Below are 115,343 nucleotides of genomic sequence, written 5' to 3' on the forward strand. Positions count from 1 at the left end.
ACCTCCTTACGGATGTTGTCAGTAAGATCATCTTCGAAGTTTTTGTAGTCCTGACCTTTTACATAGTAGTCAGGTTTTAGCAGATGAAGCGTTTCTACAGCGGTAGGCCAAAGGTTAATAGCCACATAGTCAATGACTTCCAGCGCAGCCAGCGTTTCAAGTCGCATTTGCTGGTTAAAAGCAGGGCGACCCGGGCCTTTATTTACCATGTGGTCGGGGGTGATGGTAACCACCAGAATATCCGCAGCTTTTTTGGCTGCTTCGAAGTGTTTGATATGCCCCAGATGCATAAGGTCAAAACAGCCGTGGCAGTGTGCTACGGTATGACCTTCTGCTTTCAGACCTGAAATGATGTTTGCCAGATCTTCAAGTGCTACGATTTTGTCTTTATTCATTTTTTCCCCAGATACTTAAACCAGTCCTTAGTAGCTTCTGCAATACTTGCAGGTTCCCAAAGTGGCGCTTCCCGCCAGTAATCAATATTGTCCAGCATGGTTTGTACGCCTTCTTCAAAACTCACTTTGGGTTCCCAATTGAGGATTTTTCGAATTTTGGAGGTGTCTGCGTAGGTACAATCCGGCTCTCCGGGCCGCTTGGGGATATATGTAACTTCTCCCCCCAGAAGCTCTACCAGGCGGTTTACACTGTAAGTGCCGCCACTGCCTACATTCATCACTTCTCCGATGGCGGCATCTGTTTCTGAGGCTTTGATACAAGCCGCAGCGATGTCGGATACAAAGGTAAAGTCTCTGGTCTGAGTGCCATCGCCGACAACGGTGTAGGGTTTATTGTTGAGTTTTTGTGCGAGGAAAACGCCAAAAACGGCTCCATAGGTTCCCGAAGTGCGGGAACGCGGGCCGTACACATTAAAAAAGCGGAGCGAAGTCGTCGCCAGGCCATATACTTTATGCCAATTGAGCACGTATTGTTCGCCGATCCACTTGGTGGTGGCATAGGGATACTCGGGACGAATTTCTGCTGTCTCCGGTGTCGGATATAGATCAGGGATACCAAAACATGAAGAAGAAGCTGCATAAATCAGTCGCTTCACACCCGCTTTCCGGCTGGCTTCCAGCACGTTGATGGTTCCGTCCACATTGGATTTGTGGTAATTGAGCGGTTGCTGGATGGAAGGCACAATATCGGCCAGTGCTGCGATATGGAATACTTTTTCCACGCCTGCAAAATAACTATCGATCGCCCCGTATTCTGCAATATCTGCGATATGAACCGTGAGGTTGGGATTGGTTTTCTGATGTTCCAGATTCAACAACCTGCCGGTTGAAAGGTTGTCGATGACCACCACTTCTGCGCCTTTCGCAAGGAGGGCATCCACAAGATGGCTGCCGATAAACCCGCAGCCTCCGGTTACTAATACTTTCATGAATGGAAAAATCTTTCGATGGTATCACAAATATAATCAACCTCCTCGTCCAGGAGTTCGGGGAATACAGGCAGGCTCAGGATGGTATCCATCTGGCGCTCAGCTACCGGAAAATCTCCGCGTTGGTAGCCCAGATAAGCAGCGGCCTCCTGCAGGTGAATAGATATCGGATAATGCACTTTCGAATCCACGCCATTTTCCTTTAAAAAGGCCATCAGTTCATTTCTCCGGTCTGTCTGAATAATGAAAGTATGATAAACAGACTTCATACCCGGCCCGTCTTTAGGAACCCATACATACTGACTGATCCGATTCTGGTATTTCTCTGCAATCTCCCGGCGGCGGTTGTTCCACTGGTGTAAATATTTGAGTTTTACCTGAAGAATCGCCGCCTGAATCGCATCAAGTCGGGAGTTGTAGCTCCAGAACTCGCACTCATCGCGGTTTTTCAGTCCGTGGTTACGGGCTTTGAGAAGGTATTGGTAGAGGTTTTCATCATTGGTGGTGATCATCCCGCCGTCTCCGACGGCGTTGAGGTTTTTCAGCGGGTGAAGGCTGAATCCTCCGGCGATTCCGAAGGAACCGACCGGCTGACCATGGTAAGTAGCCCCTACCGCCTGTGCGCAGTCTTCGATGACATACAACCCGTGTTTTTGGGCGATTTGAAGGATGGGCGCCAAATCTGCCGGTCGGCCCGTCAGGTGTACCGGTGCAATGGCTTTGGTACGCGGAGTAATCGCCTGCTCGAGTTTTTCGGGATCAATATTGTAATCGTCCCGTACGTCTGCGAAAACAGGGGTAGCGCCAATCAGGGCAATGGAAGATGCTGAGGCGAGGAAAGAGTTGGGAGGAACGATCACCTCGTCCCCTGCGCCGATACAGAGGCCGCGCATGACCAGAAATAATGCATCTGTGCCATTATTTACCCCTACAGCGTATTTTGTTCCGCAGAGCTCGGCAAAATCTGCTTCAAACCGGGAAACCCTTTCACCCAGAATATACATGCCGCTATCCAGCACTTTTTCAATTTCGGCCATTACTTCCTCTTTGTAGAGCGAAGCCTGAATGCCGATATTGACATAGGGAATCTGTCTTTGTACTACCTGCATGGGTTATTTTAAATGAATTTTTTGCATCAGCTTGACATTGAAATATTTAGGGTTTTCAAGCGGCTGAGGCAGAAGACCATTGTCAAAAGCAATTTTTAGATCTCTGACGGCATCGTCAATGGTATGTTTGGCTTCAAAGCCGATTTCCTCTTTGATCTTCTGTGAAGACACGTGATAAGATCTGTGATCGTCGGTAGGGGAGGTGATGACATTGACCTGAGGGCCTACTACTTTTTTAACGATTTCGGCCAGCTCGGCTACCGGGTGATTTTCGTATCCTGCATTGTAAATCTTTCCGGCAATTTTTTCATCGGGAAGCTCAAGCAGCATACAATACAAATCGGTCATATCCTCAATATGGATATTCGGACGTTTTTGCTCTCCGCCAAAAACGGTAATCTCGCCTTTATTGATTGCGAGGTTGGTGAGAATATTTACCACCAGGTCAAGTCGCTGGCGGGGAGAATAACCACAGACAGTGGAAGGCCGGATCGTAATCGTGGTGAAATCGTCGGACTGGTATTTTGCGAGGATATCTTCGCACATCGCCTTAAACTTTGAGTAGTCAGTCAACGGCTCCAGTGTCATTTCTTCCGTCACATTTGGCTCATCCTTAATGCCATAAACACTGGATGACGACGCGTAGATAAACCGCTTCACACCGGCTTCCCTGGAAATCTGAACCATCGGCTCAAATGCGTCGAGGTTAATGGATTTTCCCAGTTCCGGATTCAGGTCGAAGCTCGGATCATTGGAAATGCAGGCCAGGTGAATGACCGCATCATGTCCGGGGATTGTTTTGCGGAGGATTGCCTGATCCCGGATATCACCTGTAACTTTGGTGAGTCTTGGATGATCCGCAAGGACGTCTTCGCCGTAGATCATCAGGTCGAGAACGGTAACTGAGTAACCCCTGCGGAGGAGTTTGGGTACCAATACGGCACCTACATATCCGGCACCGCCTGTGATGAATATGTTCTGAAGTTTGTTTTTGCTCATTTTACAAAAAACATTCGGTTATTACTGACCCGCGAATTTACAGCAATTGCGGGGAAATTGAAATATAATCACGTAACCTTCAGCAGTTTTGCAGGGACCCCTGCCCATATCTCTCCTGCCGGTACTTTTTTTAACACTACAGATCCTGCGCCGATGTATGCGCCTTCTCCGACTTCTGCATCCGGAAGAAATATGGCCCCCGTTCCCACAAATACATCCCGCCTGATGATTACCCGCCCGCTTGTGTGCACGCCGGGTGAAATGACTACCCCATCTTCAATCTCATTGTCATGGTCAATGGTCGCTCCCGTGAGAATATTGACAGCGTTGCCGATTACACTTCCCGTAACGATAACTGCGCCGGGTGAAACTACAACGCCCTCTCCCATCCTTACGTCTGAATCTATATGTGCGGTTGGGTGGATGGTATTAATAAGCTTCAAGCCAAGCGATTTGATCTTTTGCCCTACTTCACGGCGAAATTGATTGTGTGCAAAAGCTGCAATTCCTCCTTCTATATTGTATTTGACCATTAATTCAGGCAAATCAATCATTCCCCCTAATACTTCTTTGTCTCTGATTTTCACGCCTTTTTTTGCCGGATCGTCATCCAGAAAGCCAACCACATGGTATTTTTTTTCTGCCTCGACAATTTCAAGCACTACTTTTGCCTGGCCTTTGGGGTTTGCGCCTACGATGACGATGTTCATGACTGGATAAGTCTTTGATATAATTGTGTGATACGTGGGATATGCCTGCTGAGTGAAAGTTCCCGGCGATATTTATCTACATTTTTTTGCAATTGTTCGTAATCCAGGCTGCGAAGTTTTTCGCCCAAATCGGGTATATCACTTTTGGAAACGGCCACGCCTGAATTTTTTCGCATCACAATCCACCATTGATAAAAAATGTCGCGGGAAATAATCACAGGTATGCCTGCTTCGAGAAAATTAAACATCTTAAGGGAGGTCGCATATTTCATTTTGTCTTCCTTCAGATCGCTGTCTTCTGCAAAAAACGGAAGGATACCAAAATGATACTTTGCCAGTTCTTGCGTCAGTGCATCGTTGTCAACGGGTTTGTGCATGTGGAAAAATGGGTTTTTAGCTGCAATCCCGTAGTATTCTTCATAGTCTGGTGGGAGTGTGGAAGGGCTTGGATACACATGGAAGTGAATTCCCTGCCGGCTCAGTGATTCGATCAAATGGTGAAACTGCAATATACCAAACTGCCTTCTGTCCCGGTGTGAACCGGCAAGTCCGCCTGCATATACCACATGTATCCCATCTTTCAACGTTTTGCCTTCCTGCGGCATCAGGCTGTCGTCATCGCAAAAGAGCGGGAAAAACATCGTTTGCGGGCGTTTTTTTATGCCATATTTTAAATACCCGGCACGCGGTTCGAGGCTTTGTCCAATAACCCAATCAGCTTCTGTGAGACAGTCTTTTTCATAGACCAATTCTTTTTTTGCCCATGCATAAGGGGGGGTAAGTCCGTGATACGTGACCACTACGTCCTGCATGTCCAGAATAAAAGGTTTATGGGTAAATTTTCGCCCGATTTCGGGATAAAAACATTTGGGAGCGAATGCGTGGATGACGTCAATATGCCCGATATTTTGGAGGACAGATTTTAGATGCCAGGCATTGCGGTATGTAAATTCACGGCTGAAATGCCCGCCTGCAAATTCCGGTACGTAACCATCCTGATGGCAGACAAGTACTACTTCGAATGCAGGATTTCTCCCCACCCATTTGGCCATACGACCGGCTCTGGCAGGAATAAGTTCACAGAGATAGACGATGATTTTCCGATCCTGTTTTTTTTCAGGAGAATGGCGCCACAGATTTCTTATCTGGAAGAGCAAAAAATCAAAAGCAGAACTCACCACCAGGCCCATTTTCCTGCGGATTTTTATCATAAGAATTTTGGCGGAAGCGATCCGGTTGCTCATAGGGCCAGAATATTTTTTTCGTTGAGCGACTGTGTGATAAAATCGTAGTCCGGGCGGAAATTTTCTATAGTTTGATTGATCGTCGCCAATTCCTGATCAGAGAGATGTTTTTTCCACTTTTTGAGTGGATCTCCGGAAGTGGAGGTATTGATAACCTTTAGCCCGGATGTTTTGATTTTTTCTGAATGGTTGTGATGTGCGGGATTGAGATCAAGAAAGTCGAATAATTTTCCCAGCACTTCTGATTGCCGATTGACCAGATCTTCGTAGCTGATAATTCGCACCGAATCTTCAGGAAGTGAAAGCAGATCGCGAAGTCCTAATGCATTCAGGCGAATCCACATTTCCGGTATCACAGAAAAATCGCCCGGGTAACAACGATCTGGAATCACGCCCTCCGGCGTAATATCTTCAGAAAATCGGGTATAACAGCCTTTGGGATCCTGTGGGATATAGTTGATCCTTTTCAGTAATTCGTATTCCCTGTCAAAAAACACCTTTGTACTGGCGCAGTGCCCTTCAATGGATCGAATGATCAGGACAATTTTGGACTGAGGGAAAAGCGTGTGGATGTAGCGAAGTTTGTTGGTAAGATGCGGCGATTTATTGACGGGAATGAGGTGATCCCAGTCGTAGGAAAACGCCCCTGACCCAAACCGGAAAAGATTGCTCACCCGCATGAGATACCGGCGTCCCGATTTTGCATCGGCAATAAACCGGTCAAAATAATGCGCCATATTGGTGGCTGCGGAGAAAGATGCATGCGATTCGTCGCGGTGCATACAATAGCCTACACATGGTGCTTCACCTATCGCTGACCAGATATCGTTGAGCTCCATTCCGATCTTGAGAAGCTGCGGGTGCTGGCTGATTTTATCGACCAGCAGCGAAGTTCCGCTGCGCATGCAGCCGGCAATAAATAGCGGTGCGGGGAAAACCTTGGGAGGAATTTCCGTTTCGAGCCGTAAGAACTTTCGCAGGGATTCATTCATGCCGCTTAGATTCGACTGCGAAATTACAAAAATTCAATTTAACTGTTTACAGAAACCTGTTTTTGGAAAGATAGATTACGGATATATCCTTCCCTTAAATAAAACAAGCCATCCCGAATCTTCAGGATGGCTTGCAGGTTTTTGTATATGAACCGGAAATTATCCGTTCATGGAAAGCAGGAACTCGTCGTTGTCCTGCGTATTATTCATTCTTTCTCTGAGGAATTCCATTCCTTCGATCGGGTTCATGTCAGCCATGAACTTGCGCAGTACCCAGATGCGGTTGATGTCTCCCGGATCCATGAGCAGGTCTTCGCGGCGTGTACCCGAGCCCGTAACATCGATAGCGGGGTAGATACGGCGGTTGGAGAGTTTCCGGTCGAGCAGAAGCTCCATATTGCCGGTTCCCTTAAATTCTTCAAAGATTACCTCATCCATTTTGCTGCCGGTTTCGATAAGGGCAGTGGCGAGAATTGTCAGCGAACCACCGTGTTCGATATTCCTTGCAGCCCCGAAAAAGCGTTTAGGTTTGTGAAGCGCATTTGCATCCACACCACCGGAAAGAATTTTACCAGAAGCGGGCATACACGTATTGTGAGCTCTTGCAAGACGCGTAATAGAGTCAAGTAAAATGACAACATCATGTCCGCACTCTACCATGCGTTTCGCTTTTTCAAGAACAATGGTAGCAACCTGAACGTGTCGGTCGGCAGGCTCATCAAAAGTAGATGCGATTACCTCCGCATTTACGTTGCGGGCCATATCGGTAACCTCCTCCGGGCGTTCATCAATCAGCAGAATGATGAGATATGCTTCTGGGTGATTGGCAGCGATAGCGTTGGCGATTTTTTGGAGGAGAACCGTTTTACCTGTTTTAGGCTGGGCTACGATAAGTCCCCGCTGGCCTTTACCTATGGGTGAAAAGAGGTCGATAATGCGGAGGGACAAATCTTTTTCTTTTCTCTCGGAAGAAAGTTTAAATCTTTCATCAGGGAAAAGTGGGGTAAGGTGATCGAAATAAATGCGGTCTCTGACCTCTTCGGGGGTGCGACCATTGATAGTCTCAACCTTCAGGAGCGCAAAATACCGCTCCCCATCCTTAGGCGGGCGAATTTGCCCGAAAACAGTGTCGCCGGTTTTGAGGCCAAACAGTTTGATCTGGGAAGGAGAAACGTAAATATCGTCAGGTGATGGGAGGTAATTGTATTCAGAAGAGCGGAGGAATCCGTATCCTTCAGGAATTACTTCCAGCACACCCTGGTTGCTGATTACACCATCGAGGTTGGGCATTGCAAGTGCCGGATCCTGGGCGACGGGCTGAGATTGCGATCTGTCGCGGTCACGGTCTCTGTCGCGGTCGTTGTCGCGGTTCCGGTCTCTGTTGTCGCGGTCATTGTCGCGATTTCTTTCTCTGTCGCGGTCATTGTCGCGGTTCCGGTCTCTGTCGCGATCATTGTCGCGATTTCTTTCATTGTCGCGATTCCGGTCTCTTTCCTGTCTTACCGGAGCTTGACTATCGGGACCGTTTCTATCATTATCATTGCGCGAAGGCACACGCTTGCGGCGATTGCGTTGCTTGCGGTCATTGTCATCATCCTGCCGCTGTTGGCGGTTTTCAGGCGTTTCGTTTGATTCATTTTCAGAATCTTCATTCTCCTCGTCACCATTTTCCATGGATTCCGGGGTGGATATTTCCATTACCGGTACCTGCTCATTGGGTACTTCGGGTTCTTCTTCAGCAGGTTCGTCGTCAGTTTTTTTGGATCGGCTTGTACGCTTGCGTGGGGCCGGTTTTTCTTCGGGCTTCTCTTCCGGCTTTTCCTGTGTTTTGCGGCGGCTATTTTTGGGGCGTGATTCCGCTTCGCTATCTTCGGGGGTCTCCGTTTCTTCTGTAACGGATTCTTTTACCGGTTCAGCAACTTTGTTTTTACTGCCTTCTTTGAGTCCTTTTAACTGATCTGGCGGCATAAGTGCCTGCTTATCCAGAATCTTAAAGATCAGATCCTGTTTGGCAAGCTTGTCGATGTCCTCAATTTTCAGTTTCTTCGCAATGTCCTTCAACGCCGGGAGGTCGTTGTTGTTCAGCTCGATAATATCGTACATATATTGATTGTGGTTGTTTCAAGAAATCTCTTGAATCATTTGGGTGGAGATAATGTGATGTGGATGACTGTGAGATGTGCCTGACTCTTCAGAGATAATCAGTAAAAGGAAAGCACATGTATAGGAAATGGAACTTGGATTGAATTAACCCGACAAAGGTACATAATCTAATTGCAGTTTCCAAAAAATTATCCGCAATCATTTGCGAATAAGTGATAAGTTTTCGTACGAATCTGCATAGGTTTTTGTTATTTCGCTGCAAACTATTTCAAAATTATGCTTGAAATTCAGAAAATCCGGACAGAGCCAGAGAACCTGATAGCCGGACTGGAAAAGAAAAACATAGCGGATGCCGCTGAAAAAATCGGAAAACTGCTGGAGCTCGACAGTGTGCGCAGGCAGACAGTGACCGAGCTGGAACAACTGCGAAATCTGATCAATCATTCCTCCAAATCCATCGGTAACCTGATGAAAGAGGGAAAAAAAGAAGAAGCTGAATCTCTTAAGGTGGAACTTGCCAGCGCAAAAGATAAGATAAAGGAACTGGAGCAACAGCAGGTTTCTGTTGAAGATGAAACCTATCAGTTGCTGGTGACGCTTCCCAATATTCCACATGAATCTGTGCCAAAAGGTAAGTCTGCCGATGATAATGTTGTGGTTGGAGGAAATAATAAACAAATCACCTTCGATTTTCCCGCCAAACCTCATTGGGAACTTGCCCGTGATCATGATATTATTGATTGGGAACTGGGGGTAAAACTTACCGGCGCAGGCTTCCCTGTTTACAAAGGAAAAGGTGCAGCATTACAGCGCGCACTTATTACTTTTTTCCTCGACACCGCCCGTGACGCGGGTTATACTGAAATCATGCCTCCGTTGATGGTCAATGAGGCTTCGGGTTTTGCAACCGGGCAGCTTCCCGACAAAGATGGCCAGATGTATTTTGTCGAAAGAGATGGCTTTTACCTTATCCCTACGGCTGAGGTGCCTATCACCAATCTGTACCGCAACGATATCGTAAACGGCGAAGATCTCCCAATTAAAAATTGTGGGTATACTCCCTGTTTCCGCCGTGAAGCCGGATCTTATGGAAAAGATGTAAAAGGCCTCAACCGCCTCCATCAGTTTGACAAAGTGGAAATCGTACAGATTACCCTTCCTGAAAACTCCTATGACACGCTGGAAGTGATGACCCGGCATTCTGAAGGTCTGCTCGAAGCATTGGGGCTTCCCTGGCACCGGCTGCTGCTCTGTTCCGGTGATATGAGTTTCACTTCTGCCAAAACCTATGACCTCGAAGTCTATAGCGCCGGACAGGGACGATGGCTGGAGGTAAGCTCTGTCAGCAACTTTGAAACCTATCAGACCAATCGCCTCAAACTTCGCTACCGCGACGAGAATAAAAAACCTCAGCTGGCGCATTCGCTTAATGGCAGTGCGTTGGCTTTGCCCCGTATTTTGGCGGCTTTGCTGGAAAACAATCAGCAGGCAGACGGCAGTATAGTTGTTCCGGAAGTATTGCGCAAATACACCGGATTTGATCGTATATAAACAAAAAGAGTGGGCCTGCACCGGCAGACCCACTCATCATTTTATTGCCACCGAAGACTATCCCAGTGCTGCAATACCTGGCAGTACTTTGCCTTCGAGATACTCAAGCAGTGCACCACCTCCGGTAGAAACATAGGAAACCTGATCTTCCAGACCTGCTTTGGCAATTGCCGCAGCCGAATCCCCACCACCAATCAGAGAAAAGGAGCCATTTTGTGTAGCCTTTACTACTGCTTCAGCTACAGCCATTGTGCCTTTGGCAAATTTTTCCATTTCAAATACTCCCATGGGACCATTCCAAAGGATGATTTTGGACTGAAGGATTGTATCGTAATAGTATTCAAATGTCTGTGGGCCAATATCTAGTCCCATCATGTCATCAGGGAAATCTTCATTTCTTACTACAGCGATCTTTCCGTCTTCGCCAAAAACGTCTGATACTACAGAGTCAACCGGTGTGAGGATTTTCACATTTTTCGCAGCTGCTTTTTTGAGCAGAGAGGCGGCTGTGATGATTTTATCCTCTTCCAACAGCGATTTTCCTACCTTAAAACCTTTGGCGCGGAGGAAAGTAAATGCCATGCCGCCACCGATCAACAGATAATCCACACGGTCCAGCAGGTTTTCGATGATAAGGATTTTGTCAGAAACCTTGGCTCCGCCCATAATCGCGCAAACCGGCCGTTCTTCACTGTTCAGGACTTTGTCTGCATTGACAATTTCCTTTTGCAGAAGCATACCGCAATAGGTCTCTTCGAAGAATTTTGCCACGATAGTTGTACTCGCATGTGCGCGGTGTGCCGTACCAAAAGCATCATTCACATAAAAGTCTCCGTGGTGGGAGAGCTTTTCTGAAAAATCTTCGTCTCCGGCAGTTTCTGCCTTGTAAAAACGAAGGTTTTCAAGCAGTAAAATCTGGCCGGGTTTCAGGTTGGCGCTCATCTCAAATGCAGATTCACCGATACAGTCATCTGCGAATAAAACCTCTGCATTTACGTGTTTTTTCAACGCATTAATCGTATGACGAAGGCTGTATTTATCCTCCGGTGCATCTTTTGGACGACCCAGATGAGACATCAGTACGGCAGAGCCGCCCTGATCCAGAATATACTGTATAGTAGGTACTGCTTCGCTGATGCGGCGGTCATCAGTTACCTCAAATGATTTGTCAAGGGGTACATTAAAATCCACGCGGATCAAAGCGCGTCTGCCGTTAATATTGGCCTGGTCTAAATATTTCATAAGTCTTAATGTTAGAGCCGCAAAATTAGGAAATTTTTATTAAGGAATAGTTAAATGTGATTTATATTCAAGTCTTTTTGTCCCCTCAACCATTACCCATTAACAATTACCAATTAACCATTAACAATTATCCGCATGTCCCAGGTAAAAGAATTTAATGAATTTCGCGAAAAGATGAACGCCCGCATCCTCGCATCGGACTCCAAAATCATCAAACGCATTTACAACCTCGATACCAATACTTACCAGGAAGGTGCCCTGAATGTAAAGACCAAAGAACTGATCGGTCTCTCTGCATCCATGGTATTGCGGTGTGATGACTGTGTCAGATATCATATTCAGTCTTCACTGGAAGCCGGGGCGACGGAACAAGAACTCATGGAAGTGTTCGAAATTTCCTTGTTGGTAGGAGGAACCATCGTGATTCCGCATTTGCGGCGGGCGATTTCTTTTATGGATGAATTGCTGGAAAAACCCGCGGAAGGATAATAGGTTTGCCTTATTCGTCCTCTGTCCACTGGTTGTCAACGGTAACCAGGATTTCATCGATGAGGGCAGGTTCGTTGACCAGGAGAAAACCTTTAAGTGGGAATTCTTTCCGTTGGGAACCGTGAATGCGCATGACCATTTCTTTTGTTTCCGGGTTGTAATGGCAGGTACGCCGGTCAAACGGATCCTGTGAGGTGAATTTTCTTGAGGGTTTGAATGTCGAAAAACTTTCCCGCAGGATTTTGCTGTAAACCTGTTTGCTGATCGAAGGGTTTCGCATGGAATAACTGAGCAGAACAGTCATGCTGTCTGTTTCCCTTATTTTTGCAAGCAGAAAATAACCCGGGTTTATTTCATACATGATATCATGAAAACCAGCCTGTGCAGGTGTTGTTCTCCGGATAGAATTTTTGCCAAACTTTTCTGTAAGTACATCTTCTTTCAAGCCCAGCTGAGCGCGGGCGGGCGGCAAAATAAGAACAAGGAGCATCAGGGAAAAAATATATCGAAAGGGCATAAAAAATAATTACCAGGTTTGAATATAGTCGCTGTGCAAATGGAAAACGAGCCAATGAAGGAATAATTATTTACACGGGAATAAGTGCCGATAAATGAATGTCTAATTTACATCCTTCACAAACTGAGACCTCAATTTTATGAAAAAGTATGGGTTGTTGTTTACTTTCCTCCTAAGTGGAATCCTGGCCTTTGGCCAGACTTTTGAGATTTCCGGGAAAATCCTGAATCCGGACCAGACGCCTTCTGTGGGTGCCAAAGTGGTACTCGAACAAGGTGGAGCAGGCCTGAGAGGGGCATTTGCCGGTCCCGATGGTGTGTTTACTCTGAAAATGGTAAAACCAGGTGATTATACGATAAAGATTTCCGCGCTTGGTTTTGGGGACTATACCCAGGCTGTGTCGGTGGTTGACAAGTCTCTTTCTCTGGATCCTGTGACGATGGAAGAGCGATCCTATAATATAGAAGAAGTTCAAATCGAAGGAGAGGTAGCCCAGGCTCAGCAAAAAGGCGATACCACACAGTTTAATGCCGGTGCATTCAAAACAAATCCCGACGCAAATGCAGAAGATCTGGTTCAGAAAATGCCGGGCATCAATATGTCCAATGGCAAAATTTCGGTTGGAGGAGAAGAAGTAAAGCAAGTATTGGTTGACGGGAAGGAATTTTTTGGTAGCGACCCTTCTGCAGCTCTGAGAAATCTTCCGGCTGAAGTCATCGCCAAAATCCAGGTATTTGACCAGCAAAGTGATCAGTCTCAGTTTACCGGTGTTGATGATGGCAATACGACCAAAACCATCAATATTATTACCCGCGAAAAAATGAGCAATGGCATATTTGGTAAAGTATATGGCGGGTATGGATACGATGGGGACTTTATTGAAAATGGCAGTCGTTATCAGGCCGGAGGAAATCTTAACTATTTCAACAAGGCCCGAAGGATTTCTGTTCTGGCGCAGTCCAATAATATCAATCAGCAGAATTTTTCCAATGATGACCTGCTGGGTGTATTAAGCTCCGGTGGCGGAGGACGCAGAGGCGGTGGTGGGGGTTTTGGCGGTGGCGGCTTTGGTGGGGGACGCGGCGGCGGCGATGCCGGCGATTTCCTTGTTTCACAGCAGGGAGGGATATCTACTACACATGCCTTCGGACTTAATTATTCCGACAATTGGGGCAAAAAAATGGAAGTCTCCGGTAGCTATTTCTTTAATCTGACCAATAACGACGCGCTGACCGATCTCAATCGCCAGTATGTCACAAGTACAGATACGGGACAGGTGTATCGGGAAAACAGCGAAAGCGGTACCCAAAATATCAACCACCGGCTGAATATGCGGATGAACTATAAGTTTACAGATAAAACTTCTCTGCTTATCCGCCCCAGACTTTCCATTCAGCAAAATGCCGGAGACGAGACTACTTTTGCAGGAACCTCTCTTTCTGACTATCTGCTCAATAGCTCGGCTTCAATTTTCTCCTCAGAACTGCTAGGGGTTGATTTCTCGAATATGTTCCTTTTTCGCCATCAGTTTGAAAAAAGGGGACGGACAATTTCGCTGAACGTGAGGAGCGGGTACAATGAAAACTCGGGTACCAATCAGTTGTTTTCTGCCCTGAACTATTTCACCGAGCCGGCATCTTTCGATACGCTGGATCAGAATTCAAGGCTTGACAAAAACAACTGGAATGTTTCTACCAATGTCATGTACACGGAGCCGGTTTCCGAAAAGGGGATGTTGCAGCTGAACTACTCATGGTCACCGGAATGGAACGACTCGGAGAAATCAACCTATGATTACGAGGATATGACGGGTGACTATTCCTCTCTGAATATCCCTCTATCCAATGTCTTCAATAGTACATACGCTGCGCACCAACTTGGAGCTGGTTATATGTTGCGTGGAAAAAAAGCTTTCTTTACTACCCGGCTCGCTGCACAATGGGCGGGCTTGGCAGGTGAGCAGGTACTGCCTTATTCAGATAATGTAAACCGTACTTTTTTCAATCTTTTGCCAACGGCTTTTTTCCGTCTCCGGCTGGAAGGGCAAAATAGCATTTTTGCTATGTATCGCACGAGTACCAGTCCGCCTTCCATCTCCCAGCTTCAGCAGGTAATTGATAACAGCAATCCGCTTCAGCTTCGTACGGGCAACCAGGATCTCGACCAAAGTTATCAGCACATGATGGTGTTTCGGTACAACAGTACCAATACCGAAAAATCAAGGGTATTTTTCTTTATGTTGAGCGGAAACTATACTCAGAATTATGTGGGAAACAGTACGTTTATCGCACGGCAGGATACGGTACTTTCAGAAGGAGTAGTGCTGCCAAGAGGCGCTCAGCTTATCAAACCGGTCAACCTCGATGGTAACTGGAGTTTGCGCTCATTCATTACCTACGGGATTCCTGTGAAGCTGATTAAATCCAACCTTAATTTTAACCTTTCCGGAGACTACCGCCGTACGCCGGGTATCATCAATGGTGCGCTGAATGAAACTTCTAATGCAACCGTGGGGTTGGGGGCAGTATTGAGCAGCAATATCAGTGAGAAACTGGATTTTACGCTCTCCTCCCAATCAAATCTCAGCAATGCCATAAATACCCTGCAGTCATCACTGAATACCAGGTATCTCAATCAGGTTTCTTCTGCCCGTGTGAATGTGATCGTTGGAAAAGGAATTGTCTTCAGAAGCACGGTTACCAATCAGTTGTACAGAGGGTTGAGTCAGGGGTTTGATCAGAATTTCTGGTTGTGGAATATGGGACTTGCAAAGAAGATGTTCAAAAACCAGCGGGGTGAGTTGCAACTATCTGTGTTTGATATGCTGAAACAAAACAACAGCATTCAGCGGACAGTCAGCGACGTCTATATCGAAGATTTACGCACAGCAGTATTGCAGCGATATGTCATGCTGACCTTCACTTACAATATCCGTGAATTTGTCAAGCCGGCAGATTCGCCCAATAACGCTGATCGCCCGGGTGGGCCCGGAGGCCCTGGCGGTCCCGAACCCTGGAGAAGAAATTGATGGGCTACAGGTTGTGCTCCTGCCGGATAAAGCTTAGCAGATTTTGGCAGGAGCGCTCCAACATTACAAATACCTCTTCAAAACTGCTTTTTCCACCATAATAAGGGTCAGGCACATCTGCTTCAGGCGCTTGTGGATCAAAATGCCGCATTTTGATAATCCGGGCCTTTTTTCCCGGTATTCGTGCAGCAAGCGTCTCCAAATCATAGAGATTGCTTTGATCCATAGGGATGATATAGTCAAAATCCTGAAAATCGCTATGCCTCACCTGTCTGGCTCTTGAGGGAAGATGGATTCCATGTTCTGCTGCGGTTGCCCGCATTCTGGCATCGGCTCTTTCTCCTGCATGCCAACCGCCAGTGCCACAAGAGTCAACCTTAATTTTTTCTGACAAACCGGCCTGTTCTACCAAATGTATAAACATTCCTTCGGCCATGGGAGAACGACAAATATTTCCCAAACAAACAAATAATACACGGATCATTGGCTCCTTACTAATTGTTACCCAACATATGCGTTCGTATTCACAAAAACATACTCAGGGCCAAATACCTAAATCTTTGGCCTAATAAAAAATCAATTATCAGATATTTATTATTCCGAAAATCTGGAGAAGGATACTATTTGTCTAAGGTGATGTTTCAGGTGAATGACGTAATCTTCCATCAGGCAATCCAGCGAAATTAATCCCCCTTCGGGTAAAGTTTGCGAATCCATCAGAGGATACAACAGTCTGATATTTTGTTTTTGCCGGGTTTCTTCGGGCAGAGATTTTATGAGCCGGCAAAGGTGTTGGTTGTATGATTTCCAGAACTGTATGAGCGCACGCCATTGAGTATTCTGGTAGGCATTTACGCGTACCCATTCATCCTGATTATAACCGGAAAGCTCGCAAAGCTGGCCATTACCACACAAAACAATGATTATGCGGTGATGGTTGTGGGTTGCCGAATCGATAAGATGACCGACGATCTCCCGGGGAGACCATTTTCCCGGCGCTGGTTTTTTTGCAGAGATTGAGTCGGGAATAAACCCCATCATTTCTCCTGCAGTCTCAATCAGCGCATCATATTCAGCTATATAGTTGGCCATAAGTGCAATTAAGCAAAAAACACGATATTGCGTTTGTCTTGAGTATGACAATATTTTTTTGTCTATTAGTATTTGTATTCACAACCTGAAATGATAACCATGAAAAACACAAGTTTAAGGGATTCCCTTGTGGAAAGGGATTGGCTGGCCGACATCTCCGTCGGCGGGCGCCGGGAAGAAAATGCACTCCGGCAGATTTATAACCGATGCTTCTTTCCTGTATTAAAAATGGTAAACCAGCGTGGCGGTAATGACGCGGATGGCGAAGATGTTTTCCAGGAGGCGTTGGTCGTCTTGTATGAAAAGGTGAAATCTGGCCAATTTGAACTCCATTCCCGCCTGATTTCCTATCTTCTGACGGTCTCTTCCCATATCTGGTCTAAAAAACTACGGAAACTGGGAAAGGAGACGTTTCCGGTCAATTGGAGCGAAGATATTCCTGCTTTGGCCGAAGTGGATTCATTCAGCGAGATTTGGGCGGAGGAAAATTCGGCGACCTTTTACCGATTGATGGATCAACTGAATGAAGATTGCCGGGCGGTGTTGATGGCAGCAATTTGGGAGAATCAGTCAATGAAAACCATCAGCCAGCAAATGGGCTACCAGAATGCACAGATTGCCAGAAATAAAAAATGCAGGTGTCTCGGATATCTGAGGAAGATATTCCGTAAGGGAGAATAGTTTATCCTTATTACTTTTTGCGAAAAAAAGGATGTAAGGTTTTAGCCTGTTGGTTAATGATTTGTTACGCGGAGCAAAATTTTGCCGGTATTTTGATTGGACTCCATGAAACGGTGCGCATCGCAGACTTCTTTCCAGTCAAAAATGCGGTCGATGACAGGGGTTAGTCTGCCGGATTCGAGTAAGGGCAGTGCGAAGTCTGAAAATGCACGGGTAAGGGCAATTTTATAATCCAATGGCCTGCTTCGGAGGGTTGAACCCATAATTTGAAGCCTTTTGCCCAGTATGGGTGCGAGGTTGATTTTTTCTGCGGAAGGGCCACCCATTAAAGCGAGCATGACCATTCGCCCGTCCATAGAGAGTGCGTTAAGGTTTTGCTGGAAATAGGGCGCCGCGAGGAAGTCCAGGATCACCTGTACGCCTAATCCGCCGGTAATCTCACGGATTACGGATTCGAAGTTTTCATTTTTATAATCGATGACTTTTTCTGCACCGAGTTTTATGCAGGCTGAGTGTTTGGATGTAGAAGCCGTAGCAAAAACCCTTGCGCCTTTTTCCCTGGCGATCTGAATGGCCGCCGTACCTACACCGCTTCCTCCGGCATGGATCAGCACCGACTCTCCCGACTGAAGATCAGCCAGCCAGTCCAAAGCCTGGAAGGCGGTAAGGAATACCTCCGGAATAGCTGCCGCTGAAATCAAATCTATATTCGGAGGTACAGGCATAGCCAGGTCCTGGTGAAGAACGACGTATTCTGCGTAGCCGCCACCTGCCAGCAATCCGCATACCAGATCGCCTTTCTTCCAATGAGTGGCATTTTTTCCCAGCGCAGCGACCGTGCCCGATATTTCGAGACCCGGGATCGTACTTGCGCCCGGAGGAGGGGGGTATTTTCCTTCCCGTTGCAGGATATCCGCCCGGTTGAGGGCAGTGGAAGTAACTTTTATGAGTATTTCAAAAGGGCCGGGAACAGGCGTTTCAAATTCCCCGAGTTGGAGGACATCCGGCCCGCCGAAGTGGTTGATCAGGATCGCTTTCATTCTTCCGAATCCGGATCATAGGGAACAAATACAAACTGACCGGTATCTTCAGTAATGACAAATACACAGGCCTTTTTGGTCGCGTCGCCGTAGGTGCGTTTAAACTGGCTGACCTTTTCAGACTGGATGAGGCCTTTTTTTACGAAATCTTCCAGGAAAGAAACGTTGAAAAACCAGTTGACATGTATGACATCGCGGTCAAATATCGGTTTGCCGATGTCCACATATTCCTGCGAAGCTACAAATACCGGGTAATCCGAAATTTCTTCCTCGATCACCCTTTGGGCAAGTGTATGCAGTGCTTTGCCCACAACAGCCATATCGTTGCGTATAGAATCCAGGATAAGTTCACCTGCTTCGTCTTGCATAGGTTTTATTAATTATTCCCGACTGCAAAGTTACGCTTATGATAACTAAAAGCAAAAAACCGCAACCCATGGGCTGCGGTCTGTCGCAAAGCTGTTATGCAACGGTTATCAGTAATGGATAAGATTTGCCTGATATTCAGAAGGACTTTTGCCCGTCCATTTTTTAAATGTGCGCGAGAACACACTGATTTCTGAAAATCCCAGAACCTGCGCAATTTCGCCTTTACTTACTTTGGGTTCACGCAAATAAGCGATGGCCAACTGCTTTCTCATAGAGTTCAATAATTTTTGATAGCTGGTACCTTCTTCTTTGAGTTTCATCTGCAGACTGCGGACGCTCATGGAGAGGTAGTCGGCTACGACTTCGATGCCGGGTGATTCATCTTTCAACTGCTGGAGCAAGAGGCGTTTGACCTGATAAGTATAACTTTCTGAGGGAGATTCCTTCCGCATAAAGTCCTGAGCATGTTTGTCAAACAAGTAATTAAGCTTTGGATTGGTAGGTGTAAAGCGCGTTTTCATATCACCTGATTATTTTTTGTTATTACTTAGTATGGCCTCTCCGGTCCTTCCGGAAAGGATGTAAACAATATTTTTTGTGTCAGCCACAAGTGGATGACAGTCTTTCATGATGTAAATGGGGGATGGTTGTTGTTTGGTTCCCAACCTTTTTAAATAAAGTTTAAGAGGTCTGAAACCAATAGAAAGGGTTTAAGCTGGATTATGAGCATCAAAGTAAGTTCCCCAAACCGCCGGAAACCATTATCCGGCCTGTAATATGGAGAGATAAACCAAAATCCGTTCCACAAATCGGGGCAGGAAAGAATTTGTGCTGATTTGTAAGAAATCTCATGAAGAAAAAAGTGTCTGGGTTTTTCGCTTTGAATCTGGCAAAGGCTTTGTTTTAATCAAAGATTTATGGGATATTTCGATCTATACCTTTAACCAGAAATTATCATTGTCTCTGTTACTTTCATTAGGCAATTAGACGTAGATTTTTATGGCCAATCAGAAACCCTCCGACTTTGTAAAGCATAAGTTTAAATCGCTGCAAACCTATTCATCTACTGAATGGCTGGCAGATAGTAAGAAAAAATACAGGCAGGTTTTTGACAAAAGTGAAACCAGCTACCTCTATGCAGAGTTTTCTTTTTTTAACAAACTGTTTGATGAAGAGGATTGGGAAGCCAGTATCAGGCTCAAGGCATTTTCTGAGCCTTATGGAGACGTTACGACCCGAAAGGAACTCTGCAACATCGAGGTCAAAAAAAGTGTTACCAAAGACCTCAATATCGTATATGTGCGTGAAGGCTGGGGCAATGACAAAGCGGGTTCCTTCTGGAAAGAAGGCGACTATTCATGGGAAGCATACATAGATGACCAACTGATCAGTACACAATGGTTTTATGTGTATGATGTCGGAAATGTAACCATGAATGACAATCCGTATCTGTCTATTGATTCTGTACGGATGTATGAAGGGGGAAATGGTGACAGCCTTCCGGGAAGCAGTAAATTTTACTCTGAATTTCACAACTCTGAAACCCGGTTTATATGGATAGAGTTTAAAGCCATTAATAAACTCAGCAAGCCCTGGATGGCTGAGCTGGTGTTTAATTTCTATAATGATGCCCGGCAGCTAAAAGGACGAACACTGGAACTGAAAAAGGTGGGAGAGAAAGACTCGCATTTTACTGTTACCTCCGGATGGGGCTCTGACCATAAAGGTACCTGGTTTGTTGACAATTATACGGTCGAGATTGTCTTTATGGACACGCTCATCGGAATCGTTCCTTTTAAGGTTGGCGACGCATTTGTGGAAGGCGACAACCCCCTTCTTCAACCCGAAGAAACTACGCCTGGGAGTCTGATTGGCGCCCCTACACCGTTAGATCCTGATGCTCAGACCCTCGATGAAGTACTGTCCGAACTTGACGGACTGATCGGCCTTGATGGCATCAAGCAGCGCATAAGAGAGTATTCGCAATACCTGAACTTCCTGAATCTCAGGAAGGAAAAAGGGTTTATCGATACTCAGCCTCAAAATCTTCACGTCGTATTCACCGGCAACCCCGGCACTGGCAAAACTACTGTTGCACGTATGCTGGGCAAAATCTACAAAAAACTGGGACTGCTGTCCCGGGGCCATGTACATGAAGTGGACCGTGCCGACATTATCGGTGAATACATCGGCCAAACTGCGCCTAAAGTAAAAGCGGCAATTGAAAAAGCCCGGGGCGGAATTCTGTTTGTCGATGAAGCCTATGCGTTGAGCCGTGGTGGAGACGATAGTAAAGATTACGGCAGAGAGGTGATCGAATTACTGGTGAAAGAAATGTCGGGTGAGAAAGGGGATCTCGCGATTGTTGTTGCCGGATATCCCAAGGAAATGGAAAATTTCCTTACCTCTAACCCCGGCCTGAAATCCCGGTTTCAGATGCGATTCGACTTCCCGGATTATACACCGCAAGAGCTCGAAGAAATCGCACGCTACTGGGCTGAAAAAAGCCTTGTCAGCTTCTCTGATGAAGCAATGGCCTATCTCGACCGGCAACTTACCGAGGCTTTCAGAAACAGAGACCGCACATTTGGCAATGCGCGGTACGCGCTTTCCCTCGTAAATGAGGCGAAAATGAACCTGGGCCTTCGAATTATGAAGGAAACCGATCCCAAATCGCTGACCAACGAGGACTTATCCATTATTCAGATGGAAGATGTGGAGGAAATTTTTGAGCCTCAATCGCGTAAAAAGGCGCGGATTCCTATTGATGAAGAACTGCTTCGCGGTGCGCTCGACGAACTCGACCGCCTGATCGGGCTGGAGTCTGTGAAAACAGAAGTGCATGAAATGGTGAAGCTGGTGCGTTTTTATAAAGAGATTGGGAAAAACGTCACAAACCGGTTGTCGCTCCACGCCATATTTACTGGTAATCCCGGTACCGGCAAAACTACGGTCGCCCGTATCATGGCAAAAATATATAAGGCACTCGGTATACTTGAACGAGGAACACTTCTCGAAGTCGACCGGCAAGGGCTTGTCGCAGGTTTTATCGGACAGACAGCGATCAAGACAGCCGAAGTGATCGAAAAAGCCCGGGGGGGAGTATTGTTTATCGATGAAGCCTATTCTCTTTCATCAGGCGGGAAAAATGATTTTGGGCAGGAAGCCATTGAGACTTTACTCAAAAGAATGGAGGATATGCGGGGCGAACTGGTTGTCATCGCTGTTGGTTACCCCGACAATATGAACCAGTTTCTCGAAGCAAACCCTGGCCTGAAGTCCCGCTTTGACCGAAAATTTGAGTTCTCAGATTATTCTCCTTCGGAGCTGATGGAAATATGTGTCAATATCCTGAAAGATGAAAAAATCAGGATCGTAGAAGATGCAAAAGCGCACCTTATTTTATATTTCCAATATCTGCACCGATACAAGAATAAATTTTTTGGAAATGCCCGTGCTGTGCGGAAAGTAGTTGAGAAAGCTATAAAAAACCAACATCTGCGACTGGCCTCATTGTCTTCTGCCGAACGAACCCCCGAAATGCTTGAAGAACTTCGTCTGCAGGACGTACAGGAGTTTGAAGCCGGCAATGACAGCCTGCTGGAGGGGGGAAGCCAAAACCGGGTAGGTTTTTAATCGTTTCTCACAATGGCGTTGAGCTGGTCGGAGAGTATTTCCAGCCCGGCGATATTGTTGTCATAAATGATCGTCGGGAACCGGAGAAAATCTTTGGGTACGTCTCTGGCATGCTGGCTGATGATGATCACATGTTTGCCGAGCGTGTGTGCGATGCCTGTTTTGTAAAATACATCCGGGTGTTTGTAGGTCAGGTCTGCAATAATCAGATCTACTTCATTCAACCGTGTCCACGTATCTTCGAGTTCATTTTCAGAAAATAGCGCATCAGCCCGTATGCTATCGTATCCCAGCGATTTTAGTGTGTCGCTAAGATGTCCCCATAGTGCTTCTGACCAGTAAGCTTCCAGCGGCATGGCAACCAGACAAGTTCGGACTTTGAGCTTGAAATCCAGGTTTTTGAATACCGGCCTTACCACCAGTTCATGTGGCCGCGAAGGTTTTGTTTTTTCGGGCGAAAGGATGGGCTTTTCTTCTTCCGGGCGGTAAGTCGAAAGATTGAGTTGTTCCCAGATCAGCGCACGTACAATCTGGTGGGTCTCATGTTCTCCCCACATCATGCTCAGACTTCCATAAGGTTCGTGTGCAGGCGACTGGAATTGAAACATCAGGCTGAAAGTTTGACCGGTAACAGCCTGATTCATCCCAAAAAGAAGAAAGCTTACATTGGGCTGGTGTTGGCTATAGACCGTTTTCAATTGTCTGAGACTTAGTGCCGGATAGGTTTCTCCCTGAAGCGTAGAAAGAAAAGCCGTAGGCGCTTCTTTCTGAAGATATTTGGCAGAAATACCCGCAATGAGGCGTATCACTTTATCCAGTGAAAATTCTTTTTGTGAAAACCGGAACATCTCGTGCACCATAGATGCCCGTGCAATAGGTGCCGTGAAATCCTGGGTAAAAAGCAGGGTCTGGCGAATCAACTCTCTGATTTCCCGGTTTGTGCCAGTAGTGATTTCTGCTTTGATCGACGGGCGTTGGTCTGGATCAAGTACCAGAAGAATATCTACCAGTTCCCCCTCTGTGGTCGCTGCATCCATATATACGCGTTTGAGCACACGCCGACGCATTTCAAAAAAACGGCGGAGTCCTTTCATCCCTATATCGGAGTAAGATTCTCCATCCATCGTGATTACCCGGATATTAAAAGGGGCCCGGGTAAGAAACCGAACGGAAATATCTTCCAGCATCTGAAGCAAAACGCTGACCGAAACATCCTGATCCAAAAAAAACGAGTCGCGGAGTGTCGTGAAATTTTTGGAGTTTGCAGGAGTGTCTGGTAAAGTCGTTTGCTCGATTTTGGGTACGGAATAAGCCTTCTGAACGGCCTCCTTAGCCTGAATTTCTCTTTCTTTTGACTTCGCGTTGATGCGAAGATCGCGGATTAATTCTTCAAGGAGGATTTGTTTTTCAATTTCTTCATCTGTAGGTGGGGTATATTCACCCTGAAGAATCTTGCTAATGAGGTTGTTTCTGTATTTTGTGCCAGCAACAATCACAAATTGCCCTTCACCCGGAGAAGAATTGCGGGTGAAACGGACATTTACACTTACGCTTTTTCCGTCCTGGCCACTGCATGAAGCCGCAATGGAGCGAATGGTCTCCTCTGTACTTTTATAAGTTGTTTCTAATTCCCAAAAATCAAGACCATAAAAACTGCTTCCCTCATAGGTGGTCATATAAGCATTAAAGGGTGAACCATCCATAAAGGAGGAGGAAACATCCTTCAGGCGTTGAACAAAAATTTCAACGGTAGGGAATATAAATCTGCCATAGAGAGGAAGTTGGGAAGCCGCCATAAAAAGTATTCGCGCAAATTAGTGCAAAACAAAAATAAAAGGGATTTCAAAGCAGGAGACCTGTTCTGAAATCCCGGTAATCAAGTATCTGCCAGAACTATGCAGTAAGGTCTTTCACTTCGCCTTCTGCGGCATTTTTTCTTACAGATTCAATACCATTTTCCATGCCGTCTTTTGATGCGTACATCTGGCTGGAACCGATGATCTGGCCATTGGCGGCTTTCAGATTGAAGTGATGTTTTCCATTAGAGGCAACTTTTCTTTCAAAACGGTTGTCGTCACCCGCATTTTTCTTCACGGATTCGATCCCATTCTGAGCACCGCCCTTATTGGAATAACCTTCACTTGAGAGGATTACTTGCCCGTTTCTCGCTTTCAGACGAAAGTAAAACTCTTTGCTTTTTTCGCTTTGATAAATTTCAAACATAGCTTGCAAAATATGGTTTGAGAGTAAAAGTAAACAACTTAATCGTTGAAAATTTAACAGAACTTATGAGAAAATAAAAACGAAGGATGCATTCTTTTATTGAACTTGTCGTATACTGAACAATTTGACTCCTCAAAATGTTGTAAATAGCCGTAAAATAGCGGTTCTGTAAGAACAACTCAATCCAACAAAGAATATGGAAGGACTAAAAAAAGCTACATTTGGCGCCGGTTGTTTCTGGTGTGTGGAGGCTGTTTTTCTGGAATTGAAAGGTGTTGTGGCAGTTGAATCCGGATATTCCGGCGGCCATGTTAAAAATCCTTCATACAAGGCTATCTGCACCGGTACCACCGGCCACGCAGAAGTAGCACAGATTACTTATGATCCGGCGGTCATCACCTTTGACCAATTGCTCGAAGTATTTTGGAAAACGCATGATCCGACAACATTAAACCGCCAGGGAAATGACGCCGGGCCACAATATCGTTCGGTAGTTTTTTATCACGACGAAGAGCAGAAGGAGAAAGCTGAGTTTTACAAAAAACAACTGGATGCCAGCGGTGCATATCAGAAACCCATTGTAACCGAGATCAGCCCGCTGATCAATTATTATCCGGCAGAGGATTATCACCAAAACTATTACGCAGGAAACGCCAATCAGCCCTACTGTGTATTTGTGATTCAGCCCAAACTGGACAAGTTTCGCAAAGTTTTTGCGGATCAGTTGAAGTAACTGGCTTTACGGCTTTCGGTGCAGCGGCATCAGTCTCAAACGGCTGTTGCCGCTTTTACTTTTACCGCCCTCGTGAGCAGTTCTTCCAGTAAATCCAGCCGCAACATACTGGCTGCATCGCTTTTTGCGCGGGACGGATCGGGATGTGTTTCGATAAACAGCCCGTCGGTTCCTGCGGCTATAGCCGCCAGGCAAAGTGTACCGATCATCGCTGCATCGCCTCCGGTAATACCGGCTGTCTGGTTGGGCCTTTGTACCGAATGGGTGCAGTCCATCACCACCGGGCAGCCGGTTTTTTGCATACGGGGAATAGCCGTCATGTCCACGACCAGCGAGTCGTATCCGAAGGTGGTCCCCCTTTCGGTGAGCCAGATCTGCTCATTTCCCGTTGACCGTACTTTTTCCACGGCAAACTGCATGGCTTCGGGCGACAAAAACTGCCCCTTTTTGATATTAACCCCTTTGCCTGTCTCCCCGGCAGCGATCAACAGATCGGTTTGCCTGCATAAAAATGCCGGAATCTGGAGATAATCCACATATTGTGCGACTTCCGCGCATTCCCACGTTTCGTGAACGTCGGTAAGTACCGGTACGCCGGTTTCTTCTCTGATATTCCGGAGAATTTCCAGCGCCTCCGGCTTATCAATACCGGTAAAACTGTCAAGTTTTGTGCGGTTGGCCTTTTTATAAGAGCCTTTGAAGATATAGGTAATGCCCAGCCGGTCTGTGATTGCTTTTACTTCACGGGCGATTTCCATGGGTGTATGCCTGTCTTCAATCGCACAGGGACCGGCAATAAGGAATAATGGTTTCATACGTTGTCGTTTTTGAGAATGGAGCCCAGATACCCGCCGTGATGGCGTTTGAAAAAACCCTCACGGGTAAAGCCGGTTTTTTCGATGAGCATAATGGTCAGAATATGCCCGATGACCAGCATCGCGGTGATAGATGTGGTAGGCGTGAGGTTGAGCGGACAGATTTCTTCCGGCCCCCCGGTAAAAAGAACAACATCTGCCTCCAGCGCCAGCGGACTTTCCTGATTGCCGGTAATGACGATGATGGGATTCTCTCCGTGAAGGTTGCGGGTGAGGGTGATGAGTTCGAGCAACTCGCGGGTTTTCCCGGAGTTGGAGATCAGAATCATCGGATCATGGTGGTGGAGCATACCCAGATCACCGTGCTGGGCTTCTGTGGGGTGAAGAAATACCGCAGGTGTGCCTGTGGCCGAAAGGGTAGAGGCAAGATTGCGCGCAACCTGTCCGGCTTTGCCAAGCCCCGTAGTAATGACTTTGCCGTGTTCCTGATGGACGTAGCGGAAAAGTATGTCCACTACTTTATCAAAATCATTGGTTTGGGGAATATCTAAAATAGCCTTTGCTTCAGCTTCTAAGATCGTTTGGATTTTGGGGTTCATTTTTGGAGAGGGATAAGGATAATTTTTGGGAAAAAGTTTCAAGCGAAATTACACTTACCCGGGGAAAATCAACATCCTCTAGTACATTTGAAATGTTTGTCGTGAGATACGATAAAGTCTGCATTTGCAGCCACTGCACAATCAACAAACTTATTGTCATCAGGATCTTGTGTGATAAGATTCCAATTGAAATAAGGGTTTACCAAATAGACATTTGGAAGGAATATTAAAAAATCCAGTTTTCGATCTGAATAATCAAGACCAAATCGTTCTGTAATTTTTTCTTCATATTCAGAAAGGATTTCATTTGATACGAATAATTCATACTCATTATTCAAAAGACTCTCAAACACCCAGTAAAATCTAAAGCCTGGCGCTAGTGAAACAAGGAATACATTCGTATCAAGTATTACCTTTAATTTATTGGTTTTCTTCATTTAGCCAGGCTTCAAGGTCTGATTCTTGGATTCCTTTTTTCTTTATGGCTTCGCCAACGGACCTTGTTAGTCTTCTTGCAAAGAATTTGCCGAGAATTTTTTTCACTTCATGCAGTTCTTCTTCAGTAGGATTGAAGGAGTAAACTCTTAATAACTCAAGTTGGAGTGGGGACAATTTGGTGATATTACTTCTCATAAATTTCAGACTAATCGCCATTAAATATACAAAAATTCAACATACCATTCTATACGCCCAGAAAATCTCCGAAGTTATCTCTGTGCAAAAATCACCAATTCTGCATTCTTTGAATCTAAGCCCGTATGTTTGTAGTATGAATGGCAAAAACCGAAAAGATATACGACCCGGACTCCGCGTTGCGGTTGTCCAGAAGCAGGACCAGCGATCCGGAAAAACTACGGAAGGTGTGGTGAAAGATATTCTGACCAATTCGCCCAACCACCCTCACGGCATTAAGGTGCGGCTGGAAAATGGCGTAGTCGGACGCGTCCAGGAAATATTGGGGGAATAATTATCTTGTGTTTTATTCCCCCACAATTTATGCTTTTTCCTTCCTGGGATCGTACTGAAGATTGGAAACGTAAATCTTATAGGTACTTACTTCCCAGCTGATTTTGGGCATTTCGGGTTGGGTATCTTCATCATCTTCAAAATCAAATCCTCTGGTACGGTCTGAAGCTACTGTTGTACCTGGAAGCGGAATCGGGTCAAGGTGGAAAGGTGTCATATCAAATGGCGTGGCGCTGACGATGAGTTTCATGAAGTTTTCCTGTCCCTGCCAGTTGTCATTGATGATATAATCGTCAACCCCTATCCGAATATATTTTTGGCCATTTTCCAGTTTCTTTCCACGGGATTTTAGCGTGAGGTCGCCTTCTTTGGTCCATTTTTCCAGACCCAGTTGCGGGCGCTCCATCATGCCCTTTTTTTCATCAGTCAGAAAGGCAAAGCTGGAAGGCATGTAGATCAGGCTGACGTACAACAGTTGGTCGGAATAGTTTTTCAACTCAAAGCGAAGACTATGTGTTGGATTGTCCTTTCCGACTTCCAGGGTGATTTCTTTGTCTTTGGGAAGGAGTCGTTTTTCAGTTCCATTTTCATATTCCTGAACAAACAATTCGACCGGAAACATTCTGGCGGAAGGAACATGCAAGCCCGCGGGAACTGCCTGTGTAGGTGTTTCCAGATCGCGAAGGAATGTCCAGAGTGCGATCTGCCGGAAATCTTCAAAGGCGATATCGAGTTTTTGCGGCAAAAGTTTTGCTCCGTCCCGGTATTTGATCGGCAGGAGAATCGGCCTTGCGGGGTCAAATGGACGGGTAGTCTTATAAGTATCGTCTCCGGCAATAATTACATAGTCAGCTTCACCCTCTTTGTCTGTAAGGTCGAAGGTCTTCATGGTCAATTTTGCGAGACGTTTTTTCAGTTCTTCGCGGGCCATTTTCGCCCCTTCTTCGGCACGGGCTTTATTTCCGGTTTCGCTTTCAGCTTTGACATGGATTTTCAGATTGGCAAAAGAAAGCCCATCTACTTCTCCCCGGAAAGATACACCTGGCACAGGTTTGAAATCATCTGGTAAGGCGAGTGTGGAATGTGTCAGGAAAACGGCTTTTACTTTTGTTACAGTTTTTTTCGCGGGGTCATTGTTGGGATAAACTGTTACTTTTACAGCCTTTGCGTCCATGGGTACCCCGTGCAAAGCGCCAAGGTCCATTCGCCATTCCTTTTCGCTTTCGTTGTACTCGACGGTTCCATAAGAGGGAAGACCGTTGGGTTCGTTGGTGAGAAACGTATTGTAACGGTTGCCGGGATTGTCGGTGCGGATATAAAACTGTGGGGTCTGGCGTTTGTCCTGTACATCCTCTTCGGAAGAGAACAAAAACCGCATCCGGTTGGTGATCCGGTTGTGTAATTCGTGGTAGCTTACGCGGCCTTTATGTGATTCGAGGATATCGACGAGTGCGCGGGTAAAGGCGCCATTGGTACTGCCCTGAATCGGTGCTTCCCATGCCAGCTCTACTTCCCGGCAGGCGGCAAGCATGACATGGTTGCCCTGTGGCAGTATCTCATCCAGAGGCAGATTTTGCGTCAGTTTCTTTTTGATGACAGGATCATTCTGGAAAATAAACTCTTCCGGCTTTCTGCCTGCAATCGCGCCCGTGTAAACCTGGCGGGATTTTGCTTTGGCCGCAGCATCTTCCGGAAAAACAGAGCGCGTATTTTCTCCTGAATGACAGCAGTCAAAAATGGTCACCACATGTGCCTTTTCGTTATTTTCTCCGGCAAGTTTTCTGATCAGATAGCGAAGTTCTTTATCTGCAAGAATGGTTTCGCCCGGATTTTTATTGAAATCATAGCACATCAGCCCTGCGATATTTCCGTCGATTTCGTTTTCTGCGAATACCGGAAGTGTAGCTTTTTCCCTCAGCCCGTGTCCTGAGTAATAAAACACGGCCACATCGCCAGGTTTTGCCTGACCCAGATGCGTTTCAAAAGCTTTGACAATATTTGCTTTGGTTGCCGCAACAGGCCCCGGGCTGGTGATTTTTTCGATATGCACCTCGCTAAACTGTGTTTTAACGAAGTCATTTCCCAGGTACTGATCAAAAAGATCAATATCGCTGATACAGCCATTCAGTTGGTATCTTTCGCTGAGATTCGGATATTGGTTTATCCCTACAAGCAGGGCAAACATACGGGGGCGATGGGTGGTTTGAGCCATTTGGGGTTATTTTAAAGATTATACTTTTCCTGCCATGAAGGTGCTGATCTTTTCATCTCCGCCAGAGAGCGTCCTTGAGAATACATCAGAAATTACTCCCCAGAGAAACAGCTTGAGGTAGTCGTACAAACCCTCTGAGCCAAAGGTGTCTCCACCATCTATATAGATTTGTTGAAATCCAAGCAGTAATACCACAATGAAGGTTGCCAGCGTTACCAATGGCCGGAAATAGGCATAACGAACGCGCGCACTGGCGTTTACACCTGTGAAGAAAGAGATAAACCTCAACCATACACTTTCCAGTTTTTGCCAGAAGGTTTTGTCGCTGGTGGTGGTGGTTCCCGTTGTATCAACCTTAACACCGATTTTGTCTATTTCAACCTTGATCATCTCGTCTGCGCCTGGGATGTCCACACCGCCAACAGAACGCGATTTGCTGGATTCAGTGTCAGAGGCAACCAAACCCTGTATTCTGGCAAGTCCTGTCTGAACTTCTTCATCCTTTCCGTCGAGAATATTGTCTCTTACCAGTTGAAGGCTGGAACTCAGGTCTCCGGAAAGCGAAGAACTGATTTTTTTGTTTTTGATCTGTTCGCCAATCCTTTCATGGAGTCTTTCCAATTGCTGGATTTGCGTTACCTTTTTTTCTGTGGGAGCGAGCAGTTCAAGCACTGCATTTTTTCCGTCTTCGTCTTTTACCTTATTGATTTCAGCTTCGATGCCATCAAGTTCGCCCAGAACATGTTTTCTTGAAATTTCATCCGAAAACCTGTCGGCTTTGGTTCTGAGGGGGATATACTTGTCCATCAGTTCGAGCTGAGGCCCTGCCTGATCCACAGACTTCATCAGTCTGCCTACGATAATGCCGAGTATCAGGGCAATGACGGCTCCGAAGACCCCGATTCGGGAGTAAACGGTCATTGAAACAGTAGATGTATCGGGATAATCTTTATAGTGAAGTCTTACCCTTCCCGTATATTCATCAGGCCTAAGTTTTTTATCTTTTTTTACTTCAAACTGTGCCACACCAATTCCTCCGGCAGGAATGATTTTGTCTTCATTTGTCCATTCAAAATCATCTTCAGAAAGAGATTCTCCCGTTTCCTTACCTTTCAATGTGAGCGAAAACCGCTCCATTTCCATGGACGACTGGCCGGTATTTTCGATACGGAAACTGATGGTGCGGTTGTTGATTTTTGGGGGAAGAATACCGTTGAGCCATGAAGGCGAAGCCATTTTCAAATTGAGTGTGGCATCTTCTTCCACAATAGCCACCTGATTAGGATCTTTGATATCTACCGTAACCGGTATGGTCCATTGGCAATCGCTGTCCTGCGCATCAATAATAATAGCGCCTTTGTACACACCAGATTTTGCCAACTGACTCAGGGCTATCAGTATTTCCTCTTTTTTTCCTTTGGCAATGCCAAAAGTGTTTTTGGAAAAAACGAGGTATTCCGGAGGAATGAAATCTTGTGTCTGAGGATTGACCAGAGACTGTGCGGTGAGCGTAACCTGTACACCTTCCGGACTGGTAAGGACAAAGCCTGAAGGGAAATTTTTGGGTGAGGTATCCATAATTCCGGTGATTCGAATCTCGGGATTTGGACTGGAAAACCGCAGCAGATTTTCGCATTGAGCGAAAACGTTAATAGTGGAAATCAGGAAAAAAGTAAAAATAATTCCTGATGCGGAAGCGGGGGTTGGTTTCATGAAGTATTTCGGCTTATTCAATTGTCAACGGTGGATTTAATTCCAAAGTACAAAAATATTTGAAATTATACCTCTTCTTTCAGGCTTTTCATTCCCTGCTTGAAGAGTTGGTCAAAATGGTTTTCCAATGCAGTATTTTCTCCGCGAAGTCCATTGACCACGGCTTGTGCCCAGATGAAGTACTCTTGCTTCCGTTCCAATGACCAGTCAAAGGGAGGCGAATGCATAATATCGTGGAGATTAGAGCATTTATCCGCCAGCTTGATCTGTTTTGCTCCTGGCGATTTGTGTGGCGCATGGGCTATCTGGAGCTGTTTTCTTTCAGTTTTTGGCAGGGATTTATCATCGGTTACTTCCTGAACATAGGCCAGTATGGTTTTCCCAAATGATGATTCTATTTCCTGCGGGGTTGTGTCGGTGTCTTCCAGGGTGTCGTGGAGAATGGCAGCTGCCAGCACATTTTCGTCTCTGACTTTACCGGTATGCCATAAGAGGTTTGCAACTTCAATCAGGTGGTTGACATATGGGCTTGCTTCGCGGTCTTTCCGGCGTTGATCCCTGTGTTTTTCTGCTGCAAATGAAAGGGCAGAAAGCAGGAGCCCCGGATTTACGTAGGGTTCTGACATATTATTTTTTTTGTTTTGATAGCTTATGTATGACCGCTGCGAGATAATCGAGTTCTTCGGTTGAGGTAAACACATTGGGGGAAATGCGCACGCCTTTCACATCCTCGTGTGTCGATTGGGTCACATAAATATTGTAGGTATTGGTAAGTTCGTTGCTCAGATCCACCGGATTCCATCCGTCAAGCAAAAAACTGGCAATACCGCAGGAGTGTTGCGGTTCGAGGGATGTATTAAAATGAATATCCGGAATGTCTTTTACCTGGTTTGTCCAGGATTCCTTCAGAAAACGAAGCCTCGCCTCCTTTCTCGGCGTACCGATCATATTGTGAAAGTCTATCGCATCTGAAACTGCCAGTTCCAGCGGAAAAGACCTTGTTCCAAGATGCTCAAATTTGGTGATACTGTCTTTCTCTTCCTCCGGATAACCATGCATGGGCCAGAGGTCAGAGATTTTATCTTTTTTTACATACAGCATGCCTGTTCCGAAGGGGGCACACAGCCATTTGTGGAGGCTGGTGCCAAAATAATCTCCGCCCAGGTCGGGAACATGGAAATCGAGCTGGCAAAAAGAATGGGCACCGTCGATGATCATCTGAATATTGTGTTTTCGGGCCAGCGTGGCAATTTCTCTGATCGGCATGATATATCCGGTGAGGTAGATCATGTGGCAGGCCAGGATCACTTTTGTTTTGGGGGTAATGGCTTCTTCAAATCTCCGGATGATTTCAGCGGAATCGGTTGACGGTACGGGGAGTCGAATCCGCACGATTTTTATTCCTTCGCGGTTGCTGCGCAGGTTGAGTGCACTTTGCATGCTGGGATAGTCCTGATCGGTGGTGAGGATTTCATCGCCCTTTTTGAGGTCGATACCGAGGATTGCTGTATCCAGAGCTTCGGTAGCACTTCGCATCATGGCGATTTCGTCTTCAGACGAACCGGCCAGGCCAGCGAGTTTTCGGCGAACCGAGCTGCGCATTTTCCCCATGACCCGCCACATATAATAGCCGGGGGCCTCATTGGCAAAGCGGTTGTACATTTCCACTTTTTCCTGCACGACTTTGGGGTGAGGGCTTACGCCGCCGCTGTTGAGGTTGATCATATTGGCGGAGGAGGTATAAGCCTGGCGTACCAGCGCCCAGAAGTCTTCGTCAGAAGCAGCTTCCAGTGGGTCAGGGTGAGAAATATGTTCCAGTTCTTCGCTTATATTTCTCGCCAGAACAGGATGCAGCAAGGGCATAGCCAGTGAGGTGCCGGCCAGGGAGCCAAGGGATCGCAAAAACTTTCTCCGTTGAATGGGCATGCCAAATAAATCACTAAATTACCCGAATGTAATAATTAAAATGCTAACGGATGTTTCTATTCTTCGATACAGAGACTACAGGATTGCCGAAAAACTGGAAGGCGCCGCTTACAGACCTGGCCAACTGGCCGCGGATGGTGCAACTGGCGTGGTTGGTATATGATGAAAATGCGCAGGAAATCGACCGGCGCAATTATCTGATTCAGCCGAAGGGTTTTCGGATACCTTCAGGCGTTTCGATGATTCACGGTATCACGACAGAAAAAGCCGCGAAGGAGGGGATCCCGCTGGAAGCGGCATTGGCAGCTTTTGCGGGAGCCATTGAAGAAGCTGACTGGCTCATAGCGCATAATATCGAATTTGACGAAAGGATTGTAGGCGCAGAGTTTCTTCGCACCGAAATCCCCAATCAGTTGTTTGACATGCCCCGGTTGTGCACGATGAAATCCTCTATAAACTATTGCCGGTTGCCGGGCAAATATGACCGTTATAAAAACCCGTCGTTGACGGAACTACACCAAAAGCTATTTGGCCACAAATTTGACGACGCCCACGACGCACTGGCCGATGTCGTAGCCTGCGCGCGGTGCTTTTTTGAGCTTAGAGAATTGGGGGTGATGTGAGTCTCACCCAAACGTCACCAGCAATTCATTTTTCTCTACCGAATCCTTCTCCTTTACATGGATTTTGGCAATGACGGCTTCGCCCGGCGATTTGATGATGTTTTCCATCTTCATCGCTTCGAGGATAAACAGCGGATCGCCTTTGTGTACTTGCTGGCCTTCTTTCACCATGATGGTATGAATCAGGCCTGGCATCGGCGCCTTGATGGATTCCAGCTTTTTTTTCATAGCCTCACCCATGCCGAGGGAATCGAGCAGCCGGTCGGTGCGGGAACGAAGTTTTACAGTGGTCTTTTTTCCGTTTATGCTGAGGGTTACTTCGCGGTTTTCCGGATCATTTTTTTGAATAAATACCCGGTATGAGCGATTGTCCAGAATCACATGCCAGAGGTTGTCGCTGATCTGCCGGATGTCTGGCTGGTATTCGCGGTCGTTGACCTTTACGGAATCATTTTCCCGCTCAATCTGCAGGATAAGGGTTTCTATGATTGCCTCAAACATGGTTGTCAAATAATGGCTTATCGTCGCGGTCAAATGTTGCCAGCAGCGAAGGGAGAAACAGCAGGTTGCTGAAAAGGGCAATACCTAAAGTCAGCGAAGTAAGCAGCCCCAGCGCCTGGGTGCCACCAAAGTCGGATGCCGTAAAACAGACAAAACCCACAAACAAAATCACAGAGGTATAAATCATGCTTACCCCTGTATCATTAAATGAGTTACTGATCGCATCGTTTACCGTATCGCCGAGTTTCCTCGCCAGCCGGTATCGGGCCAGAAAGTGTATGGAGTCATCCACCGCAATACCAAACGCCACCCCAAATACAAGTGCAGTGGAAGGCTTGAGCGCAATACCTACAAAACCCATAATACCTGCTACCATAAGCAGCGGGAGGATATTGGGAATCAGACTAATGGCAACCATCCGGAATGACCGGAAAAGCAATCCCATCATGATTGCGATTACGACAAAAGCAATAGCCAGACTTTGAAGCAGATTTTGGATGAGTGCATCATTTGCTTTGATAAAAATCTGGGTAGTGCCGGTAATGGCAACATCAAATTTTTCGGGATCAAAGATTGCATCCACATCCTTTCGCACAGAGTCCACAAGTTTTTCCATTTCGAGCGAACCAATATCTCTGACAGAAGCTGAGATACGGGTAACCTGCATGCTGGAGTCAGTAAGTGTCTTTGATAAGGCGGTTGTCCCGAAAAATGCTGTGCGTCGGGTGTAGTCGGCGATGAAGTTGTATTCGTTGCGGGAGGGGAGATCGTATTCTGCGGGGTCTCCACCAAAAAATGACTGACGGAAAAACTTGGCAAAATCTGCAATGCTGATAGACCGGCTGAGGTTGTTGTATTTTTGGAGTGAATCCTGTAGCTGCGCTACCTGCTCCAGCGTTTGCCGGCGGGTGACGCCTCGTTTTTTCTGGGTATCTACCAGTATTTCAAATGGAAGTGCGCCATTAAAGCGATCTTCAATGTATTTGAGATCGGTAAAAAGTTTGCTGTCCTGTGGAACGTCATCCACCATATATGCTACCGGCACAACTTTGAGCAATCCCCATATAGATAATGCTGTTAACATACCGGCAAAACTATATACCGCCCAGCGGTGGTTGTGTACAATGCGGTCAATGATTTTTAAGACAAACCCTACAGTCCGGCGGTCAAGGTGGCGGGTCTGGTTGCGGGTAGGGGGGGGGAGAAAGCTAAACACTACCGGAATCAGAAGCAGCGATATAAAAAATGCAGCGACCACACTCAGCCCGGCGACGATGCCAAATTCTTTCAGCGGCTGAATATTGGTAAAAGCGAGCACGCCCAGCCCTACAGCTGTTGTGGCATTGGTCATGACCGTTACAATACCTATTCGCTCAATCACCAAAATCAGCGACTTCATTTTATTGCCGGTCCGGCGAAATTCTATATGGTATTTGGTGATCAGATATACGCAGTTGGGAATGGTAATAACTGTGACCAGCGCCGGGATGATACCTGTGATGAGTGACATCTTATACCCAAACAATCCAATCAGCCCCATCGAAAAAACTATGACACTTCCGACCACGATCATTGGAAAAAAGACAGTAGAGAATGACCGGAAAAAGAGGGCGAGGGTGAGCGCCGTTACGATCAATGCGAGCATAAGGAACAGGAATAGCTCCTGTTTCACGGTCTCGTGCATATTGACGCGTATGACTGGAAACCCGGCGAAGCGCGCTTCTGTATGATGTTTTTCTCCAAATGCATTAATGACCGCTTTGGTTCCATTCAGAATGGATATCTTGGCATCGGTGTCCAGTTTTTTCGGGTCAAATGAAACGGCGATCAGCGTGGTCTTGGAATCAGCACTGAGCAAAAGCCCGTCGTAGAAAGGCCTTCCTTTAATTTTTTTGGCGAGACTATCCACCTCAGCCTGTGATTCCGGCCGCCTTTGTACAATAGGCTCCAGGCGAAATCCTTCGAGTGAATCATCCCTGATCACATCGTAAATGCGCGGAAGACTGATGACGCCGATAACTGCCTCTTGTTTTTCCAGTTCTCCGATCAGGTCATAGAGGTCGGCAAACATTTCGTAGCTGAAAATATCGCCCTCCACAGTAGCAACCATGACATTTGCATCGTCGCCAAAGTACTGCTGAAACTTATGGTAGTCTTTAAGTTCGTCTTCTCCGGTGAGGATGACATTGGAAAATTGCTGGACAAGCTCTGTGCCCCGTTTTGTCCACATAAAGACTGTTACTGCGCCTAATACGACCAGTATAGGAATTCTCCTTCTTATGATGAATCTTGCAATTGCTTGCCAAATGGGGCTCATAGGGCGCAAAGGTAGTAAAAATTCCCTATGGGGGAATAAATTCGCAGATGATTTTCGTTCATGTCAGGGCATTGGTGATACAATGATTTCAATTCGCCGGTTAAGCTCCCTGGTGTTCTCTTCCTGGTTGGACGCTACAGGTTTAAATTTGCTTCTTCCTGCGGCGACGAGCCGTAGTGGAGAAACGCCTGCTGTGATCAGGGTGCGCACTACTTCAGTTGCGCGTTTTACACTGAGATCCCAGTTGTCGGAGATCCCTTCCATCCGCGAAATATTGACATTATCTGTATGGCCTTCAACGGTGATCAGATATCCGGGCTGCTCGGCGAGTGCTTTGCCAAATTTCATCAGTGTGGCTGTCCCGGCTTCTGTGAGTTTTGTGGTGCCTGGTTTGAAAAGCAGGGTATTGCTGAGTGTATAAATGACGCGATTATCTTCTGTACGCGTTTTGATTTCGGGTTGGGAAATCTGTAAATGTGGGGCCGGCGTTTCGGTCTTGGGTACCAGATCGGAGAGAGTTTTGTTTGCCGGGTTCGCGGTATCATTTAGCGCGGATGGGATCGGAACCTGGATAGAGTCTATTTTGAGTTTGATGATTGGGGGAAGCGGTACGGTAGTTCCCACTTTGGTCCGGGGCTCTACTTTGGTGTAGTAGAGGGATTCCGCATACTTTTCCAGCTTGTAAGTGAGGATCTGCTCCTGATACAAAACATAGACAAGCGAATCATTTTGCCGTTTGAGGTCATTATAACTTTCTCTGGTTACGCAACCTGCCAGCATTGCAACCAGCAGCGGGAAAAAAACAAATGATCGCTTCATATCACTGCAAACTTCAGTCTTACAAATTTCAGATGGTCGTTTATTTTTGCAAATTAATTAAAATCCACGAATTTTTCTTTGTGGGCAAATACTGGTAGATTCGGAGTTTGAAATAAGTATCCAGCACCTATTATAAAAAATGAATACTGAACTTCTTCGCACTTTATGTATTACGCCTGGTCCTCCCGGAGGCGAGGAGCCCGTGCGGAAAATCGTCCTCAAAGAAATTGAGAACCTGGTAGATGAGGTAAGAGTGGACAATATGGGCAATGTCATAGCCCTTAAAAAAGGGCACTCCCGCAAAAGTGTCATGGCTGCCGCACATATGGATGAGATTTCTTTTATCATTACCCATATCGACAATGAGGGATTTGCGCGCTTTCACACGCTGGGGGGCTTTGATCCCAAAACCCTTACTTCACAAAGAGTGATTGTCCACGGAAAAAAAGATATTGTCGGGGTAATGGGATCCAAACCCATTCACCTGATGACGGCAGATGAAAGAAATAAGTCTCCCAAAATTTCTGACTATTTTATCGACTTCGGAATGTCGGGAGATCGGGTAAAAGAAGTCGTTTCTGTAGGAGATAAAGTAACCCGCGAGCGGGACATGATCGAATTGGGCGATACCTGGTGTACCAAATCGCTGGACAACCGTATCTCTGTATTTATCCTCATCGAGGCACTCAGGAAAATGGGTACGCCTGCATTCGATTTTTATGCAGTATTTACCGTTCAGGAGGAAATTGGTTTGCGTGGCGCGACAACCGCAACACACCAGATCAACCCGGACTTTGGTTTTGGACTGGATACTACCATCGCCAATGATCTTCCTTCTGCACAGGATCATGAAAAAGTAACCCGTCTGGGTGCTGGAACCGCCATAAAAATTATGGACTCCTCCGTCATCACCGATGCCCGCATGGTCAGGTTTATGGAAGCCACGGCCAATCGCCATAAAATCCTCTTTCAGAAAGAAATCCTCGTAGGTGGCGGTACCGATACGGGTTCTATTCAACGGGCCGGAGACGGGGCAATTGTAGGCTGTGTCTCTATTCCTACCCGTCATATTCACTCGGTCGTGGAAATGTGCCACAAAGAGGATATTCAGGGGAGCATAGATCTGCTTACCCGGTGTGTGGAAGAACTGGATAAATTTGACTACGCCTGGTAAAACCCGGCAAATAAACCAGCGCAGAATATGGATAATACGTTTGTTGAAGCCTTCGAATATATAAAGAAGCAATACAAAGAAACGCCGGAAGTAGGCATTATTTTGGGAACAGGTCTGGGGGGACTGGTGTCTGAAATCGAGATTGAAAAAGCGATTCCCTACAACTTTATTCCTCATTTTCCGATCTCTACGGTAGAAAGCCATTTTGGAAAACTGATCTTTGGCAAGATCGGCGAAAAAAGGGTCGTAGCCATGCAGGGGCGGTTTCATTATTACGAAGGATACACCATGCAGGAAATTACCTTTCCTGTGCGTATTATGAAATTGCTGGGGGTTCATACGCTTTTCATTTCCAATGCTGCGGGTGGAATGAACAAAGACTACCGCAATGGCGACCTGATGATTCTGGATGATCATATTAATCTCCAGACACATAATCCGCTGATCGGCCCCAATCTCTCCGATTTTGGACCGCGGTTTCCCGATATGAGCGCACCCTATGATAAGGAACTGATTGCCCGTGCATTGGATATTGCCAATAAAAAAGGATACCGTGTACACACGGGTGTGTACGTAGCCGTTACCGGCCCTAATCTTGAAACCCGCGCCGAATACCGGTTTTTGCATCGGATCGGCGCCGACGTGGTAGGTATGTCAACGGTTCCGGAAGTAATTGTTGCACGGCATATGAGTATGCGCTCTTTTGCGATTTCGGTTGTTACAGATCAATGTGATCCGGAAAACCTTCGACCAGTTTCGCTGGAAGAGGTAATTGCTGTTGCTTCGGAAGCAGAACCGCGCCTGACAGATATTCTTTCCCAGCTGATAAAAAGTCTGTAATCGAATTTACCTGAGTTCTATAATACGGAACTCGGTGCGGCGGTTGAGCGCCCGGTTTTCGTCAGATGTATTGGGCACTTTGGGATCGGTTTCTCCATACCCATTGGCTTCAATACGTGCCGCTGATATACCCTGTCCGATCAGATAATCTCTCACTGCATTTGCCCGGTTTTGGCTCAGTACAAGATTGGCCGCCGGCGCACCCACATCATCAGTGTGCCCCTGAATTTCGATGCGAATACCAGGGTTGGTTTTCATGAAGTAGGTGAGGAATTGCAGCTCTGCATCAGATGTTGCTTTCAACTCATATTTTCCTGTTTCAAAGAAGATATTCTGTAATACAACTTTTTTGTCCTTCTTCAACGGGATCATATCGATAATCAGGTCAAAATAGGTGTCTTCAGGCAGGTTGATGAGGTAAAAATTCTGGCTTTTAAATAAATAACCTTTGGCCTGAACAAAAGCCGCATATTCCCGATCGAGTGGCAAGCTCATGAGAAATCTCCCATCTGTTTTGGACGAAAATATCTCCCGGATGGTATCTCCCTGAGCTACATCAATGAGGTCGATTTTGGCATAAACGGGCACATCCGTAATGCTGTCTTTTACGACTCCCCGCAGGAAAGTCGCGATTTTCGGGCGAATGCTTTCATCCAGCGAAAATTCATAAATATCAGTTTTTCCCAGACCGCCCTCCCGGTCTGCGGTAAACAATGCGCGGTTGCCCCGGGTATTGACAAACAGATTGGTTTCGTTGGCTACGGTATTGATGGGATACCCAAGGTTTTTGGGTTCAGACCAGGCGCCAGCTGCGTTTTTATAGGAGACAAAAAGATCCGACTGTCCAAACCCCGGATGGAAATTGGAGGAAAAATAGAGCGATACACCATCAGCGTGAATAAAAGGCCCGTCTTCATGGCCGGGAGTGTTGATGGGTTCTCCCATATTTTTGGCTTCAGACCATTTCCCGTCAATAAATTCGCTATACCATATATCGCCCATCCCCATGCCATCGGGCCGGGCCGAACTGAAGTATAAAGTTTTTCCGTCGTGGGAGAGCGCGGGTTGCGTTTCTTTATTGCGTGTATTGATGTTGGGGCCAAGGTTGATGCCTTTACTCCACGAACCATCATCCTGTCTGAAGGCGTAGTACAGATCGCAATCGCCAAACCCGTCGGGTTGGTTGCAGGCGGTGTAGTATATCACTTTTCCGTCCTGGGTGATCGCAGATGCGCCTTCATTGAGGGAAGTGTTGATTGGCGGACCGAGGTTTTTAGCGGGGGTCCACTGACCATCTTTGTATTCGCAATAAAAGAAGTCCTCCGAATAGCCTCCATAGGAAGCGTTGTAACCACCAATACTTTCGGGGCGACGAGAGACAAAAAGGAGATAGTTGTCATCGGCAGTCATATAGGGGATGTAATCGTCATAGACAGAGTTTACATTTTCTCCCATATTTACCGGGTCAAAAGTTACAGGGTGCTGGATAGCCTCAGCGGCAAATCGCGCATTGCGAAGGTATAAAGTCGCCTTGCGGATATCCTGCGTACGGCCTTTTTCGCTTCGGAGAAAGATTTCATAAAACTTTGCTGCCTGGGCGTATTCTTCTGACTGAAAATAGACTTCGCCGAGGTAAAATTCTATATTTTGAAATGCAGTGGGCGCAATTTCATAGGCCTTTTCAAGGTGGAGTTTTGCATCTTCATATTCTTTCCGGGCGTAAGCATTGGTTCCCAGTTGAAAATGCGCATGAGCAAAGTCCGGTTCAATTTCTACGGCGTCTTTAAATGCTTTGTCGGCTTCGACGCGCATTCTTCGCTGGGCAAAATTCATCCCGTCCAGGTAAAAATTGAGCGCTTTTTTTGACTTTATCCCGAAGTCATCGGGTTTTTGTGCAAAAGACAAAACGGGGACCAGGGAGAGGAGAATCAGGAAAAAAGACAAAGGGCGAATGGTCATAGAGCAAAAATCAAAGATTAGTTAAATGAGAACGACCGAAGGGCAATTCTATTACCTTGTTCTTTTTTTGCGGTTGCGGATATAATCTTCGAATATATATTCGCCCAAACCTTTGAGGCTGGTGTAGAATGCCCGTCCGTTGTTGACTTTGGTAAATTCCTGCACAAATTCTACCAGCCAGTTGTCTTTAGCGATCATAAAAGTTGTGATCGGAATCTTTAATCTGCGGCACTGCGCTGCGAGGTTGAGGGTTTTGTTGAGAATTTTCCGGTCGAGGCCGAAGCTGTTTTTATAATAGCGTACGCCTTCACGGATACAGGTAGGTTTGCCGTCAGTGATCATAAAAATCTGCTTATTGCTGACTTTTCTGCGGCGGAGGATATCCATGGCGAGTTCGAGTCCGGCAACAGTATTGGTATGGTATGGGCCAACCTGGAGGTAGGGCAGGTCTTTCACATTGATCTGCCAGGCATCATTGCCAAATACAATAATGTCGAGACTGTCTTTGGGATATTTGCGCATGATCAGCTCCGAAAGCGCCATGGCTACTTTTTTGGCAGGGGTAATCCGGTCTTCCCCGTACAGGATCATGGAGTGGGAAATATCGATCATGAGCACAGTCGCCACCTGCGTTTTGTGTTCTTTTTCTCTTACAGAAAGATCGTCTTCTGTGAGCGTAAAGTTCTCTATACCGTGGTTGATCTGCGCATTTTGGAAGGATTCGGTAAATGCGATATTCTCTACGGGGTCACCAAACTCAAACTGCTTGAGCTCTGTGATGGGTTCATCTCCGACTCCCAGGTGTGGGCTGCGATGGTCGCCTCGGCCAGAGCGTTTGAGCTTTCCAAAAATTTCTTCCAGCGCGCGCTGGCGGATGCTTTGTTCTGATTTGGCTGTGATGATAAATCCGCCTTCTCCGTCGGGCTGTTCATCCTGGATATAGCCGTTGCGCTTTAGGTCTTCGATAAAGTCGCCCATACTGTATTCGTCATCAGTAAGACCATACTCGCGGTCAAGCTGATTCATCCAATTGAGTGCTTCAGAAACGTCTCCGGAAGTATAGGTAAGGAGATCCAGAAAAATCTTCAGCAATCTTTGAAAAGGGTCTCCATCCTGATCGGAGGGTATATATTTGGTAAATCTGTATCCTGACATGGTTTTTATAACTAAAAACGGGAAATTAGGTTCTAAGATACAAAAAAAGTAAAAGAGACACCGAAGAAGGCATCAGGTATAAAAAAACCTTGTCTCTTTGGGAGAGAGGCAAGGTTAACTTCATGGTATGAATGGGTTTGGACCGATCCCGGGGTTGTTTGGGTATTGGATTGGGACCAGTCAGATAATAGTTTAACGAACCTCGTTTATATTTCTTGCGTGAAAGGTAAAATTTTCTTTTGTTGAAGAATCTTTGCCTTCGAATAAGCGCAGCGTCTTCGTTGGGAAAAATGTTTTTGTATGAACCTTTGTAGCCGGCATCTTATTTTTGGGTTGTTTTTTGTCTTCGGGCAAATGGTTTTCCTGTCTGCACAAATTGTCAGACCGCCTGTGATTTGGGGAAATGTGCCCAAATACGAGCGTGAGATGACGGAATACCCATACGACAAAAATGCCCCGGCGGTGATTCTCTGCGATTGGGGCGTCTGGTATCCGGTCGATATGCCCGCAGGAATTGTTCGCATGAAACGTCATGTCAGATTGAAAATTCTGCATGAAGCAGGAGTTCCTTATAAAGATATTCGGCTGGTATACAACAAAAGCCAGGGCGAGACTATCACTGAACTCAATGCCCAAACGATCAACTTCGGGGGAGGCCGTAGGAAAACAATTCCGCTTAAACTAAAATTTTTACCTGAAAAAGACCTCGGCAATGGGATGGCGGAGAAGAGTTTTGTGTTTCGGGATGTATCTCCCGGGTCGATTATCGAATACTCTTATTCGCTCAAAACCAAAGAAGTTGAGCACCTGAAACCCTGGTATTTTCAATCGGAGATTCCTACCGTTTACAGTGAGGTACAGTTGCTGGGGTTTGAGCCATATCGATTTGACGGGGTATCACAAATGCTGGAGTTATCTCCGCCTGACGATGACCGTTGGGTCATGAAACATACCCCAGCCCTTGGTAAAATACCGTTTGTCTCCAGTTGGAATGATTGCCGAATCGGCCTCAGGTTTCAACTGCGGGATATGATGTCTGTCCGGGATGAACAGGAAGAGTGGCGGCTGATCACGCTTGATCTTCAGCAGGGAACGCTGGTTTCCGATGATTCGGCAGCGGAAAGGGCGATTTATTCGCTTGCCCAGAGTATTGTGAGAAATGCTGTGACAGAAGAGGAAAAAATTGCAGCGATTCATGCGCATGTACGGGATCATGTGCGGTGGAACGGGATTTCTGACACGTGGGTAAACCAGTCCGCTTCTGCATTATACCGCTCACGGGTCGGGAATAGCGCAGAAGTCAATATGCTGATGGCGCATTTGTTATGGAATGTGGGCATTCCTGCTTACCGGTGTTTTGTGTCTACCCGGGATCATGGCAAACCCAATAAATTTCCTCTGCGCAATCAGTTTAATGATGTGTTTATCCTCGCCAAAGGCGACGGTCAGTCTTTTATTCTCGATGCAACGGAAAAAGATTTGCCCTACGACCTTCCGCCGCGCCGTCTGCTCAATGGTGCCACCTGGGTGATCTCCGACACTACTGCTTACTGGAGCAAAATGCCGGATCGTTTTTATGCAGAAACTACCATACTAAGTCAGCTGACAATGGATGACCAGGGCGCATTTACGGGGAATGTGGAAAATATTTACAAGGGCTATGCTGCACAGGATTTCCGGCGGCAGCATGCAGGTAAACCCGAAATGAAAGGGCAGGAAAACCCCGATCTGCCGGTATCCGTTCATCCATCGGTTTCATTGGAAGGAATAACCCGCATGGATGATAATATGCTCATATTTAATCCGCTGATGGACTACCGTAAAACCATAAATCCATTCTCAGAAGTTACCCGTATCTGTCCGCTGGATTTTGAAAATCTTACCAAAGAGAATTATATCCTCAATCTGGAAATACCGGAAACCTACCAGGTAATCCGGATGCCGGTGAGTTCACGTATATCACTGGAAGGTAAAGCGATGTATTTTGAGTATCTCTGCGAAAACCGAAATGGAGTGATACAGGTGCGCACTACCTTTGAGATTTCACAAAGTTTGATTTACCCCGAAGACTATGCTGCTGTAAAGGATTTTTACGAAAAAATGATTGCCCGCATGGAAGAAGAGGTTGTCATGATCCGAAAAGAATGACAATTTTTTGCGTATCTTTGCGCCCAAATTCATACAAGGCATATGCAGTTACTTGACGGTAAAAAAATCTCTCAGGATATCCAGTCGGAAATCCGTGAAGAAGTACGCAAAATCACAGCTGATGGCAAACGCCCGCCTCATCTTGTGGCTATACTGGTCGGAGAAGATCACGCGTCACAGACGTATGTCAAAAATAAAATGCATGCCTGCGAATATGTGGGATTCAGTTCTACCCTGATGCGCCTCCCTTCCAATATCTCTCAGGAAGCGCTGCTCAAAAAACTGGATAACTATAATGCAGACCCGGATGTGGATGGAATACTGGTGCAAATGCCGCTTCCTGCACATATCACTCCGCAGGAAGTTACCCAGCATATACACCCATCCAAAGATGTCGATGGCTTTCACCCGCTGAATGTGGGGCTGATGACATTAAATTTTCCCTGCCTGATGCCAGCCACGCCTTCCGGTATCATCGAACTCCTCCACCGTTACAATATTCCAACCAAAGGAAAACATTGTGTGGTTGTAGGCCGAAGCCGTATCGTAGGGCGCCCCACTTCTATTCTTATGTCCAGAGGTGGAGACCCTGGTGAAGCATCCGTTTCTCTCTGCCATATCAATACGCCTCCCGAAGATTTGAAACGGATCTGTCCCCAGGGAGATATCCTGATTGTAGCCGTTGGAAAACCGGGACTGATCACTGGCGATATGGTAAAAGAAGGCGCAGTGGTCATTGATGTCGGTATCACACGGGTAGAAGACCCAACCACCAAATCGGGCTATCGCCTCAAAGGAGATGTGGATTTTGAAGCCGTATCAAAAAAAGCGAGTTATATCACACCTGTACCCGGTGGGGTAGGGCCAATGACCATTTCGATGCTGCTGCGCAATACACTGGATGCATTTAACAGCAGATATAAGGAAGTCGAAAAAATCGTTCAGGAATAAAACCGTAAATCTCCGGTCAATGAAAAACCTCAGAATGAAACCAACTGAAACCCTTTTGAAGCGTGGCGTAAGCGATCCTCTGCCCGTAATGGAGCAGTTTTATACGCTTCAGGGAGAAGGTGCATGGACGGGTACGGCTGCTTATTTTATTCGTCTGGCAGGTTGCGATGTGGGTTGCCACTGGTGTGATGTCAAGGAGTCCTGGGCGCCGGCGGAAGATCAGTATCTTCCGGTAGCAGAGATTACAGCCCGTGCACTGGCCTGCGGAGCAGAGCGCGTGGTCATTACGGGAGGTGAACCTACAATCTACGACCTGACGCTCCTCACCGAAAGTCTCCACGACGCAGGGCTGAAGATTCACATGGAGACTTCAGGGGCACATACGCTTAAAGGCAATATCGACTGGATTTGTTTTTCCCCTAAAAAATTTCTTCCCCCACAGGACGAATTTTACCAGATTTCACACGAACTGAAGGTTATTGTTTACAATGAACATGATCTGGCGTGGGCAGAACAGCATGCGGCCCGTTGTGCGCCATCTGTAAAACTTTTTCTTCAGCCAGAATGGAGTCGCCGGGATAATATTACCCCCAAAATCATCGAATACGCAATGGCAAATCCTCATTGGAGGGTAAGTTTGCAAACGCACAAGTATGTAGGGATTCGGTAAGTCTATATTTCCCCTTCCTGCAATTCATCCTCCAGGGCAAAACATTTGTCTATAACTTTTGTAATATCCATCAGTCTGTCCTGGCGCGCCGCTTCATTTCCTGCACCCAATAAGGTGAAAAGTGGTTCTGCCGGCGCATAATAATACAGACCTTTGTGGAGGATAATATTGTCTGGAAAATAAGGATTCATGTAATGAAAGGCAGTCTTGCGAAGCCCGCTGGCTTCATCCGTCCCATTGTCTGTGAATGAAATAAAACGATAAGTTGCCCCCTCCGGCTCCAAAGATTGGGAAAACTCGTTTTTTTCTACTCCCGTAAGCAGAATAAAAAACTGGTAATAGTACATAAAATCAAAACTGCCTCCCAGCAGGATTTTATTTTTTTTATTTACCAGGATTTCAAAATCCAGTTCGAAGTTTCCGCATATATAGTTTATGCGCGATATTTTCTCAGCATGGTTCATTATTCTGCTTATTTACCGGAAATAGGTGATATCCAGTTTTTCTTTTGTGTTTTTGGCTGGCAAATCCATAGGCATTGTGTATAGCTCCGGGTTTTGGGTTATGATTCGTGCATTGCGATAAGCGATTTCCAGCTTTTCCTGTTCCTTATCGTGCATAAGATAGTGGATTTTAAAAGCGATATAACCTTCGCAGTATTTGTCATCGGTCAAATGAGCGGTCGGTATATCATTGAGCCAGACTTTGATATCTTCGCCGATGGCTTCAATACGGAGGTGGTTCCACGTACCACCTGCTTTCTCTGCCTGTTGTGCCCGTTCATCGCCTTCGAGCGGATAAAGCCAGTTTAACCCATTGCCATAATCGAGAAATACGCCGCCTGTCCATCGTCGGGTAGGGGAAGGGTCTATTTTGACCATATATCCAAACAAAGCCGAAAATGCCGTATCGGGTGTGTTTTCGCTGCGAAATAAGATGCCTGAATCAATGCTGCTGTCCCGCTTAAAATCTACTTCAAATATGAAGTCTTTGTATTTCTCATTCGTCCGGACAAACGAATGCCGGGAAGTATAAACCGTCATATTCAGCACCATACTGCTGTCGGTTACTGAAACTTTTGCCGGTCGCTCAACTACAGCCCATCCTTTCAGATCACATCCGTCAAAAAGGGCTTCCCACTGTGGTTTGGCCAGCGATAAACCCGTAATGTCTCCGGGGGCATGATCATCAGCAGGCGGCGTTTCCGGTGTTGCTGTTCTTAGCAGATAAATAAGCCCTGTAAAAGTTACCAGAATTCCGGCCAGGTACAGGAGCGTTTCATTTGTGTCGCGATTTGAACCCATAGGATGGAAAGTTGCTGTTCATCTGTATGGGGGTATAATATAGCTTAACTTTTCTTAGGGGTATAAAAAAGAACGTTTATTCCGCAGGAAAATGGGATACTCTTCTCCAGAGCAAGGCTGGTTTTTCCCGTAAATATCTTCATCCCTGCACCTATTGCAGTGGGGTTGAAAAACAAATGATATTCATCGATAAGGTTTGCTTCGACGAGTGAAGAAACAAATGTTCCACCTCCATAGACAATGATATCTTTTCCCTCCTGGTTTTTCAGGCGGTTGACTTCTCCTGCGAGTTCGCCTTTTGCGATGACAGTATTTGCCCATTTGGATTCTTCCAGGGTCTTGGTAAAAACTACTTTCGGGGTTTCCACCATTTTCTTTGCAAAAGGTGCCATTTCCGGGTTAGTGAGATGAGATTCCCAGGTGGGAATAAAACCCTCCGCAAGGTTTCTTCCCAGTAAAATGCAATCAACGGGTTCAGTAATGCTCTGAACATACTGATTAATATCTTCTGTCCAGTTCCACTCCAGCCAGTCCATTTCACTATTTGGTCCGGCGATGTACCCGTCAAGGGATATTTGTACCTGCAATTTTAACTTTCTCATTTTGCGATTTACTAAGCGGGTAAGTGTATTTTGTGATAGGAAAGGTAGGAGGTTACTAATATGGCAAGAATAATCAATGGGAAGAAGGTCTGAAAATCGAGCCCGTCAACTACTCCGTGTGAAACGGCCGCAGAGATAAAGGTAATCCCAAACCCCACATACGCCCATTCTTTGAACCTCCCTTTTACCGCCGGAAGAATCAGTGCCAATGCGCCGAGTACCTTAAATACAGTAAGCATTACCCTGAAATAATCGGGGTAACCCAGGTGTCTGATTCCTTCTACGGCAATAGGTGTGTGGGAGGTCAATGCCGGCAATAGACCTTCAAATAAAACGATGATTGTGGTACAAACCCAGTAAATGATTTTAGTCGTTTTCATATTATTGAAAGGTTAGCAGTTTTGTTATAATTTAATAGCCAGTGTATGCCATACTTGTCTGTCAGGCCGCCAAATATTGCTCCCCAAAAGGTGTCCTCTAAAGGATGAGTAGCGATTCCGCCTGTAGAAAGTTGTTGATAGAGAACTTTTATTTCTTCTTCAGAGCTGCAATTAAGGGAGAGTGAAACAGAATTTCCTTTGTGCAGCCCTTTTTCGCCTACCATATCTGATCCTAAAAGTGCCATTCTTCCGTGTTTAAGGCTGGCATGCAGTATACAAACTTTCATTGTTTCCGGCATTTTATCAGCGAGTGGCGAGTCTCCAATCGTTTGAAAACTGAGTTCACCACCGAGACATTTCTGATAAAAAGTCATAGCCTCACGGCAGTTGCCGTTGAAGGTAAGATAGGCATCGATATGCGTCATCTCATTATCATTAAGCCTGCAGGAGTTTTTGGATATCAAATTTTTTCATTTGGAGAAATGCCTGGGTAACCCTTCCTGCTTTTGCCGGGTCGCTCAACAGTTTTGAAAGTATAGTTGGAATAATCTGCCATGACACGCCAAATTTATCCTTGAGCCATCCACATTGGGATTCGGATCCTCCTTCGGTAAGATTATCCCAGTAATGGTCTATCTCCTCCTGTGTTTCGCACATAACCTGGAAGGATATGGCTTCATTAAATTTGAATAAAGGGCCTCCGTTTAATCCGGTAAATGGTTGTCCATTTAAATGGAAACTCACGGTCATCGCCGTACCTTCGGCTTTTCCGTGAATTTCAAATCCTTCTTTTCCGTAGCGGCTGACATGGTCGATCCGCGAATTCGGGAAAAGCGAAGTGTAAAATTTTGCGGCTTCTTCTGCCTGATCGTCAAACCAGAGACAGGGAGTAATAGGATAAATCGTCATTGTTGTAAGGGTTACGTCTGATCTTTTTCTTTTACAAAGATGCAGACTGTTATTAAGATGCCAACTGTGTGAAAACGACATTTCAAGGGGTTGATTGCGACAACCGCTAATCCTATATTTGGTATATGAAAAGCGTATCCATTTTAGTTCCTGAAACTGCGGTAATTGAAGCGATTGCTGACCCGCACTATATGTTTGCCGCTGTAAATCAGTTTCTTCTGTCTGCCGGTAAAGCGCCTTTGTTTCATGTGCAACTGGTCGGTGAAAAAAAGGAGGTAAAACTGAATGGCAGTTTGTTTTCTGTCCATATGGATAAGCTTCTGCACGAGGTGGAGGAAACCGATCTGATATTTATTCCTGCGATCAGCGGGGACATTCCTACTGCCCTGAAGCTCAATGAGAAGCTTTTGCCCTGGATTGTCGCTCAGCACAACCGGGGCGCAGAAGTGGCTTCTTTATGTATCGGTGCATTTCTGCTGGCTTCTACGGGTTTGCTCAGCGGTAAAAAATGTTCGACCCACTGGAATGCAGCAAATGAATTCAGGGCTATGTTTCCCGATGTTGAGTTGGTTGACGGGAGTATAATTACAGAAGAACAGGGCATTTACTCCAGCGGCGGAGCTAATTCCTACTGGAGTTTGTTGTTGTATCTGGTGGAAAAATTCACAGACAGAGATACAGCGATCCTGGCATCAAAGTTTTTTGCAGTGGATATCGACCGTACCAGTCAGGCAGCTTTTATGATGTTTAAGGGGCAGAAGGAGCATGGCGATGTTGAGATCGTCAAAGCGCAGGAGTATATAGAAGAAAACTATCAGGAAAAAATTACGGTGGATGAGCTGGCCGATACGTTTGCCATCGGGCGTAGAAGTTTTGAGCGGAGATTTAAAAAAGCGACCAATAATACCATTGTCGAATATATTCAACGCGTAAAAATTGAGGCCGCCAAACGAAATTTTGAAACCAGCCGGAAAAACATCAACGAAATCATGTACGATGTCGGTTATACCGATACCAAAGCATTTCGAACGGTATTCAAAAAAATTACCGGCCTGACACCCATTGAATACCGCAATAAGTACAGAAGCAATTGAGGTGGGTTACCTTTTCCCGACCATCACCAGATCTATGGTCGTTGTTCCGTTCTGTGCCGGGAAATCTATTCTCTGTAAATCTATTATACTGAACCCGTTATCGAGAAATGCCTGTGTCAGGTAATCTGCCTGGTGATAATGCATATACATTTTATCTTCGCCGGAGCTTGACTGTACGAAGCCCGATTTGGTGTAATCATCCTCCATTGTACTGATATAAAGGGCGCCGCCAGGGGTCAATAGTCCGGCAGCATCGCCGATCAGTTTTACACACTCTTCTTTTGAGAGATAGGGCAGGCAAAATCCGCACATAATACCCTCATATTTTTTGCCGATTGTCCCTATATCCCGGCAATCCATGATCTGGAATTTGGCGGAGGGATTGTTGATTTTGGCGAGTTGAATCATATTGGGCGCCAGGTCAATCCCTGTAATCTGAAAATCAGGTCTTTTATTAAGCAGATACTGCGTGATATTTCCCGGGCCGCAGGCAATATCCAGAATGGCTGCATTTTCTGTTTTTATGGCGTCGCAAAACAAATCAAATGTTTCGCTGTACAGGCCTACGTCCATAAATTTGGACTGGTATTCAACAGCGCGTCTGTCAAATATTTCTACAGCAATTTGGGTTTTGTCCATGGAACCGGTGGTTAAGATCCTGCCTTGTCTTTGATGTTCAGGTTGTACCAGTCGATCTGACGGGAGAGGTACATGACGATTCCGAGAATAATGAATATCCCGATACTGCCGATCAGTAAAGCCAGGTCCTGAAGTTGGATAACAACAAAGATAAACGAATATAAAATCAGCAAAATACCGCTTATCAATCCGGTCAGTCTTCCTGATTTCAGAATGGCTTTGACATATCCGGCGATGAGCAGTAACGTAGCCGTGGCCGAAATTATAAATGCCAGATTAAAAGGGATATGCTCAGAAATGGAAAGCAGCAACACAAAAAATACCACAAGGGCGATTCCCACAAGAATATACTGCACCGGGTGAATGAATATTCTGTTTAATACTTCAATAAAGAAAAAAGCAAGAAAAGTAAACCCGATAAACAGAATCGCATAACGAACCGACCTGTATGACTTCTGGTAATTATCGACCGGCAGTAACAGGTTGATTCCGAAAGATGATTCTGCAAGGGCATAACCACCGCTTCCTTTCCAGATCTGCGGGTAGTTTCGGTTGAGATGCAGCACGTTCCAGTGTGCCGTAAATCCGGTATCGCTGACCGTGCGGGTATCAGGTAAAAATGCTCCGTTAAAGCTGGGGTTTTGCCAGGAAGAATGGATGGTAACGGAAGTCGTTTTTCCGACAGGAGTAAAGTACAAAAGCTGACTTCCTTTGAGGTTTAGGTCAAAGCTAAAGGCATAGGTCGTGGTTTTGTCGGGCCCAATGTTTACCGGGGCATTTATGCCGCTGGTTACCACCTGGTTTGAGATCACGCCGGGGTTAAATGAAGACTGCCCGCCATTCCACGTCAGACTTATCTGCTCCTCAATCCCTCTGAGATCGTTGATGCCGGTGGTGAGACGTGCTTTATCAAACTGAATCGTATTTTCGGGAATGTCCAGTTCTGCCAGATCTTCCATGGTAAACTTCCCGCTCACATGGATGACCGAATTGTAAACCACAATTTCGTAAATGCCTCTGTTTCTTTTTTCGGGTTGGATTTGCCCTGAAATCGTCAGCTCTTCAGGCAGAATATGTATAAAGTCTTTTACCTGAAGAATTTTTTCTGTTGAATCTTTTGAGACGTATTCTTTCAGGTATTTGACATAGGGTATAGAAACAAAAGGGCCGGAGAGGGTCTGCTCATAAGCCCATTTGGCGCTGACTTCACTGATCGCCTGATTTTGTGTGTTTTCTCTTTCATAAATCAGTTCCCGGATCAAAGTCGCCGGAATCAGCAACAACATGCCGATTCCGGTGATGATGAATATCTTGAGGTAGATATTGGTCTTAAGCGGTTGCATAGTTTTTTTTGCCAAGAACCGCTTTCCTGACAAAAAACACAACTACAATTTATTGACAATCACTTTTTGGGTGGTTTTGTGTTTACCGCCAGTGATGACTATCATATATACCCCTTCGCGCACCGCCTGTACATCAAAATATCCAATGGTGCTTCCCTGATTGATAGCCGATGTGGCAATTCGTCTGCCTGAAAGGTCAATCAGTTCAACCTGTAAGTTTTCGTTGACCACTTTCCCCAACTGTATGGCAATCAGGTCAGAGGCGGGATTCGGGAAAATGGAAATATTGAGATCGTTAAATTCTGCATCTGATATTCCTGTTGTACCCGTATAAACAGTTGTTGTTTCGTTTACTGAGGTTACAGAACGATTGGCCGAGACTCCGTAAAACGTAGGCCCAACGACATAGGGGTAAGCAGAATTCCAGTTTGAGTCAATAGTTGCGAAATAGGCGTAAGTTCCGTTTGGATATTCTGGTGTGATGCAAAATCTGCCATTGTGTTCGTCCAGGTAATCCTCTTCTCCGGGATGAATGATGAATTCATAGTCTTCCCTGAAATACCCGAGGTAATAGTTTGCACTTACATCGGGGCCATCTGCTACGTCAGTACCATCGGCCCACGTTGTGCGGGTGGTGATATTTCTCAATTCGTAACCAGATTTGATTCGGGTAATACCGCCTGTGCCATCTGCATTTTTGTAGCCATAAGCTCCATAAATCGGGAAACCATCATAGGCAAATCCGATCAGCGGTGAGTGTTTGGTACTGTCCAGCACGTAAAGGCCATCTGCATCGTACAGGTTACAGATCGTAGAGACGACCTGAAGGTCAAGGTTAAAAGCAGAAGGATTTTGGTGGTGGTGGTAGTTGCCATTGGCTGGGTGCCCTTTTGAGCAGTCAAAACCAGGTTTTTCTGCGGGTACGGCATCTCTGCTCCAGGGTGTACTGGCCATCGGGCCGCCGGGGCAGGGAGGATTGCCGGGGCCTCCGCAAAGCGTATTGGTGTTGGTATTCCATCCCACCCCGTCGCGAAAGTCAAACAGTGCCACACCGTTGATGAAAACGCCGATATTTCCGCCATTGGTGGCAGTAGGCGTTCCTGTATTTTCCTGCGGATGTAGCGGTATCCTGAAAATCGAATTCTGATTGGTTGCCTGCGAAGGGTTTCCATCTAAAAATGGCCCGGTCGGATATGCGGGAATTCCGGTTGCGGTTACATAGACATAATCCGCAGAATACTCCACTTTCTGGCAGTTGACCAGGATATTGTTTCCAATGGCGGTAGGGTTTCCCGACATATAATAGCTACCGGTTACCGTAGTGTTTTGTAGCCAGGAAGTGATAGCCGGGCTGAGCTGGGCCTGGCCCGATAATGCATAAATCAATAAGCCTGTAAGCAAAAATGTTCTTCTCATATTTGATGATTATTTTCCCGTTTAGATGTCATGGCTTGGACAAACCTTCGCTAGGGAGTAAAATTTCTTTTGGAAACTGATGTGTGGGGTTAAATATAAAATTGGGGTCGTTGAGTGTAAGCAAAAACGCGATGATATCGGTTTTTTCGTCGGAAGTAAGGCGAATGGGTGTTTGAAGTTCATCTGCCAGCGTTTCACTTTCCTGTATTCCCCGGGTATAATGATTGATAACTTCGCTGAGTTTCCTAAACCGGCCATCGTGCATGTAGGGATAAGTATAACTCAGGTTCCGGAGGGAAGGGATTTTAAATTTCAGACTATCGGCGGATAGATGGGTGATCTGCCATTTTCCGAAATCATTTAATGTCGTGTCCACCGGAAGGCCATTATTGGCAAAATCAAAGTTTGAAAATAGCGGCTCATGGTGGCAGGAATTGCAATTTTTCTGAAACAGGGTATATCCATTTTCTTCCTGTGGGGTGAAATTTGTTTTTCCTTTTTTCACCTCATCGTACTTCGACCCGGCAGAAACCAGCGTCAGTTGAAATTGCGCGAGCGCTTTGAGTATATGTTCGCCCGTAATCAGGCTGTCTTGAAATGCCCGGTAAAACATCGCGGGGTACCGGTCTGTGTGCTGAAGTTTGCTGACCAGATGGGCGATATTTTCACCCATTTCTTTGGGGTGACTGATCGGGGCGAGGGCCTGCATATCGAGGTGATTGATGGCACCATCCCACATAAAAGATTTGTGCCAGGCAAGATTAAATAGTGGCGGTGCATTTCGGGTGCCGATCTGGTCATCGATGCCGTGACTCAGGTCGTGGTCGGTATGGGCAAATCCATTGTAAGGCGAATGACAGGAAGCGCAGGAGATCGTGCCGTCTCCCGATAAGAGCGGATCGTAGAATAACACTCTGCCCAGTTCGGTTTTCTCTGCCGAAAGCGGATTGTTACGGAAATCGTAAGCAGGCGCAGGAAAGTAGCCGGGGTATTGGAGTTGATACCAGGTTTTGGCGGCAAAAGCCAGACAAAGCAGGGTAGGGAGGAGCAGGAAAAAGAGGCGGGTTTTCATTTTGCGACGGAGAAAAGGGATGCGAATAGTTGTGCGAGAGAAACGGCCTGGTTGCCCGGACTCATGACCTGATAGGTTTCTGCGATATTTATCTGTGAGAAAAATGAATCAATGGAAACCTTGATGACCAGATCCCCGGAGACGGGCGCAGGCAAATCGACGATTTGGCAGGAAGGGAAAGGCGCCTCATATCCGCCGATATGAAACATGAAATAATGATTTCTCGCCGGGCATACATTGCTCACACCTTCCAGTTTTAGGTTGATATACCCACTTTGCCAGGTCCAGTACATGCCATTGGTTGGATCGAGGTCGCCGCCGAATGCGCCGGAGACATTGGTGAGACTGTCTGTGCCGAGGGTAAACACTATCCGGTTGAATTTTCCGGAAGCACCCTTTGGCAGGGCAAAGTGTAGTGATTCGGGATTTTCTGCATCGATGAGTATGTGTTGTTTCTCAAGCGAAGCAACTTGTTTGTTATCCTGAAAAAACTGAATGTGTGAGATATAAAATTTTACAACTTCCAGCCTTATACTATCACCTGTTGCGGGCGAATAGAAGTTTTTTCCGATTTCGACAGGCTGGCCGTTGAAAGTAAGGTTAAATCGAATGTTTCCATTTTTTGGCTGTGCATGGAGGTAAATGGAGAGAAGCAGAGAGGCGGTAAAAAGAAAAAATTTCATCCCGATAAGGTTATGGTTTCGAACATCTTTTAGACGTCGTAGATACAAAAAACCTTCGGTGCGTACACTTTTTCTTACATTCTTATTACATAATCCCTCATGTTGTAAGATGTATGATGAGATGGGTCTGTGGTAGAGATAGCTTTTTCCAATGTTTTTTTTAGGGAATGGAAATCATTGGGCTTGACAACATATCTGTTTGCCCCCAGTCGAAATGTTTCTTCAAAGTCTATTTTATAGGATGAGGTAGAGTAAATGACAATCGCAATGGTATCAAATTTTTTAATGTTTCTTATTTCTGTCAGACATTCTATCCCACTTTTCCCCGGCATATTCAGGTCAAGAAAAATAAAATGAGGCATAACAGCATCTTTTTTTTGGAGATACTCCATTAATTCTTCCCCACTATCAAGTATTTGAATGACAGTATTTATTTGTAATTCGCTTATAGCTTCTTTAAAAAGAAGCTGGTCTCCTTTGTCATCGTCAGCAAGAAGGATCTTTAGACGTCGGTTAGTTTTTATATTAAATGATGGTTAGCTTGTTGGAATAAAAATATCAAACGTTGCTCCTATGTTTAGCTTACCTGTGGCAGTTATAACTCCATTGTGGTTTTCCACAATTTTTTTCACTATGGCAAGGCCAATGCCTGTACCAGCATATTGTTCTTTGTTGTGAAGTTTTTGAAATACTTCGAAGATCTTTTCGCTGAATTCTTTTTTAAAACCGATGCCATTGTCTGAAATGGAGATATGGCAGTAGGTTTTCTCAGTGAAAAGTTTCACGTTTTTTACTTTACCACCTTTAACTATTCTGCTATTGATGATGATGTGTGGGGGAAGGTCGGGTTTTGAAAATTTGAGTGCATTGCCGACGATATTATGCATGATCTGGCGGAACTGAAATCCAATGATGTTTAACGTATCGAGTTTGCCGACTTCAAAAGTTGCTTGTTTTTCTTCAATGATATCTTTGAATGTGGCTTTTACTTCTTCAATGATGAGGTTAAGGTCCGTGATTTCAAATTTTCTTTCAGAGATGTTCAGCCTGGAAAAGGAGAGTAAATCTTCTATAAGTGTTTGCATTTGGCTGGCGGCATCCTGTACAAACTGAAAATAGATTTTTCCATGATCGGATAAGTTTTGGCTTTCTTTTTCAAGTATTCTGCCTGTGAAGGTTTGGATTTTCCGCAGCGGTTCTTTCATGTCATGACTGGAAACATAGGCAAATGCCTCCAGCTCTTTGTTCATTTTTACCAGATCTACATTCTTGGCCAGGAGCGCTTCATTGGCATCCCGCAATTCTAGCGTTCGTTGTCGTATTTTATCTTCCAGCTCTTTGGTATGCACTTCCTGAAATTTGCTTTCTTTCAGTTGTTGTTGTTTCTTTTCGGTAATATCTTCGATTGAGAGTAAAATAAGGGTCTCGGAGTTGTGTTTGTTTACTACTTCACGGGCATTCAGCAGCATAACCATTGCGCCGATATTGGGGAACGTGTGCGATACTTCAAAATCATTAATAACTGATTTTTCGGGCAGAATTTTTTCAAGGAGGGTTCTCAATAGGGGGATATCCCATTGTTTGTTGCCCAGGTGATAAATCAGTACACCTTCGGTTTCCTGTCTGGTTACCCGAAAAGTTTTATAAAAAGAGGTATTCGCCGTTTTTATTCTCAGATTTTTATCCAGGACAAGGAGCGACTCGCGAATGTTTTCTACGATGGATTGGGCATAATTTTTCTCTGTATCTAATTGCCCATTTAATACGAGTATTTCCTGGTTGACAACTGTCAGCTCTTCATTGGTACTTTGCAGTTCTTCTTTACTGGTTTCCAGTTCTTCATTCAAGCTTTGCAATTCTTCGTTGCCACTCAGTAGCTCTTCATTGGCGCTTTGCAGTTCTTCGTTGACAGCTTCCTGGTCTTCGGTAATGCCGCGCATATCTTCACGTATTTGTGCAAGTTCCTGCTCCAATTGTCGTATGCGTGTTTCCTGAATATTTTTTTCTGATGTCCCCGCAGCTTTCTTTTTGATTTTCGGAGGTGTGCTTTTATCAGTTAATTCATAATCGTGAAACAGAATGAGATAATACGGGTCAAGTGTATTTTGCAGCGGTATGGCTTCAATGGAAATATTGTGTATCATGCCATGTACTTCTACAGGGATATTTTCTTTTTTAACCTGGGCATTCCCCTTTTTTACTTTATTTATAATATTTCGCAGTTCAAAAGATAATCCCTTTTTTGCCATCACCAGAAGGTTATGACTGGGTTTGCCTGATGCCTGTTCTAAATAATTGCTGGTGCTGCCACGAAACTGTACAATATCAAGTCCTTCATTGACGACCACACCTGGCGGTGTGTATTTGCTAAGTATAATGTCGTCAGCCATTTTTTGAAAGTCGGAACGCATAGTTTCTTTTTTTTGCACGAGTGGCAGGTTGCTAATATTATGCTCAGTTTTTGTACTTAATACCTGCATAAACTTACCCGGCACATCTTTTCGGATATATATCTTGTCATTTTTGACGGAAGGTGTAAATAGGTCGGGAACCCCGCTCGTCGTTTCTGATTTGCCCAGCAATAAAACTCCTCTGGGGTTTAGTGCATAGTGAAAAGTTGTCAGCACCTTTTTTTGCAAATAGGGCTCCATATAAATCAGAACATTGCGACAGCTGATTAAATTCATTTTTCCAAAAGGCGGGTCTTTCAGAAAATTGTGGTTGGCAAATACACACATGTCTCTGATCTTCTTGTTTATCAGGTATGTATTGTTTGTTTTTGTAAAAAAATTCTGAATACGTTGTGAAGTTAATCCGGCCAGTTCTATTTTGTCGTAAATACCGGCTCTTGCTTTTGATATAGCCGATTCGCTCAAATCTGTGGCAAATATTTGTACACTTCTTTCGGGGCGGTTGGAAGTATGTTTCTCCCAAAACTCCGCAAAACATATAGCAATAGAGTAGGCTTCTTCGCCAGTGCTGCATCCCGCTACCCATATCCGAATCGTCTCGTTGAGGGGTTGATTGTTTACGATAGTCGGAATAATGGTTTCAGATAGGTTATCAAAAGTTTTAGGGTCGCGGAAGAATGAGGTTACCTGAATCAGCAGGTCCTGGTATAAAATATCCTGCTCCTGCGGATTCTCTCTCAAATAGGTGAGGTATTCGGACGGCGATTTCGTTTTGGCAATAGCGATTCTGCGGAGTACTCTTCTGCGGATCGTAGTTTGTTTGTAATAGGTGAAATCTGTTCCCTTCCGAATGCGCAACACAGTATTAATCTGCCGGAAGGCTTCCTCGTTTTCTAATGGCAGTTTTTGTTCAACATCAAGCGGCGTGTTCAGGACGTTTGTTAATTCCAGTAATTTTTTCGGAATTTCATCGGGCCGAAGAATAAAGTCAACCACTCCTGCCTCTACGGCGCTATTAGGCATGCCATCAAAAGCTGCGGATTCTTCATCCTGTGCAATAGTGATTCCCCCATGATCTTTGATTGCCTTCAGGCCCAGTGTACCATCAGAGGCTGTCCCTGAGAGTACCACGCCAATTGCACGTGACTGATAGACCTCTGCCAGCGATGTGAAAAAGATGTCAATAGGAAGGTTCTGCTTGTATTTGGTTTTTGAAGGCCGGGGGGCGATTCTCAATACGCCATTGGATGCCACCAATATTTTGTTCCTTGGGATAACATAGATCGCATTTGGCTCTACCTTAATCTCATCTGTTATTTCCATAACAGGAACAAGCGTGACCTTTCGAAGGATATCCGTTAGTAAACTTTCATGTTCGGGATCCAGATGCTGCACAAGTACATATGCCATTCCGGAATCTTCGGGAATCGCCTGAAGGAACTGTTTGAATGCATCCAACCCACCTGCCGAGGCACCAATTCCTACAACCGGGAACAAGTTCTCCGATTTGGGTAAGTCTTGCGACTTATTTTTCTGGGGTGTGCCTGATTTCATGGAGCGATGGAATTAAGTTGCCAGCAAGCTTAACTAATATTTGTATTCTGTTCGCTCGTACGGGGAGAGGCAGAAAAGTATCTAAATCCTGAAAGAGTAATCTACATAGTAAAACCCAAGTTTACAACTTTCTTGCCCCTTATGTTCAGGCTATTTACCTTGCACGCGGTTTGGGCCATTTACCCATACTTTCATTATCTGCCTTACAATGAAATACCTTCTCTTTTGCTGGCTGGCCGGCTTTCAACTCCTACTTGCGCAGGAGCGCATCCACTACGACATTTCATTTCCCAACGCGGTACATCACGAAGCGGAAATATCTATCACCTACCGCGAAGTGCCTGCAGGGCCGCTGCAGGTGCGTATGAGTCTTTCTTCCCCGGGCCGGTATGCCATCCATCAGTTTGGGAAAAATGTGAGTAATGTGCGCGCCTGGGATAGTGAGGGAAAACCGCTGGAAATCGCACGTACAGAGCCGGAAATGTGGGAAGTGAAACGACACGGGGAACAGGTTCGCATAAGCTATACACTCTTTGCCGACTGGGTCGACGGAACCTATTCGGAGATTGATGAGTCCCATGCCCATCTCAATATGCCTGCTACTTTTATGTGGGTGAGGAATATGGAGAAAACACCCATCAGCATCACTTTTCATCTGCCGGATGCGTCTGGCTGGAAAATTGCCACGCAGCTCGTTTCTTTATCCATTCCCCATACTTATTCGGCCCGCGACCTCCAGTATTTTATGGACAGTCCGACCGAACTCAGCGACTATGCCATCCGTGAATGGAAGGTGAAAGATAAGACCGGTAAAAACGCCGGCTTTCGCCTTGTGGTGCATCATGGCGGGACTGATTCTGATCTGGAGGAGCTGCACGCCGCTACTCAAAAAACCGTGGAGGAAGTGATCGCCATATTCGGAGAAATGCCCGACTTCGACTATCATAATTACACCTTTTTGATAGACTACCTTGCGGGAAATGACGGTGACGGGATGGAGCACCGCAATTCGACCATTATCACTTCGGCAGTTTCTCCCGCCGGGCTCACAGGCGATTTGATAAGCACAGTTTCTCATGAGTTTATCCATGCGTGGAATGTGGAACGCATACGACCGCTGTCGCTGGAACCTTTTGATTTTGAACGCCCCAATATGAGCGCGGAGCTCTGGTTTGCCGAAGGGTTTACCAGCTATTTTGGTCCATTGGCATTGGCCAGGGCGGGTGTGTATGACCTTTCGACATTCGCCCAAAAGATCAATGGCTCCCTCAACTACGTGCTTAACAGTCCGGGGGCAAATATGGCATCACCCGTAGAGATGAGTCAAATGGCCCCGTTTACAGATGCCGCTACGGCGGTTGACCCCACGGCATTTTACAATACATTTACCTCCTATTATCCCTATGGCGCGGTTACCGGACTGGCACTGGATCTGGATATTCGCTCCAATTATCCCGGCCACACGCTCGACGAGCTTATGCAGGAAATGTGGCTGCGCTTTGGAAAAACGGAAAGGCCCTATACCAACCGCGACATCGTAGCAACCCTGGCAGAAGTGCTGAATGACAAAGAATTTGCCGAATCATTTTTCAACAAGTTTGTCTTTGGACACGAGCGGCCGGATTTCCCCGCTCTCCTGGCTTCCGCCGGACTGCGGCTTCGCAAGGCACATCCCGGTAAAACATCACTTGGGCCTGAAGGATTTGCATTTGAAGGGGGAATAGCAAAAATAGTCTATGGTACAATGAAAGACAGCCCACTCTATGAGGCCGGACTTGAGCGCGAAGATGTGATCCTGAGTCTCGATGGCCGCAAGCTTAAAAACAGAGCCGCACTGGAGAAGCTACTGGCGAAATATAAGCCCGGTGAGGTTGTATCAATCATCTATCAGAGAAAAGAAAAAATTCGCAGTGCTTCAATCACCCTCACAGAAGATCAGGAGTGGGAGATGGTGCCTTTTGAAGTTTCGGGTGAGGAAGTTACGTCCGAAATCCGCGCATTCCGGGAAAGCTGGCTGGGGGCGAAGGCTGTAAAACGATAACGTTGCGCGCTGCGCACTAATCCCATTCGTTGTATTACCAATTGCCCCTTTGTCAAAGAAGACAAAATTTAAAAACGCAGCCTAAAAAATCATCCGCATATTTTTTTGAGATTAGATATATAGTAACTTCGATCCAACTTTTCAACCAATACAAATACTATGAAATTAACCAGATTTTTTTCCACATTACTCCTCATTTCGTCGCTATCTATGATGATGACATTTACCACAAGTTGTGCTACTGAGGGATGTACAGATCCTAATTCTGACAACTATGATGTAGATGCCAAAAAGGATGATGGCTCATGTATTCCTTCAAGGGATAAGTTTATTGGCCAGTACACAGTTTCTGAGAGCTGTCCTTCCGGGAACTATACCTTTGAGATTAATATCGTAGCTTCTGCTTCTGCGGATAATGCAATTATCATTAACAACCTGGGAGATCTGGGCGCAGCTGTGAACGCAACTGTCAGCCAATCTTCGGTTACCATTCCGAATCAGAACATTACTGCATCAGGATTTGCGGTATCGGTCAATGGTAGCGGTTCTATTAATGGCAATTTGCTGATCATCAATTATTCCTACAACTTCTCCGGTGGAGGAGAGACTTGCAGTATGAACAGCACCAAACGCTAATTCTTTGCAAAAAAATAACCAGGGCCATACAGGACCGGGGTGTTAAAGCGCTGAAAAAAGGCTTCACCTCTGGCTTGTATGGCCTTTTTTATTTCTTCAAAAAACGGCTGCTGATCCAGCTTCTCAGCGGAACATCATATAGCTTCAGGCTGGCGTAGGCAAGAACTATGGAAGAGAGCAAAACAACTACCGCAACCGGCATTGCATCAGGTATAGAAACCTTTCCCTCATACACCCAGGCTGTGTAGGTGTATATCAACGGGTAGTGGGTGATGTATATCGGATAGGAAATATCTCCCAAAAACCGGCATAATCTGGTCGCAAACTTTCCCTTCACCTCTCCGCTTGCGCCCACATATACTATCAGCGGAAAAAGCAAGATGATGCTCAGCGAATCGTAAAGCCCGTTCATCCACAGATGTTCGCTCCCACCGATTCGGGGTATGGTCAGCACAGCGACAACCAACACACTGCTCAGGAGAAAGGCATATCTGATGTTTGATAATGTCGCCACACGAAATAAAAACATTCCCGCCAGAAATGGATACAACATCCTTATAAAACCGATACGGAGTTGGGTTGGCTCCAGTGCCCAGCCACCTACGACATCCCCGTTGGGACCGGCGACGGCAAGATGTATCAACATCGCACCGGCGATAAAAACCAGCACAGCCAGCACTTTATTGGAAAGTCTCCGGAGAAAAAATGCATAGAGAATATTGGCGATGTACTCAAAGAAAAGCGACCAGGCAGGGCCGTCGAGCGGGTGCATTTCTGCCCAGCCTCTGATGTCCATGGATATGGGGAGCGGCAACAGGGTAAAACCCAATAACATGACGAGCAGCATATTCCATACGGGCACTTCGCTGATTCGCGGCCAGAGGCTGCCTGCCTGAAAATAAAACGCAACTGCCCCTACCACCATACCCAGAATAATCATCGGATGCAGTCTGATGAGGCGGCGTATAAAGAAGTCTTTGATCGACATTTTACCCCATCGATCGTCATAGGCATAGGCAATCACAAAACCGGAAAGGAGGTAGAAAAAATCTACTGCCAGATAACCGTGGTTGATGATTTGATCGAGATGGCTGGTGGCATGCGCCTCCAGGAGATGGAAGATCACCACCATAATAGCGGCCACGCCGCGAAGCCCGTCCAATATTTCGTAGTGTTTTTTGGAATCGGGATAAGCAGAAAGCTGAGTTTTCTCCAAGGGCTGTTGTTTTATCACAGCAGGTAACTACCTGCGGCGGCAATGTCTCCAAAAATCGCCATTCTTACAATGGATTTTGTTCTCTCAGCTAGTTTCTTTTCCTTCGTGATTGCAAAAAACAACGCTATATGGGAATCTTCTTTCCAGACCAACGATGGACCAGTGAGGGAGAGCCCGAACTCGGTGTAGGGGTGGTCTCCAAAATAACCAAAGGCCGGGTAGAAATTTATTTTCCGGCTGCCGATGCGACCAGGCTGTATTCCGAAGAAACCGCCCCCCTTCGCAGGGTGATTTTTAAACCCGGAGATACCGTTGTGGATACCCATAAGCGCCCGCTGCTGATTGAAAGAGTAAAGCAGGATGGAAACCTGCTCATCTATATCGGATCGGGGCGGAACTTGTCTGAAGCTGACCTTGGCGATGTTTCTGTCAAACACGGCGTAGATGATCGCCTTTTTATGGGGGATGTGGATACTCCCGCATTGTTTGCCCTTCGCAGAAGAACCCTTCAATACGATCATAACCGGAGAATCTCGCCTGTCAGCGGATTTGTCGGTGGCCGTATCGATCTTATTCCCCACCAGCTTTACATCGCCCACCAGGTAAGTACACGTTATGCGCCTCGCGTCCTGTTGTCGGACGAGGTGGGGCTTGGGAAAACCATAGAGGCCTGCCTCATTCTCCACCGGCTGCTCCTGAGCGGGCGAATTTCACGGGTATTGATTCTCGTTCCCGAGTCGCTGGTTCACCAGTGGTTTATCGAAATCCTCCGCCGGTTTAATCTGTGGTTTCACATCTTCGATGAGGCCCGTTGTGCTTCCGTTGAAGCTGGTGCACCAGATGGAAATCCATTCCTGGCCAATCAGCTCATCATTTGCAGTACAGTATTTTTGGCTGGTTCGGACCTTCGGGCACGGCAGGCGCTGGCAGCCAACTGGGACATGCTCATCGTAGACGAAGCTCATCACCTCGAATGGTCGGTGGAAAAAACAAGTCCGGAATACGACGTGGTGGATCAGTTGAGCAAAGTGGCAAAAGTATTATTGCTCCTGACTGCAACCCCCGAACAACTGGGGCTGGAAAGTCATTTTGCCCGGCTGAGATTGCTCGACCCTGACAGATACCCCGACTTTGAGACTTTTAAAAATGAGGCTCTGGACCATAAAAAGATCGCAGATATTGTCGAAGGGCTTTCTGCCGGAAAACAACTTCCCGCCCCGGATAAAAAACTCCTGGAATCCCTTGTTGGAAAAGAACGGATGGCATCTGCCCTTGAGGGCGACGATTTTTCCCGGAATAACCTCATTGAAGATTTGCTCGACCAGCACGGACCAGGCCGTGTGATATTTCGCAATACCCGATCGGCGATGCAGGGTTTTCCCAGGCGGAAGGCCCGGCTGATTCCGCTTCCGGCTGCGGATACAGATGAACCCAAAGTTGACTGGCTGATCCGGGAAATGGAAACGCTCGACCCTGCGAAAGTGCTGCTCATTTGCAAGAGTAAGGAGAAGGTCCTCGAATTGGAGGAAGCACTGCGCAAACGCGCCAGCCTGAAGGTCGGTGTTTTTCACGAAGAACTCACCATTGTACAACGCGACAGGAATGCAGCCTGGTTTTCCGAGTCAAACGGTGCTCGATTGCTCCTTTGCTCCGAAATCGGGAGTGAGGGGCGGAACTTCCAGTTTGCGCACCACCTCGTGCTGTTTGATTTGCCTGCCCATCCGGAGTTGCTGGAGCAGCGGATCGGGCGACTTGACCGCATTGGGCAGTCTGAAGATATAGAGATACACGTTCCTTACCTCACGGGAAGTCCGGAGGAAGTACTGGTCAGGTGGTACCACGAAGGACTGAATGCCTTTGAAAAAAATCTGGAGGGAGGAAACCAAATTGTGCAGGTATTTGGCGAACGGCTGCAAAATATCTCCCAATCCCTCTCATCGCCCGATGCCGGCGCGCAACTCGAAACCCTGATCGCCGACACGGCGGTTTTCCATCAGTCGCTCATCGCCACTTTGGCAAACGGAAGAGACCGGCTGCTGGAGATGAATTCCTTTCGTCCGAAAGCCGCCGAAAAGCTCGTGGAACAGATTCGGGCAGAAGATCAGGATATGAGTCTGGAGACCTATATGACTGAGGTTTTCGAGCATTTTAGCGTCGAAATGGAAGACCTGGCGGCGCGGACCTATCTGTTGCACCCATCACAGGCAGATGCTGAGGCATTTCCGTCGATTCCGGAGGAAGGCATTTCGATCACCTTTGACCGGAAACGCGCCCTGGCCCGGGAAGAGGTAAGTTTTCTCAGCTGGGATCATCCGATGGTAACGGGAGCGATAGACATGGTATTAGGTTCGGGAACCGGGAGTGCCAGTTATGGGATTCTTCGGGGAAAAGGAGGAAGGGCCTTTCTGTTGGAAGCAATGTTTGTATTGGAAACCATGGGCGGACAAAACCTTCATGTGGACCGGTTTTTACCCCATACCCCGCTGAGAGTTGTGGTAGATCATGACGGCGAAGACGTAACCGACGAATATCCGGTTGAGTTATTTGATCAGCAGCTGATCGCCAGTCCGATGGACGACTTGCTCGACAATGACACCATAATGGAGACCATACTTCCGAATATGATCACCGTCGCCGCAGAGTTGGCGGAAGCACTGGCTGCGGAGGAAATCACACGAGGGCTACAAAGAATGCGCGCCACCCTCAACCACGAAATCGGGCGGCTTAAGACCCTCCAGCAAAAAAACAAACACATCCGCCCCGAAGAAATCCAGATTGCCACCGAGGAGCAGGCAAGCCTGACTGCCCTCATCAGCAATGCACGCATCAGGCTTGACGGGCTGCAGGTGGTGAGGAGGGGGTGATGTAGCGCTTAATGCCAAAGCCGCAAACCAAAATTCTGGGGTATCGGGAGTTTGGCTATTGGCTGTTAGATGTTGGCTATTGGAGTTTTTTGTACTTACGCGCGCTGCGGCGCAACTCCTGAAAAAAGGGAAAAATGGGCCTCTTGGCTACAAATCGAAGATGCCTCAGGTACATTCGACTCCTCCGGAGTCCCGGCCTAGCCAGAAAAGTGCCTAGAATGCCCTAAGTGCAGGGTTTTGCCGACAGGCAAGACCTCGGAGAGGTCAAATGTTTGTAGCCTCGATGGCCGCCCCTCTGGTTTGCCCAAGGTTTTGCGCCGTAACGCGCTGCCCGGTTTCTCCAACGGAGAAACGTTTTTCGCACTCATGAGTAATACTGCATCTTCGGAGAAACTACACACCAATTGCGCCGACATTTTGATTTGTGTCCTAATGCCAACGCCTGTAAATTGGGGTTCTTCGGGTTTAACTTATTTGGGTTAGGATGTTGTTGTTCGCAAGCCTAGCTTTACTGAGCTAATTTATTTTAATGATTTCCCCTTTTCAATTGCTGATAAAACATTTGCCATTTCAGGGTCGATTTCTTCAACCTTAAAATTATTTCCAATTTCTGTTATGTTAGTATTTACTTTATATTCAGAACTCAACCACTTATTTAGTTCTTTTAAAACCTTTTTACCTGGTACAACACTTAATGGGGCCGACCACTTTTTCTCAACAATTTTTCTCGCAAGAACGTTAATATTCTTTGTTTCATAGTTAAGATACTTATCATCGATAAAATCATGAATTTTATTCTGTCTTCGATAAAATTTGCCTACTTCTGAGGCAAAATTGTCTTCAATTTCCTGCTTCATATTTTCAGCAATTTCATTCAGTTTACTTTCTAGGATCTCTCGAGTAATTAAAATCGAATCATTCTTCTTTCTTAAAGCCCTAAGAATGACAGAAGGAACTAAAAAATAATTTTCGATTTCCTTTTTTTCCCAAATATGTATTTCAATACCCTTTTTTCCTGCTTCTTCATATCTATTTTCGATATCTGGTTTAATGTGGTAATCTGAATCAAAGATGCAGAAAACTTTGATCGTCTCATCAGCGGCATTTTTTAGGACCATTTTCGAGCCGATAGCGTAAGGCCAACCTCCCCATCCTCCGATATCCATGTTGGGAATGTTATCCAAAGGTTCCTCAGACTTTGGGAATAATTTGTTTTGGAATTTTTTAAGGAGATTTATGTCATCTCCCTCAACCATCAGCATTTTTTTTGCTGACCAAAGGCGGGCTAGTTCTAAGTTATGAATTGATCCAATATCATTGTATATAACTTTTTGGATTGTAGGGAAATCTGAAGCCAAAAATGACTTTTCCTTTCTTCTGTCAATTACCAAAATATTGTGGTAATCAACTTCTGACATAATTTCTATTGAATGAGTCGCTGTAATGACCTGATAAAAGTTCCCTTTCAAAATTCTGATTAATTTCCTTTGAAGATCAGCGTGCATATAAACATCTGGTTCATCAAGCACTATTGTTGAAGTCTGTGGGGTCCTCGCAAGAAACCAGATTGTTTGCAGCCACATTTGTAGCCCATGACCCATTCTTCCCACTTCAGTTGAAAAGCCACCTTCCTGAACTATTAATTCAGGGTTTACCTCATTAAATGATTTCACACCTTTTATGAAATTTACGATTCTTAATGAAGGCCATGATGATTCTGCGAGAGCCTGAAAGAGATTAAAATATTCATTTAGATAGCTTAATTGATTTCTAAAATGCCTTGAAGCTAAGCTTGAGAACAAGTTGGCATTAACATAATCTTTATCCAACGGCTTTTCTGCTATCTGTAGAGGGGATATCTGTGGGAGGATGTTGATTTTATGAATTTGAGTTTCCTTAGCCAATATTGAAGAATTCACAGGTTTGCCATTAGAATCAATTATTTGACAAAAAAGCTCTCCATCAATATTGATAAAGATTTTTATTTGAGAACTATCCTTAAAAAAAGCGTTAATAATGGCAGGAGGGTCTCCATATTGATTAATGATTTGATCAAAAGAGAACTCTAGTCTTCCTATAGATGGTCTAATGCCTTTTTCTATTTTGCCAAGCCCAGTCCAAGGAGGAGCTGATTTATAAACTGCATTTTTATATTTATCAGTTACAATTGAAACCAGTCTTAATGCTTCAATCAATGTTGATTTTCCTGCATTGTTTTTCCCTACGATTACTGTTGTATCGGAAAATTCAATTTCATGGATTTCATAGCATCGATAATTTGAAAGATAAAGCTTTGTAAGCATTTCTGTTTGTATTTTTTATCATTTTAGCACAGCATCCATCAGCAATATTGCGTATCCCATTCCTTTAGAGTCCACCAATCCCCCCCCCAAAAAAAAAAACCCCAATCTTCCAACACCATGATAGATTATCCTATCTCCCTAAATTCGGAATATCAATCATGCGCTTCATCAATTCAATCATGCCTATTTTATACGCTTCGTCAGTTACCCACTTTTTGTATTCTTCGACATTGGCTTTTCTTTTTGCCAAAAACACTTCGTCCATGATTTTTTTCAAAGCTATCTCGCTGTTCTGCATGTCCGAATTATTTTTCACTTTTGATTCATAATCCTTATGCTGGGTTACATTTCTGAAAAAAGAGATTGTCCTGATTCGCGACTCTTCAGGGGTTTCATCCCAGCCTGAGTAAAACCTTTCATTAAATGTCCTGATAATTTCATCCAACGGATCAACTTCTTCCCCGCCGCCATGCGCACCTCTGGGGTTGGGATTTTGGGGCTCTAATTCTGTTTCTGAATCATCTAACGCAATCGAATGGTTGAGTTTGGTGCGTTCCAATCCGTAAGTGGATAGATCCACCGATTCCAATAATTCGTCAATCAATTCATCTTCTTTCGTTTTAACAACCAGTTTTGGAATAAGGAATTTTAAAAACCAGAATAGTTTTTCCCATTCTATTTTTTCATACTTCATGATAGATGCCATTTGACCATAGATTTTTACAAATTGTTTGGCCTTAATCTTAAAGTCTGCTTTTTCATCATCTTCCAGATTTAACTCATGGTTGAATCTGTTGGCTGCAACATCAATAAGAGGACTCAATAATTGCGCATCTACTCCTTCAAAGTACTTTTCTACGAAGGTTTCTACTTCAGTCCATTCGTAAACGCCCACGTCATCCAGTATTCCTTTCAGTTCATGCAATACATTGATGTCTGTTTCCCGGCTAAGGGTGGTTGATGTATAGAATGGGTCAAAGGAAGCTTTTATGTCTTCTACTTGATTAAAGAAGTCCAAAACGAACAGGTCTTCTGTTTTCTTACCCAGTTTATCGGCTGCGCGGTTCAACCGGCTCAATGCCTGCACCGCCAATACGCCTTGCAGTTTTTTGTCCACATACATGGTGCAAAGTTTGGGCTGGTCAAACCCGGTCAGGTATTTGTTTGCCACCACCAATAAACGGTAATCGTCTGAATCAAATTTGTCTCTGGTGTCTTTTTCTGCGAAACCGTTTAAATCTCCTTCGGTGTATTCCACGCCATCGACCGCCTTTTTGCCTGAAAATGCAATGGCGATTTTAAACGGATTGCCTTTATCCTTTAAAATGTTTTTGATCGCCAAATAGTAGCGAATGGCCGACTCGATGTTTTGTGTCACCACCATGCCTTTGGCTAAGCCTTTGAGTTTTTTGGTGTTGTACACATTGCGGATAAAATGCTCCATCATGATCTCAGCTTTGGTGGCAATGGTGCGTTTATCCCGCTCGACATAAGCCCGCAATTTTTTCTGCGCTTTTCTGGTGTCAAAAAGCGGATTGTCTTCTATGGACTTTTCTATTTCATAATAGCTTTTGTAGGTGGTGTAGTTGGCCAGTACATCCAGAATAAAACCTTCTTCAATGGCCTGCTTCATGGAGTAGAGATGGAAAGGTTTGAAAGAACCATCTTCCTGTTTAATGCCAAAACGCTCCAGGGTAGCATTTTTGGGTGTGGCTGTAAATGCCAGGTATGAGGCATTGCCCTTCATTTTTCGGGCTTTCATGGCTTTCAGAATTTTGTCTTGTGCATCTTCTTCCTCTTCTTCATTTGCGCTCGTACCCATGGCCTTATTCATATTGTCTGAAGCTGATCCGCTTTGCGAACTGTGGGCTTCATCAATAATTACGGCAAATCGCTTATCACTTAAATCGGCAATGCCGTCTACAATAAAAGGAAACTTTTGAATGGTGGTAATGATGATCTTCTTTTGCTGCTCCAGGCTGTCTTTTAATTCTTTGGAGGAAAAAGCCGGGGCGACAATATTCTTGACTTCTGAAAATTCCTTAATGTTCTCGCGTAGTTGTTTGTCCAGCAATCTTCTATCTGTTACCACAATTACCGAATCAAACAACGGATGCTGAATGCCTTTGGAACCGGGAAGATCTTCGCTTTCGGGATAGGTTTCTATGAGTTGATAGGCCGCCCAGGTAATAGAGTTGGATTTGCCCGAACCGGCAGAGTGCTGAATCAAATAGGTATGTCCTACTCCTTTTTGCGAAGCATGGCTCAATATTTTACGCACCACATCTATTTGGTGGTAACGTGGGAAAAATAAGGTGCGCTTGTTTAAGACATCTGTGGGTTTGCCGTCAAACCGCACAAAGTGCTGGATGATATTTGTCAGGCTTTTACGGCTGAATACTTCTCTCCAAAGATAATCTGTCTTATGACCAAAAGGGTTGGGCGGATTGCCTTTGCCCTTGTTGTGTCCTTTGTTGAATGGCAGGAAGAAGGAGTTGGCACCCGTCAGTTTTGTGCACATATATACCTCATCGGTATCTACGGCAAAATGCACAATACAGCGCCCAAAATTGAGCAGTGGTTGCTGTATATTCCGGTCTTTTTGGTATTGTTTTATGCCATGTGCCCTGGCAGTTTGCCCTGTCCATGGGTTTTTGAGTTCGAGCGTAACGATGGCCAACCCATTGACAAATACCACCATGTCGATGCTTTCGCGGGTATTTTCCTGGTTGTAGCGAACCTGACGGGTGACGCTGAACTCGTTTTTCTCAAAATTGTCTTTTACCGTCTGGCTGCTGCTGGCCATGGGCAATTGGTAGAGCATGGTAAAATGGGCATCTTCGACTTCCAGTCCTTTGCGGAGGACACGGAGCACACCGTATTTTTTGACCATGCGGTCATAACGTTCCAGAATTTTGAGTTTCCAGTCGGATGATCGCTTGAGTTTTTCGAGTTCTTCTGCTTGAGTCGTTTCAAGAAAATGCCAGAAGCGCGTTTCGTCTATGGCGTATTTGGGATTGAAGTCATTGGGATTGCCGATGTAATACCCGTTGCCCGAGCGGTAAGGTGCGACAGGCTCACCCATCACCAGGGTTTCCGGCATGGTCTTTCCAGCGGATTGTATTTCTTCCAGGCAAGTGCCGGTTAAGGCTTTTTCTATGGCAGCTTCGAGCGCGGCTTCATTGGTTTTGCTAACACTCATTGTCTGGATTTTGATGTATTTGATTTAGAGATTGCACTGATTTTTCTGTTTTATCGTATCCTTTGCGGAATCAAAAAAATCATTTAATTGCAAAAATCATAGGGGTGCATACAAAAATCATAGTTCAGACACTTTTATTTTCCCCGTCACCGCACTATCGATCAGCGTGGCTTTGTATTCCTTGAGTTTTTCGATCTGGGTCTGCTGGAGGGTGATGGCCTGGTCGATTTTGGTGGATTGGGTTTCGATGTGGGCGACGATGGCGTGTTGGGTAAGTAAAGGGGGAAGTGCAATGGGGAAGTTTCCAAGTTTTGTACTGTTGGTAGAAGCTAAATTGGTGGTCTTATTTGCTGTATGAGTGAAATACTTCCTCCCGTAATCAGCACCAAAAACAATAGAGATAAATTTTGTCGAAATACCAGGTGAAATCAACCGAACTGAGAATATATGGTTTTGGTGAATGCATGGATCTATTTCACTATTCCATATTGTACCTCTTCCAAGTTTGTCAATATCGCCTCCTTCCGTTACCAAAATATCTCCTAGTTTTAGTAAGTATCGAGGAATTTCAACTTCAGGAATTTCAACTTCCGAAATTTGGTTTAGGGAAAAGTATCCGTCTTGGACATTAGCAACCCTTAAATACGGGATTGATACTAATTTTTTCTTTCCATAAGATTTCCCAAGCGTTAAGCCCGATTGGATAAAGACGAAATTCTTCAACCTCTTCACCTCCCATCCCACCGGAATCTCCCCAATCCATTCCACGCCTGAGTCTTTGAGTTTTTCTTTGGGAGTCATTGACCATTGACCATTCACCATTGACCATTTCCCCGTTACGGCATTTTGGATGAGGATCTGTTTGCGTTCTTTGAGCAGGGCGATGAGTTTTTCTTTTTGGGTGATGGCCTGGTCTATTTTGGCGGTTTTGTCGTCGAGGAAGTTGGCGATGGCGGTTTGCTCGGGGAGGGGGGGGATAAAAGTTTTGAAACTAAAGAAATTGTCTTTCGATATTGTGTTTCTAAGCCCAGTATAAAGAGGTCTCAGTCTTTTATCAGAATCAAGATTCAAAAAAAAGTAATACAAATACCTTTTATCGAAATTTGGATTGACCTCCATTACAGTATATGCACCTGTAATCATACCATCATAATCAGACAGTCCAACACACCTTGGTGTTTCTTCAACGTCAAAAAGGCAAAAAATAAAATCTCCTATTTTAACTTCTTGGTAAGTATCAAACTCAGCTGGAAATTTCCCTCCGTCTTCTAAGACACGCTGAATGACACCCTTTAAAGTCAAAGACAATAAAACATAATCCGAAGACTTTTTGCCTACCTGATTTTTTTTTAGGTTAAAAACATACTTATTAGATAATAGTTGCCACCCCTCAGGAATCTCTCCGAGCCATTCTACGCCGGAGTCTTTATATCGATCATATTTTTTAAACTGCATCATCATTAACAATTGACCATTAACAATTAACCATTAAAAAAGCTATTCTACGCCGGAATCCTTGTAAGCCGGGTACCTCGAAAATTTCGCTGCCTTTGCTGTTTCCATTATGCCAGGTTTAAAATATCCATAATCAGTCCATCGCTTTCTTTGTCCAGCGCCAGGATTTCGGCGCTGACTTCCTCTATACTCCGCAGGGGCTTATGCTGGTAGAAGTATTTATTGAAGCTGATTTCATAACCGATTTTGGTTTTGTCGAGGTCGATCCAGGCTTCGGGCACGTGGGGTTTTACCTCGCGCAGGAAATAATCGTAGATGCTTTCTTCCAGCGGCACGCTTTCACTGTCGCGGAGGTCGGTTTGGTTTTCGTAAATGATGTATTCGTCCCTGTTTCCGCTGGGGTAGTATCCAAAGTCAGGCAATTGCGCCACCGTACAATCGAGGTGAAACAGGAGTTGGTCAAGTTTCTCACCACTGAGCTTTTGGGTTTTTTTGATCACCTTTTCAGCACTTTCATCATACCAGCTCACAGCTTGCAGGATGGCATTTTTTTCACTGGCAGAAAGTTTGGATTTACTCGCTTTGAGTTCATCATCCACCCATTTGGCAAACACATTAAAATCGCTGTATTCCTGGTTGCCAATGGTTTCCATCAGTTTTGTGGCAGTGTTTAATATTTCTTTTTGTTTTTTCCATGTAGCAGCAGACGTGAGGGTTTTGCGCTTTTTGGCGTTCAGATCGATGTCGTTTTTCTCGCACCATTCCAGGAGTGCTTTTTCAATAGACTTCAGGTCTGAATACACCTTTTCGCCAAAGGTTTCCCAGGCCCATTGCATCGGTTCTTTGAGTGTTTTATCGAATCGAAGATCCGCAATACGTTCGGCAGTAAACTGCGCTTTCAGTCTCGCCGGTCGGTCAATGGTTACTTTATAATAACCAAAATCACTGTTGTTAAATACTATGGCGGCCAGGCCGTCTTCGCCTTGCCGCTCAATTGTTTCAAAATTCAGATACGCATCCTGGATTTCTTTGATATGCTGTGGGCTCAATTCACAGTTTTTATTACCCAGGTTTTTGCGCAGTTTGGCAAAACGTTGGGAAGCATCAATGAGCAATACTTTGCCTTTACGCTTAGTTTCTTTATTGTTATGCAATAGCCAGATATACGTAGTAATACCTGTATTATAAAACAGGTTGTTGGGGAGCTGGATGATGCAGTCCAGCCAATCATTTTCAATGATGTATCTTCTGATATTGCTTTCCCCACCCCCGGCATCACCCGTAAACAGGCTGGAACCATTGTGTACCGAGGCAATACGCGAACCCAGTGGGCTTTGGTGGAGGGGCTTCATTTTATTGACCATCTCCATCAGGAAGAGCAATTGCCCGTCAGACGAACGAGGGGTAGCATCCGCTTCTTCTGCATTATCCCAATAATCTTTTAGGGTAACCACAAAACGAGGGTCAATGATGCTGTTGCCGTCTTTGATGTATTTTACTTCGCTGCTCCAGGACTTGCCATAGGGTGGATTGGAGAGCATGAAGTCGAAATTGTGACCGGAAAACTCATCGGTGGAAAGGGTAGAACCCACGCGGATATTTTCAGGGTTGTTGCCCTTAATCATCATATCCGATTTGCAAATGGCGTAGGTTTCGTCATTGATTTCCTTGCCGTATAAATACACATCACCCTTAGCACGGATTTCGCCTTCTTCGTCTTTGATGAAATTCTGCGATTCAGTCAGCATGCCACCCGAACCACAAGCTGGGTCGTAGATGGTCATCACCGGCGGCAATTGATCTTTGATCGGGTCAAACACAATATGGGTCATCAGATCAATTACTTCACGGGGCGTAAAGTGTTCTCCCGCTTCTTCGTTGTTTTCTTCGTTGAATTTTCGGATAAGCTCTTCAAAGACATACCCCATTCCGAGATTGGAAAGAGGGGGTTGTTTTCTTCCGTCGGGGTCTTCTTTTTCAAAAGGAGTGAGGTTGATGTGCGGAGAAGTGAATTTTTCAAGGACATCGAGAAGCACATCTTTTGAAGCCATGTGCCGGATCTGACTTTTGAGCTTAAATTTCTCAATAATTTCCTTCACGTTTTGGCTAAAGCCATTGAGATATTCTTCAAAGTTGGCCTGCAAAATTTGCTGGCTGTTGGTAGCAGTTTCACATAGTCTTTGCAAAGTCCATTCGCTGGTATTGTAAAATACATAGCCACTTGCATCGCGCAGGCCCGCTTCGTCCCATTCGGTAAAGCCCGCTTCATCACGTTGGAAAGCGAGTTCTTCCAAAACGGCTTCTTTGGTAGGTTCTAGCAAAGCATCTAATCTTCTCAAAACTACCATGGGCAGAATAACGTCTCTGTATTTCCCTCTTACATATACGTCTCTAAGACAATCGTCCGCTATGGACCAGATAAAGGATATGAGTCTATTGTGTACGGATTGGTTCATAGGTTGATTTTATATTACCCCTTCCCCGCAATCTCTTCAAAAAACATCAATTTTCCAGTTTTCTACACCACAATCTATTCAAAATCATTCGGAAACAACTCCTTCGTTCTTTTTTCCATCTCAGCGAACATCTGCCCAATCAGCGTCATCCGCGTGCTATTTCTTATTCTGGGAAAAAGGTTCTCATCATCATCTATTTGTGTAGCTTGCTTGGGAAGCATGATAAGATAGATAATTTATGGAAAAAGGCATTCTGGATAGTCTTCAGGAAGAGTTGTTTTTTCCAATATCAACGGCCCCATTATGAACCTACGTTTTCCCCTGCTGATAGGTCTGCTGTTTTCTTTTGCGTTTTCTGCTGCACAGGATCTCATTCACAGCCGCCATACGAGCTATATGACTTATATCTTCCGGCTTGATAATGAGGAAGCGCACAACCTCTACAAAGAGGGAATTCAGCAAGTAGATGAATCCTTTTTTCATACTGCAATTGATTCGTTTCCTACCGATTCAGGTCATTATAAGCGCCCGATGCCTGTCGGACATTACCTGTTTGCACATGTCCAGGATGCAGAATTGAAGGTGGAATTGTATTCCGAAGACCGGCTGGACATTCAACTGGTCAACAACAAACAGGATTTTGGGCTGATTATCCATGACTCTGTCGGAACTCCGGTGAAAGATGCACGGGTATTGCTGCATCGCCGTGTAGTTCCGTTTTCCGCTTCCATACAGCGTTATCAGATAGGCAAAACCCATAAAGAAGGCCTGTTAAGTGTAGAATATGGGGGACATACCAGCTTTTTCCGCATTGACCATACCGGAAAGGGAGACCGGTCCTTTTCAATCAAACGACTGCACCTGTACGCGATTTACTACACACCGGTACGCTTTGTCTGGCTGCCCATTAAAGCCATTATCCGTACGATCCGGTGGCGGAATCCCTACGGCTGGATTCGCAAAGTGGTGGCGATTTTTGATCCCGACTTCCGCCGCGATAAGGGGATAAAAACAGGGTATATGGTATTCAGCCAGCCGGTTTACCGGCCCGGAGATACTGTTCGTTTTAAGGCATGGATCGCCAGTCCCAAAGGCAGACCGTTCAGCCGTCCGCTGGATGTGGTACTGCAAGGTCCTGGTTACAGTAGCAGCATCAACAAAACACTGGAGACAATTACGCCGACACGTAAAGGCGTTTATATCTTCGAATTTGTACTCCACGACAGCCTGAAACTGACGCTCGATCAGTCCTATCGCGTGGGACTCAATAAACAGCCCTGGAGAGCAGTGATTTCCGGGCAGTTTCAGTTTGAGGACTACGAGTTGCACGAAACAAATTATGTATTTCGCAGTGAGTTGGAACAACACAGCCCCGGTTTTCCCATGGCCTTTTATGCGCGGGGTTATGATGCCAATGACCTCAATCTGCTCGATGCAGATATGGATCTGTATGTTTTTCCCAAATATATCGACCATATTACTGTTGACAGCCTTTTCCTGGCCGATACGCTTTGGACCTATCAACAGCGGCTCGATCCTGTAGGAGAAACCAAAATCATTCTGCCCGACAGTTTATTGCCCGGGGCAAACCTTACCTATGAAACAGTCGCGGTATTTACCAATGCTTCCAACGAACGCCATGAAGAAAAGCGAAGAATCCGCTACCTCAACGAACCCGTAAAACTCGCCCTCACACTCGCCGCAGATACACTGAAAGGCGACTACCTGATCCGGGGAAAATCGAATCCTTCCAGCGGGAAGCTATATGCCTTTTCTGCGGATGGAGATACCCTTCTGAAATCGAAGGTATCACTTCCGCTCCGCCTGCCTGTCAATCCCTACATATTTCAGTATGTGTTGAAAACTGACAATCTGACCGCCAGGCTGAATGTATCAGAAGAACCCCCTTCGCTTTCCTGCTTTGCCTACCGCACGCCAGATTCGCTGTTTGTACAGGTCGATAATCCGCGTAACCTTTCTTTCTGGTATGCCCTTTACCGAAAAAACCAGCGGATCACGCAGGGAACAGGCACGACGTGGAAACTGGCTATGCCCGCCACCCGGAGTCAGAATTATTTTATTTCCCTTCAATATATCTGGGCCGGAGAAGTAAAAGATGCGGAATATAAAGTCAGTTTTGCAGACAAAGCCCTGACCGTAAACTTTGAGCAGCCGGCGACGATTTATCCCGGACAGAAGACAGCCATAAGCCTGCGCGTTACGGATGTGGATGGAGCGCCTGTTCCTTTTGCCGACCTCACAGCATGGGGCATTACCAGCAAATTTAAAAACGCCGGCGCACCTACAGTACCTGACTTCAGCAAAACCTATCCCGGGCGGAAAATGCTTCACAGCTTTGCAGAAAAGGATGCCCTCAACGGCCCTGATCAATACAGTCTCGATCTGGACTATACCCGGTGGAATGAACTTGCGGGACTTGACAGCATTGCCTGGTTTCAGTTTCTGTATCCGGAGAATGGATTTTACAGTTATTCACTCCCTGCCAAAGACAGCGCGTCGCAGTTGGTTCCATTTGTCGTGAAAAATGGAAAACTACTGGATGTACACATGATCTTTATAGATGAAAAAATGGTCTATTTCAGCGGTGTAACGGCACTTACCCGCTATACTTTTGCGGCAAACCCCGGCTATCACAACCTCCGCCTGAGAACGGCAGAATACACGGTGCAAATAGACAGCGTACAACTTTTGCCCGGGCAAAAACTCATATTCAGTACAGAGGCCCAGCCATTTAACCCACGGGCAAACGTGAGCTTTACCGGAAGCAAACTGGTGCCAACGGAAATTTCCATGCTCAGCCGTATGCTGATGCCGGTCAGACGCGCCACCAATGATACACAGATGGCCATCGCACAAGACGGGCGTTATCAGCTTTCCCAGCCACAGGTTTACGGGTACGGGAATCAGGTCTTTGGCCCGTTTTATCCCCGCGAGTTTCAGTATATAGAACAGGCTACTTCGGAGAAATTTACAGAAGTATTTGAGCCAGATTATGACTACGAATTTGGCCCACGCCGAATCAAAATGCGCAGTGTCAATATGCAGGGCCGGATCACGCGGCAACTGCCCGAAACCCATAAGCCTCCGGTGTTTACCGATAGCCTTTTGACAGAAGCAGAGATTATGGCTTTATGGGATTACACCGTAGCGAAATCAGACCGGGCATACTACTATCAGCATATATACGATGAGCCGACAGCCACAACCAACGGATACGGGCGGTTGCAGGTGGAAACCGGGCGAATGGATTCCCTTGTGCAGCAGATACTATTTGAGGTAAATGATCCCGATTTTATCCGTATTTATCCGGGAAATGAGAGACTCTTTCACCAGTTGAAAGCAGGCGAATATCTTCTCGTCGGATTGCGAAGTGACAGCAGCTTTTTCCGCATCCGCAACCTGAAAGTTCGCGTCAACGGGCTGAATTATTACCGCGAATCGAACCCCGACATTGAACCTGCCAGTAATTTCAGCACCCAATTATTAAAGCAGGTGAATGACCGCATTCGCAGCAAAAAAATCCTCGAAACGCAAAAGATTGAGATTAACAAGATATATCGCCCGGGTCTGATTGCCCTGCCTCCACAGGCTGCGTTTACACACCTGATTTCAGGGCGGGTGACAGACGAACAAACGGGAGAACCACTGCCGGGCGCGTCTGTGATTATCAAAGGCACTTCCTTTGGAACATTTACTGATCAGGACGGATATTTTGAATTGTATGGTCCGCAGGATGCCGTGCTGAGCATTTCATATATTGGTTTTGCTTCCCAGGAAATTCCGGTTTCAGGTATAGGCGAGCTGACAATCAGTATGGAGGAAGAAGTAACGATGCTGGAAGAAGTTGTGGTTGTAGGATATGGTGTTGTGCGAAAAGCAAACCTTGCATCAAGTGTCATTACAGTCTCTTCCACCCAACAACTTGCCGGAAAAGTTGCAGGGGTACAGGTAACCCCACTTACTGACATTCGCTCCCAGTCGGTCGATGCCGCTGATCCGGCTGCCCTTCCGGGTGATGAGGCCGTGGCGGATAAAGAAACCTACCAGTCCGGCGATGCCGGCAACACTTTGCGGCGCAACTTCCGCGACCATGCTTTCTGGCAACCCAATCTGCTGACAGGCCGCGATGGCAGGGCTACATTTACCACTACCTTCCCTGACGATGTGACAAAATGGAAAACCTTCGCGCTCGCAATGGGGCCAAACAGGCAGAGCGGACAAGGGCAGGGCGAAATCAAAGCCTACAAAAACCTGATGGCCCAGCTTTCACTTCCCCGTTTTCTTGTGGAGGGAGACACCACCTTTGTGATTGGTAAAGTACTCAATTATACCCCCGACACGGTTACTGTTACTACAAATTTTCAGGTGGAAGAAAACGAGGCCGTAACACGCCAGGCACAGCTTATTACTTCGGTTTTTGATACACTTATGCTTGTTGCCCCCGATCATGACAGCCTCAGCATTACCTACAGCATGCAGCGGGAAAATGGCTATTTCGACGGAGAAAAACGCACCATTCCGCTTTTCCCCAGAGGCACAGAAGAGACAGATGGAATGTTTGTCAGTCTGGATCGGGACACCAGTTTTACCCTGATTTCCGAAGCCCCAATGACCGGGCTTACGATTCGCGCACAGGCGAGTCCCCTGCGGGTGCTACTCGGCGAAATGGAGCGGATTCACAAATACCGCTATCTATGCAACGAACAACTCGCCTCCAAAATCAAGTCCCTCCTCATGGAAGCCAAAGTACGGGAGCTGCTGGGCGAAAAACTTGACATAGACAAAGAAATCAGGCAACTGATTGACAAACTAGAGGAAAGCCAGGATAGTGAGGGACTTTGGGGATGGTGGAAGAATGGCAGCTATACCCCATGGATCAGCCGCCACGTGCTGGAAGCCCTGCTGGCCGCTGAAGCCGCAGGTTATCCGGTGAAGTTTAACCGGCAGGCAGCAATCGGAGAACTGGTGTATCAGCTGGAGGGAAAATATCTGCCACCCGGCTACCAGATTCAAAACTTGTTTCTCCTGCATAAATTGGGCGGGAAAATAGATTTTTTACTCCGCACAGACAGCCTCAGCCGCGATACTACGCTGGATCAGATCGGGCAATTTCAACTCATCGAACTCAAGCAGACCTTAGGGTTGCCCTATTCCCCCGACACCCTGTATGCCCAGCAGAAAGAAACCCTTTTTGGAAACCTGTACTGGGGTTTTGACGGGTATCACCCATTTTACAACAACTACACTGCGACCCTTACAGCGTACCGAATCCTTCGTGCAAATGGGGGAGAAGATACACGCCTGCGCAAGATCAGAAACTACCTTTTTGAGCAGAAGCAGGACGGCTATTGGGTCAATACCTACACTTCGTCGTCAATACTGGAAACGATTTTGCCCGAAGTGATGGCAGAACATCAGGCGATCAGCGTGCCCCGGCTTGTGCTGAGCGGAGCAGTTGAAGCTGAGGTTACAAAATTTCCCTACGAGACCCGGCTTGAACCCGGCCAGCAACTGTCAGTCGAAAAAACAGGCACGACACCCGTTTATTTCAGCGCGTTCCAGACATACTGGAACCAGGAGCCGGAGGCGGTGTCGGGCGATTTTACGGTCAGCAGTTATTTTCTGGCAGCCGGTGATACGCTCGGGCAGCTGGAAGCAGGCAAACCCGTTACCCTTCGGGTAGAAGTCGAGGTGAAAAAATTATCAGAATTTATGATGGTTGAGGTGCCGGTTCCGGCGGGCTGTTCTTATGCAGAAAAACCACAGAGTTTTTGGCGAAACCCAGAAGTTCATCGCGAGTATTTTCGCGACAGAGTGAGTATATTCTGCGAAAAGATGATCCCCGGCAAATATACGTTTGATGTAGAATTGTCTCCGCGGTATACAGGGATTTACAACCTCAATCCGGCGAAGATTGAGCAGATGTATTTTCCTGTTTTCTTTGGAAGAAATGAATTAAAAAGTGTAGAAGTGGAGTAAAGGAAAAAAAATTTACATCCCTTAAATCCAAATTTCGATGGGGCTCGTATGTCTGCAAATCATTTAAAAATCCCGTCCCATGAATCGAAATTTTATCACATCTCTACTGATCATCCTGCTGTCCGCGATGTTATTTCCGCAGACGGCTAAATCTGCTTCTGTCATTGTTACCAATTCCTCTGACAATGGTCCCGGCTCTCTTCGTGAGGCTGTCGCCAGCGCTATGCCCGGAGATATAATCGAATTTGCACCGGCTACCAACGGTATGGATTTCACCCTTATATCGGGAGAAATCCTGATTGACAAATCATTGACAATTGTGGGGAATGATTCTTCCCAGACAATGATCAGTGGAAATAATCTCAGCCGTATTTTTTCCATATCCAATGCAGGTACAGTAATCCTCAAAAATCTGAAACTGACGGATGGGAATGCAGCCGGAAACGGTGGGGCAATGATGATAGATAATTCTTCCGTACAGCTAATCTCCTGCGTGGTTACCAACTCCATGGCAACTGTCAGCGGAGGTGGAATTTTCCTGATGGGGGGAGAACTTACTGTAAATGGTTCATCTTTTTGGGGAAATACCGCTGGAGGAAATGCCGCCAGTGAAGGAGGGGGTGCAATTGCAAATGCTGCCGGTAACCTCACCATCAAAAACGGAACAACCGTCAATAACAACGTTGCCAACGGTGCCAGCGGCAGCGGAGGAGGAATCCTCAATAATACTGGCGGTATGCTCACAGTCATCGGAAGCACGATTTCCATGAACCACGCCAACCGCGCGGGTGGTGGAATCGAAGACAATTCGGGTGCGGCTACCGTTGTGAGACTCACAGACGTAACCCTCAGCGGCAACTCTACTGGTTCAGCTCCCGGCAATGGCGGCGCAGTACATATTACCGGCCCGGGCAATATGCTGGTTACTGGCGGAATGGTTTCCGGTAATACTGCCACCGCCGAAGGCGGCGGGTTGTGGAATGGCAGCGGGGAAATGGTCATTTCCGGAACGGTTATCGACGGAAATATAGCCAGCGGTGCACCTGCAGACCAGGGCGGTGGCGGCGTATTCAACAACGGCGGATCACTCACGATCAAAAACGGCACAACCATCACAAACAATTTAGCCAACGGAGCCAGCGGCAGCGGCGGTGGAGTGATGAACGAAGTGGGGGGTACACTGACGGTCATCGGCAGTACCATCTCCATGAACCACGCCAACCGTGCGGGTGGGGGTATTGAGGACAATTCGGGTGCGGCTACGGTTGTACGGCTGACGGATGTAATACTGAGCGGCAATACCACAGGTCCGGCCCCCGGCAACGGCGGTGCTGTGCACATCACCGGCCCGGGCAATATGCTGGTTACCGGCGGAATGGTTACCAGTAATACTGCCACCGCCGAAGGCGGCGGGTTGTGGAATGGCAGCGGGGAAATGGTCATTTCCGGAACGGTTATCGACGGAAATATAGCCAGCGGTGCACCTGCAGATCAGGGCGGCGGTGGCGTATTCAACAACGGCGGATCACTCACGATCAAAAACGGCACAACCATCACAAACAATTCAGCCAACGGAGCCAGCGGCAGCGGCGGTGGAGTGATGAACGAAGTAGGGGGTACACTGACCGTCATCGGCAGTACCATCTCGATGAACCACGCCAACCGTGCGGGTGGGGGAATCGAAGACAATTCGGGTGCGGCTACCGTTGTGAGACTCACAGACGTAACCCTCAGCGGCAACTCTACTGGTTCAGCTCCCGGCAATGGCGGCGCAGTACATATTACCGGTGCAGGCGATATGCTGATCTCAGGCGGAATGGTTACCGGGAATACTGCTGCCAGAGAAGGTGGCGGGTTGTGGAATGGCAGCGGAAAAATGACCGTAAGAGGTGTCACGCTTGACGGCAATATGGCCAATGGCCCTGCAACTGATGATGGCGGAGGTGCCATATTCAACAATGGCGGGACCCTGAAAATTACCTTATCAACTATTTCCAATAACTTCTCTTCCGGAGCGATGGGCAATGGCGGCGGCGTACACAACAATAATGGCGGTGTTGCGATCCTCTATACCACTATATCGGGCAACAGCTCCGGCAATCAGGGGGGCGGTATCAGTAATACAGGGACATTGAGCGTTTCAGGCAGCACCATTACTCAGAACATGGCAATGAGCAACGGTGGAGGTTTTTCGCAAAATATGACCACAGATATGGTTACTTTTAAGAGTACCCTTATTGCCGGAAATATGGGCACAGGCTCAGGACAGGATGTGTTTTCCGCAGGAACAATCAAGTCGCTCGGCTATAATCTGGTAGGTCAGGATGATCTGGCAATCTTCCCCTCCAAATCCACTGATATAACTGGTACAGCTGCAAGTCCTGTAGATCCGATGCTGGATGTACTGGCCAATAACGGCGGAGCAACCCAGACACATGCCCTGCTGTGTGGAAGTCCGGCAATTGACGCCGGTGATCCGGGCAATAATTCTGCTGACCAGCGCGGAATGATCGTCTTCAACGGTACGAGAGATATTGGTGCATTCGAACTTCAGACTGGTTGTTCGGTAAATGCAAACCGGAAAGCAGGGGTTGCATTCGAAGCAGCAATCAATAGCCAGGTATATCCCAATCCCGCAACCGAAGGATGGTTACAAATAGAAATACCTGCGGATCAAATCTACACACAGGCAACAATCAGACTGGTAGATTTGACCACAGGCAAGACAATCCGTGAAAATATGGTTTCACTTGGGAGTACGAAGATGAACGTAAGCGATCTGGTTTCCGGAACCTATTTAGTACAGGTGATTTCCGGAGAAAATATGAGCAATCACAAATTGATCATTATGAATTAAAACTAGGTAATTTTGGAGTTTCAGCCGCTTCATTCTGCAATTTGCGGGATGGAGCGGTTTTTAGTTTACCCCGCATTGGCCTACAGTATAACTCGTTACACCATTGATTTCAGCCATACATGGATTAGAATAAGTAACACCATCACAGCCGCATACGGGATTGTAGTCAGCTGTACACAGACAGGTGATACATATTTTGCTTTTGTCGATACATGGGTCAACATCCTCTTTATCACAGCTGAAAAAAGCCATTGAAAGGAAAATGATCAGGAAAGCGGGGATTTTTATCTGCGTTTTCATACAAATAAATTAAAGTTTGTTTGTTTCCCTTAAGACGGGGACAAAACAGAAGATGCTGCATGAGTTTTGGGGATTTTCTGACTTTACGACTAAAAGGGAGCGATGAAACAGGGAATCAAATATTTCCCGAACAATCTTGCTCATTTTTAGTTGTCATTTTCTATATTCACACCAAAACTCAGCGCTATGGCAAAAAAGAAACTTGAAGACTATACAGTTGAAGAACTTCAAAAGCAGAAAAAAACCATCACTACCATTATATCTATTATGGCCGGGTTGATCATTGCTTTTGGTATTTACTTCGTATACAGCCTTATTGCCGGAACCTGGAATCCTACAAAAACGCTTTCAACTGTTTCTGTAGCGATGCTGGTTGTCGTAATCTCCTCTAACGCCGCGATTTTGAGCGGGGTAAGTGCCGAATTGAAAAAGAGAGGGACCTCCTGAGCAATAAATCGCGAGGGCAGTTCCATAGATTATAACAACAACGGTCACCGTTAAGACCATCTGTAATTGCTCCCTTGGGCTGTTAAGAAACCGATGCTCTGCGATATTTCAAAAGTACATACGGGCTTCGTCGTAATGCCCAGAGTTACCCATTGTACAGAAGATGAGAATTGGGGAAAGTAGGTGAGGGCAAAAAGTATTTGTCGTAAAATCAACCTCCTTTCGCGTCAAAAATTGATTTTTTCTTAATTTTGGCGCAGATGGGTCTTTCCAAGCAAAATATGATCGCCTGCCTCGATGTGCAATATGCTCCCCATTCTGCCGCAGCCGCAGCAGTAATATTTACAGAATGGAAAGATGCCGTTCCTGCTAATATCTATACTCTGGTATCAGCGGATATACAGGACTATATTCCCGGCAAATTTTATCTCCGCGAGCTTCCTCCGCTACTTTCACTTATCGCTACTGTAAAAGAGCCGCTGAATTGCATCATTATTGACGGATATTGTTATCTGTCAGACGACTATGCTCCCGGGCTGGGATATTACCTGCACGAAAAACTCAATCCCAAAATCCCTGTTATCGGAGTGGCAAAAAGTAAGTTCAGGAATATGGACATGGCGATAGAAGTATTTCGGGGTCAGAGCGAAAAACCGCTTTATATAACCGCCATTGGTATAAGCGATGAAATGGCTGCTTCCTGCATAAAAAATATGCATGGAAGCTACAGAATGCCGGCTTTACTTAAGCTGGCCGATCAGCTTTCAAGAAAAACTTTTCAGGAATGAAACGCTGGTTCGGGTTCCTATCGGTTTTTTCGATTTTAATCTTGTGTGGGTTAATGGCTTTACCGCGTTTTAGTTTAAACCTATACTATTCAGTTGGTCAGCCAATAGATAGCCTGAACAGTGTGAAAGTCTATTATAATGGAGCTATTGGCCATGTATCCGGTCGCAATATGTCCAATGACAGCTACAATTTGGGCTTAAAATACCAATGCGTTGAGTTCGTAAAACGTTACTACTACGAACATCTTAACCACAAGATGCCGGATACATATGGTCATGCAAAAGATTTCTTTGACCGAAACCTGAAAGATGGCCAGAAAAATACAAAACGAGATTTGATGCAATACCGCAATCCGGGAAGATCCAAACCCCAGATTGGCGATTTGATTGTTTTATCGGAAACGGTTTTTAACAAATATGGCCATGTGGCCATTGTTTCAGCTGTGAGCGATAAAGAGGTAGAGATTATTCAACAAAACCCTGGACGTTTCGGGAAGTCCCGCATAACCTATTCTCTCCAAAAACGGGGTAACAACTGGCAGATTGACAACCATCGCATTTTAGGCTGGCTGAGAAAAGAATAGTGGTTATATTCAGCCTGTAAAAATTCTCTACCATGCGCTACATCGCCCTCACCATCGTCATTCTTGTGGCCCTGACAAGCTGCCAGTCCCCCGCACCTTCTTACGAAGTCCGCCAGTGGGAAAAACTCACGATTTCCTTCACCGGACCTCATACTTCCGAGCAATCCGATGCCAATCCCTTCCTCGACTACCGCCTGGTGGTTCGTTTTGCGCAGGGAGACAAGGTCTATGAAGTGCCCGGCTTTTACGCTGCGGATGGGAATGCCGCTGAAACCAGCGACAGCACCGGTGCTGTCTGGCAGGTGCGATTTCGCCCTGATGCGCCGGGAGACTGGTCTTACGAAGTCTCCTTTCGGCAGGGGAAAAATATTGCAGTCTCCGATGACCCGCAGGCAGGCCAATCCGTCGCCTTCGACGGCCAGAAAGGGCGTATCCACGTATTGCCCGCAGCTGAAAGCGCAGAAGGCAAAATCCGCCGCGTGCCGGGGCATTACCTCCAATACGCCGGATCGGGGCGGTACTTCCTGAAAGGCGGAGCCGACAGTCCTGAAAATTTTCTGGCTTACACCGATTTTGACGGTACATTTCGGGCCGAAATGGCCGAAGGAAGAGAGGGCGAAGCCAATCCCCGCGATGTACTCCACCACTATGAACCCCATTTACAGGACTGGAAAGACGGCGACCCAACCTGGCAGGGAGGAAAAGGCAAAACAATGATCGGGGCGCTTAATTATCTCGCATCCAAAGGCATGAACTCGGTCTATTTCCTCACCATGAATATCGGCGGCGATGGAAAAGACGTATGGCCTTATACTGCTTATGGCGAAAGGCTGCGCTTTGATTGCAGCAAACTCGACCAGTGGGAAATCGTCTTCGACCATATGGATCACCTGGGCCTTATGCTCCATGTGGTAACACAGGAAACGGAAAACGAAAAACTGCTCGACGATGGCGATACCGGCCTTGAACGAAAACTCTACTATCGCGAACTCATCGCCCGCTTTGGCCACCATCTGGGCGTAACCTGGAATATGGGCGAGGAAAATGGCCCTGCCAGTTTTTCCCCCAACGGGCAGAGCCACGAACAGCGGCAGGCGATGGTGGCTTATATGAAAAAGACCGATCCCTGGGATAATCTCGTCGTCATCCACACGCATTCAAACGACAGCCTCCGGCATGCGCAGTTTACCCCCCTTTTGGGCGATCCCAATATGGACGGCCCTTCCATACAGGTGCATAATCCCGCACATACCCACGAAGAAACAAAACACTGGGTGTCAGAATCCGCAAAAGCCGGATTTCCCTGGGTTGTATGTCTGGACGAAATCGGCCCTGCCAACCGGGGCACGGACCCAGATGACCGCGAAGATAATAACCAGGCCGCTGTTCGCGCAGAAGTGCTCTGGGGCAATCTAATGGCCGGTGGGGCAGGGGTTGAGTGGTATTTTGGTTACCTCAATCCGCACAATGATCTGGGCTGCGAAGACTGGCGGTCTCGTGACCGGATGTGGGACTATACCCGCCACGCGCTGACATTTTTCCAACAGCAATTACCTTTTTCTGAAATGCAAAGTGCCGATGAAAAAGTAAGCGGAGAGAGAAACTATGTATTTGCGAAAGCCGGAGAAGTGTATGCCGTTTACCTGACAGAAGGCGGCACGGCCAATCTTGACCTTAGCGACCAACGCGGCACATTTTCTGTGCAGTGGTATGACCCACGCAATGGCGGAGAATTGCAAGTCGGAAGCCTCAGGGAAGTTTCCGGAGGGAGTATAGTTTCACTGGGGGAAGCATTGGCAGAATACGGGCAGGACTGGGTGGTATTGCTCCGTGTTTTGAAGTAAAAAATATAAGGTAAAAGGGAAAAAATTAATGACCCGCAACCGTTTTTACTATTTCTTGCTCATACTCATTACCATCGGGGCAGGGTTGTTGTCCCGGTCGAGGTTTATTCCCGAATGCATATATCCTTATCTGGGAGATGTGTTATATACGGTTATGTACTATTTTATTGCGGGATTTATGTTTCCGACAATGAAACCTATAAAAGTAGCCATACTCAGTATGGGTTTTTGTTATGCGATAGAGTTTACGCAACTCTGTAAGGCAGACTGGATCATGGCGTTGAGGAGTTATAAGCTGGGCGGGCTGATATTGGGGTATGGATTCAGATGGAGCGATTTGGTGTGTTATGCTATTGGAGGATTTGGGGGGATGGCAATGGAAAAAATGTGCAGAAAATCTGTATATTTGTTTGAGCAAAAATCCGGAAATGAGTGAGATAGCAGAGAAATATATAAACCCTTTTACAGACTTTGGATTTAAGAAATTATTTGGGGAGGAGCCAAACAAAGATTTGTTGCTGGACTTTCTCAACGAACTGCTCAAAGAGCAGGAGGGCCCAATTAAAGACCTGACCTATCTGAAGAATGAGCATATTGGGTCTCGGGATGCTGACCGTCGGGCTATTTTTGACTTATACTGCGAAAATGAACGAGGAGAAAAATTCATTGTCGAGTTGCAAAAATCCAAGCAGAACTTTTTCAAAGACCGGGCACTTTACTATTCGACTTTTCCGATTCGTGAACAGGCGAAAAAGGCTGACTGGAATTACGAACTTAAGTCTGTGTACACGATTGCGATTCTGGATTTTGTCTTTGAGGAGGATAAGTCAGAAATGGGAAAATACCGTTATGATGTAAAGCTGACGGATATAGAAACTTGCAAGGTTTTCTACGATAAACTCACGTTTATATATCTGGAGATGCCCAAATTCCAGAAGAGTATAGATGAACTCGAAACCCGGTTTGATAAGTGGCTGTACGTGTTGAGAAACCTAAATCGCCTGGATCGGATCCCCGAAAAGTTGAGAGAAAAAATATTTGAGCGATTATTTGAAGTTGCTGAAATAGCTAAATTTAGCAGAGCGGAGTTATTGTCCTATGAAGACAGTTTGAAATACTACCGGGATTTGAAAAACTCCTTAGACCTGGCAAGAGAAGAAGGGAAGATTGAGGGAAAAATTGAAGGGAAGATTGAGGGAAAGATGGAAGGAAAGATGGAGGTTGTGATAAAAGGCGCAGCAGAGGGCCTGTCTACAGAGGTGTTAGTCGTGTTAACCGGCCTTACTAAGGCTCAAATAGAAAAAATCCTTTCTGAGAGATAGTTTCAGGAATTTTTCCTGCCGCTATTCATACCCACTATGACCCGCCCCTCATATAGGCGGCAATCCCTTTTTGGCAAAAAAGTTAAAAGTTCCTTCAAATCTTTTTGAAGATATGAATTATTAGTCTATAATTGCATTATGTATAACATAATACATATCAATATGCTCTTTCAACTTAACAACATTTAGCATGAAAAAAAGGTACTTAACTACCATCTTTTGGGTGTTGGGGTTGTTTTTTAGCCTGCCGCTTTCGAGTTCAGCGCAGGACAAAACAATTACAATCACAGGAACAGTTGTTTCCGCTAGTGATAATGTTCCCTTACCGGCATCACGCATCATAATCAAGGGATCTTCAACCGGAGTATTGGCTGATTCTGAAGGAAAATACAGCATTGATGCAAATACTGGGGATATTTTGGTGTTTAGCTATTTGGGATTCATTTCGCAAGAAGCGACCGTTTTGACCTCATCCACTTTGAATATAGCGCTTGTTGAAAATGATGCTAAGCTTGATGAGGTTGTGATAACGGGTTATGGCAACCAATCGAGAGCGAAATTAACCACATCCGTATCAAAACTGAACCCCCGGATTTTGGAAACCTCGACGAGATCCAATGCAGGAACCGCGCTGCAAGGCACAATCGCAGGTCTGAGGGTTACAAATATTACGGGGCAGCCCGGCTCTACGCCGCAAATTATTTTGCGTGGTGGAACTAATTTTGATGGTACAGGATCTCCTTTGATTTTGGTAGATGGTATTCCAAGTTCATTTTATGCCTTAAATTCAGACGATATTGAATCTATTGAAGTGTTAAAGGATGCCGCAGCAACGGCCATCTATGGAGCAAGATCTGCCAATGGGGTTATTTTGGTAACCACTAAAACTGGCAAGGTTGGAAAATCTTCTATTAACTATAAGTTTAAATACAGCAGCAATAATGAAAGAAATGACCAGCAGTATGTTGATGCTGAAGATTTTATCAACTACAACAGACAGGGGATTGCATGGTATCGGGAGGCGGCCAATCTGCCTAATCAATTTGGTGCTTTTTTAACTGGGTCGAATGCTGCCGGAACGGGGAACAATACAACCAATTCTCCATTTACCACACAACTGTTGACGCCTGACAACCGATATTTGTTGAATCAACCCGGATGGCAGTCTATTCCTGATATTTTAGATCCCAGTCAGGAAATCCTATTTTATAATAATACAAGTGTTGGTGATCGAATCTATCAAACCAGCACTACAAAAGATCATTATTTATCTTTTGACGGAGGTAACGAAAATGGTTCTTATTATCTGGGATTAGGGTTTTTAGATAATGATGGATTGATTTTGGGTTCTGGTTTTAAAAGATACTCAGGTAAGTTTAGTGGGTCTTATAAGGTTACAGATCGGGTAAAAGTCAACTCAAATATCTTGTACTCGCATTCTAACTTAAATTTAAGTCCTTTGGGCGATGATGCAACCGTGTTCAGGAGGTTTCAAGGCCAGCCAAATACCTCAAGAACTTATGACAACAACCCTGATGGCACTTTATCAGATATTTATAGTACGGGCCAAAATCAAGGTTTTGGTAACCCTTTATACTACCAGGATAAGTTTGTCCGAGATAATTTAGAACAACGTCTGGCAGCTTCGGTTGGCCTTGACTGGGATATTCTTGACAACTTAACCTTGTCGGTCGATGCAAGTCATTTTGCAATCAATAACCACAACTCTAGCTTTAATAAAGCCTATAGAAGGGGAAGTACTACAACTAATCCTCTGATTACAGGCAGGGAGGCTTCCGTGAGTTTAGACAGAACCCTGAGAGAGCAGCTGACAGGTACCTTAAATTATAGAAAAGAAATCGGCAAGCATAATTTTAATGTATTGGCTGGAACTGAATATTTTAAGGATAATTTTTTCACTACATCGGCGGGGACAAGAAATTCGCCAACAGATTTGATTACCACACTGAATGCAGGTGCCGAAGCGAATGGTATTCCTACAAGCTTTGAAACGGAATATATAATCGTTTCTACATTTGGCAGATTTTTGTATGATTTTGACAATAAATATCTACTGGGCTTTACCTTCAGAAATGATGGCTCGTCCCGACTGGGAAATAATAAGTTTGGCTTTTTCCCAGGCGTATCTTTTGGCTATAATCTGCACAATGAAAAATTCTTTCAGGAATCTTCTGTCAGCAAGGTAGTTTCAAAGATAAAACCACGGGTAAGCTATGGTGTAAATGGCAACCAGGATATATTAAGCAATTATGGTGTTTATGGAGCCTATGGAAGCCAGGGCGTTTATAATGGACAAACGGGTTATGCCAACTCCACACTGCCTACTTTGGGCCTGTTGTGGGAAAAAGCAACCACCTTTAACGTGGGACTAGACGTGTCATTTTTTAATGACAGACTTTCATTTATCACCGACATTTACTCAAGAGATATTAAGGATAAGCTGGCAAATCTTACCTTGCCCTATTACACTGGGTTTAGTAGTATATTGACGAATAACGGAAGCATTAGAAATAAGGGGATTGAGTTAGAGGTAAATGGGGATATAATCCGGAATAACGATTTTACCTGGAGTGCTGGTGCCACCGTTACAAGAAATAGAAACTTCGTAACCAAACTTCCTGAAAATGATAATGAATTAAACCGGCAGGGAGGTTCGCTGATTTGGAACCCTGAGACGGGTAAAGAAGAATGGGTAGGCGGCCTGCAGGAAGGGCAACGCGTAGGTAGCGATCTTGTAGTTGCTTATATGCAAGAAGGTGTTTATGCCAACCAGGAAGCCGCGGATGCAGACAATGCAATTACTGATCAACTGGTGCCGGGATTTAGTGCAAATCAGCGTTGGGCAGGGGATGTGAAATGGGCTGACATTAATAATGATGGCATTATCAATGACCTGGACAGAAAGGTAATCGGGCGTACTACGCCAGATTTGATAGGGGGCCTATTTACGAATCTGAGATACAAAGGCTTCAATTTATATGTTAAAACAGATTTTGCTACCGGGTATTTGGTTTGGAACCATATCAGAAATAAGTCTTACGCCCAAACGCAAGGAAATTTAAATCAACCAGTAGAAGTGCTGGACTCCTGGACGCCAACCAATACTGATACAGACTGGCCGCGTTTTGTTTTTGTGAATGGTACAAAAAATGTTTGGAGAGGTAGTGAATCCACAGCTAGTTTGCAAACTCAGGGGAATAGCCAGTTCTGGGAAAAAGGAGATTATTTAGCATTAAGAGAAGTCTCCTTTAGCTATGATGTTCCCTCAAAGTATTTTAAGGAAACCTTCAAAAACCTGAGTGTTTATGTAACCGGTAGCAATTTGCACTACTTTAAAAGTATGCGTGGTGATACCCCCGAAATTGGTGGTGTGCAATTTGGCGCTTTCCCTCTTCCCAAAACATTTACCGTAGGTGCAAACCTGACATTTTAAAGTTTAAAAAAATGAAGAAATATCTATTTATTATAGTCGCTGCGGTTATCTTCAGTTCATGTGCAAATGAGCTTGATTTAGTAGCCCCTAGTGAATTGACAGCTTCTGGATTCTGGGATACCGAAGAAGGAGCCATAACTGCCCATACCGGCATGTATGCAAACTTAAGATCACAAGCAGGAAACTTTTGGTTGTTAGGTGAAATGAGGAGTGATATTTGGGGAGGCCGAACCTTCGAGTCCCCTTTTGATATCTCCTTGATAGAATCGAATATTACGGTCACCACCGCACCTTTTGGCGGGTGGGCAGGGTTATACACAAATATTCACAGGATCAATGATTTTTTGGTAAATGTACCCAATGTGAGTTTTGTGAATGAAGGAGATAAAAACCATATGTTGGGTCAGGCCTATGGGTTAAGAGCGTTGTACTATTATACACTGTTAAAGACCTGGGGTGACGTGCCAATCATTTTGGAGCCTTTAACCACTATAGACCCCTCTGCATTAAGCAAAGCAAGATCCTCGCAAAGCGAAGTGATGAACTTAATAAAAGCAGATCTGGCTGCCTCTCTCAGTGCCTTTGGCTCAGATGAAAGTTTTTTTCAAGGTACCAGAATATATTGGTCGAAAGCCGCTACCCTCGCGCTTAAAGGAGATGTATACATCTGGTCCGGAAATCTGCTGGGAGGGGGGGCTGCCGATTTTGCGGAAGCAAAAGCCGCGCTGCAGGAAATTGCATCGCTGGGGATAAGCCTGGCACCAACTATCTCCGATTTGTGGGGGGTGGGAAAAGAGACAAACAATGAGTTTATTTTTGCTGTTCAATATAAACGAGATGAGGCTTCTAATGTCTACAATAGCCTGACCGGCAGGGCGTTGGAAATTAACCCTACGTATGATGATATGGGTGGCTCTATGGCCAGTTTTGTTATCGCCGGGGCTAACAGATATGGTCAATCCGAAAAAACCTTGTTGCTGCTGGATGACAATAACGACAGCCGTAAAGCGGCTACCTTTATTCGGTTGTATGTCGATGACAATGGCGGTGCCGGTTATCCTTCCTATAACGAACCTACCTATTTTGGCTCTGTGTTTAATAAGTTTTTAGGTCAGGTAATTGGTTCTGATCGCGTATTTGAAAATGACGTGCCTGTATATCGATATGCAGATGTACTCCTGCTTTTAGCTGAAGCTAAAAACCTTCTGGGTGAAGATCCCTCAGGAGAGATAAACGCGATAAGGGAAAGAGCTTATGGTGCAAATTATGATGTAGCCATACATGGGTATGTTAATGGCTCGCAAATAGAGAATGCCAACGCCATTTTAGATGAGCGTTATAAGGAGTTTATTGGTGAGGGTAAACGCTGGTGGGATCTGAGAAGAGCGGGTAGTAGTTTTGTGATTGACAATATAAGCTTTCTAAACCCCGGCGATGAATATAAACTTCTATTACCCATTACAACCGATATGATTGGCAGAAATCCTGCGTTGGTTCAAACTCCCGGGTATAATTAATTAAAGTCGTTGTGTTTGTAGCGTTAGAAAAAACATACGCTATCACACACCCTGTCAGAGGAGAGTTGAAGTTTCAACTCTCCTCAGCCTTTGCGTTTTTAAAATAACATCCATTTAGTCAATTGCGACGATCTTTAACATTACCATATTGAGATTAAAACATTTAATCGCTGCCACCTACGCCCCAATGAAGAAAGATGCTTCATTGAATCCTGATATTATAGGAGCTTATGGCAATTTTCTGCAAAACAATAAAGTAGCAGGTGCTTTTATCAATGGATCTACCGGGGATTTTGCGTCATTGACCGTAGAAGAGCGCAAGCTCATCGTAGATGCCTGGTCCCAAAATAAGCCCGATGGTTTTCAAATCATAAACCATGTAGGGCATACCAGCCTGAACGTAGCAATGGATTTGACTACCCACGCGGCCAATAAGGTGGATGCGATTGCTGCATTAGCGCCCTTTTATTTTAGACTGAACAGCATGGCGAAATTGGTCGAATATTGCGCGTCTATTGCTGCCTGCGCTCCTGATTTGCCATTCTATTACTACCATATTCCCGATTTATCAGGGGCAGATTTTCGTATGATTGATTTTATGGGTGTAGCTTCAAAGGTAATTCCCAATTTTGCAGGATTAAAATTTACCAAAAACAATTTAATCGATTATAAATACTGTCTTGATTTTCAAGATCAGGCTTATGATGTTCTTTTTGGTGTTGATGAAATTTTTATCTCAAGTTTGCCTTTAGGTGCTAAAGGATGGGTTGGCAGTACGTACAATCACCTGGCCCCTTTATATTATAAAATCAAGGAGTTGGTTGAACAGAGTGATCTTGAGCAGGCCGCTGCATTGCAGGCAAAAGCTATGCGGTTTGTTGACAGTTTAAACGCTAAAGGAGGTTTTAACGGCGTCGCTAAAGGTTATATGAAAATATTAGGTATCGATTGTGGACCCAGTCGGTTTCCCCACACGACATTGACCGATGAGGCATACCTGGAAATCAGCAAAGAACTCAATGCGATGGGCCTGTCTCCGTATATGTGTAAATAAAATCAAGGTTCTGCAAAAGAAAGCAGGGGTAAAATCAGGATTTAAAGCCTGTCAGTACCCGCTCAAAATGCGGTTCTAAATGTTGCCTCATACCTATTCGAAAAGACTCTGGCGTGCCATTCATTAAATGGTTTAATAAGTCTCTGTGTGAAATAAATTTACCGGAGGAATACACAAATTTGTTTTCATCTGGTAACTTATGAGCATGAACGTATTGGAAAACCGGCAATAAAAGATCCTGAAATCGCTGTAAAGTGCTATTGTTCGATATTTGATACAACTTTCCGTGAAAGGCTACTTCATACTCCAACGTAAAAATAGTGGAGTCAACTCCGTTATCGTCTTCGTGAGAAACGATTTCTAATAATTCCTCTATATCTTTTTCTGTTTTTCTGGCAAATAATAAATCAGCCATACCCATTTCAAGGATTAACCGCAATTCAAAAATATCGCGGAGCGTGTCCTCGCCTAATAAATTAGACTCAAGTACTTTCCCAAAATTATGTATAATGTCAGGCTGCGTAAGGACCATACCCTTATGCTTTTTTGATTCGATCATCCCGATTGTCCTGAGCCTTAATATAGCTTCCCTGATAACCGTTCGACTCACTCCCAATGCCTCCGCCAACTCTAATTCTTTGGGTATGGAATCCCCTATTTTCAGGCTGTTCTCCTTTATATATTGCCTTAAACGGATTTCGACTTTATCGACTAGAGACAGGTTTGAAAGAGGTTCTAAGTTTGTCAATTTCGCCATTAATAGATGTTTGATGCAAAGCTAGCAAAAATCGAATAAATCAGATGCTATTTAGTATATTTGTATTATGTATTACATATATAAAAATCGCGCCATGTTTGGAAAACTTCTCTGTACCGGGAACAGGAAGGTTGTCCCATGGTATATTCAGAACCATAAGCTAATATTTTCACCCCAATGATTATGAAAAAGCATACCGCATGGATCCTGATGATTGTTTTTGCTTGTTTTGTACATGCACAAGCGCAAATACATCCAATCGCCGAAGGCGTAAAAGTTTATCAGAATCTGTTTTACAAGTCTATGAATGATTCGGTAGCCTGTTACCGCATTCCGTCAATCGTAACTGCTCCCAACGGGGATTTGGTCGTCGCAATTGACGAACGCGTGCCTTCGTGTGGCGATCTGAAATGGAGCAAAGACATCAATATCATTGTGAGGCGAAGCTCCGATAATGGCAAAACCTGGTCAGACGTAGAAACCGTAGTTAATTTCCCTTTTGGGAAATCGGCTTCCGATCCTTCCATGATCGTTGACAAAATCACTCGGGAAATCTTCCTTTTCTACAATTATATGGATCTGGATGCCGAAAAGGACATTTATTATTTACACGTAGTGAAGAGTCTGGACAATGGAAAAACCTGGAGTAAACCTCAAGACATTACTTCTCAAATTACTAAACCTGAATGGCATACAGATTTTAAATTCATCACATCTGGCCGTGGTATTCAAACGAAAAGTGGCCGGCTGTTGCATTGTATGGTGAATCTGACCAACGGCATGCATATATTTGGTAGTGATGACCACGGCAAAACCTGGTTTTTTATTGACACACCAATTATACCTGCCGATGAATCCAAAATCATTGAGCTCGCCGACGGAACCTGGATGGTCAATGCCCGGGTAAATGATAAAAAAGGGGTGAGATATGTGCATACTTCTTCCGATGATGGAAAAACCTGGGCGACCCGGGCGGAATCTCAATTAATGGATCCGGGCTGCAATGCAAGTATTATTCGCTACACGGCGGTAGCCGATGGATATGAAAAAAACCGCCTGTTGTTTTCTAATGCCAAGTCCGAAAATGGCCGCACAAACATGACGGTTCGCATCAGTTATGATGAGGGGAAAACCTGGAGCGAAGGGAAAACCATCTATTCCGGCAGCGCGGCCTATTCATCGCTAACGGTATTAAAAAATGGAGATATTGGCTTATTCTTCGAAAAAGATGAATATTCTGAAAACGTTTTTACAAGCTTTTCTTTAAAATGGCTTACTGATAAAAAGGACAGATACAAAAGACCAAAGCCGGAAAAATGAAAATGGCAAAGATTTCATTATTGTTCGCCCTCGCACTTTTACTTGCTGTGCGTTCTTTGGGGCAGGAGGTTGAGAAACTCACTATGGTAGATTTGCCCGATCTCCCGGCAGCACAGGAAGGCATGGAGTCCCTGGGCTATGCAGGGATGCTGGGTGGCGCACATAATGATGTAATTATTGCCGCCGGAGGCGCGAATTTTCCCAATGGCTTACCCTGGGAAGGTGGTGGAAAAGTCTGGAGCGAAGCCATTTATATCCTGGAAGGAAACCAGTGGCGGCGATCTTCCACCACATTGCCTATGCCTCTGGCCTACTCAGCTTCAGTAGCTACAAAGGATGGTATTGTATGTATAGGGGGTGAAAATCAGAAGATTACCAGTGCCAAAGTTTTGCTTTTATCATATAATCCCTCGGCAAAAGAGGTTGAAATCGCCGTGTACCCTGATCTTCCGGAACCCTTGGCCTACACTTCAGCTGTAGTGGCAGATGATTTTGTATATGTAGTCGGGGGGAAAAATGCTCAAAAAAGCACGCAGTCGTTCTACCGGTTAAACCTGACAGAAAAACGGGTGTGGGAAAAATTACCAGATTTTCCCGGTTCTCCCAGAGCGGTTCACTGCCTCGCGGTGCAGGAAACGTCAACGAATAAAAAGCTGTTTGTCATCGGAGGAAGAGATCAGGTAGCCGGGAAAAAATCACAGCCACTTACCCACTATTTGTCTTACGACCTGAAAGCGCAGGTTTGGCATGACGAAGGGGAGTTGTTAATTGACGGAAAACCCAGAGTCCTGATGGGCGCTTTCGCAGAATCAATGGGCTCTATGCACCTCATGGTTTACGGTGGCTCAGATGAGGTATTGTTTGATGAACTGGAAAACATTGCCATTCAATTGGAGCATGAAACTGGCGATACCATTAGAAAAGAATTAGAGAGCAGAAGAAATGCTATTCTCAACCATCACCCCGGTTTCTCCAAAGATATTCTGGCCTATAATACGATTACCGGTAAATGGTTTGTTTATGATACCCACCCGACCCCCATACCGGTTACTGCGCTCGCTTTTAAGGATAAGGAGCGTTTTGTCATTGTTTCAGGGGAAATTTCTCCCGGAATCCGCACACCGAAGGTCCGGCAATTTTCAATTGCCAATGCCGTACATCCCTTTGGTATCCTCAATTATAGCGTCCTGGCACTTTACCTGTTGATCTCCGTATCGATCGGTGTCTATTTTTCCCGAAAACAAAATTCTACTGAAGACTATTTTACCGGTGGCGGCAGGATCCCCTGGTGGGCCTCAGGGTTAAGTGTTTTTGGTACTTTATTGAGCGCCATTACCTTTATGGCCATACCAGCCAAGGCTTTTGTTACAGATTGGTCGTACTTTATGCTCAATATGGTGGCTATCCTGATCACCCCGGTCATCGCTTTTCTCTTTATCCCATTTTTCAATCAACTGAAAATCAAAACTGCCTATGAATATTTAGAGGATCGGTTCAACTATCTGGCCCGTGCCTTTGGCAGTCTTTCATTTATTCTTTTTCAGTTGGGGCGAATAGGGATTGTCTTACTGCTGCCGTCTTTGGCTATTTCTATTGTAACAGGTATTCCCGTAGCGATCAGCATTCTGCTTATGGGGGTTCTCTGTATCATCTACACGACTTTTGGCGGGATAGAAGCGGTTGTATGGACAGATGTCATGCAGGTTGTGGTTCTTTTGGGTGGAAGTATTTTGGCTTTTGGCTGGATTGTCGCGCATGCCCAATCGTCTTTTGGCGATATGATCACTTATGCTGTCGCGCATGACAAGTTTAACATAACCAATATGGAGTTTGATTTTACAGAGTCAACCTTTTGGGTCGTATGCATTGGAGGGTTGGCCTCCGCAATGGTAACGCAGGGCACAGATCAAACCATTGTACAGCGTTATCTGACCAGCACAAATATCAAGGACTCACAAAAGACATTGTACACAAACGCCGTGCTTACGCTGCCCGCAACTATCCTGTTTTTTAGTCTGGGAACCCTGCTGTTTATTTTTTATACCGAAATACCCGGAGCACTTTCCCCCGCCATCTCCAACAACGACTCGATTTTCCCCTGGTATATTGTCAGAGAGCTTCCGGTTGGCGTTTCTGGTCTTTTGGTGGCAGGTATCTTCTCCGCAGCCATGTCCAGCATTAGCAGCAGTCTGAATTCTGTTGCGACCGCCTATTGCAATGATTTTCATTTGCATATAAAGCCAGATGTCTCTGATGCCCGCCTGTTGCGGATAGCGAGGATCGCAACCATCGTAACCGGGGTATTGGGGGTATTGCTGGCACTTTGGATGGCGAGTTCGACAATAAAGTCGTTGTGGGACCAGTTTTACCGCTATTTAGGTCTTTTTACCGGCGGCCTTGGGGGGATGTTTTTATTGGGAATGCTTACGAAAAAAGCCAATGCTACAGGCACTTTAATGGGGCTCGTAGCCAGTGCTTTGCTCATATGGTATATCAGCGTTTATACCGAGATCAACTTTTTGATGTACGCCTTTTTTGGGGTAGTGTCGTGTTTTGGTTTCGGCTACGTATTCAGTCTGATTTTTAAGGATAAAGAAGAACGATAACCTACTTCATCCCCCATGTTTTAGTTCGCAGCGCCTCCCAGATCGTCTCTGATCAGATACACTGTAAGCAGAGGATGTTTGATGCTCACTTTGGTTTGAACGCCGTTTTCGTAGTAGTAAATCATTTTTCGATCGTTGCGGGGATCTGTCACCTGATATGCTCCAGCGCCCAGCGCATTTACCGGCATAAATACTCCTGAGGATTCGGAGAATGCATTCTGAATGCCTTTGGGTTCGTCAAAATACAACCTGCTGCCGCTATAGAATATGGGGGATTTTAAGGTCGTTTTTTCCCCACCATCAATCTGAATCGTATAGTGATCGCCTGCCCATTCAATGATAGAAGAAGAGTTTTGTTCACCGTTTACCACCACCTGACTTCGGGCACTGATAAACTGGCCGGCATGGTAGTGGATTTTATTTTCCACCTCCATTTTGACCCGTTTGACCAAAAGATTTACCTCCAGCAGACTCTTGGTCTGGTAATAGACATCTTCGCCTTTTGTCTGCCGGTAATAATTCATCGAGCCGATTTTACTTCCTAAGGCCTTCATGTAATAGGATTGTTCTGTACTTTGGCTAAATAGCCAGCTAACTGACAATAGCCCTATGATGAGATAGCTAACTAAGGTTTTCATAGGAATAGATTTGGGGTAAATAATCTGAAAACATCTTGCAAACAAGTCATTATTGGTTTCAATGTGAATGACTTTTGTTTCCCCCGAAATGGAAACTACAGGTTGGGGGAATGTACGGGAGAATCCGCTACAGGTTAAGATTATTTTGCATACTTTTGAAATGCTATAACATAGCCAAAACCGGTTGCCGCTAATCCTGCTGGCTGTCGGTGAAAAATAATTCTGTATGAAAATCGCAGTTATAGGCGGCGGAGCAGCCGGCTTTTTTTCAGCCATTTCAGCCAAAGAAAATCATCCCCATGCGCATGTAGTGATTTTTGAAAAATCGCAAAAACTCCTCTCCAAAGTCAAAATATCAGGTGGCGGTAGATGTAACGTTACCAATGGCTGCACCGATGTCGCCGAACTCTGCAAAGCCTATCCACGCGGTGGCAGCAAACTCAAAAAAGCCTTCCATATTTTCAACACAAGCCATACGATGGAGTGGTTTGAGTCTCGGGGTGTGCCGCTGACCATACAGGAAGACAATTGTGTATTCCCCGTCTCCCAGGACTCCCAAAGTATCATTGATTGTTTTATGAATGAGGCAAAACGGCTGAATATTGAGATAAGAACTGGTGCCGGAATACAGGCCCTCCGGCAGGAAGGGCAAAAACTGGTGCTGGATTTTATTTCGCCCGGTATGACTTCCGAGGTTTTTGATAAAGTCATTGTTGCCACCGGCGGTTCTCCCAAAAGGCAGGGACTGGAATGGCTGGAAAACATGGGCCACCGGATCGAATCACCCGTCCCTTCTCTGTTTACCTTCAATATGCCCGAAGAACCCGTCACCCGGCTGATGGGCATTGTAGTAGAGCAAACGCTTGTAAGCATTCAGGGCACAAAACTAAAGTCCGACGGACCGTTGCTGATTACACACTGGGGCATGAGCGGCCCGGCGATATTAAAACTGTCGGCTTTTGGGGCGAGGGTGCTTGAGGAAAAAAACTACGAATTCAAGGTTCAGGTCAACTGGGTGAATGAAAAAAACAATGATTATGTGCAGGAAAAGCTGGTAAATATTATGCAGGAACATCCGAAAAAAAATCTGGCCAATTTCCGGGCTTATGCATTGCCGGAGAGACTGTGGTTGTATCTGTTGGAGAAAAGCAGCCTCTCTTTTGAACATAAGTGGGGCGAACTGGGCCAAAAGTCCCTCAACAAGCTGATCACTGTTCTTACCAATGATATCTATTCGGTAAAGGGAAAAACCACTTTCAAAGAAGAATTTGTAACCTGCGGAGGCGTGAGCCTGCAAGACGTGGATCTCAATACGATGCAGAGCAAAGTCTGCAAAAACCTTTATTTTTCGGGCGAGGTACTGGACATTGACGCCATCACCGGCGGGTACAATTTTCAGGCAGCCTGGACTACGGGTTTTATTGCGGGAAAATTGCAGGATTGAGCGTATTGGAAAAAATAGGGCAGAGAACTTTCGCTCTCCACCCTGCTGTCAAAAATGACGTTACCAAATTTTAACTAAACCCGTCGCTACTTTTATAGCCTGTTTCTGTCCCGGAAAACTAATGAGATATCAGACTGTCCATGTAAAATTGGACAATATGCTCATCCCCCAACAGCGTAAAAATACCTGATGTTGTAAAACAGGTGTTTTTACGGGGTGAGCAGGTACTTTTACCTGCTTTTGCGATAATGAAAAATCCACTACCTTGCCTTTATGAAACCGCGGAGCAATCATACATTCAGAAATATCCTGATCAGCGTGTTTGCGTTTTTCAGTCTCTTTGGTTGTATAAAAGCCCAAAATATTATCTTAAACGATCAGCTAGTCGATTTCCGGGATTCCCTTTCTATTCACCCATTTGCCCAAATCCTTACAGTATCTGAGGGCAAATTATCCTTTGATGAAGTCGCTAAAATGAATGTCGGGGATGATTTTGAACCTTTTGACAATATTCCCGCCCCAATACAAAATAAAGGAACCTACTGGCTTCACGTAGAAATGACCAACCCCGACTCCATAGAAAAGCAGTGGGTTTTGTTTCTGGGTTACGAGCAGGAGGTCGAAGTATTTGGCGCAGGACAAGAAGTGTTATTGGGAACGATGATTCCCCAGAGTGAAAAAAAAGGCAATCTGGAACCCGGACTTTTTCTCAGAGATGAAGGTTTTAGCGGTCAGATCCTGCTGAAACTGAAAGCAAAAGAGACGCGAACGATCTACCTCCGCATCAAAAGAACCCGAAACCAGCCGCGGTTTCTCCATGTAATTCTTTTTACTACAGACTTCTGGGAAAAAATTACCCAGCCGGAATTTCGTCATTTCAATCAGGGGGTTTATCAGGGTATGATCTGGGCATTGATTCTCTACCATCTGCTGTTTTTTTTCACAACCAGAGACCCTGCATATCTCCTCTACTGTATCTATATGGCCAGTATTTCAATGCTCACATTGGGGGATTTTGGATACTGGTATTCTCTGCTGGAGAATTATCCTTTCGCAGCCTGGATCACTCTGCTGTTTTTACAGTATTTCGTAGGGATTATGACCTTTGTGTTTATGCAGAGTTTTGTGCAATTGAAGCGACTAATGCCCAAATGGAATCAGCGGGTAACATGGTTTATCCGGGCGAATATGATACTGCTTCTGACTCAGGCAGTGATTTACCTTATTACCCAGGATTACGCCGTGGTGCAGTTTGGTAAATGGCTGATTGTGCCTTTTGCGGTTGTAGGCATATTCTTCTGCTACCTTCTGATCCGGTCGCGCGATACGGTTGCGCTGTACTTTGCAGTTGCAGGCGTGGTGCTGAGCGTCGTAATCATGGTCAATGGCATCTTTCAGCTTTTGGAAGGAAAACAAATCCTTCTCGAAACCCCCTACCACCATTATTACATGACTCAGATCGCCGCTATAGTTCACCTCATGACATTTGCTATTGGTATGGGCTTTCGAAGACGACAGATCGATATGGAAAAACAACGTGTCGTCGAGCTGGATACGCTCAAAACCCGCCTTTATACCAATATCACCCATGAATTTCGCACGCCGCTTACGGTCATCATGGGTATGAATGAACAAATTCAGGGACATGAGCAGGAAAAAAAACTTATTCGCCGCAACAGCCAGAACCTCCTGCGCCTCATCAATCAATTGCTGGATCTCTCCAGGTTGGATTCCGGAAAACTGGAACTTCACAAAATCAACGGAGACATTGTATCTTATTTGCAATACCTTACGGAATCCTTTCATTCTATGGCTGCCGAAAAAAATATCCGGCTTACCTTCTATTCGGAGATTCCCAGTCTGACCATGGACTACGATGAAGTAAAGTTGCAGCATATCGTTTACAACCTTCTGTCCAATGCTATTAAGTTTACCCCTGAAAAGGGGAAAATTGTGTTCCATATCCGGGCCATACAAAAAAAGGAAATGTCCTTCTTGCAAATGATTGTGCAGGACAACGGAATCGGTATTTCGCCCCAACATTTGCCTCACATCTTTGACCGTTTTTACCAGGCTGATGATTCCTCTACCCGAAAAGGAGAGGGAACCGGCATTGGTCTTGCCCTTACTCGTGAACTCATCGACCTGATGGGCGGAAAGATCACCGTAACCAGCGACCCTGAAAAAGGTGGGAGCGAGTTCAAAATATGGTTGCCCGTAGAAAATAAATCGGAAAAACAAGCGGAACAGCCATCACTACCAGATTTGGAAACATTGCCTCTGCCAGGCAGGGTAGAACCAGGTTTGGAAAAAGAAGATTTTGACAATATCTACCGGCCGATCTTATTGCTGATTGAAGACAATCCGGACGTGATTGTCTATATCCGGACGCTGCTTCAGGCCGATTACCAGATCTATTTTGAAGAAAACGGCCAAAAAGGCATTGACAAAGCGCTGGAAATCGTGCCTGATATTATCATCAGCGATGTGATGATGCCCGAAAAAGATGGATATGAAGTCTGTCAAATTCTGAAAGAAGATCCACGAACCAGCCATATTCCCATTATTTTGCTTACCGCCAAGGCATCCCCGGAAGACCGGATTGAAGGGCTGAAATACGGGGCAGACGCTTACCTGACCAAACCGTTCAATAAGGAAGAACTTCATGTTCGATTACAAAAACTCGTAGAACTTCGCCGCCGCTTGCAAATAAGATATACAGAAGATATCCAGGAAACTACCAGTTTGAAAAAATCAGCTCAACACCCTATTGAAGACGCATTTATCAAAAAATTGCGGGAGCAGGTAGAGGCCCATATAGATGATACGGAATTTGGCGTGTCCCAGCTAACAGAATCCGCTGAGATGAGCCCGATTCAGCTTTACCGTAAGCTAAAAGCACTGACAGATAGTTCGCCCTCACAGTTTATCCGTACCATAAGGCTTCAAAAAGCGAAAAATATGCTCATAAATACGAATCTCACGATCTCCGAAATCGCTTATGATGTGGGTTTCAGCGATCCCAACTATTTTTCACGAATGTTTTTGCAGATGTATCGCACTTCCCCCGGTGATTTCAGGAAAAAAAATAAATAGTCCGGATCCTATTGGAATTCTCTTATTTCGAAATTCTTATGTCGCTAAAACAAACCTACGGCTCTCGGGCCTTAATTGCAGGAGCATCCGAAGGATTGGGTGCTGCGTTTGCCCGTTATCTCGCTGCTGCCGGAATGGATCTCGTACTGATTGCCCGGCGCAAAGAGCCACTTGACCAGCTCGCTGCCGAACTTACCAGTGCCTATTCGGTCAATGTTCAAAATATCATTTGCGACCTCTCAGATCAGGATGCTGCCAGCCAGATATCCGCCAGCCTCCAGGGCCAGGAAATCAATATGCTGGTGTATAATGCCGCGCTCGCTTATATCGGAAAGTTTGAAGACAACGACCCCGAATATTACCAAAAGATGGCGCAGGCAAATATGGTTACCCCGATGAATCTGCTCCATCTTTTGGGAAAACCCATGCTCGAAAAAGGAAGAGGTGCCTGTATCATGATGGCCTCCCTGGCCGGATTTCAGGGAAGTGGTTTTCTCGCTACCTATGCTGCCAGCAAAGCCTTTGACCGGATCCTGGCAGAGAGCCTTTGGTATGAGTGGAAAAATCGGGGCGTGGACGTTATTGCCTGTTGTGCAGGAGCAACTGCAACCCCCAATTATGTAAACTCCAACCCGGGAAAAACAAGCCCTTTTGCCCCCAAAGTCCAAAGCCCTGAGGCAGTCGTAAAAGAATGTTTTAGCCATTTGGGTAAACGCCCGTCATTCACCAGCGGTCGGGGCAATAAGATCGCCACATTTTTTATGCAAAACCTGTTGCCCCGAAAAATGGCCATCAATATTATGGGCGACACAGCGAGGCAAATGTATGGGCTGTGACAGCCAACCACCAACCACCAACCACCAACAGCCAACAGCCAACAGCCCCTCTACTCCCTCAACTCCGCCAGCTCAAATTCAAATCCTTCGAGCACGGATTCTCCGGAAAGGGTCTGGCTGAAATCAGTAGATATAAGGAATGATTTTGTAAGGTACTTTCTTTACATATTCATCCCAGAGTGGGCCATATTTGAGCGCACAGCGTTTGTTGTCATCCATTTGCCGGGGAAATAGCAGGGCAACGTAATACAACGGATACAGCCACGGCCAGAAAAGCAGCGGATGACCTGTGCAGAGCACGATACCCGTAGCCATCAGTATCTCCCCCAGATAGTTGATATGCCGGCTTTTCCCCCAGAAACCATTGACCAGAAGATGATTTTTTCCGTCGGTAATCGTTTCGGGCGTAATACCCAGGAAAGCTTTTTGGGGATCTTTTTTGAAGTAATATTTCTGGAGATTGGCGCCACGGGACAAGCCCCAGCCCAAGAAAAAGATCAGCACATACAATGTCAGCAACCAGGCAGGCGTATGGGCAGGCGGGAGCGAGGCCGTTGACCAAAGAGGAACGCTGTAGAAATACGGGTAAAAAGCAATACAACCCCAGCCCAGCTTAAAGCCTACCCGCTCTGCAAAAAAGTCGTAGGTGTACAGATGCACTTCCTCAAATGTGAGATAATCTACAATAAAAAACGAGAGCAGGAGTGCGGAAGCAATAATTCCGGCACTGGCTTCATGGCCAAACTGAATATGGTGATAACCCGCAAAACTCAACACATTCAGCGCAAGCATCACGGCACCCACGAGATATAAGTACATCTTTGCATCAACTTTTCCATTCCAAAGCTGAGGGTTTTCGAGCCTGCCCAGGAAAAAGTCTGTAAGAAATGACTGCTTGACCGAGGGGTACGGAACCACCAGCACCAGCGAAAAAATAAGCCCCGCCACTATTGCCCCCGCCAGTCCGTACCAGCGGTTGAGGTACAGCCATTCCCAAGCCATCAAACCTGTATAACCCAGGGCAAACCAACCTGCGACTACCACAAATAATACCAGCAATCCGTTGAGGCGATAGGTGAGTTTTTCGTCTAATCCTGTTCTTTTGACATACCCCACCACCTTGCGGGCGGGAAGTAAAATATGCAAAACAAATACAATCAGGTAAACCAAAACCGGGGCAAAAAAAGCAGCGATGTTTTCCATGCAGAGCAGATTAAATGCTTTTTCAAAAGTTCGGAAAATACAGATAGCTGGCAAAAATAAGGATTTTTTTTAAGTATTGAGGGTGTTTTGCAAGTGTCTGTATTTCAGTCTTTTAGCACATATTTTTCAACCAGGATGAAAAATATGTGCTGAATTTTTTCCCCTTTCGGAGTATATGTCCTGCATTTTGAAAGATTCATCCAGAGGATTTGCATACGGCCCGTGAATCTTTGGATCATACTTTTTACAAACAAACTTTATCATTATGAAAATGCATTTTTTTCTGCGCCTTTACATGGTGCCAATGATCCTGATTGCCGGCTATTCACTCCACGCCCAGCCGGAAATCGCTAAAGGAAAACCCGCTACTCAATCTTCCGATTACCACCCCACGCTCGGACAAGCCGGAAATGCGGTTGATGGCAATACTTCGGGTGTCTGGGCAAACAGATCGGTCACCCACACGCTTGACGGAGGATCTGCCTACCCCTGGTGGGAAGTAGATTTGGGAGAGGATTATCAGATTCAGCGGATAGAAATATGGAACCGCACCGACTGCTGCGCCAACCGGATGAATAATATGGAAATTCTTGTGAAAGATGAGTCGGGAAATACTACATCTTTCCTCCATGAAAATTATACGTACCGCGCCGATCAGACCTATCCCCTCACCTTTACAAATGAGGTAACTGGTCGTTATGTAAGAATCCGGTTGAATACCGATTATGGAATCCTTTCATTAGCTGAAGTAAAGGTGTATGGCAACCAAACATCTGTACCCGAACCTGACCCATATGTCTACACCGATTTAGGCAGACCTGATCCCTACAGGAACTTACTCAATTTGGAAATGATCAACCACAGTGACTGGAAGATTCGTTATTGTTTTGTTCCTAAATACGGTGGCAATTCAGACTGGGTGGTATTAAACCCCAATAGCTCAAAAGGCGATTCCTATTTCGACATAACCGAGCTTAAAGGTGTCCAGATTCAATGGCTGGATATTGTCACCTGGAAAACCCTCAACAACATGGCCTATTTTTCCCAATACGGGCAAGACTGGAAGTTCACTGTTACAGGCAGAGTTTTCCCTTATCAAGCCATTGACTTAAAATAATTCACACCTTCCCCAACCCAAAAATCAGAAAAAATGAATTCCATCATATCAAATATATTGAAGCTGTCAGGCAGTTTCCTGATACTACTAGGCACCTCATACAGTCTCCACGCACAGACAGAACTCGCCCGGGGCAAAGTCGCCCGTCAGTCCTCCAACTACAACGCCAGCCAGGGGCTTGCAGGGAAAGCAGTTGATGGCAATACCTCAGGGGCATGGGCCAGCGCATCCGTAACGCATACAGTAGGGGCCGGCCAGGCAAATCCCTGGTGGGAAGTGGATCTGGGTGCAGTCTATGACATCGAAAAAATCGAAATCTGGAACCGTACAGACTGCTGCGCCGAACGCTTGAGCAATATGCAGATACTGATCAAACAAAGTGCTTCGGATGCAGGGCAACCGTTTCTGACCCAAAGCTTTACCCACCGGGCCGGACAGACCTATCCCGCGACTTTCAACGGAGTCAAACGCGGCAGATACGTGCGTATTCAGTTGAATACGGCAAAGGAAATTCTCTCTCTGGCAGAAGTCAAAGTATATGGAAAAACCATGGCTGCGCCAACCCCTGCACCGGTAACCGGAAGCACAGAGGTTGCCCGGGGCAAAGCCGCCAGTCAGTCCTCCAACTACAACTCCAGTCAGGGTCTTGCCGGTAAAGCAGTTGATGGAAATACTTCGGGCTTATGGGCCAGCGGATCCGTAACTCATACGACAGGAGCCGGAGAGGTAAACCCCTGGTGGGAAGTGGATCTCGGTGCTTTGTATGATATTGACAAAATCGAAATATGGAACCGCACAGACTGCTGCTCTGAGCGCCTGAGCAATATGCAGGTTTTTATCAGAAATTCTGCTCAGGACAGAGGGGTACCATTTTTGAAGGAAAACTATTATTACAAAACTGGAACCACTTATCCGCTTTCCTTTACCAATTCAAAGCGGGGCAGATATGTGCGCATACAGGTGATTAATCCCAAAGCCATACTTTCCCTCGCCGAAGTGAAAGTATATGGAAAAGCCGTAGTCACCTCCTCCAGCAATCCGTCTCCCTCCAACCTGGTCGCAGAGAGTTCTTCCGTCTGGCCAAACGCCAGCAATATCCCCGTCTGCTGGGAAACTTCAGGCTGGGATAAAGAGAAAAAATGGGTGAAAGAGGCCGTAGCCAATTCGTGGGAAATGAAGGGCAATGTAACTTTCACCGGCTGGGGACAATGCAGTGCCGACGCAAAGGGAATCAGGATCAAAGTCTCCGACGAAGGGCCTTATGCCTCTTTGCTGGGAAGTCAGCTCGATGGACTGAAAAACGGAATGGTGCTGAACTTCTCTTTCAACAACTGGTCCCCTGTACTGAAAAAGAAACGCCAGTACGGAATACGGGCCACCGCCGTGCACGAATTTGGGCACGCACTTGGCTTCAGCCACGAGCATAACCGCTCCGATTGCGGCTGCGATGATAAGGAACCCCAGGGATCTTACGGAGACTATGCCATAACCGATTGTGATGCATCCTCTATTATGAATTATTGCTCCGCTGACTGGAGCAACAACGGGCTTATGAGCAACCTCGATGAGCAGGGAATCCAGATATTATATGGCCCTTCAAAAAAACCAGCAAGCAATGAAACGGGCATTTTACGGCTGAAAAATGAAGGACTTACCCAGATATGGTTTAAAGTCACCTATCAGACACATGGCAATGTGCCGAAGTCGGAAGAAGTGTATCTCAATTTCAACGAATCAAAAGATTTCAAAATTGACCGCTGGGCGGTTATCAAATCTGTTGAATGCCAGTACAAAGACCTGTTTACATGGAGAAGAACCTTTTTGGAAGGAATATTTGTATTCGACTATAAGGACGATATCATTTGTTACCGGGTTGTAGGCCCGAACGCATGGAGATGTGATACCGGAATTGACGAATAAATCCCTGCGCTTCCATTAACCCCATAAATCTTCAACAATGAACAAACAATCATTTTTGACAAAAAGCACAGTAATGTGCTTTTTGTCTATAATCTATACGCTTTCGTCTCTTTCAGCACAAACTAACGCTGATGGCGAACAACTCCTGAAAGAAACTATTTCCACCTGGCAGGTACTGAATACCAATATTCAGATCAAAAGCCTTAAAAATCATTTATCTCCCGACAGTGTGCGCACCCTCAGTGGTTCGGGTACTTTCTTCGGGCAAAATGTCGGACTGGAAGTGGCATTCAAAGGTACGAAGGAGATCCGAAGGGTGATGATTGATTTCCCTGCGCTGGCCACAATCACGACCGACCACTTCAGACAGCTTATCGGCAAAGATTTTAATGCCATCTTCCCTCAGGGTTTTGGTACAGGGATAGGCATCAAACATTTTGAAATAGATGTCGAAAGTAAAAAAGTACAGAATGCGAATATCATTATGACCTTTGGTACCTGGGCACCTGACAGCCGGTCTGCATCCCTCAAATTATCTGCGATCGAAGGGGAATTTGGGTTAATGGATATCCAGTCACGCGAGCCGAATGTAGTTGTCGGCCTGAATAGCCAACTGCTGCTTCCCAAAGATGCGGCCAACTATATCGGGATCGGCACTACCACTTTGGATGTGAATGGTTATGTCAATACCCAGACGATGAAAATAGCCTTGGGAGCAAAACTTACCTCAGAGGAAATTCCCCTCGTAAGTGACAAAAGTGTCGTACTTAAGGAGGCCCGCTTTCAGTTTTATTTCGAAACCGGAAAAGCCGGCCTCGCCCTTGGCGGGCAAATGCAGATCAGGCCGCCCGGCGAAGCACCCATTACCCTCAACGGCGAAATTTCCGTGGACATTACCGGCAAAATCTATGGCGAAGCCTGGATGGATCAGGACGACTATATTCAAAACCCTTTTGGTATTTCAGACAAGATATTCATCGAAAAAGCGGGTCTCGGCTTTGGGGTGGACTTTAAAACTACACCCATCCCGGCGCCAAGTATCGCGATTGAAGGTGGCATTTCGGTAAGAGATTCAAGGACTTCTGCCCCGAGATTCAGCGGCAGCGTAACCATGGGAATTGACGCTACCCAGCTCAACAAAACCATGATCGACGCAGAAGTCGGGCCTTTGTATCTGGCCGATATCGTGGACGTGTTTCACCCAAGCGGGCCGCCCGCCGAATTTGCCGATGTTCTCCGGAAAATCAGCTTCCAGAAACTGCACATGACTGTGGTTCCTCCCGGTGCTCCCATTACCCTGTTTGGCCGTACTTACGAACCAGGGTTTTATGCTGAGGGCATATTCAACTATGAGGACTTTACCGGAGCCATGTTTATCGATATCAGCGAAGCAGGCGTGGAGGCATTTGGTGGCATGTCGCCGATCATTCATCCGGGGTTTGCGCTTACAGGCACAGCGCCTGGTACCGGGCCGCATATTTACCTTGCACTCAAGCCGGCAGAACAGGTGCTGGCCCTGGCGGTAAATGGAAAACTGGAAGTCCTCGGCGCCTCTGCGCTGGCAGATATCTACCTCAGCGATGCAGGGTTTAATGCCCTGGTCAGAGCCGAAATCATGGGCGGATTTACCGCCGCACTCGACATCGCCGGCACAGATTTGCTGAAAGGTGGAAGCATCTATGTCAAAGCCTCGATGACTGCTGAGGATAACCTCGTACAGAAAATCACGCGGGAAGCCTCCGATGAGATCAACCGAATGGCCAATGAAACTCAGCGGGATGTGGACAATGCGACCCGCATGCTGGAATCGCTTCGCCCTCAGTTGAATGCCAAAGCAAGCAAGCTGGCCGCAAAGCAGGAAGAGGTCCGCAGAGAGTATCAGTACCAATGCGGGCTTATTGATCAGAAAGCCAATCAGGAGCGCGAGCGCGCCCAAAAAACCCAGCAGATCAATAATCTCAAAGCCGAAATCAACCGGCTGGAAGCCGCGCTCTCTACCGACAGGTTTCGCAGCGCAAAACCTATCAAAAGCACTACCTGTGGTGGCAACAGCAAACAGTTTGGCGATTATTGTTATACCTGTCCGCAAGGATTTGAATGGAATGGCCCGATTCCGCTAAATGACGCAAGAGGTTGTATCAAAAGGGGAACTACCCTTTATGCAAAGGCAACCTACAGCAAAACCGCCCCATGTAACCCGGGGCAGATATTCAACTTCCCCAACGCCGGATGTTATGACTGCCCCGCCGGATACCGCCCTTCTGAAGCGGTCATCGATATCAACGCCAGCAATCGTTGTTATAAGGTTGTGCCCGATCAGTTTGCTTACCCGGTAAAAGGCGAGAGTATAGCCTGTACGGGGCGGAGTTTTCCGGATCTCACTACCGGGAAATGTTGGGAATGCCCTTCGGGATATGAGCGTAAAGCGACATTTGAAAGCATCACCGGCCCCAAAGCTTGTGAGCTCGTCAATCTCGCTGGCCGCGAGGCGACGATTCGCAACAAACGTCTCGAACTCGCGGGGCTGGAAACCAGCCTGGTTACCATTACCAACGGAATCGGAGAACTTGCGACTAAACTTTCGGGTGTAGCTACAGACGTATGCCAGAAAGTAAACAATACCGAAGCCATTAATCTGGATTACCGGGTAGCACCCATATTTGCCGAGTGGTCAGCGCTTTCCCTTACCGTAAATGAATACCAGGACATCGTCAAATTTAGCGGCGAGATGACTGTCAACGGCTTGCGGGCAACAGCGTGGATTGCCCGGCATGGCGGGGAAGCCCTCGGCGTAGTGCAGATCAACTCCGCGAGTTTTGAAGGATGTTTGAGTACGGTAAATGGCGGATATGTCGCAATGAAAATCACAGGAAAATTTGCCGACCAGCCCATCAGCGGATCTTTTGACATCAACCTCAACAGCCCGGAGGCAGGTATCAAAGCCCTGGCCAATATTTTGATGGGAACCAATTACCCGGTAGCCGTGAGGGGAAATGGCACATGTACACGACCCATTGTATCACGCCCCGACATGGCCGGAACCAAAATCGCCGATATGCTGGCTACAATCAATAAAGGAGCCAATAACAAACTTTCTGACCGGCCGCAAAAAGAAACACGCCCCACCTGGACCGGCAAACGACAGTTTGATGAAACCTGGGCAGATCCCGCCAAATTTGACGTTCGTACCAACAACGCCACTTCCGGCGATAACCCTTCCGGATCCTCGTCTGGATCTTCTTCCGGGTCGCCTTCAGGTGGTTCTACAGGCGGATTTGTGAGGGCCGGCAAAATGGAAACGAATGTTGCAGGAGTGTTTTCAATATCCGTGGGAAACCAGGCATTCACCTACTTCAATAGCCAGAGCAAGACCAGCGGGAATCTATACCAGATGAAACCCGAAGGTAAATTTGGCACCCTGGCTATGGAGCATACAGATGCCCCGGATAGTCCCAGTGAACTGGCAGTTTCCTATCAGGCTGACAACCGGACGTTTATCATGTTGTACAAAAAGCAGCAAGGGGAGGTCTACAGAATTCCGCTGAAATCAGACGGCAGCCCTGACTATACCAAAGGAATATCACAGGCAGGATGGCGGCAGAACTGGGATCATATGACTTCCTTCAGGCTTGGGGGAAAAACCTACCTGTTTTGCTTTGACAATGTAAGCGGAATAGCGGAAGTATATGAAGTTTCCGGTGCAGATGATGCTACGATTGTGGCCACTACATCTACGATAAATTTTGGCCCTGGTTATATACATGTTACCGTTGCAGAAGTAGGTAGCAGTGCCTATTTGATCGGCTATCACCAAAGTGGGTATATCGCCCTGTTTGAGGTGAAGGCTGGCGGTATTTTTAATCCCAACGGCACATATGCTATGCGCAATGTGCGCCAGACATGGAGTGCACTTGCGCCTTACCGGGTGGGCGGGAAAACGTACCTCCATTTGTACGACAAAAGCACGGGCGACACAGAGATTTATCCTATTCAGGCGGGCGGGACACTTGGCGATCGCACCTATCTGTCAACCGGCTGGATGACTGACTGGGATGTGGTCATACCCTATAATGTCGGAAACAAAATATTTAATCTGTATTACCACAAGGCCACCGGCAACAGCCAGATA

General features: G+C 45.9%; 88 protein-coding genes (2 of these 88 only partly in view). 36 read left to right on the plus strand and 52 right to left on the minus strand.

The window, feature by feature from the left end; all coding sequences use genetic code 11:
• The 8 genes from R3D00_01855 to rho all read right to left on the minus strand — a co-directional run.
• A protein-coding gene (locus R3D00_01855) for a PfkB family carbohydrate kinase (protein ID MEZ4771895.1) crosses the window boundary here: on the minus strand, positions 1–395 show its 5' portion. The gene continues 1,126 nt to the left of window position 1, outside the view; only the first 395 of its 1,521 coding nucleotides appear in the window; it begins with the start codon at positions 393–395; its stop codon lies beyond the left edge, outside the window.
• Entirely contained in the window at positions 392–1,384 is a 993-nt protein-coding gene (locus tag R3D00_01860) for an SDR family oxidoreductase (GenBank protein MEZ4771896.1), read from the minus strand. Before R3D00_01860 ends, R3D00_01855 begins: the two co-directional genes overlap by 4 nt.
• Positions 1,381–2,493, minus strand: a complete 1,113-nt coding sequence (locus tag R3D00_01865) for a DegT/DnrJ/EryC1/StrS family aminotransferase (GenBank protein ID MEZ4771897.1) — start codon at positions 2,491–2,493, stop codon at positions 1,381–1,383. The genes R3D00_01860 and R3D00_01865 overlap by 4 nt, the downstream gene beginning before the upstream one ends.
• A gap of 3 nt (positions 2,494–2,496) precedes the next feature.
• Entirely contained in the window at positions 2,497–3,492 is a 996-nt protein-coding gene (locus R3D00_01870; GenBank protein MEZ4771898.1) for an SDR family oxidoreductase, read from the minus strand.
• Positions 3,493–3,560: 68 nt separating this feature from the next.
• A complete protein-coding gene (locus R3D00_01875) occupies positions 3,561–4,202 on the minus strand; it encodes an acetyltransferase (protein ID MEZ4771899.1) in 642 nt (213 codons plus the stop codon).
• Positions 4,199–5,446: a hypothetical protein gene (locus R3D00_01880; GenBank protein ID MEZ4771900.1), complete on the minus strand. Its 1,248-nt coding sequence runs from the start codon at positions 5,444–5,446 to the stop codon at positions 4,199–4,201. Before R3D00_01880 ends, R3D00_01875 begins: the two co-directional genes overlap by 4 nt.
• On the minus strand, positions 5,443–6,438 hold the full coding sequence (locus tag R3D00_01885; GenBank protein MEZ4771901.1) for a sulfotransferase: 996 nt from the start codon (positions 6,436–6,438) through the stop codon (positions 5,443–5,445). Before R3D00_01885 ends, R3D00_01880 begins: the two co-directional genes overlap by 4 nt.
• Before the next feature lie 159 nt (positions 6,439–6,597).
• A complete protein-coding gene (gene rho / locus R3D00_01890) occupies positions 6,598–8,541 on the minus strand; it encodes a transcription termination factor Rho (GenBank protein MEZ4771902.1) in 1,944 nt (647 codons plus the stop codon).
• A 276-nt stretch (positions 8,542–8,817) separates the two neighbouring features.
• Here rho and serS point away from each other — a divergent pair, with 276 nt between their 5' ends.
• On the plus strand, positions 8,818–10,092 hold the full coding sequence (serS, locus tag R3D00_01895; protein ID MEZ4771903.1) for a serine--tRNA ligase: 1,275 nt from the start codon (positions 8,818–8,820) through the stop codon (positions 10,090–10,092).
• Positions 10,093–10,149: 57 nt separating this feature from the next.
• On the opposite strand, the gene R3D00_01900 is transcribed toward serS, so the two are convergent.
• Positions 10,150–11,334, minus strand: coding sequence for a phosphoglycerate kinase (locus R3D00_01900; GenBank protein MEZ4771904.1), 1,185 nt, complete (start codon positions 11,332–11,334; stop codon positions 10,150–10,152).
• Between the two features lie 135 nt (positions 11,335–11,469).
• Between R3D00_01900 and R3D00_01905 the strand changes: the two genes are divergently transcribed.
• On the plus strand, positions 11,470–11,823 hold the full coding sequence (locus tag R3D00_01905; GenBank protein ID MEZ4771905.1) for a carboxymuconolactone decarboxylase family protein: 354 nt from the start codon (positions 11,470–11,472) through the stop codon (positions 11,821–11,823).
• A gap of 10 nt (positions 11,824–11,833) precedes the next feature.
• Here the strand turns inward: R3D00_01905 and R3D00_01910 are convergent, their stop codons facing one another.
• Complete coding sequence (locus R3D00_01910; protein MEZ4771906.1) at positions 11,834–12,340, minus strand: hypothetical protein; 507 nt, start codon at positions 12,338–12,340, stop codon at positions 11,834–11,836.
• 139 nt (positions 12,341–12,479) lie between these two features.
• Here R3D00_01910 and R3D00_01915 point away from each other — a divergent pair, with 139 nt between their 5' ends.
• Positions 12,480–15,368: a TonB-dependent receptor gene (locus R3D00_01915; GenBank protein MEZ4771907.1), complete on the plus strand. Its 2,889-nt coding sequence runs from the start codon at positions 12,480–12,482 to the stop codon at positions 15,366–15,368.
• Between the two features lie 4 nt (positions 15,369–15,372).
• Here the strand turns inward: R3D00_01915 and R3D00_01920 are convergent, their stop codons facing one another.
• Both R3D00_01920 and R3D00_01925 read right to left on the minus strand, forming a co-directional pair.
• Complete coding sequence (locus tag R3D00_01920; GenBank protein MEZ4771908.1) at positions 15,373–15,852, minus strand: low molecular weight protein-tyrosine-phosphatase; 480 nt, start codon at positions 15,850–15,852, stop codon at positions 15,373–15,375.
• A gap of 110 nt (positions 15,853–15,962) precedes the next feature.
• Positions 15,963–16,460, minus strand: a complete 498-nt coding sequence (locus R3D00_01925; protein ID MEZ4771909.1) for a DinB family protein — start codon at positions 16,458–16,460, stop codon at positions 15,963–15,965.
• Positions 16,461–16,559: 99 nt separating this feature from the next.
• Here R3D00_01925 and R3D00_01930 point away from each other — a divergent pair, with 99 nt between their 5' ends.
• Positions 16,560–17,141, plus strand: a complete 582-nt coding sequence (locus tag R3D00_01930) for a sigma-70 family RNA polymerase sigma factor (GenBank protein MEZ4771910.1) — start codon at positions 16,560–16,562, stop codon at positions 17,139–17,141.
• Between the two features lie 53 nt (positions 17,142–17,194).
• On the opposite strand, the gene R3D00_01935 is transcribed toward R3D00_01930, so the two are convergent.
• The 3 genes from R3D00_01935 to R3D00_01945 all read right to left on the minus strand — a co-directional run bounded on the left by R3D00_01935 (position 17,195) and on the right by R3D00_01945 (position 19,071).
• A complete protein-coding gene (locus R3D00_01935) occupies positions 17,195–18,181 on the minus strand; it encodes an NAD(P)H-quinone oxidoreductase (protein ID MEZ4771911.1) in 987 nt (328 codons plus the stop codon).
• A complete protein-coding gene (locus R3D00_01940; protein MEZ4771912.1) occupies positions 18,178–18,549 on the minus strand; it encodes a hypothetical protein in 372 nt (123 codons plus the stop codon). The genes R3D00_01935 and R3D00_01940 overlap by 4 nt, the downstream gene beginning before the upstream one ends.
• Before the next feature lie 108 nt (positions 18,550–18,657).
• Positions 18,658–19,071 (minus strand): helix-turn-helix transcriptional regulator, encoded by a 414-nt coding sequence (locus R3D00_01945; GenBank protein MEZ4771913.1) that lies wholly within the window; start codon positions 19,069–19,071, stop codon positions 18,658–18,660.
• Between the two features lie 478 nt (positions 19,072–19,549).
• Between R3D00_01945 and R3D00_01950 the strand changes: the two genes are divergently transcribed.
• Positions 19,550–22,186 carry an AAA family ATPase gene (locus R3D00_01950; protein MEZ4771914.1) on the plus strand — a complete coding sequence of 879 codons (2,637 nt, stop codon included), beginning with the start codon at positions 19,550–19,552 and terminating at the stop codon, positions 22,184–22,186.
• On the opposite strand, the gene R3D00_01955 is transcribed toward R3D00_01950, so the two are convergent.
• Together R3D00_01955 and R3D00_01960 are read right to left on the minus strand one after the other, a co-directional pair.
• Positions 22,183–23,982 (minus strand): hypothetical protein, encoded by a 1,800-nt coding sequence (locus R3D00_01955; protein ID MEZ4771915.1) that lies wholly within the window; start codon positions 23,980–23,982, stop codon positions 22,183–22,185. The genes R3D00_01950 and R3D00_01955 overlap by 4 nt on opposite strands.
• 97 nt (positions 23,983–24,079) lie before the next feature.
• The gene (locus tag R3D00_01960) at positions 24,080–24,409 is read right to left on the minus strand and encodes a YegP family protein (protein ID MEZ4771916.1); all 330 of its coding nucleotides are present in this window, start codon (positions 24,407–24,409) and stop codon (positions 24,080–24,082) included.
• A 196-nt stretch (positions 24,410–24,605) separates the two neighbouring features.
• Between R3D00_01960 and msrA the strand changes: the two genes are divergently transcribed.
• A complete protein-coding gene (gene msrA, locus R3D00_01965; GenBank protein ID MEZ4771917.1) occupies positions 24,606–25,142 on the plus strand; it encodes a peptide-methionine (S)-S-oxide reductase MsrA in 537 nt (178 codons plus the stop codon).
• A 35-nt stretch (positions 25,143–25,177) separates the two neighbouring features.
• Here msrA and kdsA read toward each other — a convergent pair whose 3' ends face one another.
• The 4 genes from kdsA to R3D00_01985 form a co-directional block, all read right to left on the minus strand.
• Positions 25,178–25,957, minus strand: a complete 780-nt coding sequence (kdsA, locus tag R3D00_01970; protein MEZ4771918.1) for a 3-deoxy-8-phosphooctulonate synthase — start codon at positions 25,955–25,957, stop codon at positions 25,178–25,180.
• Positions 25,954–26,556: an SIS domain-containing protein gene (locus R3D00_01975; GenBank protein MEZ4771919.1), complete on the minus strand. Its 603-nt coding sequence runs from the start codon at positions 26,554–26,556 to the stop codon at positions 25,954–25,956. The genes kdsA and R3D00_01975 overlap by 4 nt, the downstream gene beginning before the upstream one ends.
• A gap of 68 nt (positions 26,557–26,624) precedes the next feature.
• Positions 26,625–26,993 carry a putative toxin-antitoxin system toxin component, PIN family gene (locus tag R3D00_01980; protein ID MEZ4771920.1) on the minus strand — a complete coding sequence of 123 codons (369 nt, stop codon included), beginning with the start codon at positions 26,991–26,993 and terminating at the stop codon, positions 26,625–26,627.
• The gene (locus R3D00_01985) at positions 26,977–27,189 is read right to left on the minus strand and encodes a hypothetical protein (GenBank protein MEZ4771921.1); all 213 of its coding nucleotides are present in this window, start codon (positions 27,187–27,189) and stop codon (positions 26,977–26,979) included. Before R3D00_01985 ends, R3D00_01980 begins: the two co-directional genes overlap by 17 nt.
• Positions 27,190–27,325: 136 nt before the next feature.
• On the opposite strand from R3D00_01985, the gene R3D00_01990 reads away from it, so the two are divergent.
• Positions 27,326–27,523 (plus strand): YwbE family protein, encoded by a 198-nt coding sequence (locus R3D00_01990; protein MEZ4771922.1) that lies wholly within the window; start codon positions 27,326–27,328, stop codon positions 27,521–27,523.
• Between the two features lie 27 nt (positions 27,524–27,550).
• Here R3D00_01990 and R3D00_01995 read toward each other — a convergent pair whose 3' ends face one another.
• The 4 genes from R3D00_01995 to R3D00_02010 form a co-directional block, all read right to left on the minus strand.
• Positions 27,551–29,734, minus strand: coding sequence for a caspase family protein (locus R3D00_01995; GenBank protein MEZ4771923.1), 2,184 nt, complete (start codon positions 29,732–29,734; stop codon positions 27,551–27,553).
• 18 nt (positions 29,735–29,752) lie between these two features.
• Positions 29,753–31,447 (minus strand): hypothetical protein, encoded by a 1,695-nt coding sequence (locus tag R3D00_02000; GenBank protein MEZ4771924.1) that lies wholly within the window; start codon positions 31,445–31,447, stop codon positions 29,753–29,755.
• Positions 31,448–31,512: 65 nt separating this feature from the next.
• Entirely contained in the window at positions 31,513–32,073 is a 561-nt protein-coding gene (locus R3D00_02005) for an HD domain-containing protein (GenBank protein MEZ4771925.1), read from the minus strand.
• Position 32,074: 1 nt separating this feature from the next.
• On the minus strand, positions 32,075–33,373 hold the full coding sequence (locus tag R3D00_02010; GenBank protein MEZ4771926.1) for an aminotransferase class V-fold PLP-dependent enzyme: 1,299 nt from the start codon (positions 33,371–33,373) through the stop codon (positions 32,075–32,077).
• Positions 33,374–33,423: 50 nt separating this feature from the next.
• On the opposite strand from R3D00_02010, the gene R3D00_02015 reads away from it, so the two are divergent.
• The gene (locus tag R3D00_02015; GenBank protein ID MEZ4771927.1) at positions 33,424–33,996 is read left to right on the plus strand and encodes a 3'-5' exonuclease; all 573 of its coding nucleotides are present in this window, start codon (positions 33,424–33,426) and stop codon (positions 33,994–33,996) included.
• Between the two features lie 3 nt (positions 33,997–33,999).
• On the opposite strand, the gene R3D00_02020 is transcribed toward R3D00_02015, so the two are convergent.
• From R3D00_02020 to R3D00_02030, 3 genes are all read right to left on the minus strand, one after another.
• Positions 34,000–34,497, minus strand: a complete 498-nt coding sequence (locus tag R3D00_02020; GenBank protein ID MEZ4771928.1) for an acetyl-CoA carboxylase biotin carboxyl carrier protein subunit — start codon at positions 34,495–34,497, stop codon at positions 34,000–34,002.
• On the minus strand, positions 34,490–36,727 hold the full coding sequence (locus R3D00_02025; GenBank protein ID MEZ4771929.1) for an MMPL family transporter: 2,238 nt from the start codon (positions 36,725–36,727) through the stop codon (positions 34,490–34,492). Before R3D00_02025 ends, R3D00_02020 begins: the two co-directional genes overlap by 8 nt.
• A gap of 150 nt (positions 36,728–36,877) precedes the next feature.
• A complete protein-coding gene (locus tag R3D00_02030; protein MEZ4771930.1) occupies positions 36,878–37,633 on the minus strand; it encodes an OmpA family protein in 756 nt (251 codons plus the stop codon).
• Positions 37,634–37,772: 139 nt separating this feature from the next.
• On the opposite strand from R3D00_02030, the gene R3D00_02035 reads away from it, so the two are divergent.
• Complete coding sequence (locus R3D00_02035) at positions 37,773–38,807, plus strand: M42 family metallopeptidase (GenBank protein ID MEZ4771931.1); 1,035 nt, start codon at positions 37,773–37,775, stop codon at positions 38,805–38,807.
• 27 nt (positions 38,808–38,834) lie between these two features.
• Entirely contained in the window at positions 38,835–39,647 is an 813-nt protein-coding gene (locus R3D00_02040) for a purine-nucleoside phosphorylase (protein ID MEZ4771932.1), read from the plus strand.
• A 6-nt stretch (positions 39,648–39,653) separates the two neighbouring features.
• Here the strand turns inward: R3D00_02040 and R3D00_02045 are convergent, their stop codons facing one another.
• Positions 39,654–41,606: an OmpA family protein gene (locus tag R3D00_02045; GenBank protein ID MEZ4771933.1), complete on the minus strand. Its 1,953-nt coding sequence runs from the start codon at positions 41,604–41,606 to the stop codon at positions 39,654–39,656.
• A 51-nt stretch (positions 41,607–41,657) separates the two neighbouring features.
• Entirely contained in the window at positions 41,658–42,761 is a 1,104-nt protein-coding gene (locus tag R3D00_02050) for a hypothetical protein (GenBank protein MEZ4771934.1), read from the minus strand.
• Between the two features lie 300 nt (positions 42,762–43,061).
• Here R3D00_02050 and R3D00_02055 point away from each other — a divergent pair, with 300 nt between their 5' ends.
• From R3D00_02055 to R3D00_02065, 3 genes are read left to right on the plus strand one after another with little or no spacing between them, the layout of a single operon-like run.
• Positions 43,062–44,909 carry a DUF3857 domain-containing protein gene (locus R3D00_02055; GenBank protein ID MEZ4771935.1) on the plus strand — a complete coding sequence of 616 codons (1,848 nt, stop codon included), beginning with the start codon at positions 43,062–43,064 and terminating at the stop codon, positions 44,907–44,909.
• A 42-nt stretch (positions 44,910–44,951) separates the two neighbouring features.
• Positions 44,952–45,860, plus strand: coding sequence for a bifunctional 5,10-methylenetetrahydrofolate dehydrogenase/5,10-methenyltetrahydrofolate cyclohydrolase (locus R3D00_02060; GenBank protein MEZ4771936.1), 909 nt, complete (start codon positions 44,952–44,954; stop codon positions 45,858–45,860).
• Positions 45,861–45,879: 19 nt separating this feature from the next.
• Positions 45,880–46,530 (plus strand): 7-carboxy-7-deazaguanine synthase QueE, encoded by a 651-nt coding sequence (locus tag R3D00_02065; GenBank protein MEZ4771937.1) that lies wholly within the window; start codon positions 45,880–45,882, stop codon positions 46,528–46,530.
• A gap of 2 nt (positions 46,531–46,532) precedes the next feature.
• Here the strand turns inward: R3D00_02065 and R3D00_02070 are convergent, their stop codons facing one another.
• Genes R3D00_02070 through R3D00_02095 form a run of 6 tightly spaced genes read right to left on the minus strand, consistent with a single transcriptional unit; the run spans position 46,533 to position 49,725 of the window.
• Complete coding sequence (locus tag R3D00_02070; GenBank protein MEZ4771938.1) at positions 46,533–46,994, minus strand: hypothetical protein; 462 nt, start codon at positions 46,992–46,994, stop codon at positions 46,533–46,535.
• A 12-nt stretch (positions 46,995–47,006) separates the two neighbouring features.
• Positions 47,007–47,834, minus strand: coding sequence for a DUF1080 domain-containing protein (locus R3D00_02075; GenBank protein MEZ4771939.1), 828 nt, complete (start codon positions 47,832–47,834; stop codon positions 47,007–47,009).
• 44 nt (positions 47,835–47,878) lie between these two features.
• Positions 47,879–48,436, minus strand: a complete 558-nt coding sequence (locus R3D00_02080) for a dihydrofolate reductase family protein (GenBank protein ID MEZ4771940.1) — start codon at positions 48,434–48,436, stop codon at positions 47,879–47,881.
• Positions 48,437–48,447: 11 nt separating this feature from the next.
• Complete coding sequence (locus R3D00_02085) at positions 48,448–48,816, minus strand: DoxX family protein (GenBank protein ID MEZ4771941.1); 369 nt, start codon at positions 48,814–48,816, stop codon at positions 48,448–48,450.
• The gene (locus tag R3D00_02090) at positions 48,813–49,241 is read right to left on the minus strand and encodes a VOC family protein (GenBank protein ID MEZ4771942.1); all 429 of its coding nucleotides are present in this window, start codon (positions 49,239–49,241) and stop codon (positions 48,813–48,815) included. Before R3D00_02090 ends, R3D00_02085 begins: the two co-directional genes overlap by 4 nt.
• A gap of 10 nt (positions 49,242–49,251) precedes the next feature.
• Complete coding sequence (locus R3D00_02095) at positions 49,252–49,725, minus strand: VOC family protein (GenBank protein MEZ4771943.1); 474 nt, start codon at positions 49,723–49,725, stop codon at positions 49,252–49,254.
• Positions 49,726–49,850: 125 nt separating this feature from the next.
• On the opposite strand from R3D00_02095, the gene R3D00_02100 reads away from it, so the two are divergent.
• Entirely contained in the window at positions 49,851–50,819 is a 969-nt protein-coding gene (locus R3D00_02100) for a helix-turn-helix domain-containing protein (GenBank protein ID MEZ4771944.1), read from the plus strand.
• A gap of 6 nt (positions 50,820–50,825) precedes the next feature.
• Here R3D00_02100 and R3D00_02105 read toward each other — a convergent pair whose 3' ends face one another.
• The 7 genes from R3D00_02105 to R3D00_02135 all read right to left on the minus strand — a co-directional run bounded on the left by R3D00_02105 (position 50,826) and on the right by R3D00_02135 (position 59,937).
• Entirely contained in the window at positions 50,826–51,458 is a 633-nt protein-coding gene (locus R3D00_02105; GenBank protein MEZ4771945.1) for a class I SAM-dependent methyltransferase, read from the minus strand.
• Positions 51,459–51,469: 11 nt separating this feature from the next.
• A complete protein-coding gene (creD, locus tag R3D00_02110; protein ID MEZ4771946.1) occupies positions 51,470–52,801 on the minus strand; it encodes a cell envelope integrity protein CreD in 1,332 nt (443 codons plus the stop codon).
• Between the two features lie 42 nt (positions 52,802–52,843).
• A complete protein-coding gene (locus R3D00_02115) occupies positions 52,844–54,217 on the minus strand; it encodes a YHYH protein (GenBank protein MEZ4771947.1) in 1,374 nt (457 codons plus the stop codon).
• Positions 54,218–54,245: 28 nt separating this feature from the next.
• Positions 54,246–55,289: a cytochrome c peroxidase gene (locus R3D00_02120; GenBank protein ID MEZ4771948.1), complete on the minus strand. Its 1,044-nt coding sequence runs from the start codon at positions 55,287–55,289 to the stop codon at positions 54,246–54,248.
• On the minus strand, positions 55,286–55,972 hold the full coding sequence (locus tag R3D00_02125) for an MbnP family protein (GenBank protein MEZ4771949.1): 687 nt from the start codon (positions 55,970–55,972) through the stop codon (positions 55,286–55,288). Before R3D00_02125 ends, R3D00_02120 begins: the two co-directional genes overlap by 4 nt.
• 74 nt (positions 55,973–56,046) lie before the next feature.
• A complete protein-coding gene (locus tag R3D00_02130) occupies positions 56,047–56,496 on the minus strand; it encodes a response regulator (GenBank protein MEZ4771950.1) in 450 nt (149 codons plus the stop codon).
• 12 nt (positions 56,497–56,508) lie between these two features.
• Positions 56,509–59,937 carry a chemotaxis protein CheB gene (locus R3D00_02135; protein MEZ4771951.1) on the minus strand — a complete coding sequence of 1,143 codons (3,429 nt, stop codon included), beginning with the start codon at positions 59,935–59,937 and terminating at the stop codon, positions 56,509–56,511.
• A 208-nt stretch (positions 59,938–60,145) separates the two neighbouring features.
• Here R3D00_02135 and R3D00_02140 point away from each other — a divergent pair, with 208 nt between their 5' ends.
• Complete coding sequence (locus R3D00_02140; GenBank protein MEZ4771952.1) at positions 60,146–61,978, plus strand: PDZ domain-containing protein; 1,833 nt, start codon at positions 60,146–60,148, stop codon at positions 61,976–61,978.
• A gap of 159 nt (positions 61,979–62,137) precedes the next feature.
• The gene (locus R3D00_02145; GenBank protein ID MEZ4771953.1) at positions 62,138–62,614 is read left to right on the plus strand and encodes a hypothetical protein; all 477 of its coding nucleotides are present in this window, start codon (positions 62,138–62,140) and stop codon (positions 62,612–62,614) included.
• Positions 62,615–62,702: 88 nt separating this feature from the next.
• Here the strand turns inward: R3D00_02145 and R3D00_02150 are convergent, their stop codons facing one another.
• Positions 62,703–63,830 (minus strand): acyltransferase, encoded by a 1,128-nt coding sequence (locus R3D00_02150; GenBank protein MEZ4771954.1) that lies wholly within the window; start codon positions 63,828–63,830, stop codon positions 62,703–62,705.
• Between the two features lie 128 nt (positions 63,831–63,958).
• Here R3D00_02150 and R3D00_02155 point away from each other — a divergent pair, with 128 nt between their 5' ends.
• On the plus strand, positions 63,959–66,694 hold the full coding sequence (locus tag R3D00_02155; protein MEZ4771955.1) for an SNF2-related protein: 2,736 nt from the start codon (positions 63,959–63,961) through the stop codon (positions 66,692–66,694).
• 521 nt (positions 66,695–67,215) lie between these two features.
• On the opposite strand, the gene R3D00_02160 is transcribed toward R3D00_02155, so the two are convergent.
• The 4 genes from R3D00_02160 to R3D00_02175 form a co-directional block, all read right to left on the minus strand.
• Positions 67,216–68,997 (minus strand): ATP-binding protein, encoded by a 1,782-nt coding sequence (locus tag R3D00_02160; GenBank protein ID MEZ4771956.1) that lies wholly within the window; start codon positions 68,995–68,997, stop codon positions 67,216–67,218.
• Positions 68,998–69,127: 130 nt separating this feature from the next.
• Positions 69,128–72,199, minus strand: a complete 3,072-nt coding sequence (locus tag R3D00_02165) for a type I restriction endonuclease subunit R (protein ID MEZ4771957.1) — start codon at positions 72,197–72,199, stop codon at positions 69,128–69,130.
• 117 nt (positions 72,200–72,316) lie between these two features.
• On the minus strand, positions 72,317–73,657 hold the full coding sequence (locus tag R3D00_02170) for a restriction endonuclease subunit S (GenBank protein ID MEZ4771958.1): 1,341 nt from the start codon (positions 73,655–73,657) through the stop codon (positions 72,317–72,319).
• A 104-nt stretch (positions 73,658–73,761) separates the two neighbouring features.
• Complete coding sequence (locus R3D00_02175) at positions 73,762–76,110, minus strand: class I SAM-dependent DNA methyltransferase (protein ID MEZ4771959.1); 2,349 nt, start codon at positions 76,108–76,110, stop codon at positions 73,762–73,764.
• 303 nt (positions 76,111–76,413) lie between these two features.
• On the opposite strand from R3D00_02175, the gene R3D00_02180 reads away from it, so the two are divergent.
• A complete protein-coding gene (locus R3D00_02180; GenBank protein ID MEZ4771960.1) occupies positions 76,414–82,110 on the plus strand; it encodes a carboxypeptidase-like regulatory domain-containing protein in 5,697 nt (1,898 codons plus the stop codon).
• Between the two features lie 79 nt (positions 82,111–82,189).
• Positions 82,190–84,967 (plus strand): choice-of-anchor Q domain-containing protein, encoded by a 2,778-nt coding sequence (locus R3D00_02185; GenBank protein ID MEZ4771961.1) that lies wholly within the window; start codon positions 82,190–82,192, stop codon positions 84,965–84,967.
• A gap of 60 nt (positions 84,968–85,027) precedes the next feature.
• Here the strand turns inward: R3D00_02185 and R3D00_02190 are convergent, their stop codons facing one another.
• Complete coding sequence (locus R3D00_02190; protein MEZ4771962.1) at positions 85,028–85,267, minus strand: Kazal-type serine protease inhibitor domain-containing protein; 240 nt, start codon at positions 85,265–85,267, stop codon at positions 85,028–85,030.
• Between the two features lie 186 nt (positions 85,268–85,453).
• On the opposite strand from R3D00_02190, the gene R3D00_02195 reads away from it, so the two are divergent.
• The 9 genes from R3D00_02195 (at position 85,454) to R3D00_02235 (ending at position 96,277) form a co-directional block, all read left to right on the plus strand.
• Complete coding sequence (locus tag R3D00_02195) at positions 85,454–85,714, plus strand: hypothetical protein (protein MEZ4771963.1); 261 nt, start codon at positions 85,454–85,456, stop codon at positions 85,712–85,714.
• Between the two features lie 260 nt (positions 85,715–85,974).
• Entirely contained in the window at positions 85,975–86,502 is a 528-nt protein-coding gene (locus tag R3D00_02200; GenBank protein MEZ4771964.1) for an endonuclease V, read from the plus strand.
• A 53-nt stretch (positions 86,503–86,555) separates the two neighbouring features.
• A complete protein-coding gene (locus R3D00_02205; protein ID MEZ4771965.1) occupies positions 86,556–87,086 on the plus strand; it encodes a CHAP domain-containing protein in 531 nt (176 codons plus the stop codon).
• A gap of 32 nt (positions 87,087–87,118) precedes the next feature.
• Entirely contained in the window at positions 87,119–88,930 is a 1,812-nt protein-coding gene (locus R3D00_02210; GenBank protein ID MEZ4771966.1) for a DUF5060 domain-containing protein, read from the plus strand.
• 28 nt (positions 88,931–88,958) lie between these two features.
• Positions 88,959–89,366 (plus strand): DUF2809 domain-containing protein, encoded by a 408-nt coding sequence (locus R3D00_02215; protein ID MEZ4771967.1) that lies wholly within the window; start codon positions 88,959–88,961, stop codon positions 89,364–89,366.
• Positions 89,359–90,252, plus strand: coding sequence for an Rpn family recombination-promoting nuclease/putative transposase (locus tag R3D00_02220; protein MEZ4771968.1), 894 nt, complete (start codon positions 89,359–89,361; stop codon positions 90,250–90,252). Before R3D00_02215 ends, R3D00_02220 begins: the two co-directional genes overlap by 8 nt.
• 190 nt (positions 90,253–90,442) lie before the next feature.
• Positions 90,443–93,706, plus strand: coding sequence for a SusC/RagA family TonB-linked outer membrane protein (locus tag R3D00_02225; protein MEZ4771969.1), 3,264 nt, complete (start codon positions 90,443–90,445; stop codon positions 93,704–93,706).
• Between the two features lie 11 nt (positions 93,707–93,717).
• A complete protein-coding gene (locus R3D00_02230) occupies positions 93,718–95,223 on the plus strand; it encodes a RagB/SusD family nutrient uptake outer membrane protein (GenBank protein MEZ4771970.1) in 1,506 nt (501 codons plus the stop codon).
• Positions 95,224–95,371: 148 nt separating this feature from the next.
• Positions 95,372–96,277, plus strand: coding sequence for a dihydrodipicolinate synthase family protein (locus R3D00_02235; GenBank protein MEZ4771971.1), 906 nt, complete (start codon positions 95,372–95,374; stop codon positions 96,275–96,277).
• 34 nt (positions 96,278–96,311) lie between these two features.
• Here the strand turns inward: R3D00_02235 and R3D00_02240 are convergent, their stop codons facing one another.
• Entirely contained in the window at positions 96,312–97,034 is a 723-nt protein-coding gene (locus R3D00_02240; GenBank protein MEZ4771972.1) for a GntR family transcriptional regulator, read from the minus strand.
• 183 nt (positions 97,035–97,217) lie between these two features.
• On the opposite strand from R3D00_02240, the gene R3D00_02245 reads away from it, so the two are divergent.
• Positions 97,218–98,354: a sialidase family protein gene (locus R3D00_02245; GenBank protein MEZ4771973.1), complete on the plus strand. Its 1,137-nt coding sequence runs from the start codon at positions 97,218–97,220 to the stop codon at positions 98,352–98,354.
• Complete coding sequence (locus R3D00_02250; GenBank protein MEZ4771974.1) at positions 98,351–100,960, plus strand: sodium/solute symporter; 2,610 nt, start codon at positions 98,351–98,353, stop codon at positions 100,958–100,960. Before R3D00_02245 ends, R3D00_02250 begins: the two co-directional genes overlap by 4 nt.
• A gap of 20 nt (positions 100,961–100,980) precedes the next feature.
• On the opposite strand, the gene R3D00_02255 is transcribed toward R3D00_02250, so the two are convergent.
• On the minus strand, positions 100,981–101,598 hold the full coding sequence (locus R3D00_02255) for a DUF6134 family protein (protein ID MEZ4771975.1): 618 nt from the start codon (positions 101,596–101,598) through the stop codon (positions 100,981–100,983).
• Positions 101,599–101,824: 226 nt separating this feature from the next.
• On the opposite strand from R3D00_02255, the gene R3D00_02260 reads away from it, so the two are divergent.
• The 3 genes from R3D00_02260 (at position 101,825) to R3D00_02270 (ending at position 106,974) form a co-directional block, all read left to right on the plus strand.
• Positions 101,825–103,042, plus strand: coding sequence for an NAD(P)/FAD-dependent oxidoreductase (locus tag R3D00_02260; protein ID MEZ4771976.1), 1,218 nt, complete (start codon positions 101,825–101,827; stop codon positions 103,040–103,042).
• Positions 103,043–103,315: 273 nt separating this feature from the next.
• Complete coding sequence (locus R3D00_02265) at positions 103,316–106,138, plus strand: ATP-binding protein (protein ID MEZ4771977.1); 2,823 nt, start codon at positions 103,316–103,318, stop codon at positions 106,136–106,138.
• Positions 106,139–106,176: 38 nt separating this feature from the next.
• The gene (locus R3D00_02270; GenBank protein MEZ4771978.1) at positions 106,177–106,974 is read left to right on the plus strand and encodes an SDR family NAD(P)-dependent oxidoreductase; all 798 of its coding nucleotides are present in this window, start codon (positions 106,177–106,179) and stop codon (positions 106,972–106,974) included.
• Positions 106,975–107,097: 123 nt separating this feature from the next.
• Here the strand turns inward: R3D00_02270 and R3D00_02275 are convergent, their stop codons facing one another.
• Positions 107,098–108,177, minus strand: coding sequence for a DUF1295 domain-containing protein (locus R3D00_02275; protein ID MEZ4771979.1), 1,080 nt, complete (start codon positions 108,175–108,177; stop codon positions 107,098–107,100).
• Between the two features lie 265 nt (positions 108,178–108,442).
• Here R3D00_02275 and R3D00_02280 point away from each other — a divergent pair, with 265 nt between their 5' ends.
• The 3 genes in view from R3D00_02280 to R3D00_02290 are tightly spaced (at most 37 nt apart) and all read left to right on the plus strand, a layout consistent with a single transcriptional unit that may run on beyond the window.
• Positions 108,443–109,294: a discoidin domain-containing protein gene (locus R3D00_02280; protein MEZ4771980.1), complete on the plus strand. Its 852-nt coding sequence runs from the start codon at positions 108,443–108,445 to the stop codon at positions 109,292–109,294.
• Positions 109,295–109,327: 33 nt separating this feature from the next.
• Entirely contained in the window at positions 109,328–111,214 is a 1,887-nt protein-coding gene (locus tag R3D00_02285) for a discoidin domain-containing protein (GenBank protein MEZ4771981.1), read from the plus strand.
• 37 nt (positions 111,215–111,251) lie between these two features.
• On the plus strand, positions 111,252–115,343 hold the 5' portion of the coding sequence (locus tag R3D00_02290; GenBank protein MEZ4771982.1) for a hypothetical protein. The gene runs 78 nt beyond the window's last position; 4,092 of the gene's 4,170 nt are visible here — the first part of the coding sequence; the start codon lies at positions 111,252–111,254; the stop codon falls past the right edge of the window.

It is taken from the genome of Bacteroidia bacterium (assembly GCA_041391665.1).
Taxonomy (GTDB): domain Bacteria; phylum Bacteroidota; class Bacteroidia; order J057; family J057; genus JAGQVA01.

What these genes read in the sequence shown, in the direction of transcription:
- R3D00_02010 (MEZ4771926.1), bottom strand. Translation starts at nt 33,373, where the DNA reads ATGCCCATTCAACGGAGAAAGTTTTTGCGATCCCTTGGCTCCCTGGCC.
- R3D00_02075 (MEZ4771939.1), bottom strand. Translation starts at nt 47,834, where the DNA reads ATGGGTTCAAATCGCGACACAAATGAAACGCTCCTGTACCTGGCCGGA.
- R3D00_01945 (MEZ4771913.1), bottom strand. Translation starts at nt 19,071, where the DNA reads ATGAAAACGCGCTTTACACCTACCAATCCAAAGCTTAATTACTTGTTT.
- R3D00_02025 (MEZ4771929.1), bottom strand. Translation starts at nt 36,727, where the DNA reads ATGTGGACAAAACGGGGCACAGAGCTTGTCCAGCAATTTTCCAATGTC.
- R3D00_02275 (MEZ4771979.1), bottom strand. Translation starts at nt 108,177, where the DNA reads ATGGAAAACATCGCTGCTTTTTTTGCCCCGGTTTTGGTTTACCTGATT.
- R3D00_02225 (MEZ4771969.1), top strand. Translation starts at nt 90,443, where the DNA reads ATGAAAAAAAGGTACTTAACTACCATCTTTTGGGTGTTGGGGTTGTTT.
- R3D00_01870 (MEZ4771898.1), bottom strand. Translation starts at nt 3,492, where the DNA reads ATGAGCAAAAACAAACTTCAGAACATATTCATCACAGGCGGTGCCGGA.
- R3D00_02105 (MEZ4771945.1), bottom strand. Translation starts at nt 51,458, where the DNA reads ATGGACAAAACCCAAATTGCTGTAGAAATATTTGACAGACGCGCTGTT.
- R3D00_02155 (MEZ4771955.1), top strand. Translation starts at nt 63,959, where the DNA reads ATGGGAATCTTCTTTCCAGACCAACGATGGACCAGTGAGGGAGAGCCC.
- serS (MEZ4771903.1), top strand. Translation starts at nt 8,818, where the DNA reads ATGCTTGAAATTCAGAAAATCCGGACAGAGCCAGAGAACCTGATAGCC.
- R3D00_02175 (MEZ4771959.1), bottom strand. Translation starts at nt 76,110, where the DNA reads ATGAACCAATCCGTACACAATAGACTCATATCCTTTATCTGGTCCATA.
- R3D00_01920 (MEZ4771908.1), bottom strand. Translation starts at nt 15,852, where the DNA reads ATGATCCGTGTATTATTTGTTTGTTTGGGAAATATTTGTCGTTCTCCC.
- R3D00_01950 (MEZ4771914.1), top strand. Translation starts at nt 19,550, where the DNA reads ATGGCCAATCAGAAACCCTCCGACTTTGTAAAGCATAAGTTTAAATCG.
- R3D00_01990 (MEZ4771922.1), top strand. Translation starts at nt 27,326, where the DNA reads ATGAATGGCAAAAACCGAAAAGATATACGACCCGGACTCCGCGTTGCG.
- R3D00_02210 (MEZ4771966.1), top strand. Translation starts at nt 87,119, where the DNA reads ATGCGCTACATCGCCCTCACCATCGTCATTCTTGTGGCCCTGACAAGC.
- R3D00_02070 (MEZ4771938.1), bottom strand. Translation starts at nt 46,994, where the DNA reads ATGAACCATGCTGAGAAAATATCGCGCATAAACTATATATGCGGAAAC.
- R3D00_02205 (MEZ4771965.1), top strand. Translation starts at nt 86,556, where the DNA reads ATGGCTTTACCGCGTTTTAGTTTAAACCTATACTATTCAGTTGGTCAG.
- R3D00_02145 (MEZ4771953.1), top strand. Translation starts at nt 62,138, where the DNA reads ATGAAATTAACCAGATTTTTTTCCACATTACTCCTCATTTCGTCGCTA.
- msrA (MEZ4771917.1), top strand. Translation starts at nt 24,606, where the DNA reads ATGGAAGGACTAAAAAAAGCTACATTTGGCGCCGGTTGTTTCTGGTGT.
- R3D00_02080 (MEZ4771940.1), bottom strand. Translation starts at nt 48,436, where the DNA reads ATGAGAAAGTTAAAATTGCAGGTACAAATATCCCTTGACGGGTACATC.
- R3D00_02035 (MEZ4771931.1), top strand. Translation starts at nt 37,773, where the DNA reads ATGAATACTGAACTTCTTCGCACTTTATGTATTACGCCTGGTCCTCCC.
- R3D00_02055 (MEZ4771935.1), top strand. Translation starts at nt 43,062, where the DNA reads ATGAACCTTTGTAGCCGGCATCTTATTTTTGGGTTGTTTTTTGTCTTC.
- R3D00_02195 (MEZ4771963.1), top strand. Translation starts at nt 85,454, where the DNA reads ATGGCAAAAAAGAAACTTGAAGACTATACAGTTGAAGAACTTCAAAAG.
- R3D00_02165 (MEZ4771957.1), bottom strand. Translation starts at nt 72,199, where the DNA reads ATGAGTGTTAGCAAAACCAATGAAGCCGCGCTCGAAGCTGCCATAGAA.
- R3D00_02065 (MEZ4771937.1), top strand. Translation starts at nt 45,880, where the DNA reads ATGAAAAACCTCAGAATGAAACCAACTGAAACCCTTTTGAAGCGTGGC.
- R3D00_02120 (MEZ4771948.1), bottom strand. Translation starts at nt 55,289, where the DNA reads ATGAAAACCCGCCTCTTTTTCCTGCTCCTCCCTACCCTGCTTTGTCTG.
- R3D00_02215 (MEZ4771967.1), top strand. Translation starts at nt 88,959, where the DNA reads ATGACCCGCAACCGTTTTTACTATTTCTTGCTCATACTCATTACCATC.
- R3D00_01935 (MEZ4771911.1), bottom strand. Translation starts at nt 18,181, where the DNA reads ATGAAAGCGATCCTGATCAACCACTTCGGCGGGCCGGATGTCCTCCAA.
- R3D00_02160 (MEZ4771956.1), bottom strand. Translation starts at nt 68,997, where the DNA reads ATGCTTACAAAGCTTTATCTTTCAAATTATCGATGCTATGAAATCCAT.
- R3D00_01960 (MEZ4771916.1), bottom strand. Translation starts at nt 24,409, where the DNA reads ATGTTTGAAATTTATCAAAGCGAAAAAAGCAAAGAGTTTTACTTTCGT.
- R3D00_02265 (MEZ4771977.1), top strand. Translation starts at nt 103,316, where the DNA reads ATGAAACCGCGGAGCAATCATACATTCAGAAATATCCTGATCAGCGTG.
- R3D00_02040 (MEZ4771932.1), top strand. Translation starts at nt 38,835, where the DNA reads ATGGATAATACGTTTGTTGAAGCCTTCGAATATATAAAGAAGCAATAC.
- R3D00_02280 (MEZ4771980.1), top strand. Translation starts at nt 108,443, where the DNA reads ATGAAAATGCATTTTTTTCTGCGCCTTTACATGGTGCCAATGATCCTG.
- R3D00_02220 (MEZ4771968.1), top strand. Translation starts at nt 89,359, where the DNA reads ATGAGTGAGATAGCAGAGAAATATATAAACCCTTTTACAGACTTTGGA.
- R3D00_02260 (MEZ4771976.1), top strand. Translation starts at nt 101,825, where the DNA reads ATGAAAATCGCAGTTATAGGCGGCGGAGCAGCCGGCTTTTTTTCAGCC.
- R3D00_02005 (MEZ4771925.1), bottom strand. Translation starts at nt 32,073, where the DNA reads ATGTCAGAACCCTACGTAAATCCGGGGCTCCTGCTTTCTGCCCTTTCA.
- R3D00_02135 (MEZ4771951.1), bottom strand. Translation starts at nt 59,937, where the DNA reads ATGAAATCAGGCACACCCCAGAAAAATAAGTCGCAAGACTTACCCAAA.
- R3D00_02240 (MEZ4771972.1), bottom strand. Translation starts at nt 97,034, where the DNA reads ATGGCGAAATTGACAAACTTAGAACCTCTTTCAAACCTGTCTCTAGTC.
- R3D00_02000 (MEZ4771924.1), bottom strand. Translation starts at nt 31,447, where the DNA reads ATGAAACCAACCCCCGCTTCCGCATCAGGAATTATTTTTACTTTTTTC.
- R3D00_01860 (MEZ4771896.1), bottom strand. Translation starts at nt 1,384, where the DNA reads ATGAAAGTATTAGTAACCGGAGGCTGCGGGTTTATCGGCAGCCATCTT.
- creD (MEZ4771946.1), bottom strand. Translation starts at nt 52,801, where the DNA reads ATGCAACCGCTTAAGACCAATATCTACCTCAAGATATTCATCATCACC.
- R3D00_02140 (MEZ4771952.1), top strand. Translation starts at nt 60,146, where the DNA reads ATGAAATACCTTCTCTTTTGCTGGCTGGCCGGCTTTCAACTCCTACTT.
- R3D00_01905 (MEZ4771905.1), top strand. Translation starts at nt 11,470, where the DNA reads ATGTCCCAGGTAAAAGAATTTAATGAATTTCGCGAAAAGATGAACGCC.
- R3D00_01885 (MEZ4771901.1), bottom strand. Translation starts at nt 6,438, where the DNA reads ATGAATGAATCCCTGCGAAAGTTCTTACGGCTCGAAACGGAAATTCCT.
- R3D00_02050 (MEZ4771934.1), bottom strand. Translation starts at nt 42,761, where the DNA reads ATGTCAGGATACAGATTTACCAAATATATACCCTCCGATCAGGATGGA.
- R3D00_02045 (MEZ4771933.1), bottom strand. Translation starts at nt 41,606, where the DNA reads ATGACCATTCGCCCTTTGTCTTTTTTCCTGATTCTCCTCTCCCTGGTC.
- R3D00_01900 (MEZ4771904.1), bottom strand. Translation starts at nt 11,334, where the DNA reads ATGAAATATTTAGACCAGGCCAATATTAACGGCAGACGCGCTTTGATC.
- kdsA (MEZ4771918.1), bottom strand. Translation starts at nt 25,957, where the DNA reads ATGAAACCATTATTCCTTATTGCCGGTCCCTGTGCGATTGAAGACAGG.
- R3D00_01955 (MEZ4771915.1), bottom strand. Translation starts at nt 23,982, where the DNA reads ATGGCGGCTTCCCAACTTCCTCTCTATGGCAGATTTATATTCCCTACC.
- R3D00_02115 (MEZ4771947.1), bottom strand. Translation starts at nt 54,217, where the DNA reads ATGAGAAGAACATTTTTGCTTACAGGCTTATTGATTTATGCATTATCG.
- R3D00_01995 (MEZ4771923.1), bottom strand. Translation starts at nt 29,734, where the DNA reads ATGGCTCAAACCACCCATCGCCCCCGTATGTTTGCCCTGCTTGTAGGG.
- R3D00_02015 (MEZ4771927.1), top strand. Translation starts at nt 33,424, where the DNA reads ATGTTTCTATTCTTCGATACAGAGACTACAGGATTGCCGAAAAACTGG.
- R3D00_01975 (MEZ4771919.1), bottom strand. Translation starts at nt 26,556, where the DNA reads ATGAACCCCAAAATCCAAACGATCTTAGAAGCTGAAGCAAAGGCTATT.
- R3D00_02100 (MEZ4771944.1), top strand. Translation starts at nt 49,851, where the DNA reads ATGAAAAGCGTATCCATTTTAGTTCCTGAAACTGCGGTAATTGAAGCG.
- R3D00_02200 (MEZ4771964.1), top strand. Translation starts at nt 85,975, where the DNA reads ATGGGTCTTTCCAAGCAAAATATGATCGCCTGCCTCGATGTGCAATAT.
- R3D00_02185 (MEZ4771961.1), top strand. Translation starts at nt 82,190, where the DNA reads ATGAATCGAAATTTTATCACATCTCTACTGATCATCCTGCTGTCCGCG.
- R3D00_01880 (MEZ4771900.1), bottom strand. Translation starts at nt 5,446, where the DNA reads ATGAGCAACCGGATCGCTTCCGCCAAAATTCTTATGATAAAAATCCGC.
- R3D00_02250 (MEZ4771974.1), top strand. Translation starts at nt 98,351, where the DNA reads ATGAAAATGGCAAAGATTTCATTATTGTTCGCCCTCGCACTTTTACTT.
- R3D00_01915 (MEZ4771907.1), top strand. Translation starts at nt 12,480, where the DNA reads ATGAAAAAGTATGGGTTGTTGTTTACTTTCCTCCTAAGTGGAATCCTG.
- R3D00_01910 (MEZ4771906.1), bottom strand. Translation starts at nt 12,340, where the DNA reads ATGCCCTTTCGATATATTTTTTCCCTGATGCTCCTTGTTCTTATTTTG.
- R3D00_01925 (MEZ4771909.1), bottom strand. Translation starts at nt 16,460, where the DNA reads ATGGCCAACTATATAGCTGAATATGATGCGCTGATTGAGACTGCAGGA.
- R3D00_01865 (MEZ4771897.1), bottom strand. Translation starts at nt 2,493, where the DNA reads ATGCAGGTAGTACAAAGACAGATTCCCTATGTCAATATCGGCATTCAG.
- R3D00_02170 (MEZ4771958.1), bottom strand. Translation starts at nt 73,657, where the DNA reads ATGATGCAGTTTAAAAAATATGATCGATATAAAGACTCCGGCGTAGAA.
- R3D00_02020 (MEZ4771928.1), bottom strand. Translation starts at nt 34,497, where the DNA reads ATGTTTGAGGCAATCATAGAAACCCTTATCCTGCAGATTGAGCGGGAA.
- R3D00_01930 (MEZ4771910.1), top strand. Translation starts at nt 16,560, where the DNA reads ATGAAAAACACAAGTTTAAGGGATTCCCTTGTGGAAAGGGATTGGCTG.
- R3D00_02190 (MEZ4771962.1), bottom strand. Translation starts at nt 85,267, where the DNA reads ATGAAAACGCAGATAAAAATCCCCGCTTTCCTGATCATTTTCCTTTCA.
- R3D00_01940 (MEZ4771912.1), bottom strand. Translation starts at nt 18,549, where the DNA reads ATGCAAGACGAAGCAGGTGAACTTATCCTGGATTCTATACGCAACGAT.
- R3D00_01985 (MEZ4771921.1), bottom strand. Translation starts at nt 27,189, where the DNA reads ATGAGAAGTAATATCACCAAATTGTCCCCACTCCAACTTGAGTTATTA.
- R3D00_02030 (MEZ4771930.1), bottom strand. Translation starts at nt 37,633, where the DNA reads ATGAAGCGATCATTTGTTTTTTTCCCGCTGCTGGTTGCAATGCTGGCA.
- R3D00_02095 (MEZ4771943.1), bottom strand. Translation starts at nt 49,725, where the DNA reads ATGACGATTTATCCTATTACTCCCTGTCTCTGGTTTGACGATCAGGCA.
- R3D00_02180 (MEZ4771960.1), top strand. Translation starts at nt 76,414, where the DNA reads ATGAACCTACGTTTTCCCCTGCTGATAGGTCTGCTGTTTTCTTTTGCG.
- R3D00_02255 (MEZ4771975.1), bottom strand. Translation starts at nt 101,598, where the DNA reads ATGAAAACCTTAGTTAGCTATCTCATCATAGGGCTATTGTCAGTTAGC.
- R3D00_01875 (MEZ4771899.1), bottom strand. Translation starts at nt 4,202, where the DNA reads ATGAACATCGTCATCGTAGGCGCAAACCCCAAAGGCCAGGCAAAAGTA.
- rho (MEZ4771902.1), bottom strand. Translation starts at nt 8,541, where the DNA reads ATGTACGATATTATCGAGCTGAACAACAACGACCTCCCGGCGTTGAAG.
- R3D00_02270 (MEZ4771978.1), top strand. Translation starts at nt 106,177, where the DNA reads ATGTCGCTAAAACAAACCTACGGCTCTCGGGCCTTAATTGCAGGAGCA.
- R3D00_02285 (MEZ4771981.1), top strand. Translation starts at nt 109,328, where the DNA reads ATGAATTCCATCATATCAAATATATTGAAGCTGTCAGGCAGTTTCCTG.
- R3D00_02125 (MEZ4771949.1), bottom strand. Translation starts at nt 55,972, where the DNA reads ATGAAATTTTTTCTTTTTACCGCCTCTCTGCTTCTCTCCATTTACCTC.
- R3D00_02085 (MEZ4771941.1), bottom strand. Translation starts at nt 48,816, where the DNA reads ATGAAAACGACTAAAATCATTTACTGGGTTTGTACCACAATCATCGTT.
- R3D00_02090 (MEZ4771942.1), bottom strand. Translation starts at nt 49,241, where the DNA reads ATGACGCATATCGATGCCTATCTTACCTTCAACGGCAACTGCCGTGAG.
- R3D00_02060 (MEZ4771936.1), top strand. Translation starts at nt 44,952, where the DNA reads ATGCAGTTACTTGACGGTAAAAAAATCTCTCAGGATATCCAGTCGGAA.
- R3D00_01980 (MEZ4771920.1), bottom strand. Translation starts at nt 26,993, where the DNA reads ATGAAGAAAACCAATAAATTAAAGGTAATACTTGATACGAATGTATTC.
- R3D00_02245 (MEZ4771973.1), top strand. Translation starts at nt 97,218, where the DNA reads ATGAAAAAGCATACCGCATGGATCCTGATGATTGTTTTTGCTTGTTTT.
- R3D00_02230 (MEZ4771970.1), top strand. Translation starts at nt 93,718, where the DNA reads ATGAAGAAATATCTATTTATTATAGTCGCTGCGGTTATCTTCAGTTCA.